100 protein-coding genes, 2 pseudogenes and 1 riboswitch (2 of these 103 running past the window's edge) are annotated in these 115,343 nt (G+C 72.7%); of the genes and pseudogenes, 74 read left to right on the top strand and 28 right to left on the bottom strand.

Annotated elements, in window-relative coordinates:
• The 10 genes and pseudogenes from glmS to AC3RKB_RS01040 all read left to right on the top strand — a co-directional run.
• Positions 1-471: the end of a glutamine--fructose-6-phosphate transaminase (isomerizing) gene (gene glmS / locus AC3RKB_RS01085; protein WP_491434136.1), read on the top strand. It extends 1,380 nt beyond the left edge of the window; only the last 471 of its 1,851 coding nucleotides appear in the window; its start codon lies off the left edge, out of view; its stop codon occupies positions 469-471.
• A gap of 73 nt (positions 472-544) precedes the next feature.
• Positions 545-889, top strand: a pseudogene (locus tag AC3RKB_RS01080) (holo-ACP synthase); the annotation flags it as partial.
• Between the two features lie 68 nt (positions 890-957).
• Positions 958-2,097 carry an alanine racemase gene (alr, locus tag AC3RKB_RS01075; protein ID WP_491434135.1) on the top strand — a complete coding sequence of 380 codons (1,140 nt, stop codon included), beginning with the start codon at positions 958-960 and terminating at the stop codon, positions 2,095-2,097.
• Positions 2,097-2,612: a tRNA (adenosine(37)-N6)-threonylcarbamoyltransferase complex ATPase subunit type 1 TsaE gene (gene tsaE / locus AC3RKB_RS01070; protein WP_491434134.1), complete on the top strand. Its 516-nt coding sequence runs from the start codon at positions 2,097-2,099 to the stop codon at positions 2,610-2,612. The genes alr and tsaE overlap by 1 nt, the downstream gene beginning before the upstream one ends.
• Positions 2,613-2,663: 51 nt before the next feature.
• A complete protein-coding gene (gene tsaB / locus AC3RKB_RS01065) occupies positions 2,664-3,287 on the top strand; it encodes a tRNA (adenosine(37)-N6)-threonylcarbamoyltransferase complex dimerization subunit type 1 TsaB (RefSeq protein ID WP_491434133.1) in 624 nt (207 codons plus the stop codon).
• Complete coding sequence (rimI, locus tag AC3RKB_RS01060; protein ID WP_491434132.1) at positions 3,284-3,814, top strand: ribosomal protein S18-alanine N-acetyltransferase; 531 nt, start codon at positions 3,284-3,286, stop codon at positions 3,812-3,814. Before tsaB ends, rimI begins: the two co-directional genes overlap by 4 nt.
• Complete coding sequence (tsaD, locus tag AC3RKB_RS01055) at positions 3,811-4,860, top strand: tRNA (adenosine(37)-N6)-threonylcarbamoyltransferase complex transferase subunit TsaD (RefSeq protein WP_491434131.1); 1,050 nt, start codon at positions 3,811-3,813, stop codon at positions 4,858-4,860. Before rimI ends, tsaD begins: the two co-directional genes overlap by 4 nt.
• A 188-nt stretch (positions 4,861-5,048) precedes the next feature.
• A complete protein-coding gene (locus AC3RKB_RS01050; RefSeq protein ID WP_491434130.1) occupies positions 5,049-5,423 on the top strand; it encodes a DUF4190 domain-containing protein in 375 nt (124 codons plus the stop codon).
• Between the two features lie 28 nt (positions 5,424-5,451).
• Entirely contained in the window at positions 5,452-6,231 is a 780-nt protein-coding gene (locus tag AC3RKB_RS01045; protein ID WP_491434129.1) for a DUF4190 domain-containing protein, read from the top strand.
• Positions 6,232-6,239: 8 nt separating this feature from the next.
• The gene (locus AC3RKB_RS01040) at positions 6,240-6,800 is read left to right on the top strand and encodes a DUF4190 domain-containing protein (protein ID WP_491434128.1); all 561 of its coding nucleotides are present in this window, start codon (positions 6,240-6,242) and stop codon (positions 6,798-6,800) included.
• 16 nt (positions 6,801-6,816) lie between these two features.
• Here AC3RKB_RS01040 and AC3RKB_RS01035 read toward each other — a convergent pair whose 3' ends face one another.
• Entirely contained in the window at positions 6,817-8,004 is a 1,188-nt protein-coding gene (locus tag AC3RKB_RS01035; protein ID WP_491434127.1) for a class I SAM-dependent methyltransferase, read from the bottom strand.
• A 129-nt stretch (positions 8,005-8,133) separates the two neighbouring features.
• Here AC3RKB_RS01035 and groES point away from each other — a divergent pair, with 129 nt between their 5' ends.
• The 3 genes from groES (at position 8,134) to AC3RKB_RS01020 (ending at position 11,122) form a co-directional block, all read left to right on the top strand.
• Positions 8,134-8,430, top strand: a complete 297-nt coding sequence (groES, locus tag AC3RKB_RS01030; protein WP_465542621.1) for a co-chaperone GroES — start codon at positions 8,134-8,136, stop codon at positions 8,428-8,430.
• A 228-nt stretch (positions 8,431-8,658) separates the two neighbouring features.
• Positions 8,659-9,552, top strand: a complete 894-nt coding sequence (gene rarD, locus AC3RKB_RS01025; protein ID WP_491436725.1) for an EamA family transporter RarD — start codon at positions 8,659-8,661, stop codon at positions 9,550-9,552.
• Between the two features lie 274 nt (positions 9,553-9,826).
• Complete coding sequence (locus AC3RKB_RS01020) at positions 9,827-11,122, top strand: ABC transporter substrate-binding protein (protein ID WP_491434126.1); 1,296 nt, start codon at positions 9,827-9,829, stop codon at positions 11,120-11,122.
• Positions 11,123-11,782: 660 nt separating this feature from the next.
• Here AC3RKB_RS01020 and AC3RKB_RS01015 read toward each other — a convergent pair.
• The 4 genes from AC3RKB_RS01015 to AC3RKB_RS01000 are packed head-to-tail and all read right to left on the bottom strand — an operon-like array spanning position 11,783 to position 15,777.
• A complete protein-coding gene (locus AC3RKB_RS01015; protein WP_491434125.1) occupies positions 11,783-12,568 on the bottom strand; it encodes an ABC transporter ATP-binding protein in 786 nt (261 codons plus the stop codon).
• Positions 12,555-13,469 (bottom strand): ABC transporter ATP-binding protein, encoded by a 915-nt coding sequence (locus tag AC3RKB_RS01010; protein ID WP_491434124.1) that lies wholly within the window; start codon positions 13,467-13,469, stop codon positions 12,555-12,557. The genes AC3RKB_RS01015 and AC3RKB_RS01010 overlap by 14 nt, the downstream gene beginning before the upstream one ends.
• Complete coding sequence (locus tag AC3RKB_RS01005) at positions 13,459-14,439, bottom strand: branched-chain amino acid ABC transporter permease (RefSeq protein ID WP_491436724.1); 981 nt, start codon at positions 14,437-14,439, stop codon at positions 13,459-13,461. The genes AC3RKB_RS01010 and AC3RKB_RS01005 overlap by 11 nt, the downstream gene beginning before the upstream one ends.
• A 15-nt stretch (positions 14,440-14,454) precedes the next feature.
• Positions 14,455-15,777, bottom strand: a complete 1,323-nt coding sequence (locus tag AC3RKB_RS01000) for an ABC transporter permease subunit (RefSeq protein WP_491434123.1) — start codon at positions 15,775-15,777, stop codon at positions 14,455-14,457.
• A gap of 246 nt (positions 15,778-16,023) precedes the next feature.
• Here AC3RKB_RS01000 and guaB point away from each other — a divergent pair, with 246 nt between their 5' ends.
• The gene (gene guaB, locus AC3RKB_RS00995; RefSeq protein WP_491434122.1) at positions 16,024-17,526 is read left to right on the top strand and encodes an IMP dehydrogenase; all 1,503 of its coding nucleotides are present in this window, start codon (positions 16,024-16,026) and stop codon (positions 17,524-17,526) included.
• Between the two features lie 49 nt (positions 17,527-17,575).
• Positions 17,576-18,118 (top strand): hypothetical protein, encoded by a 543-nt coding sequence (locus AC3RKB_RS00990; RefSeq protein ID WP_491434121.1) that lies wholly within the window; start codon positions 17,576-17,578, stop codon positions 18,116-18,118.
• Between the two features lie 60 nt (positions 18,119-18,178).
• On the opposite strand, the gene AC3RKB_RS00985 is transcribed toward AC3RKB_RS00990, so the two are convergent.
• The gene (locus AC3RKB_RS00985) at positions 18,179-19,330 is read right to left on the bottom strand and encodes a MalY/PatB family protein (RefSeq protein ID WP_491434120.1); all 1,152 of its coding nucleotides are present in this window, start codon (positions 19,328-19,330) and stop codon (positions 18,179-18,181) included.
• A 138-nt stretch (positions 19,331-19,468) separates the two neighbouring features.
• On the opposite strand from AC3RKB_RS00985, the gene AC3RKB_RS00980 reads away from it, so the two are divergent.
• The 8 genes from AC3RKB_RS00980 (at position 19,469) to AC3RKB_RS00945 (ending at position 29,228) form a co-directional block, all read left to right on the top strand.
• The gene (locus AC3RKB_RS00980) at positions 19,469-21,169 is read left to right on the top strand and encodes an ABC-F family ATP-binding cassette domain-containing protein (RefSeq protein WP_491434119.1); all 1,701 of its coding nucleotides are present in this window, start codon (positions 19,469-19,471) and stop codon (positions 21,167-21,169) included.
• A gap of 9 nt (positions 21,170-21,178) precedes the next feature.
• On the top strand, positions 21,179-22,303 hold the full coding sequence (locus AC3RKB_RS00975) for a GuaB3 family IMP dehydrogenase-related protein (protein WP_491434118.1): 1,125 nt from the start codon (positions 21,179-21,181) through the stop codon (positions 22,301-22,303).
• Positions 22,304-22,410: 107 nt separating this feature from the next.
• A complete protein-coding gene (locus AC3RKB_RS00970; RefSeq protein WP_491434117.1) occupies positions 22,411-24,141 on the top strand; it encodes a glycerol-3-phosphate dehydrogenase/oxidase in 1,731 nt (576 codons plus the stop codon).
• A gap of 80 nt (positions 24,142-24,221) precedes the next feature.
• Positions 24,222-25,043 carry an SURF1 family protein gene (locus AC3RKB_RS00965; protein ID WP_491434116.1) on the top strand — a complete coding sequence of 274 codons (822 nt, stop codon included), beginning with the start codon at positions 24,222-24,224 and terminating at the stop codon, positions 25,041-25,043.
• Between the two features lie 62 nt (positions 25,044-25,105).
• Positions 25,106-26,089, top strand: coding sequence for a S1C family serine protease (locus AC3RKB_RS00960; RefSeq protein ID WP_491434115.1), 984 nt, complete (start codon positions 25,106-25,108; stop codon positions 26,087-26,089).
• Positions 26,090-26,152: 63 nt separating this feature from the next.
• Positions 26,153-26,641, top strand: coding sequence for a DUF3817 domain-containing protein (locus AC3RKB_RS00955; protein WP_491434114.1), 489 nt, complete (start codon positions 26,153-26,155; stop codon positions 26,639-26,641).
• Entirely contained in the window at positions 26,638-28,215 is a 1,578-nt protein-coding gene (gene guaA, locus AC3RKB_RS00950; RefSeq protein ID WP_491434113.1) for a glutamine-hydrolyzing GMP synthase, read from the top strand. Before AC3RKB_RS00955 ends, guaA begins: the two co-directional genes overlap by 4 nt.
• Before the next feature lie 68 nt (positions 28,216-28,283).
• Positions 28,284-29,228, top strand: a complete 945-nt coding sequence (locus AC3RKB_RS00945) for an L-lactate dehydrogenase (RefSeq protein WP_491434112.1) — start codon at positions 28,284-28,286, stop codon at positions 29,226-29,228.
• Between the two features lie 22 nt (positions 29,229-29,250).
• Here AC3RKB_RS00945 and AC3RKB_RS00940 read toward each other — a convergent pair whose 3' ends face one another.
• Together AC3RKB_RS00940 and AC3RKB_RS00935 are read right to left on the bottom strand one after the other, a co-directional pair.
• Positions 29,251-29,661, bottom strand: a complete 411-nt coding sequence (locus tag AC3RKB_RS00940) for a type II toxin-antitoxin system VapC family toxin (RefSeq protein ID WP_491434111.1) — start codon at positions 29,659-29,661, stop codon at positions 29,251-29,253.
• A complete protein-coding gene (locus tag AC3RKB_RS00935; protein ID WP_491434110.1) occupies positions 29,658-29,891 on the bottom strand; it encodes a type II toxin-antitoxin system Phd/YefM family antitoxin in 234 nt (77 codons plus the stop codon). The genes AC3RKB_RS00940 and AC3RKB_RS00935 overlap by 4 nt, the downstream gene beginning before the upstream one ends.
• 149 nt (positions 29,892-30,040) lie before the next feature.
• On the opposite strand from AC3RKB_RS00935, the gene AC3RKB_RS00930 reads away from it, so the two are divergent.
• Positions 30,041-30,472, top strand: coding sequence for a YciI family protein (locus AC3RKB_RS00930; protein WP_491434109.1), 432 nt, complete (start codon positions 30,041-30,043; stop codon positions 30,470-30,472).
• 46 nt (positions 30,473-30,518) lie between these two features.
• Positions 30,519-31,838, top strand: coding sequence for an RNA polymerase sigma factor (locus AC3RKB_RS00925; protein WP_491434108.1), 1,320 nt, complete (start codon positions 30,519-30,521; stop codon positions 31,836-31,838).
• Positions 31,839-31,988: 150 nt separating this feature from the next.
• Here AC3RKB_RS00925 and AC3RKB_RS00920 read toward each other — a convergent pair whose 3' ends face one another.
• Positions 31,989-32,789, bottom strand: coding sequence for a Bax inhibitor-1/YccA family protein (locus AC3RKB_RS00920; RefSeq protein ID WP_491434107.1), 801 nt, complete (start codon positions 32,787-32,789; stop codon positions 31,989-31,991).
• Positions 32,790-32,948: 159 nt separating this feature from the next.
• Between AC3RKB_RS00920 and AC3RKB_RS00915 the strand changes: the two genes are divergently transcribed.
• The 8 genes from AC3RKB_RS00915 to AC3RKB_RS00880 are packed head-to-tail and all read left to right on the top strand — an operon-like array spanning position 32,949 to position 41,817.
• Positions 32,949-34,028, top strand: coding sequence for a glycerophosphodiester phosphodiesterase family protein (locus AC3RKB_RS00915; protein WP_491434106.1), 1,080 nt, complete (start codon positions 32,949-32,951; stop codon positions 34,026-34,028).
• Positions 34,029-34,036: 8 nt separating this feature from the next.
• Positions 34,037-35,428 (top strand): F390 synthetase-related protein, encoded by a 1,392-nt coding sequence (locus AC3RKB_RS00910; RefSeq protein ID WP_491434105.1) that lies wholly within the window; start codon positions 34,037-34,039, stop codon positions 35,426-35,428.
• Positions 35,421-36,431, top strand: a complete 1,011-nt coding sequence (locus AC3RKB_RS00905; RefSeq protein ID WP_491434104.1) for an NAD-dependent epimerase/dehydratase family protein — start codon at positions 35,421-35,423, stop codon at positions 36,429-36,431. Before AC3RKB_RS00910 ends, AC3RKB_RS00905 begins: the two co-directional genes overlap by 8 nt.
• A complete protein-coding gene (locus tag AC3RKB_RS00900) occupies positions 36,428-37,603 on the top strand; it encodes a glycosyltransferase (protein ID WP_491434103.1) in 1,176 nt (391 codons plus the stop codon). Before AC3RKB_RS00905 ends, AC3RKB_RS00900 begins: the two co-directional genes overlap by 4 nt.
• Positions 37,600-38,217, top strand: a complete 618-nt coding sequence (locus AC3RKB_RS00895; protein WP_491434102.1) for a hypothetical protein — start codon at positions 37,600-37,602, stop codon at positions 38,215-38,217. Before AC3RKB_RS00900 ends, AC3RKB_RS00895 begins: the two co-directional genes overlap by 4 nt.
• The gene (locus AC3RKB_RS00890; RefSeq protein ID WP_491434101.1) at positions 38,214-39,557 is read left to right on the top strand and encodes a nucleotide disphospho-sugar-binding domain-containing protein; all 1,344 of its coding nucleotides are present in this window, start codon (positions 38,214-38,216) and stop codon (positions 39,555-39,557) included. Before AC3RKB_RS00895 ends, AC3RKB_RS00890 begins: the two co-directional genes overlap by 4 nt.
• Positions 39,554-40,603, top strand: a complete 1,050-nt coding sequence (locus tag AC3RKB_RS00885) for a 3-oxoacyl-ACP synthase III family protein (protein WP_491434100.1) — start codon at positions 39,554-39,556, stop codon at positions 40,601-40,603. The genes AC3RKB_RS00890 and AC3RKB_RS00885 overlap by 4 nt, the downstream gene beginning before the upstream one ends.
• A complete protein-coding gene (locus tag AC3RKB_RS00880; RefSeq protein ID WP_491434099.1) occupies positions 40,597-41,817 on the top strand; it encodes a cytochrome P450 in 1,221 nt (406 codons plus the stop codon). Before AC3RKB_RS00885 ends, AC3RKB_RS00880 begins: the two co-directional genes overlap by 7 nt.
• Positions 41,818-42,122: 305 nt before the next feature.
• On the opposite strand, the gene AC3RKB_RS00875 is transcribed toward AC3RKB_RS00880, so the two are convergent.
• Positions 42,123-43,049: a hypothetical protein gene (locus tag AC3RKB_RS00875; RefSeq protein ID WP_491434098.1), complete on the bottom strand. Its 927-nt coding sequence runs from the start codon at positions 43,047-43,049 to the stop codon at positions 42,123-42,125.
• 262 nt (positions 43,050-43,311) lie between these two features.
• Here AC3RKB_RS00875 and AC3RKB_RS00870 point away from each other — a divergent pair, with 262 nt between their 5' ends.
• The 5 genes from AC3RKB_RS00870 (at position 43,312) to AC3RKB_RS00850 (ending at position 49,276) form a co-directional block, all read left to right on the top strand.
• Positions 43,312-45,831, top strand: a complete 2,520-nt coding sequence (locus tag AC3RKB_RS00870; RefSeq protein WP_491434097.1) for an ATP-dependent helicase — start codon at positions 43,312-43,314, stop codon at positions 45,829-45,831.
• Positions 45,828-46,379, top strand: a complete 552-nt coding sequence (locus AC3RKB_RS00865) for an NUDIX domain-containing protein (RefSeq protein WP_491434096.1) — start codon at positions 45,828-45,830, stop codon at positions 46,377-46,379. The genes AC3RKB_RS00870 and AC3RKB_RS00865 overlap by 4 nt, the downstream gene beginning before the upstream one ends.
• 133 nt (positions 46,380-46,512) lie before the next feature.
• Positions 46,513-47,931 (top strand): ferredoxin reductase family protein, encoded by a 1,419-nt coding sequence (locus AC3RKB_RS00860; RefSeq protein WP_491434095.1) that lies wholly within the window; start codon positions 46,513-46,515, stop codon positions 47,929-47,931.
• Positions 47,928-48,446, top strand: coding sequence for an FMN-binding protein (locus tag AC3RKB_RS00855; protein WP_491434094.1), 519 nt, complete (start codon positions 47,928-47,930; stop codon positions 48,444-48,446). Before AC3RKB_RS00860 ends, AC3RKB_RS00855 begins: the two co-directional genes overlap by 4 nt.
• Positions 48,447-48,454: 8 nt before the next feature.
• Entirely contained in the window at positions 48,455-49,276 is an 822-nt protein-coding gene (locus AC3RKB_RS00850) for an FAD:protein FMN transferase (RefSeq protein WP_491434093.1), read from the top strand.
• Here AC3RKB_RS00850 and AC3RKB_RS00845 read toward each other — a convergent pair.
• Together AC3RKB_RS00845 and AC3RKB_RS00840 are read right to left on the bottom strand one after the other, a co-directional pair.
• Positions 49,203-50,075: a DUF72 domain-containing protein gene (locus AC3RKB_RS00845; protein WP_491434092.1), complete on the bottom strand. Its 873-nt coding sequence runs from the start codon at positions 50,073-50,075 to the stop codon at positions 49,203-49,205. The two genes, AC3RKB_RS00850 and AC3RKB_RS00845, sit on opposite strands and share 74 nt — an antisense overlap.
• An 11-nt stretch (positions 50,076-50,086) precedes the next feature.
• Positions 50,087-50,809, bottom strand: coding sequence for a VIT1/CCC1 transporter family protein (locus AC3RKB_RS00840; protein WP_491434091.1), 723 nt, complete (start codon positions 50,807-50,809; stop codon positions 50,087-50,089).
• A gap of 238 nt (positions 50,810-51,047) precedes the next feature.
• Between AC3RKB_RS00840 and sucC the strand changes: the two genes are divergently transcribed.
• Complete coding sequence (gene sucC, locus AC3RKB_RS00835; RefSeq protein WP_491434090.1) at positions 51,048-52,214, top strand: ADP-forming succinate--CoA ligase subunit beta; 1,167 nt, start codon at positions 51,048-51,050, stop codon at positions 52,212-52,214.
• 16 nt (positions 52,215-52,230) lie between these two features.
• Positions 52,231-53,139: a succinate--CoA ligase subunit alpha gene (sucD, locus tag AC3RKB_RS00830; RefSeq protein ID WP_491434089.1), complete on the top strand. Its 909-nt coding sequence runs from the start codon at positions 52,231-52,233 to the stop codon at positions 53,137-53,139.
• Between the two features lie 110 nt (positions 53,140-53,249).
• Here sucD and AC3RKB_RS00825 read toward each other — a convergent pair whose 3' ends face one another.
• Together AC3RKB_RS00825 and AC3RKB_RS00820 are read right to left on the bottom strand one after the other, a co-directional pair.
• A complete protein-coding gene (locus AC3RKB_RS00825; protein ID WP_491434088.1) occupies positions 53,250-54,806 on the bottom strand; it encodes a prealbumin-like fold domain-containing protein in 1,557 nt (518 codons plus the stop codon).
• 435 nt (positions 54,807-55,241) lie between these two features.
• The gene (locus AC3RKB_RS00820; RefSeq protein WP_491434087.1) at positions 55,242-57,749 is read right to left on the bottom strand and encodes a prealbumin-like fold domain-containing protein; all 2,508 of its coding nucleotides are present in this window, start codon (positions 57,747-57,749) and stop codon (positions 55,242-55,244) included.
• Positions 57,750-58,104: 355 nt separating this feature from the next.
• On the opposite strand from AC3RKB_RS00820, the gene AC3RKB_RS00815 reads away from it, so the two are divergent.
• The 10 genes from AC3RKB_RS00815 to AC3RKB_RS00770 all read left to right on the top strand — a co-directional run bounded on the left by AC3RKB_RS00815 (position 58,105) and on the right by AC3RKB_RS00770 (position 70,573).
• Positions 58,105-58,659, top strand: coding sequence for a hypothetical protein (locus tag AC3RKB_RS00815; RefSeq protein ID WP_491434086.1), 555 nt, complete (start codon positions 58,105-58,107; stop codon positions 58,657-58,659).
• Positions 58,660-58,750: 91 nt separating this feature from the next.
• Positions 58,751-60,199, top strand: a complete 1,449-nt coding sequence (locus AC3RKB_RS00810) for a hypothetical protein (protein WP_491434085.1) — start codon at positions 58,751-58,753, stop codon at positions 60,197-60,199.
• Positions 60,200-60,228: 29 nt separating this feature from the next.
• Complete coding sequence (locus tag AC3RKB_RS00805) at positions 60,229-61,614, top strand: cell division protein PerM (protein WP_491434084.1); 1,386 nt, start codon at positions 60,229-60,231, stop codon at positions 61,612-61,614.
• A gap of 73 nt (positions 61,615-61,687) precedes the next feature.
• Positions 61,688-62,278, top strand: a complete 591-nt coding sequence (purN, locus tag AC3RKB_RS00800) for a phosphoribosylglycinamide formyltransferase (protein WP_491434083.1) — start codon at positions 61,688-61,690, stop codon at positions 62,276-62,278.
• On the top strand, positions 62,275-63,885 hold the full coding sequence (purH, locus tag AC3RKB_RS00795) for a bifunctional phosphoribosylaminoimidazolecarboxamide formyltransferase/IMP cyclohydrolase (RefSeq protein ID WP_491434082.1): 1,611 nt from the start codon (positions 62,275-62,277) through the stop codon (positions 63,883-63,885). Before purN ends, purH begins: the two co-directional genes overlap by 4 nt.
• A 111-nt stretch (positions 63,886-63,996) precedes the next feature.
• Positions 63,997-65,094: a Glu/Leu/Phe/Val dehydrogenase dimerization domain-containing protein gene (locus AC3RKB_RS00790; protein ID WP_491434081.1), complete on the top strand. Its 1,098-nt coding sequence runs from the start codon at positions 63,997-63,999 to the stop codon at positions 65,092-65,094.
• Between the two features lie 75 nt (positions 65,095-65,169).
• Positions 65,170-66,426: a dimethylargininase gene (gene ddaH / locus AC3RKB_RS00785; RefSeq protein ID WP_491434080.1), complete on the top strand. Its 1,257-nt coding sequence runs from the start codon at positions 65,170-65,172 to the stop codon at positions 66,424-66,426.
• Between the two features lie 132 nt (positions 66,427-66,558).
• Positions 66,559-66,690: a hypothetical protein gene (locus AC3RKB_RS00780; RefSeq protein WP_491434079.1), complete on the top strand. Its 132-nt coding sequence runs from the start codon at positions 66,559-66,561 to the stop codon at positions 66,688-66,690.
• A 251-nt stretch (positions 66,691-66,941) separates the two neighbouring features.
• Positions 66,942-68,768, top strand: coding sequence for an ABC transporter ATP-binding protein (locus tag AC3RKB_RS00775; RefSeq protein WP_491436723.1), 1,827 nt, complete (start codon positions 66,942-66,944; stop codon positions 68,766-68,768).
• Complete coding sequence (locus AC3RKB_RS00770) at positions 68,765-70,573, top strand: ABC transporter ATP-binding protein (RefSeq protein WP_491434078.1); 1,809 nt, start codon at positions 68,765-68,767, stop codon at positions 70,571-70,573. The genes AC3RKB_RS00775 and AC3RKB_RS00770 overlap by 4 nt, the downstream gene beginning before the upstream one ends.
• A 136-nt stretch (positions 70,574-70,709) precedes the next feature.
• On the opposite strand, the gene AC3RKB_RS00765 is transcribed toward AC3RKB_RS00770, so the two are convergent.
• The 3 genes from AC3RKB_RS00765 to AC3RKB_RS00755 form a co-directional block, all read right to left on the bottom strand.
• Positions 70,710-72,041: a type III PLP-dependent enzyme gene (locus AC3RKB_RS00765; RefSeq protein ID WP_491434077.1), complete on the bottom strand. Its 1,332-nt coding sequence runs from the start codon at positions 72,039-72,041 to the stop codon at positions 70,710-70,712.
• Complete coding sequence (locus AC3RKB_RS00760) at positions 72,038-72,616, bottom strand: hypothetical protein (protein ID WP_491434076.1); 579 nt, start codon at positions 72,614-72,616, stop codon at positions 72,038-72,040. The genes AC3RKB_RS00765 and AC3RKB_RS00760 overlap by 4 nt, the downstream gene beginning before the upstream one ends.
• 139 nt (positions 72,617-72,755) lie before the next feature.
• Positions 72,756-76,397, bottom strand: a complete 3,642-nt coding sequence (locus AC3RKB_RS00755) for a DUF3376 domain-containing protein (protein ID WP_491434075.1) — start codon at positions 76,395-76,397, stop codon at positions 72,756-72,758.
• A gap of 235 nt (positions 76,398-76,632) precedes the next feature.
• On the opposite strand from AC3RKB_RS00755, the gene AC3RKB_RS00750 reads away from it, so the two are divergent.
• Together AC3RKB_RS00750 and AC3RKB_RS00745 are read left to right on the top strand one after the other, a co-directional pair.
• The gene (locus AC3RKB_RS00750; RefSeq protein WP_491434074.1) at positions 76,633-77,304 is read left to right on the top strand and encodes a response regulator transcription factor; all 672 of its coding nucleotides are present in this window, start codon (positions 76,633-76,635) and stop codon (positions 77,302-77,304) included.
• 10 nt (positions 77,305-77,314) lie between these two features.
• Entirely contained in the window at positions 77,315-79,270 is a 1,956-nt protein-coding gene (locus tag AC3RKB_RS00745) for a sensor histidine kinase (protein WP_491434073.1), read from the top strand.
• A 4-nt stretch (positions 79,271-79,274) separates the two neighbouring features.
• Here the strand turns inward: AC3RKB_RS00745 and AC3RKB_RS00740 are convergent, their stop codons facing one another.
• Both AC3RKB_RS00740 and AC3RKB_RS00735 read right to left on the bottom strand, forming a co-directional pair.
• On the bottom strand, positions 79,275-79,589 hold the full coding sequence (locus AC3RKB_RS00740; protein WP_491434072.1) for an MGMT family protein: 315 nt from the start codon (positions 79,587-79,589) through the stop codon (positions 79,275-79,277).
• 35 nt (positions 79,590-79,624) lie between these two features.
• The gene (locus AC3RKB_RS00735) at positions 79,625-80,083 is read right to left on the bottom strand and encodes a GNAT family N-acetyltransferase (RefSeq protein WP_491434071.1); all 459 of its coding nucleotides are present in this window, start codon (positions 80,081-80,083) and stop codon (positions 79,625-79,627) included.
• Between the two features lie 162 nt (positions 80,084-80,245).
• Between AC3RKB_RS00735 and AC3RKB_RS00730 the strand changes: the two genes are divergently transcribed.
• The 9 genes from AC3RKB_RS00730 (at position 80,246) to nagB (ending at position 91,840) form a co-directional block, all read left to right on the top strand.
• On the top strand, positions 80,246-81,463 hold the full coding sequence (locus tag AC3RKB_RS00730) for an NADP-dependent isocitrate dehydrogenase (protein WP_491434070.1): 1,218 nt from the start codon (positions 80,246-80,248) through the stop codon (positions 81,461-81,463).
• Between the two features lie 93 nt (positions 81,464-81,556).
• Positions 81,557-83,434, top strand: coding sequence for a heavy metal translocating P-type ATPase (locus AC3RKB_RS00725; RefSeq protein WP_491434069.1), 1,878 nt, complete (start codon positions 81,557-81,559; stop codon positions 83,432-83,434).
• A gap of 562 nt (positions 83,435-83,996) precedes the next feature.
• Positions 83,997-85,193, top strand: a complete 1,197-nt coding sequence (locus AC3RKB_RS00720) for an ROK family transcriptional regulator (RefSeq protein ID WP_491434068.1) — start codon at positions 83,997-83,999, stop codon at positions 85,191-85,193.
• A gap of 68 nt (positions 85,194-85,261) precedes the next feature.
• Positions 85,262-86,527 carry an extracellular solute-binding protein gene (locus tag AC3RKB_RS00715; protein ID WP_491434067.1) on the top strand — a complete coding sequence of 422 codons (1,266 nt, stop codon included), beginning with the start codon at positions 85,262-85,264 and terminating at the stop codon, positions 86,525-86,527.
• 82 nt (positions 86,528-86,609) lie between these two features.
• The gene (locus AC3RKB_RS00710) at positions 86,610-87,611 is read left to right on the top strand and encodes a carbohydrate ABC transporter permease (RefSeq protein ID WP_491434066.1); all 1,002 of its coding nucleotides are present in this window, start codon (positions 86,610-86,612) and stop codon (positions 87,609-87,611) included.
• The gene (locus AC3RKB_RS00705) at positions 87,608-88,531 is read left to right on the top strand and encodes a carbohydrate ABC transporter permease (RefSeq protein ID WP_491434065.1); all 924 of its coding nucleotides are present in this window, start codon (positions 87,608-87,610) and stop codon (positions 88,529-88,531) included. Before AC3RKB_RS00710 ends, AC3RKB_RS00705 begins: the two co-directional genes overlap by 4 nt.
• Entirely contained in the window at positions 88,528-90,135 is a 1,608-nt protein-coding gene (locus AC3RKB_RS00700; protein ID WP_491434064.1) for a glycoside hydrolase family 3 protein, read from the top strand. The genes AC3RKB_RS00705 and AC3RKB_RS00700 overlap by 4 nt, the downstream gene beginning before the upstream one ends.
• Positions 90,132-91,070, top strand: coding sequence for an ROK family protein (locus AC3RKB_RS00695; RefSeq protein ID WP_491434063.1), 939 nt, complete (start codon positions 90,132-90,134; stop codon positions 91,068-91,070). Before AC3RKB_RS00700 ends, AC3RKB_RS00695 begins: the two co-directional genes overlap by 4 nt.
• Complete coding sequence (gene nagB / locus AC3RKB_RS00690; protein ID WP_491434062.1) at positions 91,055-91,840, top strand: glucosamine-6-phosphate deaminase; 786 nt, start codon at positions 91,055-91,057, stop codon at positions 91,838-91,840. Before AC3RKB_RS00695 ends, nagB begins: the two co-directional genes overlap by 16 nt.
• A 156-nt stretch (positions 91,841-91,996) precedes the next feature.
• Here nagB and AC3RKB_RS00685 read toward each other — a convergent pair whose 3' ends face one another.
• Positions 91,997-92,590 (bottom strand): TetR/AcrR family transcriptional regulator, encoded by a 594-nt coding sequence (locus AC3RKB_RS00685; protein ID WP_491434061.1) that lies wholly within the window; start codon positions 92,588-92,590, stop codon positions 91,997-91,999.
• An 87-nt stretch (positions 92,591-92,677) separates the two neighbouring features.
• On the opposite strand from AC3RKB_RS00685, the gene AC3RKB_RS00680 reads away from it, so the two are divergent.
• Together AC3RKB_RS00680 and AC3RKB_RS00675 are read left to right on the top strand one after the other, a co-directional pair.
• Complete coding sequence (locus AC3RKB_RS00680) at positions 92,678-93,892, top strand: hypothetical protein (RefSeq protein WP_491434060.1); 1,215 nt, start codon at positions 92,678-92,680, stop codon at positions 93,890-93,892.
• Positions 93,893-93,963: 71 nt separating this feature from the next.
• Positions 93,964-94,329 carry a YrdB family protein gene (locus AC3RKB_RS00675; RefSeq protein ID WP_491434059.1) on the top strand — a complete coding sequence of 122 codons (366 nt, stop codon included), beginning with the start codon at positions 93,964-93,966 and terminating at the stop codon, positions 94,327-94,329.
• Between the two features lie 81 nt (positions 94,330-94,410).
• On the opposite strand, the gene purU is transcribed toward AC3RKB_RS00675, so the two are convergent.
• Complete coding sequence (purU, locus tag AC3RKB_RS00670; RefSeq protein ID WP_491434058.1) at positions 94,411-95,289, bottom strand: formyltetrahydrofolate deformylase; 879 nt, start codon at positions 95,287-95,289, stop codon at positions 94,411-94,413.
• 206 nt (positions 95,290-95,495) lie between these two features.
• On the opposite strand from purU, the gene AC3RKB_RS00665 reads away from it, so the two are divergent.
• The gene (locus tag AC3RKB_RS00665; RefSeq protein WP_491434057.1) at positions 95,496-96,803 is read left to right on the top strand and encodes an MFS transporter; all 1,308 of its coding nucleotides are present in this window, start codon (positions 95,496-95,498) and stop codon (positions 96,801-96,803) included.
• Here AC3RKB_RS00665 and AC3RKB_RS00660 read toward each other — a convergent pair.
• From AC3RKB_RS00660 to AC3RKB_RS00650, 3 genes are all read right to left on the bottom strand, one after another.
• A complete protein-coding gene (locus AC3RKB_RS00660) occupies positions 96,752-98,512 on the bottom strand; it encodes a sigma-70 family RNA polymerase sigma factor (RefSeq protein WP_491434056.1) in 1,761 nt (586 codons plus the stop codon). The two genes, AC3RKB_RS00665 and AC3RKB_RS00660, sit on opposite strands and share 52 nt — an antisense overlap.
• 283 nt (positions 98,513-98,795) lie before the next feature.
• Positions 98,796-99,956, bottom strand: coding sequence for an N-acetylglucosamine-6-phosphate deacetylase (gene nagA / locus AC3RKB_RS00655; RefSeq protein WP_491434055.1), 1,161 nt, complete (start codon positions 99,954-99,956; stop codon positions 98,796-98,798).
• A gap of 186 nt (positions 99,957-100,142) precedes the next feature.
• Complete coding sequence (locus tag AC3RKB_RS00650) at positions 100,143-100,997, bottom strand: endonuclease domain-containing protein (RefSeq protein ID WP_491434054.1); 855 nt, start codon at positions 100,995-100,997, stop codon at positions 100,143-100,145.
• A gap of 269 nt (positions 100,998-101,266) precedes the next feature.
• Positions 101,267-101,349: riboswitch (ZMP/ZTP riboswitch) on the top strand.
• 72 nt (positions 101,350-101,421) lie between these two features.
• Between AC3RKB_RS00650 and glyA the strand changes: the two genes are divergently transcribed.
• The 8 genes and pseudogenes from glyA to AC3RKB_RS00610 all read left to right on the top strand — a co-directional run.
• Positions 101,422-102,741, top strand: a complete 1,320-nt coding sequence (gene glyA / locus AC3RKB_RS00645) for a serine hydroxymethyltransferase (RefSeq protein WP_491434053.1) — start codon at positions 101,422-101,424, stop codon at positions 102,739-102,741.
• A 157-nt stretch (positions 102,742-102,898) separates the two neighbouring features.
• Complete coding sequence (locus tag AC3RKB_RS00640; protein ID WP_491434052.1) at positions 102,899-103,786, top strand: bifunctional methylenetetrahydrofolate dehydrogenase/methenyltetrahydrofolate cyclohydrolase; 888 nt, start codon at positions 102,899-102,901, stop codon at positions 103,784-103,786.
• A 55-nt stretch (positions 103,787-103,841) separates the two neighbouring features.
• Positions 103,842-104,936 (top strand): sensor histidine kinase, encoded by a 1,095-nt coding sequence (locus AC3RKB_RS00635; RefSeq protein ID WP_491434051.1) that lies wholly within the window; start codon positions 103,842-103,844, stop codon positions 104,934-104,936.
• On the top strand, positions 104,933-105,571 hold the full coding sequence (locus tag AC3RKB_RS00630; protein WP_491434050.1) for a response regulator: 639 nt from the start codon (positions 104,933-104,935) through the stop codon (positions 105,569-105,571). Before AC3RKB_RS00635 ends, AC3RKB_RS00630 begins: the two co-directional genes overlap by 4 nt.
• Before the next feature lie 136 nt (positions 105,572-105,707).
• Positions 105,708-106,103, top strand: a complete 396-nt coding sequence (locus tag AC3RKB_RS00625) for a hypothetical protein (protein ID WP_491434049.1) — start codon at positions 105,708-105,710, stop codon at positions 106,101-106,103.
• A gap of 96 nt (positions 106,104-106,199) precedes the next feature.
• The gene (locus AC3RKB_RS00620; RefSeq protein ID WP_491434048.1) at positions 106,200-107,645 is read left to right on the top strand and encodes a cytidylyltransferase domain-containing protein; all 1,446 of its coding nucleotides are present in this window, start codon (positions 106,200-106,202) and stop codon (positions 107,643-107,645) included.
• Positions 107,646-107,662: 17 nt separating this feature from the next.
• Positions 107,663-108,535: an N-acetylneuraminate synthase family protein gene (locus AC3RKB_RS00615; RefSeq protein ID WP_491434047.1), complete on the top strand. Its 873-nt coding sequence runs from the start codon at positions 107,663-107,665 to the stop codon at positions 108,533-108,535.
• Positions 108,532-109,611: pseudogene (locus AC3RKB_RS00610) on the top strand (DUF6716 putative glycosyltransferase); the annotation flags it as partial. The gene AC3RKB_RS00615 and the pseudogene AC3RKB_RS00610, both read left to right, overlap by 4 nt.
• A 309-nt stretch (positions 109,612-109,920) precedes the next feature.
• Here AC3RKB_RS00610 and AC3RKB_RS00605 read toward each other — a convergent pair.
• Positions 109,921-110,457 carry a gamma carbonic anhydrase family protein gene (locus AC3RKB_RS00605; RefSeq protein ID WP_491434046.1) on the bottom strand — a complete coding sequence of 179 codons (537 nt, stop codon included), beginning with the start codon at positions 110,455-110,457 and terminating at the stop codon, positions 109,921-109,923.
• 10 nt (positions 110,458-110,467) lie between these two features.
• A complete protein-coding gene (locus tag AC3RKB_RS00600; protein ID WP_491434045.1) occupies positions 110,468-111,808 on the bottom strand; it encodes an APC family permease in 1,341 nt (446 codons plus the stop codon).
• A 79-nt stretch (positions 111,809-111,887) separates the two neighbouring features.
• On the opposite strand from AC3RKB_RS00600, the gene AC3RKB_RS00595 reads away from it, so the two are divergent.
• On the top strand, positions 111,888-112,382 hold the full coding sequence (locus tag AC3RKB_RS00595) for a YbaK/EbsC family protein (protein WP_491434044.1): 495 nt from the start codon (positions 111,888-111,890) through the stop codon (positions 112,380-112,382).
• Positions 112,383-112,491: 109 nt separating this feature from the next.
• Here the strand turns inward: AC3RKB_RS00595 and galK are convergent, their stop codons facing one another.
• The gene (gene galK / locus AC3RKB_RS00590) at positions 112,492-113,652 is read right to left on the bottom strand and encodes a galactokinase (protein ID WP_491434043.1); all 1,161 of its coding nucleotides are present in this window, start codon (positions 113,650-113,652) and stop codon (positions 112,492-112,494) included.
• Entirely contained in the window at positions 113,649-114,809 is a 1,161-nt protein-coding gene (gene galT, locus AC3RKB_RS00585) for a galactose-1-phosphate uridylyltransferase (protein ID WP_491434042.1), read from the bottom strand. The genes galK and galT overlap by 4 nt, the downstream gene beginning before the upstream one ends.
• An 83-nt stretch (positions 114,810-114,892) precedes the next feature.
• On the opposite strand from galT, the gene AC3RKB_RS00580 reads away from it, so the two are divergent.
• A protein-coding gene (locus AC3RKB_RS00580; RefSeq protein ID WP_491434041.1) for a DeoR/GlpR family DNA-binding transcription regulator crosses the window boundary here: on the top strand, positions 114,893-115,343 show its 5' portion. 434 nt of this gene lie beyond the right edge of the window; 451 of the gene's 885 nt are visible here — the first part of the coding sequence; the start codon lies at positions 114,893-114,895; the stop codon falls past the right edge of the window.

Below are 115,343 nucleotides of genomic sequence, written 5' to 3'. Positions count from 1 at the left end.
CTCGCTCGCTGGATGTCGGACACCCGCTCGGTGCTGTTCCTCGGCCGTCACGTCGGCTACCCGATCGCCCTCGAGGGTGCGCTCAAGCTCAAGGAGCTCGCGTACATCCACGCCGAGGGCTTCGCGGCGGGCGAACTCAAGCACGGGCCGATCGCGCTCATCGAGCCCGGCCAGCCCGTGTTCGTCGTGGTGCCGAGCCCTCGCGGCTCGGCGACGCTGCACCCCAAGGTGGTGTCGAACATCCAGGAGATCCGCGCTCGCGGGGCCCGCGTGATCGCGATCGCCGAGGCGGGGGATGCCGCAGTGCTGCCGTTCGCCGACGAGGTGATCCGCATCCCGCTCGCCGGTCCGCTCTTCGAGCCGCTGCTCGCCGTGGTGCCGCTGCAGATCTTCGCGATGGAGCTCTCGCAGGCGAAGGGCCTCGACGTCGACCAGCCGAGGAACCTGGCGAAGTCGGTCACCGTCGAGTGAGCCCGTCGGGCCCGTCCGATGCCGCGGCGGGCCCGATGCGGGAGACTCGGATCGTGAAGTCGTGGAGGAACGCGTGATCGCGGGCATCGGCATCGACGTGGTCGACATCGCTCGGTTCGAGCGCTCGCTCGAGCGGACGCCGTCGTTGCGCGACCGCCTGTTCGCCGAGAGCGAACGCCACCGGCCGGCCCGCTCGCTCGCGGCGCGATTCGCCGCGAAGGAGGCGCTCATCAAGGCGCTCGGCGGCCACGCCGTGATCAGGTGGCACGACATGCGCATCGTCCAGGACGACGACGGCAACCCCGACTTCCAGCTCTCCGGGGCGCTGTCGGCGCACGTGGCAGCCCTCGGCATCGACCGCGTGCACCTCTCGATGAGCCACGACGCCGGCATCGCGAGTGCGTTCGTCGTGCTCGAACGCGGTGTCGGCTCCGCGGCATCCTCGCGCGAGCTGCTCGCGCGGCCAGACGACGAGGAGGAGATCCGGTGAACTCGCGACACGTGCTCGCGCCGTTCCGGGAGGCCGTCGTCGACCTCGGCGCGGTCCGGCACAACGTGCAGCACCTCGCCGGGCTCGTGGGCCCCGCGCGCGTCATGGCCGTCGTGAAGGCCGACGCGTACGGACACGGCGCCGAGGCCGTCGCGCGGGCCGCGCTCGAGGGCGGTGCCGCGTGGCTCGGCGTCGCCGACCTCGACGAGGCCCTCGCGCTGCGGGGTGCGGGAATCGAGGCCCCGCTGCTCGCGTGGCTGCACGACCCCGCGGCACGGTTCGGGCCCGCGATCGCGCGCGACGTCGACCTCGGGGTCTCCTCGATCGCGCAGCTCGAGGCCATGGCGGAGGCCGCGGCCGCCACCGGTCGCGTCGCGAACGTGCACCTCAAGCTCGACACCGGGCTCAGCCGCAACGGGATCGCCGAGGCCGACTGGCCGGCCGCCGTGGCCCGCGCCGCCGAACTCGAGCAGGAGGGGCACGTGCACGTGCGCGGACTCTTCAGCCACCTCGCGAACACCTCGCCTGAGGAGGACGACGCGCAGCTCGAGGCGTTCCTCCGCGGCGTCGCGGTCGCCGAGGCCGCGGGGCTCGCGCCCGAGGTCCGTCACCTCGCCTCGACCGCCGCGGCGATCCGGCTCCCAGAGGCGCGCTTCGACCTGGTGCGCATCGGCATCGGGCTCTACGGCATCCCCCCGTACGGCGACGGCACGACCGCAGCCGAGCTCGGACTGCGCCCCGCGATGACGCTGCGCGGTCGCATCGCGGCGGTCCGCCGCGTCGAGCCCGGAACCGGCGCCTCGTACGGCTACGCCTGGCGGGCCGATCGCCCCACCACGCTCGTGCTCGTGCCGCTCGGGTACGCCGACGGCATCCCGCGGCAGGCCTCGGGCCGGGCCGAGGTCGCGATCGCCGGCGCACGGCACCGCGTCGCCGGACGCATCGCGATGGACCAGTTCCTCGTCGACGTCGGCGACGCCGACGTCGCCGTGGGCGACGAGGTCGTCCTGTTCGGCGACCCGACCTCCGGCGCGCCCTCGGCCGACGACTGGGGCGACGCCGCCGACACCATCGCGTACGAGATCGTGACGCGCATCGGGCCGCGCGTGCCGCGGACCTACGCGGAGGCGACGTGATGCGGCGCCTCGTGCCCGACACCGACGCGATGGAGGCGCTCGGCCGGGAGCTCGGCGCGCAGCTGCGCGCGGGCGACCTGGTCGTGCTCACCGGCCCGCTCGGCGCGGGCAAGACCACGCTCACGAGGGGCATCGGCGCCGGCCTCGGCGTGCGCGGACCGGTGCAGAGTCCCACGTTCGTGCTCGCCCGCACGCATCCGAGCCTCGTCGGCGGCGCCCCGCTCGTGCACGTCGACGCGTACCGGCTGTCGAACGCGGCCGAGCTCGAGGACCTCGACCTCGACTTCGCCCGCTCGGTCGCGGTGGTCGAGTGGGGGGCCGGGCTGCTCGACGGCGTCGCCGACTCCTGGCTCGAGGTCGTGATCGCCCGCCGCCGCGGCGACGAGGCGGCCCGCGGCGACGTGCCCGGCGACGAGGAGCTCGACGCCGACGAGCCGCGCACCGTCGAGCTCATCGGGCACGGCCCGCGCTGGGCGGGGAGTCCCTTCGCGGCGACCCCATCGCTCGGTGCCTGAGCCCCGCCGCTCACGGCGGGCGCCCCGGCGCGCGAGTCTAGGCTTGAGGGCATGCTCCTCGCGATCGACACCTCCACCGGCACGAGCGTCGCCGTGGTCGACCGCGACCGCGGCGTGCTTGCCGAAGCCGGCACCGCCGACACGATGCGGCACGCCGAGGCGATCGGCGGCGGCATCCGCGACGTGCTCGCGCGCGCGGGCGTCCGCGCCGCCGACCTCTCGGCCGTCGCAGCCGGCATGGGCCCCGGCCCCTTCACGGGCCTGCGCGTCGGGATCGCGGCGGCGCGCGCCTTCGCGCTCGGCATCGGACGACCCGTCGTGCCTGTCGTCAGCCACGACGCGGTCGCGCTCGCCTGGTACTCGCGCGGCGGCAGCGGCGCGCTGCAGGTCGTGACCGACGCGCGCCGCCGCGAGTCCGCGGTGTCCGACTATGAGGGCCTCGACGCCGACGGCCTCCCGGTCCGGCTCGGTCCGCCGCGGCTCGAGCCCCGCGACGGGGTGCCCGAGCCGCGCGGCATCCGCTTCGACGCCCACACCGTCTCGGCCGGTTCCCTCGGCCTGCTCGCCGAGTCCGCCTGGGCGGCCGGTCGCCTGCCCGTGGCCGACGACGAGCCGCTCTACCTGCGCGCGCCCGACGTCACGCCGTCGGCCGGCCCGAAGCGGGTGCTCGGATGAGCCTCATGCTGCGCCGCGCCCGGCCCGCCGACCTCGACGCGATCATGGCGATCGAGCGCGCCACGTTCACCACCGACGCGTGGCCCGAGCGCGCCATGCGCACCGAGCTCGAGGGAGCCCACACGTACTACCTCGTCGTCGTCGACGACGCCCGACCCGATGCGGTCGTCGCCTACGCCGGACTGCTCGCGCCGCGCGGTTCCGGGCAGGGCGACATCCAGACGATCGCGGTCGACGACGCCGCCCGCGGCCGCGGGCTCGGCCGGGCGCTCATGCAGGCGCTCATCGACGAGGCGCGTCGCCGCGGCGCCGCCGAGCTCTTCCTCGAGGTGCGCGACGACAACCCCGTCGCACGGGCGCTCTACGCGTCGCTCGGCTTCACCGAGATCGGCGTGCGCCGCGGGTACTACCAGCCCGACGGCGTCGACGCGATCGCCATGCGGCTCGACGTGCCGCCCGCGGTCGCCCGCCCCGCGGCATCCGGCCCCGCCATCGCACCCGTGGAACCCCCAGGAGGCACGCCGTGAACCGCGACGCACCGCTGGTGCTCGGCATCGAGACCTCGTGCGACGAGACGGGCGTCGGCATCGTCCGGGGCACCGAGCTGCTCGCCAACGCCATCGCGTCGTCGATGGACGAGCACGCCCGGTACGGCGGCGTCGTGCCCGAGGTCGCCGCGCGCGCCCACCTCGAGGCGCTCGGCCCGACGATCCGTGCCGCGCTCGCCGAGGCATCCGTCGACCTCGCCGACCTCGACGCCGTCGCCGTGACGAGCGGTCCCGGCCTCGCCGGCGCGCTCATGGTGGGCGTCGGCGCCGCCAAGGCCCTCGCGCTCTCACTCGAGAAGCCGATCTACGCCGTCAACCACCTCGTCGGCCACGTCGGCGCCGACCTGCTCGGCGATCGGCCGCTCGAGACACCGAGCGTCGCCCTGCTCGTCTCGGGCGGGCACACCTCGCTGCTGCTGGTCCGCGACCTCGACTCCGACGTCGAACTGCTCGGCGAGACCATCGACGACGCCGCAGGCGAGGCGTTCGACAAGGTCGCGCGGCTGCTCGGTCTGCCCTACCCGGGCGGCCCCGAGATCGACCGCGCGGCGATCGGCGGCGACCCCGACGCCATCCGCTTCCCCCGTGGGCTCACGCGGCCGAAGGACCTCGAGCGGCACCGCTACGACTTCTCGTTCTCCGGCCTGAAGACCGCCGTGGCGCGCTGGGTCGAGCAGCGCGAGGCCGCGGGCGAGCCGGTGCCGCTCGCCGACGTCGCCGCGAGCTTCCGCGAAGCCGTCGTCGACGTGCTCGTCGCCAAGGCGATCGCGGCGTGCACCGACCTCGGCGTCCCGAGGCTCCTGCTCGGCGGCGGCGTCGTCGCGAACCGGCGCCTTCGCGAGGTGGCCGGGCAGCGGGCGGATGCCGCGGGCATCGCGCTGCGCATCCCGCCGCTGTCGCTCTGCACCGACAACGGCGCCATGATCGCCGCGCTCGGGGCCCGGCTCATCATGGCCGGCCACGCCGCGTCGACCCTCGACTTCGGCGCGGACTCGACCCTGCCCGTCACCGACATCCAGACCTGACCGAACGCGCCGGCGGCCGGTGGCGCGGATGGGGACTTCTGCCCCATGCGGCCGGATGTCGCGGGGCGATATGGTGACCCGAGAACCCCGCGAATGCGGGGTGACGACCCGCGCCGCAGGTCGTTGACACCGTGCCGCGGCGCTGCCAGCATGGCCCAGTCCATGCACACACCTGAGGGAGCACCCACATGACCGACCCCAACGCCGACCCGAACGTGCCGAACGTTCCGCCGGCCCCGCCCGCTCAGCCCGCGCCGTCGTACGGCACCGGCGCCCCCGCCTACGGCGCGACCACGCCCTCGTACGGCGCACCGGCCACGCAGAAGACCAACGTCCTCGCGATCGTCTCGCTCGTGTCGTCGTTCTTCATCTCGCTCGTCGGCATCATCACGGGCCACATCGCGCTCAGCCAGATCAAGAAGACCGGCGAGCAGGGCCGCGGCCTCGCGATCGCCGGCCTGATCATCGGCTACGTCGGCCTGGTGATCGGCATCATCTTCGCGATCGTCTGGTTCGCGATCCTCGGCGCCGCGATCAACAGCGGCACCGTCACCACCTACTGATCCACCCGCAGCACGGAAGGGGCTCGACATGAGCGATCCCAGGAACCCCGACGAGCCGGTCGAGCCGGCCGAGCCGGTCACGCCGTCCGATCCGACGGTGCCCGCGGAACCCGTCGAGCCCCCCGTGCCTGCGGAGCCGGTCGAGCCGTCCATCCCGGCCGAGCCGGTCGAGCCGTCCATCCCGGCCGAGCCGGGCCCCGAGGCGCCCGAGCCGTTCCCTCCGCTCGAGGCGCCCGAGGCGCCGGAGGTGCCCGGCGCTCCAGTGCCGCCGCCTCCGCCGGTACCTCCCGTCCCGCCGGCCCCGCCCGCGCCGCCGTCGTACGAGGCCAGCGCGCCGTCGTCGCCGTTCGGCGCGCCCGCCGACGCCACGCCGCCGGCCTACGGTGCGGCGCCTCCGGCGTACGGTGCGGCGCCCGCCGCGCCGCCCGCCTACGGCTCGGCCCCGCCCGCCTCCGGCGCGTCCGGCGTGCCGCCCTACGGCGCTGCTCCCACGCCGGGCGCGTATGCGCCGCCGTCCAAGCCGACCCCGGTGCTCAGTCTCATCTCCCTCATCGCCGGCATCATCGGCATCATCGGCTCGCCGATCCTCTTCGTGCCGTTCGTCGGCGGCGTGCTCGGGCTGTTCGTCCCCGCGGCGGCCGTCGTCCTCGGCTTCATCGGTCGCAAGAAGGAGCCGGCGGCCAAGGGCATGTGGCTGACCGGCATCGTCCTCGGCTTCATCGGCCTCGCGCTGGCGGTGCTCTCGTTCATCCTGTGGGGCGTGCTGTTCGCGATCGGCAACACCTACAGCGGCGACTACATGTATTGAGCAGGACCGTGACCGACGATCGGATGCCTCCGGAGCCCCGTGCCGCGCCCGGCGCGGCGCCCCGGGCCGACCAGGGGCCGCAGCGGAGCGTTCCGACCCACACCGCGCCCACGCCGATCGGCCCGCACACCGCGCTCGAGCCGCCCGCAGCCGCCCCGACGGAGGGCGCGGAGATCGAGCGCCGTCCGTCGTCCGTCGCACCGGTCCGCGAACTCGACCGGCCCTTCGACACGGGTGAACTGCACGGGCTGCCGACCGGCCAGTTGCTCGCGGTGGGCCGTCCCGCGCCCGAGACGCCGGAGTACGAGCTCGAGGAGGATGAGCGGCGCCGGCTCTACAGCTACGTCGCCGCGGTGCTCGGCGTGATCGGAGCGGCCGCCTCGCTCTTCGTCGGATGGATGCTGCCCGTCTCGATCGCGGCCATCGTGTTCGGCGTCCTCGGCCTCCGTCGCGAGGAGCACGGCCGGACCCCCGCGTTCATCGGCATCGGCACCGGCATCGCGGGCCTCGTCTTCTCGGGCGTGTGGATCGGTTACTACGCGATCGTCTTCGGCGCCCTGACGCGCTGACCGAGTCGTTCCGGGACTAGAGCCGCTCGACGAGCAGGGCGACGTGGCGGCCCTCCTCGCGCGTGAGCACGATCGTCGCCGATGCGTCGCCCTTGAGTTTCAGCCGCGTTCGCAGCGCCGCGGGGTCGACGTCGACGCCGCGCTTCTTGATCTCGAGCGCGCCCACGCCGCGGGCCTGGAGCGCCTGACGGAGGTGCCGCTCATCGGCCGGCAGTCGCTCGAGCACGCGGAACCCGCGCGCGAACGGGGTGTCGACGGGGCGGTCGCCCGTGAAGTACGCGATGCCCTCGCTCAGCATCCACGCGCCGTTCGCACGGGCGAGGTCGCCGATGAGCCGAGCCCGGATCACCGCGCCGTCGGGTTCGTACAGGTAGTCGCCGAGCGGGCCGACCGGGGCGTCCTCGCTGTCGGCGGGCGCCACGAGCTCGTGCGCGGCGCCGCCGCGGATGACGAGCGCGGCCCGGCCGATCCCCGGCCGCGCGAGCACGCCGGTCCACACCGCGAGCTCGACGACGTCGCCGTCGACCGACACCCACTGCGCCTCGGCGCCGGCCGGGACCACGTCGCGATCGGTGCCCGGGCCGAGCTTCACGCCCACGGGCATGCGCTCGGCCAAGCCGAACGCGAAGTCGAGCGACGGGGAGTAATCCGCCGAATCGGCCAGGCGCGTGGTCGTGCCGCCCGCGGTCGTGCGGCGCGCGGGGTCGAGCCAGGCCGCGTCGATGCCGGCCAGCGGCACGTCCTCGGCCCGGGCGTGCAGCACGTGCACGCTCGGGAACGGGGTGAGGTTGAACGCGGCGATCGCGGCGGTCACCTCGTCGGCTTCCGCGGCCGTGACCTCGAGGTCGACCGCGGCGAACGCGAGCGCGTCGCCGCCGATGCCGCAGCCGAGGTCGGCGACGTGGCGGAGGCCGGCGCGGGCGTACCGGCCCGCGTGCAGCGCGGCGACGCGCAGGCGCGTCGCCTGCTCGAGGCCCGCCTCGGTGAAGAGCATGCGGTCGGCGAACTCGCCGAACTTCGCGCGCGCCTTCGAACGCAGCTTGGACTGGCTGAGCACGGCCGCGACGAGGCCCGGGGAGTGGCCCTGCCGGCGGAGGTCGGCGACCGTCTTGACGATGTCGGCGCTGCTCGTCCAGGCCGGGAGCGAGTCGAGAAGGTCGAGGCCCTCGGGGGAGAGCAGCCGCACCAGCTCGTCGCGTTCCACGCCGCCACGCTAGCACCGCGACATCCGCTGGCACTCACGTTGCACGAGTGCCAGAACCCCCCTAGACTCTCGTTAGCACTCTCACCCAGAGGCTGCTAACCCCAGTCTTCGTCAAGAAAGAGGTCAACCGTGTCGGTTTCCATCAAGCCGCTCGAGGATCGCATCGTCATCAAGCAGGTCGAGGCCGAGCAGACCACGGCGTCGGGCCTGGTCATCCCCGACACCGCCAAGGAGAAGCCCCAGGAGGGCGAGGTCGTGGCGGTCGGCCCGGGCCGCATCGACGACAACGGCAACCGCATCCCGCTCGACGTGGCCGTCGGCGACAAGGTGATCTACTCCAAGTACGGCGGCACCGAGGTGAAGTTCGGCGGCGAGGAGTACCTCGTGCTGTCGGCTCGCGACGTGCTCGCGGTCGTCGTCCGCTAGTCGACGCCGACGTCTTCCGCGGCCCGGATGCCCCACGGCATCCGGGCCGCGTCATCGTCTCGGGGCCATGGCGGGCGGATGGCTCGCGCCGAGGCCGACGGCGGGATCTCGACGGCGGACGGCAGGCTCGCTCGGCCTCCCGTCGTGGGCCGCGTCTAGGCTGAGCTGGTGCCACCCGCTTCGCCGACCGTCGCGCCCGTGCGCGCCCCACGAGCCGGGGTGAACCGCATGGGGCTCGCGTACGCGGCCTCCGCGTACGCCCTCTGGGGATTCCTCCCGATCTACTTCATCGCGCTCGCGCCGACCGGCCCCGTCGAGATCGTCGCGTGGCGCATCCTGCTCTCGCTGGTGTTCTGCGCCGTGCTCATCGCCGTCACGCGCACCTGGCGCGCGTTCGCCGCGCTGCTGCGCGACCGGCGCGTCGTGCTCATCATGGGGGTGGCCGGGGCGCTCATCTTCGTCAACTGGCTCACCTACGTCTTCGCGACGCTCTCCGGCCAGGTCGTCGAGGCGTCGCTCGGGTACTTCATCAACCCGATCGTCACGGTGTTCCTCGGCGTGCTCGTGCTGCGCGAGCGGCTCAACGCCGTGCAGTGGACGGCCGTGGGTATCTCGATCGTCGCGGTCGTCGTGCTCGCCGTCGGGTACGGCCAGCCGCCGTGGATCGCGCTCGTGCTGGCGTTCAGCTTCGGCTTCTACGGGCTCATCAAGAAGCGCGTCGGCGGGCGGGTCGACGCCGTGTCGGGCCTGACGCTCGAGACCGCATGGCTCGCGCCCCTCTCGGCGGTCCTGCTCGTCGTCGTGGGGGCGGCCGGCGGACTCACGATGGGAACGCTGGGCGCGTGGCACACGATCCTGCTGCTCGCTGCGGGCGCCGTGACCGCCATCCCGCTCCTCCTCTTCGCGGCGGCGTCGCGACGATTGCCGCTCATCTACATGGGGTTCATCCAGTACTTCGCGCCGTTCATCCAGTTCCTCGTCGGCGTGGTCGTGCTGGGGGAGCCCATGCCGCTCGAGCGGTGGATCGGGTTCGGGCTCGTCTGGCTCGCGCTCGTGGTCCTCACGTTCGACCTCGTCCGGGGCGCGCGCACGGCCCGGCGCGCTGCGCTCGCCTCGCTCTGAGCCCGGTGCCCGACTCGGCCGGACCCCGTGATCGGGGGTCATGCGCTGGCTGACGGCGCTCGGCGCGCACGCGCGAAGCGTGCGCGGAAATGCCGGTGGACGCCGATTTCGTGCGCGTCGGCGCCCCGTGGTGTCGCCCCGGTAACGATTGGGGCGGCGTTACCGGGTTGTGATCGGGATCCCTTGTTTCGGCCGAACCCGGGCAATACTGTCAAACCACCGGCGTCGTCAGACGCTGCAACTGTGTACCGATCCTTCAGTCCCAAGGAGCAACATGAGCGTATTCGCGAAGGCCAAGGCCTCGCGCTCCGCCCGCGCGACCTGGACGGGCATCGCCATCGCCGGCGTCTCTGCCCTCCTCCTCACCGCGTGCGCGACGGGCGGCGGCGAGACCGAACCGGCCGATACGGAAGAGCCGGCCGAGACCGGTGACGCCCAGCCCATCGAGGCGGGTGAGCGCGACCTCACGTTGAAGGTCGGCACGATCCTGCCGCAATCGGGCACCCTCGCCTTCCTCGGCCCGCCCGAGGAGGCCGGTGTCGAGCTGGCCGCACAGGAGATCAACGAGGCCGATGCGGGCATCCAGGTCGAGGTCGTCTACCGCGACTCCGGCGACACCACGACCGACATCGCGACCGTCTCGGTCACCGACCTCCTCTCGCAGGACGTCTCGGCGATCATCGGCGCGGCGTCCTCGGGCGTCTCGTTCACGGTCATCGACCAGATCACCGCCGCCGGCGTCGTGCACTTCTCGCCGGCGAACACGTCGCCCGACTTCACGGACTACGACGACAACGGCCTGTACTTCCGCACGGCTCCGTCCGACCTCCTCCAGGGCGAGGTCCTCGGCAACCTGATCGCGGAGGAGGGCAAGTCGACGCTCGGCATGCTCGTCCTGAACGACCCCTACGGCACCGGTCTCGCCGCGTCGCTGAAGGAGAACTTCGAGGCAGCGGGCGGCGAGGTCGTCGCCGAGGAGCTCTTCAACACGGGTGACTCCAACTTCGACGCGCAGCTCTCGGCGATCAACGCCGCGAACCCCGACGCCGTCGCGGTCATCACCTTCGACGAGGCCAAGGTCGTCGTGCCCGCGCTGGTCGGCTCGGGCTACCCCGGCGACCAGCTGTACTTCGTCGACGGCAACCTCGCCGACTACAGCGCGGACTTCGCTCCCGGCCTCGTCGCCGGCGCGAAGGGCACGCTGCCCGGCCCGGAGCTCGAGCAGGACTTCCAGGACCGACTCCTCGAGGTCGACCCTGCGCTCGACAGCTTCAGCTACGGCCCGGAGTCGTACGACGCCCTGATGCTGATCGCACTGGCCGCCTACGCGGCGAACAGCGTCGACGGCACCGACATCGGCGCCTACCTCCAGCAGGTGTCGGGCGGCTCCGGCGACGGTGAGAAGGTCACGTCCTTCGCCGACGCGGCGGCGCTCCTCGCCGAGGGCGAGCAGGTCGACTTCGACGGCGCGTCGGGTCCGATCACGCTCGACGAGAACGGTGACCCGACCGAGGCCACCATCGGCATCTACGAGTACGCCGACGACAACACCTACACGCGCATCGGCTGATCGCTGACGCTCAGGAAGGGCCCCGGCTTCGGCCGGGGCCCTTTCGCGTGCCTGCGCGCCTCTAGGAGGCGCTGGGCTTCGCGGACGGGCGGTGCTCGACCGTCCCACCTTCCGTCGGTTCACAGGAGAATCCGCGATCCGCAGGAGCGGATCGCGCGATCCGTCGGCACATCGCGGACTCTCCTGTGAACCGTGCTCCGATCTGCAGAACGGCTCGACGCGGGTCCGCCGTCTGCCGGACGGCTCGGCGTGGCTTCCCGCCGTCCGCCGGACGACTCGGCGTGGCTTCCCGCCGTCTGCCGGACGGCTCGGCGTGGCTTCCCGCCGTCCGCCGAACGTCTCGGCGTGGCGTCCCGCCGTCCGCCGGACGACTCGGCATGGTTCCGACTTCGGCTGCGGGCCCGCATCCCGATCGCTGTCCCGGCGGTCTACAGGAGAATCCGCGATCCGCAGGAGCGGATCGCGCGGTCCGTCCGGCACATCGCGGACTCTCCTGTGAACCGTGCTCCGTCCCACGCTCCGGCCCCGGCTCTGGCTCCGGACGGATGGCGCGCACCGGCCGGGCGACGGTGGCGCGGGCCCAGGCGAGGAGCAGCCGGGCGCTGACACGACGAAGGGGGTGGATGCCTCGCGGCATCCACCCCCTTCGTGGTCGAGCGACTAGTCCTGGCCGAGGGTGCCGAGGTACAGGCCGATGACCTTCGGGTCGTTCAGCAGTTCGCGGCCCGGACCCTCGTAGGCGTCGCGGCCCTGGTCGAGCACGTAGCCGCGATCGCAGATCTGCAGGCACCGACGGGCGTTCTGCTCGACCATGATGGTCGTGACGCCGGCCCGGTTGATCTCCTTGACGCGCAGGAACGCCTCGTCCTGCCGGACCGGGGAGAGACCGGCCGACGGCTCGTCGAGCAGCAGCACGTGCGGGCCCATCATGAGGGCTCGCGACATCGCCACCATCTGGCGCTCACCGCCCGACAGCGAGCCGGCACGCTGGCCGAGCCGCTTGCCGAGCTCCGGGAAGATCTCGGTCACGAACTCGAGGCGTTCCTTGAGGCCCTTGGGCTTCTGGAAGATGCCCATCTCGAGGTTCTCCTGGATCGTCAGCGACGGGAACACGTTGTTCGTCTGCGGGACGAACCCGACGCCCCTCGCGACGAGCTTGTTGGCCTTGAGGTTGGTGATCTCCTCGCCCTGGAGGAAGATGCCGCCCTCGCGGACCTTCACGAGGCCGAAGATCGACTTCAGCAGCGTCGACTTGCCGGCGCCGTTCGGCCCGATGATGCCGATCAGCTCGCCCTGCCTGGCGACGAGCGAACAGGCGTTCAGGATGTTCACGCCGGGCAGGTACCCCGCGGTGACGGCGCGCACCTCGACGACCGCGTCGGTCGGCGGGGCGATCGTCGCGCTGCCCGTCGGCTCCGCGGCCGCGGCCGATTCACTGTTCGTCATCGATGAGCTCCTTCAGGGCTTCGACGTGGCCGGTGTCGGTCGCGCCGAGGTCGGTGTCGTGGTGCGCACCGAGGTACGCGTCGATCACGGCCTGGTCCTCCATGACCGAGTGCGGGTCACCCTCGGCCACGATCTTGCCCTCGGCCATCACGACGACCCAGTCGGCGATGTGGCGGACCATGTGCATGTCGTGTTCGACGAAGAGCACGGTCATGCCCTGGGACTTGAGGTCGAGGATGTGGTCGAGCAGCGACTGCGTGAGGGCCGGGTTGACCCCCGCCATCGGCTCGTCGAGCATGACCAGGGTCGGATCGCTCATGAGCGCGCGCGCCATCTCGAGGAGCTTGCGCTGGCCGCCCGAGAGGCTGGCCGCGTAGTCCTCCTGCTTGGCGTCGAGCTTGAACCGCGTCAGCAGGTCCTTCGCCTTGACCTCGATCTCCTCCTCCTGCTTGCGCCAGAGGAACGGGAGGATCGAACGGAAGAGGTTCTCGCCGGTCTGGCTCTTCGCGCCGAGCTTCATGTTGTCGAGCACGGTGAGCAGGCCGAGCGCCTTCGTCAGCTGGAAGGTGCGGATGAGGCCCATGCGGGCGACCCGGTAGGCAGGCACGTGCGCGAGCGAGCGACCGTCGAACTCCCACTTGCCCTCGTCGGGCTTGTCGAAGCCCGTGAGCAGGTTGAAGAACGTGGTCTTGCCGGCGCCGTTGGGTCCGATCAGCGCCGTGATGGCGCCGCGCGGGATCTCGACGTGGGCGACGTCGACGGCGGTGAGGCCGCCGAACGTGCGCTTGACGCCGTCGGCGATGAGGATCGGATCGACCTTCTTGCAGCCGGGGGACGCCTCGCCGACATGGAGGCCGGTGGACTTCACCGGCTTGGCAGCGGGAGTGACGTTATCGGACAAAGGCCAGCTCCTTCTTGTTTCCGAAGATGCCCTGTGGCCTGAAGACCACGAGGAGCATGATGGCGACGCCGACGAGGATGAACCGCAGCTGGCCCGCCTGGACCTGCGTCATGAACGGGAACCAGCCGGCCTCGACGGCTCGGGCGATGAAGCCCGAGAAGAACGAGAGCAGCACCCAGAAGATCATCGAGCCGACGATGGGCCCGAGGATGGTCGCGGCGCCGCCGAGCAGGAGGATCGCGTAGATGAAGAACGTCAGCGACGTCTGGTAGTTCGCCGGCACGACCGCGCGCGGCATGATGAAGATCATGCCGGCGAGGGTGCCGAACACGCCACCGAGGATGAGGCTCTGCATCTTGTACGAGTACACGTTCTTGCCGAGCGCGCGCACGGCGTCCTCGTCCTCGCGGATGCCCTTGATCACGCGGCCCCAGGGGCTGCGCATGAGCAGCCACGTGAAGAGCGCCGCGAGGATCACCACGGTCCAGCCGACGATCCGGATCCACCAGTCGTAGGCGTTGTAGGTGAACGGTCCGAACCCGTACGTGCCGTCGGGGATCGGGTTCAGCGCCGCGAACCCGCCCTTGTAACCCTGGAGGCCGCTCGCGGAGCCCGTGATGTCCTCGAAGGTGTTCGTCGTGAAGATGAGCCGCAGGATCTCCGCGGCCGCGATCGTCACGATCGCCAGGTAGTCGGCGCGCAGCCGCAGCGTCGGGATGCCGAGGATCAGCGCGAACACCACGGAGGCGCCGACGCCGACGAGCACCGCGCCCCACACGGGGAACCCGAAGCTCAGCACGGAGATCGCGTACCCGTAGGCGCCGATCGCCATGAAGCCCGCCTGACCGAAGTTCAGCAGGCCCGTGTAGCCGAAGTGGATCGCCAGGCCGAGCGCGGCGAGGGCGTACGCGGCGGTCGTCGGGCTGATGAGCTCCTGCGCCGCGTTGGAGAAGATCGCAATCCAGTCGATCATGGTGGTCGCTCCTTAACCGATTCTCTCGCGGCGACCCAGGATTCCCTGCGGTCGGAACAGCAGCACGAGGATGAGCACGACGAGCGCGCCGACGTACTTCATGTCGCTCGGAATCCAGAGCGTGGACAGCTCGACGAACAGGCCGACGATGAGCGAGCCGACGAGCGCGCCGAACGCCGTGCCGAGACCGCCGAGCGTGACCGCGGCGAAGATCAGCAGCAGGATCTGGAAGCCCATGTCCCAGCTGACGCCGGGACGGAAATAGGCCCAGAGGATGCCCGAGAGGCCCGCGAGCGCACCGCCGATGATCCACACGATCCGGATGACCCGGTCGACGTCGATGCCGCTGGCCGCGGCCAGCGGCGCGTTGTCGGACACCGCCCGCGTGGCCTTGCCGATCCGCGTGCGGAGCAGGAAGTAGGCCACCGCGAGCAGCACCACGATGGAGGTGGCCATGCTCACGACGTCGATCCACGACAGGGAGATCGGCCCGATCTTGATGTCGGAGGGGAGCGTCGCACCCGGCAGCTGTCGCGTCGATCCACCATAGAAGAACTGGTAGGTGTACCGGATCGCGAGCGAGAGGCCGATGCTGACGATCATGAGCGGGATCAGTGCGACCCCGCGTCGTCGCAGCGGTTTCCAGATCGCCGCATCGAGCGTCCAGCCGAGTGCGGCCGAGAGCACGATTGCGATGATCAAGGCGAGCCACACGGGCAGGGCGAGGTCGACGCCGAAGGTCAGCATCATCAATGCGCCGAACGTGACCATCTCGGCGTGCGCGAAGTTCGACAGGCCGGTCGTTCCGAAGATCAGCGAGAGGCCGATCGCGGCGAGCGCGAGCAGGAGCCCGAAGTTCAGGCCGTTCACGACCCGGATCAGCACCTGCGCGCCGATGTCGGTCGTGACGCGTTGTCCTTCGCCGAGGAAGAAGTTCACCGCCTTCCGGTTCGTCAGGCCGAACTCCGCGGTGACCGTCGATTGGCCGTCCTCGACGACGACGCCCTCCGGGAGGGTGTCCTCATTGAGCGTCACCTCGTACTCGGCCTTCTCGGGGACGCCGATGGTCCAGCGCCCGTCGGCGTCGGTCTGCGTCGACGCATCGAATCCGTTGCCCTCGGCCGAGATCTCGACGCCCCTCAGGGGCTCGCCCTCGAACTGCACGTTGCCCGTGAGGAAGTACTCGAACTCCTCGGACGCCGAGTCCGTACCCCCTTCGTCCGCCAACGCAGGGGACGCTGCGATGCCGGACAGAGTGAGTGCGGAGACGAGGAGTCCGAAGAGGAGGAGCCACCTCCCGCGAGATCGTGTGGGGACTGTTCGCGTGGGTTCCACTGCACCTCCAAAGATCCCGACCGGGGGTTGGGTCGGGTCCGGCTTCCTGACGACGACGTCGTCGACAGTACGTGCCGATTATGTCCCAAGTGTTTCACTCAGGCTCACAAACGGCCCTCGATTGTTATCCGGGGAATGCCGGGCGCGCAAACTCGCTTAAACTCGATGTACCACCGCGTCGACGCGTCGGGCCCGCGATCCGCGGTGCGCGGCGCGTTCGAGCACGACTCGATACGAAGGGGCGACATGGATCAGGCCGATCCGTTCGGATTCACGGGACTCACGTACGACGACGTCCTCCTGCTGCCGGGACACACCGACGTGATCCCGAGCGAGGCCGACACCAGCTCGCGCCTGACACGGCGCATCACGGTGGCGACGCCCCTGCTCTCGGCGGCGATGGACACCGTGACCGAGGCGCGCATGGCCATCGCGATGGCGCGCCAGGGCGGCATCGGCATCCTGCACCGCAACCTCTCGATCGACGAGCAGGCCGAGATGGTCGACCGCGTCAAGCGCAGCGAGTCGGGCATGGTCTCGAACCCGGTGACCACGACGCCGGATGCCACGGTGGCCGAGGTCGACCAGCTCTGCGCGACGTACCGCGTCTCGGGTCTCCCGGTGGTCGACGACGAGGGCATCCTCGTCGGCATCATCACGAACCGCGACATGCGCTTCGTCTCCGACTTCGAGAAGCCGGCCACCAAGGTCGCGGATGTCATGACGAAGATGCCGCTCATCACGGGCCGCGTGGGCATGGACCCCGACGAGGCCGTCGCGATCTTCGCGCAGCACAAGGTCGAGAAGCTGCCGCTCGTCGACGACCACGGCCGCCTGACCGGCCTGATCACCGTCAAGGATTTCGACAAGTCCGAGCAGTACCCGCACGCGACGAAGGACGCCGAGGGGCGCCTCCGCGTCGGTGCCGCGATGGGCTTCTTCGGCGACGCGTGGGAGCGCGCCGAGGCGCTGCGCGACGCGGGCGTCGACGTCCTCGTGGTCGACACCGCGAACGGCGAGTCCGCGGGCGTGCTCGGCATCATCCGCCGCATCAAGGCCGACCCGACGTTCGCGCACATCGACGTGATCGGCGGCAACGTCGCGACGTACGAGGGCGCGAAGGCGCTCGTCGACGCGGGTGCCGACGCGGTCAAGGTCGGCGTCGGCCCGGGCTCGATCTGCACGACGCGCGTCGTCGCGGGCGTGGGCGTGCCCCAGATCACGGCCGTGTACGAGGCATCCAAGGCCACGAGGCCGGCCGGCGTGCCGCTCATCGCCGACGGCGGCCTGCAGTTCTCGGGCGACATCGCGAAGGCGCTCGTCGCGGGCGCCGACACGGTCATGCTGGGCTCGCTGCTCGCGGGCACGGCCGAGAGCCCGGGCGACCTGGTGTTCCAGAACGGCAAGCAGTACAAGGCCTATCGCGGCATGGGTTCGCTGGGCGCGCTGCAGACCCGCGGCAAGAAGACCTCGTACTCCAAGGACCGCTACTTCCAGGCCGACGTGCCGAGCGACGAGAAGCTGATCCCCGAGGGCATCGAGGGCCAGGTGCCCTACCGCGGCCCGGTGTCGGCGGTGGCGTACCAGCTCGTGGGCGGCCTGCGCCAGTCGATGTTCTACGTCGGCGCGCGCACGGTCGCCGAGCTGAAGGCGAAGGGCCGCTTCGTGCGGATCACGCCGGCGGGGCTCAAGGAGTCGCACCCGCACGACGTGCAGTTCGTCGTGGAGGCGCCGAACTACACCCGGTAGCGCCCGACCGGGACTGGCCGCGGACGTGCCGCTGCGCTAGCTTTCGGACATGTTGACACCCACCCTCGCGCTCGACGACCTGTTCGACCCCGCAAAGGGTTGGCCGTTCGCGTCTCATCAGGTGCCGCTCGAGCGGACGGCGGCGCCGGACGGCAATCCGCTGTACTCGGTGAAGGTCGACGGGATCGGGCTGATCGTGTTCGAGCAGAGCCGGTGGCACGAGGACATCGCGTCGAACGTGTCGCCCACTCGGCTCGTCATCATGACGTATATCACTGGCGTTTCCATCGACAATCCGGCGGCGCTGGCGCAGGCGACGTCGGATTCGAAGGGACTCCCGGCCCTCGGGCTCGATGAGGATGGAGACGTGGTAGTCACAACGGCGATCCCGTTCGAGGAGGGCTTCCCAGTCGATCTGCTCCGCAAGCAGGCGATGGTGGCCATGGGCATCGTCGCCGAGCAGACGGCGGCGCTGATCCGGGCGTTCAACGCTCCGGGCGCCGGTGCGATCGCGGCGACCGAGGCCGACTGGCAGGCGGCTCGAGGCGTGGCGGGCATGATGGGCGTGTTCCTGCGCGCGTTCCTGGAGTGAGGCTACCGACTCGGTGCCCAGGCACTCGCACGCTTCGCGCAAGCCTTGACCGGGTGGCGTTCAGCGGGCGTCGGCGAGCCGTGCGATCGCCTCCGAGAGCACCTCGGGCGAGCACGCGAGGTTGAGGCGGGCGTGCCCGCGTCCGGCCTCGCGGCCGAAGCCCGGTCCGGGCGCGAGCGCCACGCGCGCCTCGCGCAGGGCGCGTTCGGCGGGGTCGTCGCCCCACCCGAGCGCGGAGAGGTCGAGCCAGGCGAGGTAGCTCGCGTCCGGCATCCGGTAGCGCACGCCGGGCAGGAGGTCGGCGAGCAGGTCGACGAGCAGCCGGCGGTTGTCGTCGATCGAGGCGATCACGCCGTCGAGCCAGTAGGCGCCGTGCCGGAACGCGGCGACCGACGCGATCGACCCGAACTGCCCCATCCGCCATTCGACCTCGTACGGGAAGCTCTCGCGCACGGCGTCGCCGCGCTCGCTCGCCGTCAGGATGAGCGCGGCCTTGAGCCCGGCGAGGTTGAAGGCCTTCGTCGCGGCGGTGACGGCGACGCCGTGCTCGCGCGCGGCGTCCGACACCGTGAGGAAGGGCGTGTACGGCGTCTCGGGCTGCGAGAGCGGCCCGTGCACCTCGTCGGAGACGATCGTGACGCCGAATCGCGCCGCGAGCTCGGCGAGCGCGTCGAGGTCGGCCCGCGGATGCACGAGGCCGACGGGATTGTGCGGGTTGCAGAGCACCATCGCGCGGGCGCCGCTCGCGAACGCGGCCTCGATGCCGGGCAGGTCGAGCGACCACCCCTGGTCGATGCCGCCGGCGAGCGGCACCTCGACGACGACGCCGCCGGCCTCGGTGACGAGGTCGAAGAACGGCGGGTAGATCGGCGGGTTGACGATCACGCCCTCGCCGGGCTCGATCACGCGCCGGAGCACCTCGACGATGCCCATGCTGACGTCGGCCGTGCAGGTGACGCGCGCGGGGTCGGGCTCCCAGCCGAGACGCGCGGCCGCGAACCCGGCGAACGCGTCGGCGACCGGCCGGCTGCCCGAGTTGTATCCCGTGTCGGAGCGCCGCACGGCCGCGTGCAGGGCCTCGGCGATCGGCTCGGCGAGCGGGTAGTCCATCTCGGCCACGGGCAGCGGCAGCACGTCGGGGTCGTAGCGGCGCCACTTGGCGCTGGTGCGGGTGCGGAGCAGGTCGAGCGGGTCGGCGGCGACGCGGTGCATGGCTCCTAGCCTGCCGCACCGGGGCGTGCGGCGACAGGCATTCGAGCCGGACGTCGCGGCGCGACATCCGGCTGTGTATTCTGGACGGCTGCCCGAGGGGCGCCGCGGCGGATGCCGCGCATCGAACGGATCGCACCCATGGGTTTCATCGACGTCAACGGCGTCTCGTACTCGCTGCCCGACGGCCGGCCGCTGCTGGCCGACCTCGCCTTCCGCGTCTCCGAGGGGCGCACGACCGCGCTCGTCGGCCAGAACGGCGCGGGCAAGACCACGCTGCTGCGCATCATCCGCGGCGACCTGCGCCCCGACGAGGGCAGCGTGCAGGTCGACGGCGGCCTCGGCGTCATGGACCAGTTCGTCGGCCGCGGCGAGGTCGTCGACGGCGTCGACCGCACGGTGCACGGGCTGCTCGTGTCGGTGGCGCCGACCCGCGTGCGGGCGGCGGCGATCGAGCTCGAGCAGGCCGAGAACGCCCTGATCGAGACGGATGACACGGCCGCGCAGATGCGGTACGCGTCGGCGCTCGCCGAGTACGCCGAGGCCGGCGGCTACGACCAGGAGGTCGTCTGGGACCACTGCACCATGGCGGCGCTCGGCGTGCCGTTCGAGCGCGCGAAGTGGCGCGAGCTGTCGACCCTGTCGGGCGGCGAGCAGAAGCGGCTCGCGCTCGAGGCCCTGCTGCGCGGGCCCGAGCAGGTGCTGGTGCTCGACGAGCCCGACAACTCGCTCGACGTGCCCGGCAAGCGGTGGCTCGAGCAGCAACTGCGCGCGACGCCGAAGACGGTGCTGCTCGTCTCGCACGACCGTGAGCTGCTCGCGCGGGCGGCCGACCGCATCGTCACGCTCGAGGCCGGCGGCGCGGGCAGCACGGCGTGGGTGCACGGCGGGAGCTTCCGCGGCTACCACGAGGCCCGCGAGGAGCGCTTCGCCAGGCTCGACGAGTTGCGGCGCCGGTGGGACGAGCAGCACGCGCAGCTGAGGCAGCTCGTGCAGACGCTGAAGGTCAAGGCGACCTACAACGACGGCATGGCCTCGCGCTACCAGGCCGCGGTGACGCGCCTGCGGAAGTTCGAGGAGGCGGGCCCGCCCGAGGAGCGCCCGCCCGCCCAGGCGGTGTCGATGCGGCTGCGCGGCGCCCGCACGGGCAAGCGCGCGGTCGTGTGCGAGCGGCTGGAGCTGACGGGGCTCATGGCGCCGTTCGACCTCGAGGTCTGGTACGGCGACCGGGTCGCGGTGCTCGGCTCGAACGGGTCGGGCAAGTCGCACTTCCTGCGCCTGCTCGCGGGCGGAGGCAGCGACCCCGACCCCGCGAAGGGGCACGTGACGGAGGTCGGTACGGCGCTGGTGCGCGTCCCGCACTCGGGGTCCGCGACGCTCGGCGCCCGCATCGTGCCCGGCTGGTTCGCGCAGGGGCACGAGCTGCCGGGCCTGCGCGGCCGCACGCTGCTCGAGATCCTGCACCGGGGTGACGCGAACCGCGACGGGATGGCACGCGAGGCGGCGAGCTCGGCCCTCGACCGGTACGGGCTCGCGGGCTCGGCCCTGCAGCGCTTCGACGACCTGTCGGGCGGCCAGCAGGCGCGCCTGCAGATCCTGCTGCTCGAGCTCTCGGGCGCGACGCTGCTCCTGCTCGACGAGCCGACCGACAACCTCGACCTCGTCTCGGCCGAGGCGCTCGAGGACGCGCTGACCCGGTTCGACGGCACCGTGCTCGCGGTCACGCACGACCGCTGGTTCACGCGCTCCTTCGACCGGTTCCTCGTGTTCCGCTCCGACGGCGAGGTGGCGGAGACCGATGCGCCCGTCTTCGACGAGGCGCGCGTCGCGCGGGCTCGGTAGGGTTGACGGGTGACCCAGGAGATCGAGATCGGCCGCTCCAAGCGGGGCCGTCGCGTCTACGCTTTCGACGACATCGCGATCGTGCCGAGCCGGCGCACGCGCGACCCCGAGGATGTCTCGGTCGGCTGGTCGATCGACGCGTACCAGTTCGACATCCCGTTCCTCGCCGCGCCCATGGACTCGGTGGTCTCGCCGCGCACGGCCATCATGATGGGCCAGCTCGGCGGCCTCGGCGTGCTCGACCTCGAGGGCCTCTGGACCCGATACGAGGACCCTGAGCCGGTACTCGCCGAGATCCGCAACCTCGACGACGACCGCGCGACCTCGCGCATGCAGGAGCTGTACGCCGAGCCGATCAAGCCCGACCTCGTCACGGCCCGCATCGCCGAGATCCGCGCGGCCGGCGTCACGGTCGCCGCCGCGCTGTCGCCGCAGCGCACGCAGGAGCTCTACGAGACGGTCGTCGCAGCGGGCGTCGACCTGTTCGTCATCCGCGGCACGACCGTGTCGGCCGAGCACGTGTCGAAGGGCGTCGAACCCCTCAACCTCAAGAAGTTCATCTACGAGCTCGACGTGCCCGTGATCGTCGGCGGAGCCGCCACGTACACCGCGGCACTGCACCTCATGCGCACCGGCGCGGCGGGCGTGCTCGTGGGCTTCGGCGGCGGCGCGGCGTCGACCACGCGCGCCACGCTCGGCATCCACGCCCCCATGGCCACCGCGGTGGCCGATGTCGCGGGCGCGCGCCGCGACTACCTCGACGAGTCGGGCGGCCGCTACGTGCACGTCATCGCCGACGGCGGCGTCGGCAAGTCCGGCGACATCGTCAAGGCCGTCGCGTGCGGCGCCGACGCGGTCATGCTCGGTGCCGCGCTCGCGCGCGCGACCGACGCACCGGGCGGCGGATGGCACTGGGGCGCCGAGGCGCACCACGCCAAGCTGCCGCGCGGCCAGCGCGTGCAGGTCGGCCAGGTCGCGCCGCTGGAGGAGATCTTCTACGGGCCCGCGCCCGCGGCCGACGGCACCGCCAACCTCATCGGGGCGCTGCGCAAGTCGATGGCGACCACGGGCTACTCCGACCTCAAGGAGTTCCAGCGCGTCGAGGTCGTCGTCGCGCCGTACCAGTCCACCTGATTCCCCGTCGACCCCCAGCGGGTTCCATGGTGCCCGCGCACGAGGCTCCGGTAGCGTGGACCCGACGGGCGGTTCCGCTGCGGTCCGCCCGGGGATGGGGAGCGACGATGGCGAGACTGAAGTCGGTGACGCGTTCGAACAAACTCGGACCCGAGGAGCGCGCGGCGGCGATCGCGCGGCTGAAGGAGAAGGAGCTCGACATCCTCGTCGTCGGCGGCGGCATCGTCGGCACGGGGGCCGCGCTCGACGCCGTCACGCGTGGGCTGTCGACCGGGCTGCTCGAGGCGAGGGACTGGGCGTCGGGCACCTCGAGCCGGTCGTCGAAGCTCGTGCACGGCGGCATCCGGTACCTCGAACAGCTCGACTTCCGCCTCGTGCGCGAGGCGCTCATCGAACGCGGCCTGCTGCTGCAGCGCATCGCGCCGCACCTCGTGAAGCCCGTCCGGTTCCTGTACCCGTTGCAGAAGCGCGTGTTCGAGCGGGTCTACATCGGCGCGGGCATGCTCCTCTACGACATCTTCAGCTACTCGGGCGGCCGCCCGCCCGGCGTGCCCCACCATCGCCACCTGTCGAAGCGGCAGGTGCTCAGGGCCATCCCGTCGCTCTCGCAGGACGCGCTCGTGGGCGGCCTCACCTACTACGACGCCCAGGTCGACGACGCCCGGTACGTGGCATCCCTCGCCCGGACCGCGTCGTTCTACGGCGCGCACGTCGCCAGCCGCGTGAAGGTCGAGGGGTTCGTCAAGGTCGGCGAGCGCGTGGTGGGCGTGCAGGCGCACGACCTGCAGACCGACGAGCACTTCGAGATCCGCGCGAAGCAGGTGGTCAACGCGACCGGCGTGTGGACCGACGACACGCAGCGCATGGTCGGGGAGCGCGGCACCTTCAAGGTGCGCGCCTCCAAGGGCATCCACCTCGTCGTGCCGCGCGACCGCATCCAGTCGGCCATGGGCATGATCTTCCGCACGGAGAAGAGCGTGCTCTTCGTGATCCCGTGGGGCCGGCACTGGCTGATCGGCACCACCGACACCGACTGGAACCTCGACAAGGCGCACCCGGCGGCGACGGCGGCCGACATCGACTACCTCCTCGAGCACGTCAACGCCGTGATGGCGATCCCGCTCACGCGGGAGGACGTCGAGGGCGTGTTCGCGGGGCTGCGACCCCTCCTCGCCGGTGAGAGCGAGTCGACCTCGAAGCTCTCGCGCGAGCACGTCGTCGCGCACACCGTGCCCGGGCTCGTCGTCGTCGCCGGCGGCAAGTGGACGACGTACCGCGTGATGGCGAAGGACGCCATCGACGCGGCCGCCGACGCGCTCGACGGACGCGTGCCGGCCTCGACGACCCAGGACATCCCGCTGCTCGGCGCCGAGGGCTACCAGGCGGCCTGGAACAAGCGCGGCAAGATCGCGCGCGCGTTCGGGGTGCACAAGGTGCGCATCGAGCACCTGCTGAACCGGTACGGCACGATGACCGACGAGCTGCTCGACCTCATCCGCGAGACGCCCGAGCTCGGCGATCCGCTGCCGGGCGCCGACGACTACCTCGGCGCCGAGGTCGTCTACGCGGCCTCGCACGAGGGGGCCCTGCACCTCGACGACGTGCTCGCGCGCCGCACGCGCATCTCGATCGAGGCGTGGGACCGCGGCGTCTCGGCGGCGCCGGTCGCGGCCAGGCTCATGGCCGGCGTGCTCGGCTGGGACGCCGACCGCGAGGCGCTCGAGGTCGAGCGGTACCTGCAGCGCGTCGCGGCCGAGCGCGCGTCGCAGCAGCAGCCCGACGACGAGTCCGCCGACCGGGTGCGGCTCGAGGCGCCCGACATCGTGAAGGTCGACTGAGGCCGCCGGCGGCCCGACCGGCGGCCTCCCGCCCCGCTCGCAGGGAGCGTGCGGCCCGCGCCGATAGAATCGCGGGCGACATGCTCCGGATGATGCTGCGCCCGCGGTGGGTGCTCGCCCTGCTCGCCGCCCTCGGCGTCGCAGCGGGCTTCGCGATCCTCGCGCAGTGGCAGGTGAACCGCGCCGTCGACGAGGCCACGGTCGTCGAACGCCCGACGGAGGACGTGCGGCCGCTCGCCGGCGTCGCCGAGCCCGACGGGCCGACCGAGCAGGCCGCGACCGGCCAGCGCGTCTCGGTGCGCGGCGAGATCGTGGCGGGCGACACCGTGCTCGTGCAGGGCCGCCTGAACGACGGCGTGCCCGGATGGTGGGTGGTCGCCCACCTCGAGGTGACGGATGCCACGCCCGGCGGCCTGCCCGTCGCGCTCGGCTGGTCCGCCGACGAGCAGGCGGCGCGCGACGCGCTCGCCGAGGTCGACGCCGACGCGCGAGGTGCCGGCGAGGTCGAGATCGTCGGACGGTTCCTGCCGAGCGAGGCGCCCGTCGCGCCTGACCAGGACGGCGACCCGCACGCGATGACGACGGTCGCGGTCGCGCACCTCATCAACCTCTGGGCCGACTACGACGACCGCCCGGTGTACTTCGGCTACGTGACCGCCTCAGACCCCGTCGCCGGCCTCGAGGCGATCTCGTCGCCTGCGCCCGAGCAGCAGGCCCAGCTGAACTGGCTCAACGTGTTCTACGCCGTCGAGTGGGTCGTGTTCGCGGGCTTCGCCGTGTACGTCTGGTACCGGCTCGTCAGGGACGCGGTCCAGCGCGAGCGCGAGGAGGCCGAGCTGGAGGCGGAGCGGGCGTCGACCGGCTCGGGCGCCGGTGCGGGCGGTGGACCGGCACGCGGCTGAGCGGCGTTCCGCCTACGGCGAACTCCGGCTGCGCCATCCGCTCGCGGGGTGAGGATGCCGGTGTGAGCGACGATCGAACCGACGGACGCGAGCCCGACCAGCACCCGGCGGACCGCACGGCCGACCGCGCCGAGGACCCCCTCGACGCGTACTCGCGCGTCGTGACGCGCGTGGCGCGCGACCTGCTGCCGAGCATGGCGAGCCTCGCCGTGCGCTCGGCGCGGGGGCAGGGCACGGGCAGTGCGAGCGTGGTCTCCGTCGACGGCGTGCTCCTGACGAGCGCGCACGTCGTCGCCGGCGCCGAGCGCGCCGAGGCGGCGTTCGGCGACGGCACCGCGGTCTCCGCCGACGTGATCGGCCGCGACCCGCTCTCAGACCTCGCGGTGCTTCGCGCGCACGGCGCCGTGCCCGCGCCGGTGCCGTTCGGCGATGCGCGCGAGCTGCGCGTCGGCCAGCTCGTCGTCGCCCTCGGCACGCCGCTCGGCTTCGCCGGCAGCGTCACGGCGGGAATCGTGTCGAACCTCGGCCGCTCCCTGCCGACCGCCGCCGGACGCGTCGTCGACGAGGTGATCCAGACGGATGCCGCGCTGAACCCGGGAAACAGCGGCGGCGCGCTCGCCGACGGGCAGGGCCGCATGGTCGGCGTCAACACGGCCGTCGCGGGGATCGGCCTGGGGCTCGCCGTGCCGATCAACCCGGCGACGCGGGCGATCATCGACGCGCTCGTCGCGCACGGACGCGTCCGCCGAGCGTGGCTCGGCATCGCGGGCGCGCAGGTGCGGCTCGCGCCGGCGCTCGCCGAGCGCATCGGCTCGCCGACCGGGCTGCAGGTGACCGCGGTCGTCGCCGGAAGCCCCGCGGAGGCCGCGAACCTCCGCCCCGGCGACATCGCCGTCAGCATCGACGGCACCGGGATCGTGACCGCGACCTCGATCCAGCGGCTCATGGTCGAGGACGCGATCGATCGCGAGGTGGAGATGACGGTCTGGCGCGGCGGCGCGCTCGTCGACGTGTTCGTGGTGCCGCGCGAGCTCTCCGGCGCGTGAGGCGCGCGCCCGCGCCATCCGACTCGGGCATCGCCCAGCCGCCCGCCCCGTAGACTGGACGCCATGCCCCTCGAGCCCAAACCGGCCGATTTCCCGCGCATCCGCGGGGCCCTGAAGTTCTACATGATCGCGTCGAACATCACCGGCGTCATGCTCCTGCTGCTGTGCGCCGAGATGCTCCTGAAGTACGTCTGGCACCTCGAGCTCTACGCGTTCGGCCCGAACGGCCTGCTCTCGTTCGAGCCGGTGGTCGAGACGGCCGAGGGACTCGAGTCCACCGGCCAGGGCGTGAACCTCTCGACCGGCATCCTCATCGCGCACGGCTGGTTCTACGTCGTGTACCTCTTCAGCAACTTCCGCCTGTGGAGCCTCATGCGCTGGCCGTTCTGGCGCCTGCTGCTTCTGGCGTCGGGCGGCATCGTGCCGTTCCTGTCGTTCTTCCTCGAGGCCCGCATCGGGCGCGAGGTGCGCGCATACCTGGCGAGCCGTGAAGCGGATGCCTCGGCAGCGCGCCCTGAGTCCGAGTCCGAGTCCGTGGAGGCCGCCCAGTGAGCGAGACCCAGCAGCGCCCCGTGCTCGTCGTCGACTTCGGCGCGCAGTACGCGCAGCTGATTGCACGGCGCGTGCGCGAGGCATCCGTCTACTCGGAGATCGTGCCGCACACGATCACGGCCGAGGAGGTGCGCGCGAAGGACCCGATCGGCATCGTCCTCTCGGGCGGTCCGTCGTCGGTGTACGAGGCGGGCGCGCCGTCGCTCGACCCGGGCATCCTCGAGCTCGGCGTGCCGACGCTCGGCATCTGCTACGGCTTCCAGGTCATGGCGCAGCAGCTCGGCGGCGAGGTCGCGCACACGGGCCACCGCGAGTACGGCTCGACCGCGGCGACCCTGCGCGTCGACGACGGCAACGCGCTGCTCGCCGGGCAGCCCGAGCACCAGACCGTGTGGATGAGCCACGGCGACTCGGTCGCCGTCGCGCCCCTGGGGTTCGAGGTGCTCGCGTCGACCGCGACCACGCCCGTCGCCGCGTTCGCGAACGACGAGCAGGGCTTCTACGGCGTGCAGTGGCATCCCGAGGTCAAGCACTCGCCCTTCGGACAGGACGTCATCGAGAACTTCCTGCACAAGGCGGCGGGGATCCCCGCCGACTGGAACTCGGGCAACGTCATCGCCGAGCAGGTCGCCCGGATCCGCGAGCAGGTCGGCTCGGGCCGCGTCATCGCGGGCCTCTCCGGCGGCGTCGACTCGGCGGTCGCGGCCGCGATCGTGCACGAGGCCGTCGGCGACCAGCTCGTGTGCGTGTTCGTCGACCACGGCCTGCTCCGCAAGGACGAGCGGCGACAGGTGGAGGTCGACTACGTCGCGGCGACCGGCATCCGCCTCGTCACCGTGCACGCGCAGGACACGTTCCTCGACGCGCTCGCCGGGGTCACCGACCCCGAGGAGAAGCGCAAGATCATCGGCCGCGAGTTCATCCGCGCGTTCGAACGCGCCGAGCGTGACCTCGTCGCCGAGGCCGAGGCCGACGGCGAGCCCATCCGCTTCCTCGTGCAGGGCACGCTCTACCCCGACGTCGTCGAGTCGGGCGGTGGCACGGGCACCGCGAACATCAAGAGCCACCACAACGTCGGCGGGCTCCCCGAAGACCTGCAGTTCGAGCTCGTCGAGCCGCTGCGCGCCCTCTTCAAGGACGAGGTGCGCGCCATCGGCCGCGAACTCGGCCTGCCTGAGGAGATCGTCGCCCGGCAGCCGTTCCCCGGCCCCGGCCTGGGCATCCGCATCGTCGGCGAGGTCACGCGCGACCGCCTCGAGGTGCTGCGCGAGGCCGATGCCATCGCGCGCGAGGAGCTCACCGCCGCGGGCCTCGACCAGGAGATCTGGCAGTGCCCGGTCGTGCTGCTCGCCGACGTGCGCTCGGTCGGCGTGCAGGGCGACGGCCGCACCTACGGGCACCCGATCGTGCTGCGCCCCGTCTCGTCGGAAGACGCGATGACCGCCGACTGGACCCGCCTGCCCTACGACGTGCTCGCGAAGATCTCGAACCGCATCACCAACGAGGTGCGCGAGGTCAACCGCGTCGTGCTCGACGTCACGTCGAAGCCGCCGGGCACCATCGAGTGGGAGTGAGCTCGCCCGCCGGCGCCATCCGCTGACCGGCCGTTCCGGTGGCGCTCGGCGGCTGGCAGTATGGCCGCATGGGCGTCGTCGAGAACTCCAAGCTGTCGGTCGTCGGAGCGGGAAGCGTGGGCACGAGCCTCGCGTACGCCGCGCTCATCCGCGAGTCGGCGTCGGAGGTGGCGCTGTACGACATCGCCCAGGAGAAGGTCGACGCCGAGGTGCTCGACCTCGCGCACGGCACCCAGTTCACGCGATCGCGGGTGAGCGGCGGGGCCGACCTCGATGTCGTCGCGGGTTCGCACGTCGTGGTCGTCACCGCCGGCGCGAAGCAGCAGCCCGGGCAGAGCCGGATGGAGCTCGCGGGCACGAACGTCGGCATCCTCGAGCGGCTGCTGCCGGGCCTGATCGAACGCGCGCCCGACGCGATCTACGTGCTCGTCACCAACCCCGTCGACGTGCTCACGCTCGCCGCGCAGCGCATCAGCGGCCTGCCGCCCGAGCGCGTGTTCGGGTCGGGCACGGTGCTCGACACGTCGCGCCTGCGCTGGCTGCTCGCCCGCCGGGCTGGGGTCACGACCGCGAGCGTGCACGCCGACATCGTGGGCGAGCACGGCGACACCGAGTTCCCGCTCTGGTCGAACGCGCGCATCGGGCCGGTGCCGATCCTCGACTGGCGCGGCGGCGAGCCGTTCACGCGCGACGAGCTCGACGGCATCGCGTACGAGGTGCGGAACGCGGCCTACACGGTCATCCGCGGCAAGGGCGCCACGAACTACGCCATCGGACTCACCGGAGCGCGCATCGTGGAGGCCGTGCTGCGCGACGAGCGCGCGGTGCTGCCGGTCAGCACGGTGCTCGCCGGGGTGCGCGGCATCGACGGCGTCGCCCTCTCGCTGCCGAGCGTCGTCGGCGGGGACGGTGCCGCGGTGGTCGCGGAGACGCCCATGTCGGACGACGAACAGGGGCTGCTCGCGGCATCCGCCGACGCCATCAGGACCGCCGGGGCGACGCTCGGCATCTGAGGCGCGCCGCGCGCCGGCTGTCTCAGGTCGGCAGGGTCGCGACGCCGGCGGATGCCGCGGCGGCGGCCAGGGCGCTGTCGCGCGTCGCCAACGGGAGCCCCTCCCGCTCGGCGACGAGGAGGTACGCCGCGTCGTACGTGCTCAACCCGTGACGGCGCGCGGTGGCGAGCTGCACGGCCGGATCGAGGTCGCGAACGACGTGGATCGGGAGTGACCGGAGCAGGGTCGCCCGGCGTGCGACGTCGGCCTCGGTGATGCGGCCCCGACGCTCGGCCACCGCGAGCACGTTGCCGACCTCGTACTCCCAGATCACCGGCACGATCGCGCCGCCCTCGCCCAGGCGGTGGAGCAGCGCGTCGGACTCGGCGCTCGCCTCGTCGTCGAAGCACCAGCTCAGCGTGACCGAGGCGTCGAGGACGAAGGCGCTCGTCACTCGCGGCCGGTCTCGATCAGTTCACGCACGGAGTCGCCGAGTCGCGTGCCCCGCCTGGCCTCGAGGAGCGCCGCGATCGTGTCGCCCGCGGGAGTGCGGGGCGCGTCGGCGGGGACGAGTCGCGCGATGGGCGTGCCGTGTCGCGTGATCGTGATCTGCTCGCCCGCCGCCACACGTTCGAGCAGCGCGGGGAGGTGGGTCTTCGCTTCATATGCGCCGACGGTGGACATGTGTTCAGACTAGTCGCAGACCAGTCTGAAGCGAAGGATCTCGGTTCACTGCCGAGAAATCCGCGAGCGTGTCGATCGGGCGTCTTCCCGTTCGACGCCATGAATGAGAGGGTCGAAACGCGACCCGAACACGCGAGGAGCGAACCACCATGGCGAAGTACATGCTGATCATGCGGGCCACCGACGAAGCCGTCGAGGCGTACGAGCAGATCCCGTTCGAGCAGGTCATCGAGGCGATGGGCCGCTACAACGAGGAGATGATGAAGGCCGGCGTGCTGCTGGCCGGCGAGGGGCTCACCGACGCGAGCGAGGGCTTCGTCGTCGACTTCTCGGCCGAGCCGCCGCTCGTCACCGACGGCCCCTACGGCGAGACCAAGGAGCTGTTCAACGGCTTCTGGATCCTCGAGGTCGCCTCGAAGGAGGAGGCCGCGGAGTGGGCCAAGCGCTGCCCGCTCGGACCCGGCTCGAAGCTCGAGGTGCGCCGCGTCTCCGAGATCGAGGACTTCCCGCAGGACAACGAGTGGATCCAGAAGGAGGTCGGCTGGCGCGAGGAGCAGGCGCAGCGGGCCGCCAGGGCGTGAGCCGCGACATCCGCCCGACCGCCGACGAGAGGAGCACGGCCCGCCCGTGACCGCCGACGAGACCGATGAGACGGATGCCGCGACGGCGCGCCCGGCGGACCCCGAGTCCGCCCGGCGGGCCGTCGCGGCCGTGTGGCGCATCGAGTCCGCACGCATCGTCGCGACGCTCACGCGCATGGTCGGCGACTTCGCGCTCGCCGAGGACCTCGCGCAGGACGCGCTCGCCGAGGCGCTCGCGCAGTGGCCGGCCTCGGGCATCCCGTCGAACCCGGGTGCGTGGCTCACCGCGGTCGCCAAGCGACGGGCGATCGACGGATGGCGCCGCCGCGAGCGCTACGACGAGCGGCTCGCCGCGATCGCGCACGACCTCGAGCGCGAGCAGGCCGACGCGACGGATGCCACCGGCGGGCTGCCGTACGACCCCGACGCGATCGACGACGACGTGCTCCGGCTCGTGTTCGTGTCGTGCCATCCGGTGCTCTCGCGCGAGGCGCGCGTCGCACTCACGCTCCGCGTCGTCGGGGGCCTCACGACCGAGGAGATCGCGCGCGCGTTCCTGACCCCGGTGTCGACGGTGCAGCAGCGCATCGTGCGCGCGAAGAAGACGCTCGGCGAGGCCGGCGTGCCCTTCGAGGTGCCGCCGCGGTCGGAGTTCCCGGAGCGGCTCGGCACCGTGCTCGGGGTGCTGTACCTGATCTTCAACGAGGGCCACTCGGCGTCCGCCGGCGAGGACCTCATGCGGCCCGAGCTCAGTCGCGAGGCGCTGCGACTCGGTCGCGTGCTCGCCGGGCTCGTGCCGCGCGAGCCCGAAGTGCACGGGCTCGTCGCGCTCATGGAGCTCACCGCGGCACGGTTCCCCGCGCGGCTGGACGCCGCCGGCAACCCGGTGCTCCTCGCCGACCAGGACCGGCGGCGGTGGGACCGCTCGGCGATCACGCGCGGGCGTGCGGCGCTCGCGCGCGCCGACGCGATCGGCCGCGGCCGCGGCGCCTACGCCCTGCAGGCGGCGATCGCCGAGCAGCACGATGTCGCGGCATCCGTCGACGACACCGACTGGGCGACGATCGTCGCGCTCTACGAGGCGCTGGGGCAGGTGGCGCCGTCGCCGGTCGTCGAGCTCAACCGCGCCGTCGCCGTCGCGATGGCGGATAGGCCCGAGGCGGGGCTGGCCATCGTCGACGGGCTGGCCGCCGACGGGCGGCTCGCGCGGTATCACCCGTTGCAGGCCGTGCGCGCCGAGCTGCTCGAACGGCTCGGGCGGGCGGATGACGCGCGCGAGGCGTTCGCGGAGGCCGCGCGGCTGACCGCGAACGAGCGCGAGCGCGCGGTGCTGCTGGCGCGGGCCGCACGACCCGACGCGCGCTGACGCGTCGAAGTGCCGTTCCTGCGCTGGAGTGCTCGATGCACGGGCGCTCCAGCGCAGAAACGGCACTCGAGCGGGGCGGCGCGCCCGGCGACGCGGAACAGGCCGCCCCCCGAGGGGGACGGCCTGTTCGATTCGTCGAGCGCTGCGAGGCTAGTCGCGGGCGATCGCCAGGATGCGCAGGATCTCGAGGTACAGCCAGATGACGGTGACCATGATCCCGAAGGCGCCGGTCCAGCCGTACTTCTTGGGGGCGCGGTTCTCGACGCCCTTCTGGATGAAGTCGAAGTCGAGCACCAGCGAGTACGCGGCCATGATGACGACGAAGATTCCGATGATGACGCCCCACGGGATCCCGAAGAACGGGCTCGGCTCCTCGCGGACGTTGATCACCCCGAAGATCTGCAGGCCCCAGCTCACGAGCGAGAACACGAGGTAGCCGACCATCGCGACCAGGAAGATCTTCGTGGCGCGAGCCGACGCGCGGATCTTGCCCGACGCGAAGAGCGCGAGCGTCACTCCGACGACCACGAGCGTCGCGATGACCGCCTGCGCGACGATTCCGCCGCCGAAGGCGTACTCGTACCAGGCCGAGATGCCGCCGACGAAGACGCCCTGCGCGCCCGCGTAGCCGAGGATCAGCGCGGGCGACGGCTCCTTCTTGAAGATGTTGACGAGCGCCAGAACGAAGCCGACGATGCCGGCGCCGATCCAGAGGAACGGCATGGACTGGAACGTCAGCCATCCGATCGCGGCGCCGACGAGCAGCACGCCGAACGCGGCCGCGGACTTGGCGATCGAGTCCTCGATCGTCATGACGTCGCGGTCGGGGAGCGTGGCGGGCTGGTTGTACATGTCCTGCAACTGCTGGGCGGACATGTCCTGTGCGACAGCCACCGCCCCCTGGTTGGAGAACGCCTCGTTACGTGAGAAGGCGGGGTTGTTGAGAGCCATTGCTGTGGTTCCTCTGCTTTCGGCTTTCCGTCGGGTGGAGGGGAATCGTGCGCCCGGGTTCGGGCGCGTCATCCCAACCTACCGGGTTCATCCGAGTCAACGCCGTGAATTCCCGCGACATTCCGCGGGCGCCCGCGCACGCGTGGCTACGCTGGGGGGATGCTGCCAGGCCGCGCCGAGCGCCCGCTCGTCATCGGGCACCGCGGCGCGCCGGGGTACCGGCCCGAGCACACCGAGGCGTCGTACCGGCTCGCGTTCGCGCTCGGCGCCGACGCGGTCGAGCCCGATCTCGTCGCGACCCGCGACGGCGTGCTCGTGCTCCGTCACGAGAACGAGATCTCGGGCACGACGGATGTCGCCTCCCGCGCCGAGTTCGCGTCGAGGCGCACCACGCGCGAGGTCGACGGGACGGCGCTGACGGGCTGGTTCACCGAGGACTTCACGTGGGCCGAGCTGTCGACGCTGCGCGCGACCGAGCGGCTCGGCGGCGTGCGGCAGCACGGTGCGACGTTCGACGGACGCTACCCGGTGATCCGGTTCCGCGACCTGCTCCGGCTGCTCGATATCGCGTCCGACGAGTCGGGTCGCGACATCGGCCTCGTCGCGGAGTTCAAGCACGCGACGTACTTCGAGGGCCTCGGCCTGCCGCTCGACGAGCTGTTCGCAGCCGAGCTCGCGGCGGGTGGATGGGGCCGCGGCGACGACCGGCTCATCTCGGAGTCGTTCGAGCCGACGTTGCTCGAGCGCCTGCGCGACCGAGGTATCGGGGGCGACAAGGTGCTGCTCATCGAGGACCGCGGCGCGCCGGCCGACCTGGTCGCCGCCGCAGGAGGCACCGACGGGCGGGCGCGCACCTACGACTCGTTCGTCACCGAGCAGGGCCTGCTCGGGCTCGCCGGCGTGGTCGACGGCGTGAGCGTGGGCAAGAGCCGCCTGGTCGGCGGCCCGCGTTCCTCGACGGATGTCGCGGCCGCCGCCCGTCGGGTCGCGCCGGGCGCGCCGCTGCGCGGATCCGAGCTCGTCGACGCCGCGCACGCCGCAGGGCTCGCGGTCTTCACATGGACGCTGCGCCCCGAGAACCGCTTCCTCGCGCAGCCCTACCGGCGCGGCGCCGCGCGCAGCGCGTGGGGCGACTGGCTCGGCGAGTTCACCCGCATCATCGGCACCGGCGTCGACGGCGTGTTCCTCGACCACCCCGACCTCGGCATCGAGGCCCGTCGCGTATTCGCGGCGTCGTGATGGGCCCGATGGCCCCGATGGGCGCGGTGGCCTCGTTCGCGCGGTCGCGCTGGGGCGTGCGCCTGCAGACGCGCGGCGGCCTCGAGCGGGCGCGGCGGCGCGCCATCCGTCGACTGCTTCGCCAGCGGATGCCGCGGGCCCCACGCTACGCGAACGGGTACGCGGCGCTCGCCGACGTGCCGGTCGTCGACAAGGCGACCGTGCTCGCCGACTTCGCGGCGTTCAACGTGCACGGCATCGCGCTCGAAACGGCGCTCGCGGCCGCCCGCGCCGCCGAGCGCACGCGCGACTTCACGGGCCTCCTGCCCGGCGGCATCACCGTGGGACTCTCGAGCGGCACGTCGGGGCGGCCCGGCGTGTTCCTCGTCGACGAGGGCGAGCGCCTGGCGTGGGCCGGCACGGTGCTCGGAAGGCTGCTCGATCGGCGCAGCCTCGCCCAGCTCGCGACGCCGTGGCGCCCGCCGGTGCGGATCGCGTTCTGCCTGCGCGCGAACAGCACGCTGTACGAGTCGGTCGGCAGCCGTCGCCTGGCGTTCCGGTTCGTCGACCTCGTGGCGTCGTTCGCCGAGGTGCGGGCCGAGGTCGCCGCCGCCCGACCCGACGTGCTCGTGGCGCCGTCGAGCGTGCTCGCCGAGCTGGCACGGGCGGCCGGTCGCGGTGAGCTCGCGATCGCGCCGCGACTCGTCATCGCCGTGGCGGAGGTGCTCGACCCCGCCGACGCCGACCTCGTCGAGCGCACGTGGGGCATGCGCCCACGCCGCGTCTACCAGGCGACGGAGGGCCTGCTCGCGCTCGACTGCGCGCACGGGCGACTGCACCTGAACGAGCGGGGCGTCGTGTTCGAACCTCAATGGCTCGACATCGAGCACCGCAGGTTCACGCCGATCGTCACCGACCTCGAGCGGCGCACGCAGCTCGTCGTGCGGTACCGCCTCGATGACGTGCTGCGACTGCCGGCGGATGGCGCGCCGTGCGCGTGCGGCGACCCGTCGCAGTGGATCGAGGCGGTCGAGGGTCGCGCCGACGAGGTCGTCGAAGCGGTCGGCCTCGACGGCGGTGCCGTGCGGATCTTCCCCGACACGATCCGCCGGGCGATGGCGCTCGCGGATGTCGCGGACTGGGCCATCCGCTGGTCGCCGGATCGGCTCAGCGTCGCGGTGCGGCGCACGGGCGCCCCGCAGGCAGACGCGGCGGGCGAGACCGCGGTGCGCCGGAGCCTCGGCGACCTGTTCGACGCCGTGGGCGCGCGCCATCCGGAACTGCGCTTTGAGGCGTGGGCCCCGCCGGCACCGGGCGACAAGCTCGTGCGGATCCGGCGGGCCGAAGCCGTGCCGGCCGGGCCGGCCGGGCCGGCCGTGGAGGCCGCGCCCGTGCCCGCGGGGGAGGCGTCGCATGGCTGAGCAGACGCGCGTGCTCGTCACCGGCGCGACCGGGTTCGTCGGCGGCGCGCTGCTGCGTGCGCTGCGCGAGCGCGACGACGTCGACGTGCGCGGCATCGGTCGCCGCCGCGTCGAGGCACCGGAAGTCGCGAGCCTCGACCTGTCGCGCCCGGTCGAGCTGCCGTTCGGCCCTGCGTTTCGGCCCGACGTCATCGTGCACGCCGCCGCCCGGACGAGCCAGTGGGGCACGCGGGCGCAGTTCCGCGCGCAGAACGTGGATGCCACGGCGAACGTGCTCGACCTCGCGCGCCGGTCGGGCACCGCGCGCGTCGTGTACGTGTCGTCCAGTTCCGTCTTCTACCGGCCCGCCGACCAGTTCGGCGTCAGCGAGGCGAGCCCGATCGGGCCGGACTTCCTCAACGAGTACGCGAGGACCAAGCACGAGGGCGAGGAGCTCGTGCGGCGGCATCCGGGCGACTGGGTGATCGCGCGCCCCCGAGCGGTCTTCGGGCCTGGCGACACGACGCTGCTGCCGCGCATCGTGGAGGCCGCCGCGCGCGGCCGCCTGCCGTTCCTCGGCGACGCCGATCGGCCGGCCGTGGGCGACCTGGTCTACATCGACACGCTCGTCGACCAGCTCGTCGCGGCGGCGCTCGCGCCCGGGCTCGCGGGCACCGAGGTGAACCTCGCGAACGGCGAGCCCGTGCCGCTCATGCCGACGATCGCTCGGATCCTGCGCGGCCTCGGACTGCCCGAACCGCGACGCACGATCAGCCGGCGCGTCGCGCTCGGCCTCGCCGCCACCGCCGAGGCGACGTGGCGACTCTGGCGGCTGCCGGGCGAGCCGCCGTTGACCCGCTACGCCGTGTGTCTGCTCGCCTCGTCGAAGACGTTCGATGTGTCGCTCGCGCGCCGCCTCTTCGGGGCGCCGGCGATCGGCATGGACGAGGCGATCGAGCGGACGATCGCGGCGGCCCGGCGCACGGGAACCGCGCAGGATGCGCCTGCGGAGCGCGCCCGATGAGGGCGGCGGACCGCGTCGCGATCGGCGCCGGGATCGCCTACATCGCCGTGCTCGGCGCGAAGGCCGCGCTCGCCGGGGTCGCGGTCCTGCGCCGCCGCGCCCGGCTGCGCGACGCGACCGGTGCGCCGATCGCGCCCGATGAGCTCACGATCGTGCAGCCGATCCTCTCGGGCGACCCGCAGCTCGAGGATGCACTCGCCGCGACGCTCGAGGCGTGCCCGCGCTCGCGCGTGCTGTGGCTCGTCGACGAGGGCGATGCCGAGGGCCGCCGCGCGGCCGACGCGGCGCGGGCGCGCCATCCGCTCGCCCTCGTCGAACTCGTGACCTGCCCGCCATGCCCGCCCGGCGCCGGCCCGAAGGCCTACAAGCTCGCGCTCGCGGAGCCGCGCATCGGCACCGAGGCGTTCGCCGTCGTCGACGACGACACGCGCGTCACGGTGGCCGGGGTCGCGGCGCTGCTCGACGGCCTCCGCATCGCCGACGTGAGCACGGGCCTGCCCAGCTACGAGCCGGGGCCGGGCGGATGGTCGAGGCTGGTCGCGCAGTTCGTGAACGACCAGGCGATCCTGACGTACCTGCCCACCTCGGCGTTCGGCCCGGCCCGGGCGGTGAACGGCATGACGTGGGCCATGCGCCGCGCCACGCTGCGCCGGCTGGGCGGATTCGCGTCGATGCAGCACCTGCTCGCCGACGACCTCGCGATCGCGACCCGCGTGCGCGCCGCGGGCGGCCGCATCGACCAGACCGAGGTGGCCCAGTTCGTCTCGACGACGGTGCCCGACGCCCGCCGCTACCGCGAGCTCATGCACCGGTGGATGGTCTTCGCGGGGCTGGCAGTGCGGGCCGAGCCGAGCGGATGGCGCGCCGCCCTCGTCGCCGCGTACGCCCTTCCGTCGGCACTGCTCGTCGTCGTCCTCGGGCTCGCCGTCGCCCGGCCGACGGCGCCGCGCGTCGCCGCGGCGCTCGCCGTGCTCGGCGCGCGGTCGGGCGTCATCGCGGCGGCCCAGCGGGCGCTGACCGGGCGCGTGCGCCACGATCCCCTGCGGTCGCTCGCCGCCGAGCTCGCACTGCCCCTGCAGTTCGTGGGTGCGCTCGTCGACCCGCGCATCGTGTGGCGTTCGAGCCGGTACCTCGTGCACGCGAACGACCGGTTCGAGGATGTGGGTCGGTGAACCTGCTCGTCTGCTTCCTCACGGGCCGCAGCGACCCGTCGAACACGGCGCTCTCGCCCGATCAGCGCGCGTTCCTCGACGCGCTGCCGCTCGTGGCCGGCGAGCGGCTCGACGTGAACTTCCCGTACGCGCCCGCGAGCGGGCCGTGGCGCCGCACGCCGCTGCCGGTCGCGAGCATGCGGAACGCGCGCGACTACCTCGGATCGCGGCGGCCCGCCTTCGCGCGAGCCCATGCGGCGGCCGTGCGCGACGTGCTCGAGCGAGCCGACCGCACGCTCGTGCTCGCCGGCAGCTGCGGGCTCGAGGTGCTCGCGAACCTGCGCCTCGACGCGGCGCCGCTCGCCGGCGTGCACGTGCTCGCGTACGGGCCGGTCGCGCGGTCCCTGCCGGCGGCGAGCCTCGAGACGGTCGTCGGCCGACGCGACGCGCTCGCGCGGAGCCGCGCCCCGGTGCCGCCCGACCACGTCATCGACGCGGGCCACCTCGACTACCTCGCCTCGGCGGAGTTCGGCGCGATCGCGGCGCGGGCCGTCGGGCGGCTGCGGGAATCGGCGACGCGCCCTGCCGGCGGCGGTTCCGCCGGCTCCGCCGCCGCCCCGGAGACGGTCCGATGAGCGGGCACGTCGCGCTCGTCGCGCCCCCGTTCGCCGGGCACCTGCACCCCGTGCTCGGCATCGGCGTGGAGCTCGCGGGCCGTGGCATCCCGGTGCGGGTCGTGAGCACCGCGGCGGCTCGGCCCCGCGTCGAGGCGGCGGGCCTCGCCGCCGAGGTCCTCGAGTCCGCCGACGACGCGACCGTGACCGCGATCGCCGACCCCGTCGAGCGCATCGGCCGCGACCCCGTGCGGCTGCACCGCCAGTTCCGGGCGACGCTCGGCGTGCTCGGCACCATCCGCGACGAGCTTGACGCCCGGTTCGCCGCCGACGCGCCCGCCATCGCGGTCGCCGACTTCACGCTGCCGGTCGCCGGTGTCGCGGCGGTGCGTCACGGGGCCCGCTGGTTCACCGCGATGCCGTCGCCGGCTGCGATCGGGTCGACGGATGGCACGCCCGCCTACTGCGGCGGACTGCTGCCGCCGCAGAGCCCGGCCGGGCGTGCACGCGACGCCCTCGCACGTGCGAGCGTGCGCACATTCAAGCGGAGCGTGTTCGCCCTGAACGCGCGGCCGCTGCGGGAGCTCGGCTTCACGGGCGCGTTCCGCGCCGACGGCACCGAGCAGGCGTACTCGCCCGACACGATCCTCGCGCTCGGCCTCGCCGAGCTCGAGCTGCCGCGCTCGTGGCCGCAGGCAGTGCGGTTCGTCGGTCCGGTGCGGTACTCGCCGCCGGGACGACCGGGGGCGTGGGGCGTCGACCCGGCGGCCCCGAGCGAGCCTGTCGGCGACGGCCCGCGCGTGCTCGTCGCCTTCGGCACGCACCTCGCGCCCGAGAAGTCGCGGCTCGTCGACGTGCTCGGCTGGGTGGCCGAGCTGCTCCCCGGCGTCGGCGTCGACCTCTCGATGGGCGGCACGGGTCTGACGCCGTCCGCCGCGGCTGCGCCATCCGGCCAGGTGCGCGTGCTCGACTACGTCGACTACGACCGCCTCGACCGGTACGACGCGATCGTGCACCACGGCGGGACCGGCATCGCGCAGGCAGCGCTCGCCGCGGGGCTCCCGTCGGTCGTGATCCCGATCGACTACGACCAACCGGATGTCGCGGCGCGCCTCGTGCACCACGACCTCGCCGAACGGCTCGACGCACGCGCACTGCGCGCCGGGGCGGCGGGCGCCGACCGGCTCGCCGCCGCCGTGGGGCGCGCGCTCGCGCCATCCGTCGGCCGCCGAGCCGCACTCGACCGCTTCCGCGCCGCCTGCGCGCGCAGCGACGGCGCGATCGGCGCCGCCGACCTCATCGAACAGGCCCTGACGACCTCCCGGCCCACCGGCGGCCGGGCGAGTGGAGCACGCACATGACGCTCACGACCGAGGCGCCGCGCACGACGGCGAGCCCGCGCTGGATCACCGCCGCCCGCATCGCGGGTCTCGGCGTGTTCCTGCCCGACGAGTGGCGCAGCACCGCAGAGACCGAGGCGCGCCTCGCCGCCGAGAACCCGGGGCTGCGGCTGCCGTCGGGGCTGATCGGGCGGCTGACGGGCGTGCGCGGCGTGCACGTGCGCCCCGACGGCTGGCAGACCTCCGACCTCGCGGTGGCGGCCGCACGCCGCGCCCTCGACGCCGCGCCCGGCCCGGTCGACCTGCTCGTGTTCGCCTCGGCCAGCCAGGACCTCATCGAGCCCGCGACCGCGCACATCGTGGCCGCGAAGCTCGGCGTCACGGCGCCGGTGATGGACGTGAAGAACGCGTGCAACAGCCTGCTCGCCGGCATGCAGGTCGCGGAGGCGCTCATCGCGACCGGGCAGGCGCGCCGCGCGCTCGTCGTGAGCGGCGAGCAGCCCTCGCACGCGGTGCGGTGGCGGCTCGAGTCAGGCGCGCAGTTCCTGCGCTCGTTCCCCGGCTACACGATGAGCGACGGCGGCGCGGCGGTGCTGCTCGAGGCGAGCGAGGCGCCGGGCGTCGGGATCATCGGCAGCCGGTTCGCGGCGCACTCCGAGTACTGGTCGGTCGGCACGCTGCCCACCGGCGGCTCGGTCAACCCGCACGCGGTCGGCGGCAGCTACTTCGACATGGACGGGCGCGCGCTCGAGCGCGCCTTCCAGCGCGTGGGGCTCGGCATCTTCCACGACACGCTCGCGGCGGTCGGAGTGCGCCGCGACGAGCTCGACTTCGTCGCGGTGCACCAGGTGGCGCTGCCCATGCACCGGCGCATCGTCGAGCTGCTCGGCATCGACCCCGGCGTGACCGAGGAGACGATCTCGTCGCACGGCAACCTCGCGAGCGTCTCGCTGCCCGTGCAGTTGCACCGCGCGGTCTCGCAGGGGCGCGTGCGGCCGGGCAGCCTGGTGGCGCTGGTCGGGCTCGCGGGCGGGATCAGCCTCGGCGTCACGGTGCTGCGATGGTGATCGCGGGGTCCCGGGCGGGAGCGGTCGCATCGTCGCCGGCCTCGGCGGCCGCGGCCGCCGCTGCGCGCTGGGAGGAGCGCGTCATGCGGGCGGCGCACCCGGTCGCGTATCCGCTGCTGTGCGCCATCCGTCGCCCGGTCGTTCGCGTGCCGGGCCTCGGCGTGGTGGTGACGGATGCCGCGCTGCTGCGGTCCGTGCTCATGGATCCGTCGTCGTTCGCGAAGCAGGGTCCCGGCTCGCCGAGCGACCTGTGGACGCCCATCCTCGGTCCGCGCGTGCTGCTGAACATGGAGGGCCCCGAGCATGCCGAGCTGCGGCGCCGGCTCGCGCCGCTGTTCACGCCTGCGGCGGTCGGGTCGCTCGTCGAGCGCACGCTCGCCACGCCGTACGCCGAACTCGGGGCCGCGCTCGCTGCGGGCGAGACGGTCGAGTTGGTCGGCGCGGCGCGGCGGCACGCGAGTGCGGTCATCTCCACGCTCGTGGGGCTGCCGCCGGATGTCGTCGACGACGAGCTGTTCCGGCGCATCGCGACCGTGACCGGCGCGGTGCGGCTCTCGCGGCCCCGGATGTCGCCGGCGCAGGTGCGGCACGCCCGGTCGGTGATGGCGGAGCTCACCGTGCATGCCGCGGCGGCCTGGCGCGCCGGCGACCCCGCGACCGTGCCGGGGCGCATGCGCGAGCTCGGCCTCGACGAGGAGGAGTCGCTCGGCGCCGTCGGCGCGTTCGTGCTTACCGGCACCGAGACGCTCGTCGCCTACCTGCCGCGACTCGTCTGCCTGCTCTCCGACTCCGGATGGCTCGCCCGCCTCGCCGCCGACCCGTCGCTCGTCGACGCGGCGATCGCCGAGGGGCTGCGCGTCACGACGCCGTCGCCGGTCATGCTGCGGAGCACCCTGCGCTCGGCCGTGATCGGCGATGTCGCCGTGCGGCCCGGGGACCGCGTCATCCTCGCGACGTTCCTCGCGAACCGCATCGCGCCCGGCTTCGACCCCGTCGGCAACCCAGCGGCGAGCCTGCGGCAGCTCTGGTTCGGGGCGGGTGCGCACTTCTGCCTCGGCGCGCCGCTCGCGATGGCACAGGTGCGCGGGCTCGTCGGCGCGGTGCTCGACGCGGCGGCCGCGCGCCCGCTCACCGTGCGCTCGCGCCGCGTCGCGCGCGGCGTCCTGATCCCCGGCTACCGCGAGGTGCACCTCGGCCCGGCGCCGCGCGCCTGACCCGTCCCCCGCACGCTCTCGACTCACGCGAATCGGCTCGCGCGCGGGCCGATTCGCGTGAGTCGGTTTGGCCGCGGCCCGCTGCGGCCCGCGGCAACGCCGAGAACTCCCTCGACTCACGCGATTCGGTCCATGCGCGGGCACTTTCGCGTGAGTCGGGTTCACGGCGTCTCGCTCTTCGCCGTGCAAGACGTGTCGCGTGTCACTCGACTCACGCGAATCGGCCATCGGACGGGCATCTTCACGTGAGTCGGTGGTTGTCGTGGGCGGAGGAGCGTCGTTCTGGGCAACGCGGCCAGCCTGAATCAGCGGGCCGGCGGGGTCCAGCCGCGGGCCCGCAGGGCGGACTCGAGCCAATCACGCCAGGCGGCCTCGGGCGTCTCGGCGTGGATCCTGATGACGTGCCATCCGGCCTTGGCCAGGTCGTTCAGCCGATCGATGTCGCGGCGCCACTGCCGCGCGACGGTGCGATGCTGGTCGCCCTCGTACTCGAGCACGACCCGGTACTCGCGGAAGACGAGATCGCCGTGAGTGCTGCGACCGGGGCCGAGCAGGATCTCGCCATTGCACTCGGGATCGGGGAAGCCGATCGGTGCGGCGAGCACCGCGACGCGCAGTTTCGTCTCCCGTGGAGACGCCGATCCCGGTCGCAGGTGCACCGTGGCATCGATGATCGAACGGATGCCGCGGCTCTTCGAGAACCGCCATACCGCCCGATCGAGCTCCTCGGTCGTCGCGAGCGGCTCGGGCCAGGCGAGCAGCCGATCGCCGGCTTCGGTGAGTTCCGCGACCGTCGGCCTCGTGCCATCCGGGGCCTTCGCTGCCGACAGCTCGCACCATGCGTCGGCCGGACTGCTGACGAGGAAACCCAGGTGGAAGCGGAGCTCGCGCTTCGCGCTGATGCGGTGGCCGACCACGCCGGCGCGATGCGGTTCGCGCCGGCGGGTGCTCACGTGAAGTCGTTCGTCGCGCTGGAACCTCCGAGGGAGCGGAAGCCCCCAGAGTTGTGCCGCCGTCGCGTGGCTGAACCACTGGCCCTCGAGCATGAGTGGCTCGTAGGCGCGGCACCTCGAGATCAGGTCGGTGACGGCGTCGGGTGATCGAGCGCCGTGGAACGGAGCGGCGAGTTGCGACGACCGGAGCCGCTTCGCGTCGACGTCGAGTGCGATCGCCTCGGACACGCGGAACGGACCGAGCCGGAGCTCGTCGGGGAGGGGCCGGGAGCGTGCCATCCGTCGAGCGTGCCATCGCCCGCCGTGCGGCGCGCCGCGTTCTCCACAGGCGGGGCGCCGCTCATCGACTCACGCGAAACGGCCCCCGGAAGGGCCGTTTCGCGTGAGTCGTGGGGTGGCGCGCGCCGGATGTCGGTGCGCGCGCTCGGCGCCGACGACCGACTCACGCGAATCTGCCCTCGGAAGGGCAGATTCGCGTGAGTCGGGAACGAAGCTGAGGTGCGGGGGCGGTGTCGGATGGCGCGCCTAGACTTGAGAGGACATGACGCTGATCCTCGACCCCGACGACCCCACCGGCTGGCGCGAGGCGCCCGTCGCGGCCTCCGACGAGCGCGAAGGCGAGCGAGGTGGCGCCGGCCACGCGGCATCCGATCGCCTGACCGCCGGGCTGAACCCGCAGCAGCGCGAGGCGGTCGAGTACCGCGGCCCCGCGCTGCTCATCGTCGCGGGTGCGGGGTCGGGCAAGACCCGGGTGCTCACGCACCGCATCGCGAGCCTCATCGACGGCCGCGAGGCGTGGCCGAGCCAGATCCTCGCGATCACGTTCACCAACAAGGCCGCCGCCGAGATGCGCGAGCGCGTCGAGGCGCTGCTCGGCGAGGCGGCCGGCGGCATGTGGATCTCGACGTTCCACTCGGCGTGCGTGCGCATCCTCCGCCGCGAGGCGCAGGCCATCGGGCTGTCGAGCACCTTCACGATCTACGACTCGGCCGACCAGCGCACCATCCTCAAGCGCATCATCAAGGAGCTCGACGCCGACACGCTCGGCTTCACGCCCGCGAGCGCGCAGGCCAAGATCTCCAAGCTCAAGAACGAGCTCAGCGACGTCGAGACCTACGCGCGGAACGTCAACACGAACGATCCGAACGACGTGATGTTCCTCGAGATCTTCCGCCAGTACACCCGGCGGCTGCGCGACGCGAGCGCGCTCGACTTCGACGACCTCATCAGCGAGACGGTGTACCTGTTCCGCGCGTTCCCGAAGGTCGCGGCGCTGTACCAGCGGCGGTTCCGGCACATCCTGGTCGACGAGTACCAAGACACGAACCACGCGCAGTACGCCCTCATCCGCGAGTTCACGCGCCCGGTCGAGCCCGACGTCGTGGCCGAGCTCGACGAGCACGGCGTGCTCGTGCGGGGCATGACGGATGCCACGGGCGCGATCCCCGGCGCGAGCCTCACCGTCGTCGGCGACTCCGACCAGTCGATCTACGCGTTCCGCGGGGCCGACATCCGCAACATCGTCGAGTTCGAGCGCGACTTCCCCGGAGCGAAGGTGGTGCTGCTCGAGCAGAACTACCGGTCGACGCAGAACATCCTGAGCGCCGCCAACGCGGTCATCTCGAACAACTTCGACCGGAAAGAGAAGAAGCTCTGGACGGCCGACGGCGACGGCGACAAGATCACGGGCTACACGGGGTACTCGGCGCACGACGAGGCGCAGTTCGTCGCCGATGAGATCGAGGCGCTGCACCGGGCAGGCGTCCCGTACCGCGACATCGCGGTGTTCTACCGCACCAACGCGCAGACCCGTGCACTGGAAGAGATCTTCGTGCGCTCCGCGCTGCCGTACCGCGTCGTCGGCGGCACGAAGTTCTACGAGCGCGCCGAGATCAAGGATGCGATGGCGTACCTCATCGCCGTCGCGAACCCGCTCGACGAGCTCGCAATCCGCCGCATCCTGAACACCCCGAAGCGCGGCATCGGCCCGGCCACCGAGACGGCCATCTCGAGCTTCGGCGAGCAGAACGACCTGTCGTTCCGGCAGGCGATGCGATCGGCGGATGGCCTCGGGCTCGGGCCGAAGGTCACGCGGGCGATCCTCGACCTCGCGAACCTGCTCGACGAGGCCGCCGCGATGCTCGTGCCCTCCCAGAAGGGCATCGACGAGGGCACCAACGCGGGCGCCGCGAAGGTGTCCGACGTGCTCGCGTTCCTGATCGCCCGCTCGGGCCTCGTCGAGACGCTGCGCAACAGCCGCGACCCGCAGGACGAGACGCGTGCCGAGAACGTCGAGGAGCTCCTCGCGCAGACCAAGGACTTCGACCGCGAGAACCCGGGCGCCACGCTCGTCGACTTCCTCACCCAGGTCTCGCTCGTCGCCGCGGCCGACGAGCTCGACGACGCATCCGGCACGGTCTCGCTCATGACGCTGCACACCGCGAAGGGCCTCGAGTACCACGCGGTGTTCCTCACCGGCATCGAGGAAGGGCTGCTGCCGCACCAGATGTCGGCGTCCGAGCCCGGCGGTCCCGCCGAAGAGCGGCGCCTGTTCTACGTCGGCATCACGCGCGCGCGCAAGCGCCTCTACCTCTCGCTCGCGATGAGCCGCGCCCAGTTCGGCGAGGTGTCCGTCGCGATGCCGAGCCGCTACCTGCAGGAGATCCCCGACGAGCTCGTCGACTGGAAGCAGTCGCCGGGCATGGCGAACAGCCGCGGCGGCAGCCAGCCGCGCGCGCTCAACGCCCGCCGCGGCTACGGCGGCGGCGCGGGCGGCGGAGGCGGCGGTGCCTGGGGCACGCGCGACCGCGACCTCGAGCGCTTCAGCGTCACGAAGTCGACGGCACCGAAGACCGAGTGGGCCAACCGCGTCACCGGCACTGTGCGCGACAACGGCGATCTCACCCTCGAGGCGGGCGACCGCATCCGGCACGTCGACTTCGGCGAGGGCACCGTGCGCCAGGTCACGGGTGAGGGCACCAAGCGCATCGCGCACGTCGCGTTCGATTCCGCCGGGCAGAAGAAGCTGCTCATCAAGATCGCGCCGATCGAGAAGCTGTGACCTGGCCCGTCCGCGCGCAGCGCGTCGTGTACGAGAACCCGTGGATCCGCGTCACGGAGGACCAGGTCGTCCGGCCCGACGGCGGCGACGGCATCTACGGTGTCGTCGAACTCCGCAACGACGCCGTGTTCGTCGTCGCGCTGACCGACGACGACGAGGTCGTGCTCGTGACGCTCGACCGGCACACGGTCGGCCGATCGGTCGAGGTGCCCGCGGGCGGCAGCGACGGCGACGAGCCGCTCGTCGCCGCGCAGCGCGAGCTGCTCGAGGAGACCGGCCTCGAGGCCGCGGAATGGCGCGAGATCGGCCGGATGAGCGCCCTGAACGGCGTCTGCCGCGCGCACGAGGTCGTCTTCCTCGCGACCGGCCTGCGCGAATCGACGCCCGGGGCGCGTGCCGACCACCACCAGGCCGAGGAGGGCATCCACGCCGTCCGCACGGTCCCGTGGGCCGAGGCGATGCGGATGGTGCGGCAGGGTGAGATCCGCGACGGCGAGACGGTGGCGGCGCTCATGTACGCGGCGCTCGCACTCGGCCGCGTCGGCTGACCCCGGGCCGGGTGCGCACGGCTGGGCCCGAGCCGGTCCGCCGCGCCCGGGCTCCTCGACGGAAGCCGGCGTTCCCAGCCCGCGCACAGCCACCCCATCGGGAGGCGATAGTCCGGGCGCGCACCATGGCGTCATGGCATTCCTCGTCCACGACGCGCGACACCTCGAGCGGCCCATGCGGCCGGTCGACGGATCGAAGCCCCCCGACGCGGGCCGTCGGCTGTGGCGCGTCGACGTGCTGCAGGCGCTCGCCGTGGCATCCGTCGCCGTCGCCATCGCGCTCTTCCTCGCCGACGGGGGCGCCACCCGGTTCGGCGACCCCGGCGCGGCGCTGACCTCGCTCGGCATCGTCGCGGGCCTCGCGGCGACCGACCTCGTGCTCGTCATGCTGCTGCTCGCGGCCCGCGTGCCGCTCATCGAGCGCGCGGTCGGGCACGACGCCGCGATGGCCCTCCACGGCACGCTCGGCAAGCCCGTGCTGTACCTGCTGATCGCGCACGGCGTGCTGCTGCTCGCCGGGTACGCGATCGCCGACGGCGTCGACCTGTGGGCGGAAGCGGTGGCGATCTGGTCGCTGCCCGACCTGCCGCTCGCGATCCTCGGCTTCGCCCTGTTCCTCGCGGTCGTCGTGAGCTCGCTCGCCGCCGTGCGCCGGAAGCTGCGGTACGAGGCCTGGCACCTCATCCACCTGCTCTCGTACGCCGCGGTGCTGGCGTCGCTGCCGCACCAGTTCAGCGTCGGCGGCCTGTTCGCCGAGGGCACCTGGCAGCGCGCCTACTGGATGGTCGTGACCGTCGCGACGCTCGCCGCCGTGGTCGCGTTCCGGCTCGTCGCGCCGATCGCGGCGACCCTCCGTCACCGGCTCGTGGTCGAGACCGTCGCGCAGGTGGGCGATCCGTCCGAGGGGGTCGTGTCGGTCACGATGCGGGGCCGCGCGCTCGACCGGCTCCACGCAACGGGCGGGCAGTTCTTCATCTGGCGCTTCCTCGCCCCGGGCCAGTGGTGGCAGGCGCACCCGTACTCGCTCTCGGCGGCCCCGCGCGGCGACCGGCTCCGCATCACGGTCCGGGCTCTCGGCGATGGGTCGACCGACCTGGCGCGGGTCCGGCCCGGCACGCGGGTGGCGCTCGAGGGCCCGTACGGCATCTTCAGCGAGGCCTCCCGCACCCGCCGCCGCCTGACGCTCGTCGCGGCGGGCATCGGGGTCACCCCGATCCGCTCGCTGCTCGAGTCGGCGACGTTCCGCCCCGGCGAGGCGACCGTGGTGCTGCGCACGCCCGCCGCGGCCGACGGCTGGCTCCTCGACGAGATCGGAGCGATCAGCCGGTCGCGCGGCGCGACGCTCATCACGGTCCCCGGCGGACGCGGGCGCGGCTGGCTGACGGATGCCGCGGAGCGCCAGGGACTCGACCTCACGTCCCTCGTCCCGGCCGTGGCCGACAGCGACCTCTACGTCTGCGGCCCGCGCGGGTGGGCCGAGGGCGTGATCGCGGAGGCCCGCGCCGCGGGCCTCGCTCCCGAGCAGATCCATCACGAGAGGTTCGACTGGTGAGACGACGTGCGATGATCCTGGCCTCGACGGCCTCCGCGGCCGCCATCCTCGGCGGCGTCCAACTGGGTGCGACCGCCACCGCCGACCTGTCCGCCACGACCGCGAGCAGCGGCACGACCGACGCATCGAGCGCTGCCGGCACCTCCGGGTCGAGCGGAACGGGCACCACCGGCTCGTCCGCGACCGACGGCTCCGCGACATCCGCCACCGAGGCCGCGTCGGCCGCCGCGAGCGCGGCCGATGGCACGTACACGGGCTCGACCGTCTCGACGCGGTGGGGCGACGTCCAGGTGCAGGTCACCATCTCGGGCGGGGCGATCGCCGACGTGACGGCGCTGCAGCTGACCGACCACGACGGCCGCTCGATCCAGATCAGCAATCGCGCGGAGCCGGTGCTGCGCAGCGAGGTGCTGCAGGCGCAGTCGGCCTTGGTCGCGATGGTGAGCGGTGCGACCTACACGAGCGCCGCCTACCTGCAGTCGCTGCAGGCCGCGCTCGATCAGGCGGGCTTCTGATGGTCCGGATGTCGCGGGGCGACGCGCGCGCGGGCGCCGACGCGTCGGCACTGCCGGCCGGCGCGTTCGCGGCCATGGGCACGGTCGTGAGCGTGCGGCCGGGCGCGTCGGGCGCGCACTCGGATGTCGCGGTCACGTCGGTCGCCGCGGTGTTCGCGAGATGGGAGGCGCGGTGCAGCCTGTTCGACCCCGACTCCGAGCTCAGCCGGGTGGGGCGCGGCGAGCTCGCGCTCATCGACGCGAGCGCCGACGTGCGCGACGCGTACGCGCTCGCGCTGCAGTGGCGCGACGCCACCGACGGCGAGTTCACTCCGCACCGCGGCGACGGGCTCATCGACCTGAACGGCGTGGTCAAGGCGCTCGCCGTCGAGGAGTCGGGGGAGGCCCTCGACCGCGCGGGCTTCGCCGGCTGGGCGATCGATGCGGGCGGCGACGTGCTCGTGGCCTCGGCGCCGTCGGGCGACGGGCGCGCGCGTTCCCGGCCGATCGGCATCGTCGATCCGGCCGACCGCGGCGCGCTGCTCGCGCGGATCGACCTCGACGGGACGCGACGGCGCGCGGTCGCGACATCCGGAAGCGCCGAACGCGGCGACCACATCTGGACGAGCCCCGCCGCATGGCCGAGCCCGTTCGTGCAGGTGAGCGTCGCCGCCGCCGACCTCGTGACCGCCGACGTGCTCGCGACCGCGATCGTCGCGGGCGGCAGACGAGCGCTCGACGACCTCGCCGACCGGCACGACATCGACGTGCTCGCGGTCACGCGCGAGGGCGATCTCCTGGCGACGCCGGGGTGGCCGCGAGCGACGGCGGGCGCGGCAGCCGGGCGATGAGTCCCATCGCGTCGTACGGCGCGCGCACCTTGATGTCGTTGTCGAAGTACAGGTACGCGTCGCGTCCGGCGTCGAGGTGCGCTTGGGCCCACGATGCCCAGCGGTCGAGCGAGTCGTCGTCGTAGCCCGAGGCGTAGAGCTCCTCCTCGCCGTGCAGGCGCGCGTACGCGAACTCCGCCGTCGTGCGGTCGATCCGCGGGTACTTCCCGGCGGTGTCGGCGGTGACGGATGCCGCGGCGTGCCGCTCGAGCAGCGCCGCCCACTCGTCCACGGCGTCCTCGAACGACGGATGGCGCACCTCGACCGCGTGCCGGATCGGTGCGTCCGCACCCACCGCGAAGGACGCCCGTCCATCCATCCGCTCGTCGTGCCGCGACGCGAGCGCCGCGGCATCCGTCCTCGACCGCGGCAGCCGCGCCAGGAACGCGTCGAGCAGCTCGGCGTCGAATGCGAGGGTCGGCGGCAGCTGCCACAGCACCGGGCCGAGCTTCGCGCCGAGGTCGAGCACGCCCGAGGCGAAGAAGTTCGCGAGCGGCGTGGCGATGTCGCCGAGCCGCTTGATGTGGGTCACGAAGCGCGGACCCTTGACGGCGAAGACGAACCCGTCGGGCGTGCCGTCGCGCCAGCGGTGCCAGTTCGCGGGCTTCTGCAGCGAGTAGAACGAGCCGTTGACCTCGATCGAGGTCATGCGCGCCGAGGCGTACGACAGCTCGTCGGCCTGGCGCAGGCCCGTCGGGTAGAACACGCCGCGCCAGGGGCGATAGAGCCAACCCGAGATGCCGACGCGTGCCTCGGCCACGACGCGACCCGCTAGACCGCCCCGCCGAGGAGGGAGCCGATCGCCCAGGTGACCGCGAGCGCGAGCGCGCCGCCGACCACGACGCGGGTGACCGCCCGTGCCCGCGGGGCGCCGCCGATCCATGCCGAGAGCCAGCCCGTGATCGCGAGCGCGACGATCACCGCCACGAACGTCGTGGCGACCCGCCACTCGGGCGGCGGCAGCAGGATCGCGAGCATCGGAAGGACCGCGCCGACGAGGAACGCCGCCGCAGACGCCCAAGCCGCGTGCCACGGGTTGACGACGTCCTCCTGCGAGATGTGCAGCTCGGCCTCGAGGTGCGCGGCGAGCGCGTCGTGCGCGGTGAGTTCCTCGGCGACGCGCTCGGCGGTCTCGGGCGAGAGGCCCTTGTTGCGGTAGATCTCGGCGAGCTCGTCGAGCTCCTGCTTCGGCATGTTGTCGAGCTCCCAGCGCTCCTTGGCGATGAGCGCGTGCTCGGTGTCGCGCTGGCTCGACACCGACACGTACTCGCCGAGGCCCATCGAGATCGCGCCGGCCGCCACCGACGCGACGCCCGCCACCAGGATGGCGCCGACATCGGTCGTCGCGGCGGCGACGCCGACCACCAGGGCGGCGACCGACACGATGCCGTCGTTCGCGCCGAGCACGCCGGCTCGGAGCCAGTTGAGCTTCTCGTGCACCTTGCCGTCGTGCGGGTCGGTGCGGTGGGCCGGTTCGGCCGTGGCATCCGTCATGCGGGCAGTCTCGCACCCGCGGCGGCGAGCCCGCCAGCATGGCGAGGCTTGCCTGAGCGGGCCGAGGCGCCGGTCGCGCGCGACGCACGGTTCGGGGGCGCCCCGGCGGAGGGGTACCATGGTCGCGGCTCGACTTATCTCGATATCGAGGTATCTTGACGTCGAGACTCTCACAGCCGGGCCTCTCACACCCACCCATCCCTGCGCGCGACCCGCGCGGAACGATTGGAAGCAGAGCGTGGATCTTTACGAGTACCAGGCCAGAGACCTCTTCGAGAAGTACGGAGTGCCGGTGCTCCCGGGCATCGTCGCCGACACGCCCGAAGAGGTGCGCGCCGCCGCTGAGAAGCTCGGCGGCGTCGTGGTCGTCAAGGCCCAGGTCAAGACGGGAGGCCGCGGCAAGGCCGGCGGCGTCAAGGTCGCCAAGACCCCCGACGAGGCCGAGGCGGCGGCTCGCGACATCCTGGGCCTCGACATCAAGGGCCACGTCGTCAAGCGCGTCATGGTGGCCGGCGGCGCCCGCATCGCGCAGGAGTTCTACTTCTCGGTGCTCCTCGACCGCGCCAACCGCTCCTACCTCTCGCTGACGAGCGTAGAGGGCGGCATGGAGATCGAGCAGCTCGCCGTCGAGAAGCCCGAGGCGCTCGCCCGCATCGAGGTCGACCCGGGCACCGGCATCACCCCCGACACGGCCCGCGAGATCGCGCAGGCCGCGAACTTCCCGGCCGAGCTCGTCGACAAGGTGGCCGACGTGTTCGTGAAGCTCTACGACGTCTACACGTCGGAGGACGCGACGCTCGTCGAGGTGAACCCGCTGATCCTGTCGGAGGATGGCGAGATCATCGCGCTCGACGGCAAGGTCTCGCTCGACGAGAACGCCGAGTTCCGCCACGCCGGCCACGCGCTGCTGGAGGACAAGGACGCGGCCGACCCGCTCGAGGCGAAGGCCAAGGAGCTCGACCTCAACTACGTCAAGCTCGACGGCGAGGTCGGCATCATCGGCAACGGCGCGGGCCTGGTCATGTCGACCCTCGACGTCGTCGCCTACGCCGGCGAGAACCACGGCGGCGTGAAGCCCGCGAACTTCCTCGACATCGGCGGCGGCGCCTCTGCCGAGGTCATGGCGAACGGCCTCTCGATCATCCTCGGCGACCCGCAGGTCAAGTCGGTGTTCGTGAACGTCTTCGGCGGGATCACCGCGTGCGACCAGGTCGCGAAGGGCATCGTCGGCGCGCTCGCCGAGCTCGGCCACACTGCGAACAAGCCGCTCGTCGTGCGGCTCGACGGCAACAACGTGGCCGAGGGCCGCGCCATCCTCGAGGAAGCCGCGCACCCGCTCGTGACCCTCGCCGAGAACATGGACCAGGGCGCCGACAAGGCCGCCGAGCTGGCGAACGCCGCGTAGTTAGGACTCGAGAGCAATGACCATCTTTCTGAACAAGGACTCCAAGGTCATCGTCCAGGGCATCACGGGCGGCGAGGGCTCCAAGCACACCGCGCGCATGCTCGCGGCGGGTACCCAGGTCGTGGGCGGCGTGAACGCCCGCAAGGCCGGCACCACCGTGCTGCACAAGACCAAGGACGGCGGCGACGTCGAGTTGCCGGTCTTCGCGAGCGTGCAGGAGGCCATCGAGGCCACCGGCGCCGACGTGTCGATCGCGTTCGTGCCCCCGGCCTTCACGAAGGACGCCGTGATCGAGGCCATCGACGCCGAGATCCCGCTGCTCGTCATCATCACCGAGGGCGTGCCCGTGCAGGACTCCGCGGAGTTCTGGGCGTACGCCAAGGAACAGGGCGAGAAGACCCGGATCATCGGGCCGAACTGCCCGGGCATCATCAGCCCCGGCGAGTCGCTCGTCGGCATCACCCCGGCGAACATCACCGGCAAGGGCCCGATCGGCCTCGTCTCGAAGTCGGGCACGCTCACGTACCAGATGATGTACGAGCTGCGCGACCTCGGGTTCTCGACCGCGATCGGCATCGGCGGCGACCCGATCATCGGCACGACGCACATCGACGCGCTCGCCGCGTTCGAGGCCGACCCCGAGACCAAGGCGATCGTGATGATCGGTGAGATCGGCGGCGACGCGGAAGAGCGCGCGGCCGACTTCATCAAGGCCAACGTGACCAAGCCGGTCGTCGGCTATGTCGCGGGCTTCACGGCGCCCGAGGGCAAGACCATGGGCCACGCGGGCGCCATCGTGTCGGGTTCGGCCGGCACCGCGCAGGCGAAGAAGGAGGCCCTCGAGGCCGCCGGCGTCAAGGTCGGCAAGACGCCGTCCGAGACGGCGCGCCTGCTGCGTGAGGTCGTCGCGGGTCTCGGCGCGTAATCGTCCGGATGCCTCGGCCGGCGCGGACGCGACCGGTCAGCGGCACCAGAGGAGCCCCGTCGGCGATGCCGGCGGGGCTCCTCGTGTCAGGTGTGAGCTGCCTTCTCAGCTCACGGGTCGATCACGATGGTGCACACCACGGTCCGAGGCTCGAGGTCCTCGATGGTGATGCTCGGGTCGTCCATCTCGTCTGCCAGGCTCACTGTGTCGGAGCCGTCGACGTTGCACTCGATGCTCGAGAACGTGCCGCCGTCGACCTGCGAGTTCACGGAGACCGTGACGTCGGTCAGTGGCGTGTTGAGGAAGTTCACCGTGACCGGGTCTTCCTCATCGGCGCAGTCAGGGCCGACCACGACGCTGACGTCCTGCTCGCTGTCTGCGCTCACGTAGCCCTCGGGCACCGTCTCCGTCACGGTGTAGTCACCGACGAGGGAGGAGATGACGAGCCCGTCGAAGCAGAGCTCACCGTTGGCGTCCGTCGAGCCGGTCAGCCCGGCCGCTTCGAGGTTGCCGCCCGTGACCGTGAATCCGACGCCCGCGTGCGGGTGGTCGCCTGCGCCGTCAGCCGCGTGCTTCCGTTCCTTCACGATGAGCAGCGAACCGGTCTGCGGCACGTTGGTGTACGTGCAGTCGAGCGTCTGACCTGCTGCGAGGTCGAACGTCACCGTGCCGGCGCTGACGTCGGTCACGATGTCTCCGGTCTCGTACCCGGTGCTGGCGGAGCAGTCGATGCTGTCGAGTGCCCAGCCGGAGGGGATGGTGCTTTCGTCGACCACGTAGCCGGTGCCGAAGGGCACACCGTCCCAGGTCTCGGAGTCGTCATCGGTCAGGTCGAACGTGAGGACCGGCGGGTCGGCGTCATCCTCATCCTCGAAGGTGCGGTCGAAGCCGAACAGCGTCGTGTTCGGATCCTCGTCCGGGACCGTCTCCTTGCGGATGATCACGGTGCCGCAGTTGCTGATCGGCGGCGTGGTCTCCAGGATCGTGTCCTTGTAGTCCGCGGTGTCGGAGTTGCCGGTCACCGTGCTCGGGATGGTGTTCGCGAACGAGAGGCACGCGTTCTCCCCGCCGAAGATGGTCGCCGTCAGGTTGACCGCAGCTTCACCGAAGAAGCCGTCGTCACTGTACGCGGCCTGCGACACTGCGTCATCGAGTGGCGTGGGCGCGCTCAGGACCAGGTTGGGCGCGGTGCCGCTCCAGGTCCGCAGGTACAGGTCGAGACTGCCGCCCTGCTGGTCCCAGAGGATCATGAAGTCGCCGGCCTGGCGGTTCGCCCACGGGTTGCAGGTGGGGATCAGGTCCAGGTCGGAGCCGTCGTAGTCGCAACCGTCCGGTGCCGGTTCCTGCATGAACTCGTATGCGATGAAGCCGCTGCCGGTGTTCTTGTCGCGCTCCCACGCGAAGTACAGCCAGAAGTCGTCGGTGGTGGCGTCTTGCGCGACGTCGAGCCAGGCTCGGCGCAGGTCGACCTGGGCGTTCGGGTTGGTCTCACCGAGGGTGGGCAGGGCGTCGTTGTGGATGACTCCGATCTTCGTGGTGTTCGAGTTGAGCGGTCCGACTTCCTTCACGTTGCCGAACAGGTCGTCGATCTGGGTGGTGCCGGCATCCGGCACGTCGCCCTCGATCGACCACGGGCCGTCATCGGCGACCGCTGGTCCCGCGACCATGACCATCGCGATGGCGAAACAGCCCGCCGCCGCTGCAGCGAGCCCCCGTCGCGTCCGTGTGGGTTTCCCGGACGCTCGGGTTCGGGTTGTCAGGGGCATCATCGCCTCCCGGATTCGCAGTTTCGTCCGGTCCGGGCGGGCCGGACGTTCCGCTGCGGGCGGTGGGCGGGATCGGGTTCCCGTCGTCGGCGCGTCCGGGCACGGGGGTAAGGACGTCCCGGGCGTGCATCGCGCCGTAGTGGGTCTCACGCCGGTCCGAACGTTACTCCCGTCTTCGGGGCGCCGAAACTACTACTGAGGAATACTCATGTACCCAGATCGGGGGGCAAGGGGCAGAACCCGTCTCGCGCGGGGAAGGTCCCGCCGCTTCCGGCGGGACCTCCCCTGTCAGGTGGACCGGTCGATCAGACCGATCGGATGGTCAGCTCCTCTCGATCACGGATCGATCACGATCGTGCAGACGACCGTTCGAGGCTCGAGGTCCTCGATGGTGATGATCGGGTCGTCCAAGGCGTCCGCAAGGCTCACCGTGTCGGATCCGTCGACGTTGCACTCGATGCTCGAGAACGTGCCGCCATCGACCTGCGAGTTGACGCTCACGGTGATGTCGGTCAGCGGTGTGTTCACGAACTCCTTGATCGCGCCCGCGTTGGCGGAGTCGCAGTCGGCCGCCTCGGTGACGTTCGCCGTCTGCGTGCCCACGTCGGCGTAGCCGTCGGGCACGACCTCGGTGATCGTGTACAGCCCTGCCAGGCCGGTCACGAGCAGGCCCGTGTAGCAGGCCACACCGTTCGCATCGGTCGTCACGGTGACGCCCTCGGCGGGCAGCTCGCCGCCCGTGATCACGAAGTCGACTTCCGCGTGCGGGTGGTTCTCACCCAGGCCGTCGGCCGCGTGCTTGCGGAGCTTCGTGATCTCGATCGCACCGACCTCGCGCTCGTCGTGGAACGTGCACGTCACCGTCTCGCCCGGGCTGAGCCCGATCGCGGCCGGATCCGAGCCGTCGTCACACGTCGCGCTGACGAGGTTCCAGTAGTCCGGAACCGTCTCGGCCACGTCGTAGGTGCCGGGGTCGAGGTTCGAGAAGGTCTCGGAATCCTTGCCCCCCGCGCCCGCGGCGGTCGTCGTCAGCGTGAACGATGCCGGCGAGAGGGTATTCGACGTGAAGTCGAACGACCCGGTGCCGCTGTCGGTGATCTTCTCGACGACGATCGAGCCGGCTGCCCGGTTCGTGTAGGTGCAGTCGAGCAGATCCTCGCTGTCGTCGATGTCGAAGGTCACGACTGCGCCGTTGATCTGCGGGCTCACGCCGGAGCTGGCGTCGCAATTGACGCCGACCAGCTCCCAGCCAGTGGGCAGGGCGCCCTCCGTCACCGTGAGGCCGGTGCCGAACAACACGTTGTCATACGACTTGCTCTCGGTGTCCTTCAGCGAGAAGGTGTACGCCTCCGCGACCAGGGTCGTCAGCGTGGTCGAGTAGTCGAACGACGTGTCGGTGCCGTCCGGGCTCGGCTGGGTCACCTTGCGGATGATCACCTGCCCGCCCGTCTGGTTGCCGTACGTGCAGTCGAGGATGTCGTCGGCATCGTCGATGTCGAACGTGACCGTCCCCGTCACGAGGTCGATGTCGGGATCGACATTCGTGCTCGCATCGCAGTTGATGTCCTCGAGCGCCCAGCCGGTCGGCAGCGTGTCCTCGGTGATGGTGTATCCGGTACCGAGCAGCACGTCCTCGTACGTCGCGTTCTCGCCGTCCTTCAGCGAGGGCGCCGGGTCATCCTCACCGGTGAGCCGGTCGAGCACGGTCGAGAACCCGAACGAGGACTCGCTCGGGTCGGGGCTCGGATCGGTCGCCTTGCGGATGATGACGGTGCCACCGGTCTCGTTGGTGTACGTGCAGTCGACCGATTGGCCTGCGGCGAGGTCGAAGGTCACCGTGCCGGCGCCGACATCGGTCACGATGTCGCCGGGGTCGTACCCGGTGCTCGCGGAGCAGTCGATGCTGTCGAGTGCCCAGCCGGCCGGAACGGTGCTCTCGTCGACCACGTAACCGGTGCCGAACGGCACGCCGTCCCAGGTCTCGGAGTCGTCATCGGTCAGGTCGAACGTGAGGACCGGCGGAGTAGCGTCGTCCTCATCCGTGAAGGTGCGGTCGAAGCCGAACAGCGTCGTGTTCGGATCCTCCTCCGGGTCGGTCTCCTTGCGGATGGTGACGGTGCCGCAGTTGCTGATCGGCGGTGTCGTCTCCAGGATCGTGTCCTTGTAGTCCGCGGTGTCGGAGTTGCCGGTCACCGTGCTCGGGATGGTGTTCGCGAACGAGAGGCACGCGTTGGCCCCGCCGAAGATGGTCGCCGTGAGGTCGACCGCGGCTTCGCCCTTGAACCCGTCCGAACTGTACTCGGCCTGCGAGACCGCGGAGTTCAGCAGCGTCGGCGCACCCAGCACCAGGTTCGGCGCGGTGCCGCTCCAGGTCCGCAGGTACAGGTCCCTGCTGCCGCCCTGCTGGTCCCAGAGGATCATGAAGTCGCCGGCCTGGCGGTTGGCCCACGGGTTGCAGACGGGAATCAGGTCCAGGTCGGGGCCGTCGTAGTCGCAGGCCGCCGGCGCTTCGCTCTGCATGAACTCGTATGCGATGAAGCCGCTGCCGGTGTTCTTGTCGCGCTCCCACGCGAAGTACAGCCAGAAGTGGTCGGTCGAGGTGTCCTGCTCGACGCCCAGCCAGGCTGCGCGCAGGTCGACCTGGGCGTTCGGGTTGGTCTCGCCGAGGGTGGGCAGGGCGTCGTTGTGGATGACTCCGATCTTCGTGGTGTTCGAGTTGAGCGGTCCGACTTCCTTGACGTTGCCGAACAGGTCGTCGATCTTGGTGATGCCCGCGTTGGTGTCGGGCACGGTGCCGTCGATGGTGAACGGGCCGTCCGCCGCGACGGCGGGCCCCGCGACCATGACCATCGCTACGGTGAGACAGCCCGCTGCGACCGCAGCGAGCCCCCGTCGCGTCCGTGTGGGTTTCCCGGACGCTCGGGTTCGGGTTGTCAGGGGCATCTTCGCCTCCCGGTTCGCAGTTTCGTCCGGTCCGGGCGGGCCGGACGGTCCTCTGCGGGCGGTGGGCGGACTCGGGTGTCCGTCGACGGCGCGTCCGGGACGGGGGTAAGGACGTCGCCGGGCGTGCATCGCGCCGTAGTGGGTCTCACGCCGTTCCGCACCTTACTCCCACGCTCGGTCCCCCGAAAGAAGGACCGAGGATCACTCACTACCCCAGATCGGGGCACGTTCCCGGCGGGCGTGGCAGCATGGTGCCATGACCGAGGCGAGACATCCGGAGCACATCGGAACGCCTGAGCCCTCGCCACCCGAGCAGCGCGGCGCGAGCCACATCCTGCGCTCCAGCTTCGTGACCGAGGAGTCGGTCTACGGCGTCATCCTGGTCTCGGGCATGATCGTGGTGGCGGGCGGGCACGGGGACAGCTCGTGGACCACCTTCTGGACCGTGACGACCACCGTGCTCGTGTTCTGGGCTGCGCACCTCTACGCCGGAACGGTCGCCGCGCACGGGATGGACGACCACCGGATGGTCGGCCTGGGGGAGGCGTTCCGTCGAGCCTTCCGCCGATCGCTCGGGATGCTCGTCGCCGCGCTGATCCCGTCGTTCATCCTCCTGCTGGGCGCCACGCGCGCCGTGCCCGATCAGATCGCGCTCTGGACCGCGCTCTGGGTCTGCGTGGGGGTGCTCGCCGTGCTCGGCTTCATCGCCTTCCGCCGGCGCGGCGCGAGCCTCCTGATGCAGGTGCTCGGCGCGCTCGGCACCGCCGGCTTCGGCTTCGCGATGATCCTCCTCAAGGCGTTCGTGCACTGATCCCCTCGGTCCCGCGGGACCATCGTCCCCCGAGCGCGCGCGGTCGTCGTTATCGTCGGCAGCGAGGCGTCCGACGACGGGGGAGTCCGCCATGACCGATCCGACCAGCACCGAATCCGACCTGCGCGCCCGCATCGCCGCACTCGAGGCCGAGAACGAGAGCCTCAGGGCGACGGCCACGGCGGACGTCTCGGGCGTCCGCCCCGCGCCATCCGCTGCGGAGCCTCGGGTGAAGCGCCATCGCGGCCGCACCGTCGCAGCCGTCGCGCTCGTGCTCGTCGGGCTGCTGCTGGCCCCGGTCGCCGTCATCAGTGCCTGGGCGCGGCTCCAGCTCGTCGACACCGACCGGTTCGTCGCGACGTTCGCGCCGCTGGCCGAGGATCCCGACGTCCAGGCCTTCATCTCCGACCAGGTGAGCGCGGCCATCGAGGAGCAGGTCGACATCCCGCAACTCACCTCCGACGTATTCGACGGCATCCTCGCGCTCGACCTGCCGCCGCGCGCCGAGCAGGCGCTGGGCCTGCTCGAGGCGCCCGCGACCGAGGGCCTCACCCGACTCGTCGAGACGACCATCGATCGCGTGATCTCCTCGGACGCGTTCGAGCAGATCTGGGCCACCGCACTCCGTGCGACCCACACGCAGTTCGTCGCCGCGTTGCAGGGCGATCCCGACGCGGCGGTCCAGATCGGCGGCGAGGGCACGCTGTCGATCCAGCTCGGGCCCATCATCGAGGAGGTCAAGGAGCGCCTGCTCGACCGCGGCATCGACTTCGCCTCGAACATCCCGGTGATCGAGCGCAGCGTGGTGGTGGCCCAGGCCGACGCGCTCGTTCTCGTGCAGACCGTGTACACGCTCGCGGTGGCGGTCGGCACCTGGCTGCCCCTGCTGGTCCTGGTGCTGCTCGCCGCCGGGGTACTGGTCGCGAAGCGCCGAAGCCGCGCCCTGGTCTGGACTGCGGGCGGATTCGCGCTGGTCATGCTGCTGACGCTCGCGGGATTCGGAACGGGCCGGCTGTTCTTCATCGGCACCGTGAGCCCGTCGATCATGCCTTCCGGGGCGGCGGAGTCCCTCTACGACGGGCTCGTGGAACTGATGGTCTCGACGGTGGCCGCGCTCACGGTCCTCGCCGTCGCGATCGCCGTCATCGCCTGGCTGTCGGGCCCGTGGGCGCCGGCGCGGGCCGTCCGCGACTTCTCGGACGCGAGCTTCGGCGCCATCCGGCGCAGCACGGAATCGCACGGCATCACGACCGGGCGGTTCGGCAGCTGGCTTCACCGGTACCGGATGGCGGTGTACGCCGCCATCGCGGTCGTCGCCGCGCTCGTGCTGCTCTTCTCCAGGCCGATCGAGATGTCGGCCGTGATCTGGACCGTCGTGCTTGCGATCGTCGCGGTGCTGCTGGTCGAGCTGCTGCGGCGGCCCGAGGAGGCGGTCGCCGTCGATGAGGGAGTGGTGGTCGTCGACGAGGCGACCGGCGCGACCCCGGCAGAGGTCGACGAGGCGCTGCATCGCGTCGACTCCGCACGTCCTGCCGGCTGACCTCCACGCAGAGCGTAAGGTCGAGTGCGATGCAACGCACGACGATCGCCCTGCTGGCTGCGCTCGAGGCCACCGTGTGCGCGCTCGTCGGCTACGGCATCGCGCTGGTGCCGCTCATGGTGCTCTGGGCCACGCACTTCGGCCTCGCGGCGCCGATCGACGCGTTCTTCCGGGCGGCCGCCGACGTGTGGCTGCTCGGCCACGGCGTCGACCTGGTCATCACGCTCGACGAGCTCACCGCCGCCGGCCTCGGCGTCGCCGGCGGCGAGGCGCCGTTCGCGATCACGATCGCGCTGCTCGGCTTCGCGCTGCTCACGTTCGCGTTCGGCGTCCGGATCGGCAGGCGCGCCTCCGCGAGCGGCACCCCGATCGTCGGCGCGGTCTCGGCGGTGCTCGTCACCGGCCTGCTCGGCGCCGCACTCGCCGTGGTGGCCGCCTCGGAACCCGCCCAGCCGGTCGTCTGGCAGGGGGCGGCGCAGCCGGCGACCGTGATGGCCGCCGGCGTGCTCGTGGGCATCGCGATCGCGTTCACGCGCGGCGGCTGGGCGACGGATGCCACGACCAGCGCCCTGCGGCGACGCGTCGATGCCGTTCCGCGCGTGGCGCGCGCAGGCATCCGCTCGGCCGTGCGCATCGGCGTCGGATCGGCCTTCGGCGTCCTCGCGGTCGCCGCCGTGCTCGTGACACTGCGCATCGTCATCGAGTACCCGACGCTCGTCGGCCTCCACCAGGCGCTCGCCGCCGGCGTCGACGGCGGCATCGCGATCACGCTCGCCGAGCTCGCCCTCCTGCCGAACCTCGTCGTCTGGGCGGCCGCGTGGCTGCTCGGACCCGGCTTCGCGCTCGGCGCGGGCACCACGGTATCGCCCAGCGTCACGCTCCTCGGGCCGCTGCCCGGACTGCCGTTGCTGGGGGCGCTGCCCGCCGAGGGCGCTCCGCTCGGCGTGCTCTGGCTCGCGCTGCCGGTGCTGCTCGGCTTCGGCGGCGCCGTGCTGGTCGCGAGGTCGGTGCCCGAGCGGCGCGACGAGCGCTGGTGGGCGACGCTCGCCGTCGGCCTCGGGGCGGGCGCGATCGCCGGCATCGTGCTCGGCGTGTTCGCCGCGATCTCCTCCGGGGCGGTCGGACCCGGGCGCCTGGCCGAGGTCGGCCCCGATGCGCTCCTCGTCGCGGCCTCCGCGTCGGCGAGCGTCGGCGTCGGCGCCGTCGCCGGGGCGTTCGCGGCGCGATCGCGCGCCCGTCACGTAGCCGAGCCGGAGCCCGGGCGCGACCGCGAGACTGCGCGCGACGGCGAGGCGTGGGCCGCTGGTCCGTCGCCATCGACGAACGCGCCCGCCGCCGCCCCGCCCGCCTCCTCACGAGCCTCGGCCGAGACGGAACCGCTCGACGGCCTGGTGCGCGGCAGCCGGGCGCCCTGACGCGCGGCGTCTGCTCGTGTGAGCGGCCGACCCCGTGTCATCCGCTCGGCCGCGCGCCCGGTACCCTCGTAGGGTGCTGAAGCTCGTCGTGCTGATCTCGGGCACGGGATCGAATCTCCGCGCACTCCTCGAGGCGTCGGAGGACGCCGAGTTCCCCGCCCGGGTCGTCGCGATCGGCGCCGACCGCGACGCGGACGGGCTCGTGCTCGGCGAGGAGTTCGGGATCCCCGCGTTCACCGTGCCGTTCACCGCCTACGACTCCCGCAAGGAGTGGGGCGACGCGCTCATCGAGCAGGTGCGTCGATGGGAGCCCGACCTCGTCATCCTCTCCGGCCTCATGCGGCTCGTGCCGCCCGCCGTGGTCGACGCGTTCAGCCCGCACCTGATCAACACGCATCCCGCGTACCTGCCCGAGTTCCCGGGCGCCCACGGTGTGCGCGACGCCCTCGCCGCCGGCGTCACCGAGACGGGCGCGAGCCTCATCGTCGTCGACAACTCCGTCGACGGGGGGCCGATCCTCGCCCAGGAGCGCGTGCCCGTGCTGCCCGGCGACACCGAGACCACCCTCCACGACCGCATCAAGCCCGTCGAGCGGCGCCTGCTCATCCAGGCCGTGCTCGACATCGCGAACTCGCACCTCGACCTGAAGGAGCTTCGATCATGAGCGGCCCCGGCATCGATCCGAACCTCTACCGCGACCGCGACGTCGTGCCCGTCCGCCGCGCGCTCATCGCCGTGAGCGACAAGACCGGCCTCGTCGAGCTCGCCACGGCACTCGTCGACGCGGGCGTCGAGATCGTCTCGACCGGCGGCACCTCGAAGGCGATCGCCGATGCGGGCCTGCCGGTCACGCAGGTGGCCGACGTCACGGGCTACCCCGAGCACCTCGACGGTCGCGTCCGCACCCTCCACCCGGGCGTGCACTCGGGCCTGCTCGCCGACCTGCGGCTCGAGCACCACGAGCGCGAGCTCTCCGGGCTGGCGATCAAGCCGTTCGAACTCGTCGTCGTGAACCTCTACCCCTTCGTCGCGACGGTCGCCTCGGGCGCCGAGCCCGACGCCGTGGTCGAGCAGATCGACATCGGCGGCCCCGCGATGGTGCGCGCGTCGGCGAAGAACCACGCCAACGTCGCCGTCGTCGTCTCGCCCGACCGCTACGACGAGCTCGTCTCGGCCGTGCGCGCGGGCGGCACCACGCTCGCGCAGCGCCGCGACCTGGCCCGCGAGGCGTTCCGGCATACGGCGACGTACGACATCGCGGTCGCTTCGTGGATCGGCAGCGTCGTCGCACCCGACCAGGCGGTCGAGGAGTCGCCGTTCCCGGCCTGGGTCGGCGCCGCCTGGACCAAGGACGCCGACCTCCGCTACGGCGAGAACGCGCACCAGAAGGCCGCGCGCTACTCCGCCGTCGGCGGTCGTCCCGGCATCGCGCAGGCCGAGCAGCTGCACGGCAAGGAGATGTCGTACAACAACTACGTCGACGCGGATGCCGCGGTGCGGGCCGCGTACGACTTCGACGCGCCGGCCGTGGCGATCATCAAGCACGCCAATCCGTGCGGCATCGCCGTCGCGGCATCCGGCGCCGCCGACCCGATCGCCGATGCCCACCGTCGCGCGCACGAGTGCGACCCCGTGTCGGCGTTCGGCGGCGTGATCGCCGCGAACCGCACGGTCACGCGCGAGATGGCCGAGACCGTCTCGGGCATCTTCACCGAGGTGCTCGTCGCGCCCGGCTTCGAGCCCGAGGCCGTCGAGGTGCTCACGCAGAAGAAGAACATCCGCCTGCTGCGCCTGCCCGAGGGGTTCACCCCGCCGGTCACCGAGATCCGGCAGGTCTCCGGCGGGCTGCTCCTGCAGCAGGCCGACCGGTCGTTCGCGCCCGCCTCGGAGTGGACGCTCGCCGCAGGCGAGCCCGCCGACGCGGCGACGCTCGCCGACCTCGAGTTCGCGTGGCGCGCGTGCCGCGCCGTGAAGTCGAACGCGATCCTGCTGGCGACGGATGGCGCGTCGGTCGGCGTCGGCATGGGGCAGGTCAACCGCGTCGACTCGTGCAAGCTCGCGGTCGAGCGGGCAGGGGAGCGCGCGGCCGGGTCGGTCGCGGCATCCGACGCCTTCTTCCCCTTCGCCGACGGCCTGCAGATCCTGCTCGACGCGGGCGTGAAGGCCGTCGTGCAGCCCGGCGGGTCGGTGCGCGACGAGGAGGTCGTCGCCGCGGCGAAGGCCGCCGGCGTGACCATGTACTTCACGGGCGAGCGGCACTTCTTCCACTAGGCCGCGAGCGTGCCCGCCGCGGCATCAGCATCGCAGTACCCTTGAGGTGAGGGCGCCCACGAAGCGCCTGCACTGCCGCGCCCACAAGGCGATGAACAAGGAGAACGATCGATGACGATCATGGACGCCCCCGTCCCTGCCCCTGCCCACGAAGTCCACGCCGCACTGCCCGTCGACGCCCCCGACCACGAACGCGTGCTCATCACGCGCGGTCCGCGCTCCGGGCTCACGATCATCGTCGCGGTGCACAGCACCGCACTCGGCCAGGCCCTCGGCGGCGCCCGCGTCTGGCAGTACGAGCACTGGACCGACGCGCTCGCCGACGCCCTGCGCCTCTCGCAGGCCATGACGCTCAAGAACGCCGCCGCCGGCCTCGCCCGCGGCGGCGGCAAGTCCGTCGTCTGCATCCCGGCGGGCGAGACCCTCGACGATGCGCGCCGCCACGACGCCATGCTCGACCTCGGCGACGCCGTCGAGTCGCTCGGCGGCGCCTACATGACCGCCGAGGACGTGGGCACCAGCGCCGAGCTCATGGCCCTCGTGCACGAGCGCACCGAGCACGTCTGCGGCCTGCCCGCCGACCAGGGCGGCGTCGGCGAGCCGGCCGATGCCACGGCCGCGGGCGTGCACGCGGGCATCCTCGCGACGCTCGAGCACGTGTTCGGGTCGCGCGACGTCGCCGGCCGTCACTTCGTCGTCGCGGGCCTCGGCCAGGTCGGCGGCCGCCTCGCCCGGGCCCTCGCCGCGGGCGGCGCCCGCCTCACTTTGACCGATGTCGCGGCGTCCAAGCGCGCGCTCGCCGACGAGCTCGGCGCCACCTGGGTCGACCCGGCCGACGCGCACCGCGTCGAGGCCGACGTGTTCGTGCCGTGCGGGCTGGGCGGCGTGCTGACGCCCGAGGTCGTCGACGAGCTGCGGGTGCGCGCCGTCGTCGGCGCGGCCAACAACCAGCTCGCCGACCGCGACGTGGCCCGGATGCTGCGGCAGCGCGGCATCGTCTGGGCACCCGATTTCGTGGTGAACGCCGGCGGCGTCGTCTACCTCGACCTCGCATCCGCGCCCGGCATCGGGCAGGACGAGCTCGACCACCGGATCGCCGGCATCGGCGACGTCGTCGGCGCGGTGCTGCGCGATGCCGACATCGCCGGCATCACGACGCTCGAGGCCGCCGAGCGGCTCGCGCGCACGCGCCTGGACGCCGCGCGCTGACGTCGCGGTCGGACGGTGCCGGGGCGGGTCCGGCGCCGTCCGACCGGGCACGGCCGGGCCGATAGGCTCGTGCCCATGACGCCCCCTGCGACACGTCCTCCCGCCATGCCCGACCGGACCCACGCACAGGCGTCGGTGGCTCGTCGCTCGTTCGCGGCGATCGCGTCGGCGGCCGTGGTCGCGACGGTCGCGTTCGCCTCGGGCGTGCTGGCGACGTTCATCGGGCAGGGGCAGAACACGGCGATCCTCGGCCAGGCGATGCCGTACTTCGCGCTGGCGGCGGTCGTGCTGTGGGCCCTGCTGTGCGTGGGCAACGCCGCCGGTGCGCTGCGCGCCTGGTTCCTGGCGCTACCGGTCGGCCTGACCTCCGCGGTGCTCGCGACGATGCTCGCCGCGAGCGTGAACGTGCTCACGTCGGGCGTCGCGGTCACGGCCGAGGTCTTCTCGCTCCTGATCGGCACCCTCGTCGGCATCAACCTCGTGTTCATCATCGCGGCGGTCCTCGCCGAGGTGTTCCTCGCGCCGCGCGTCGCGCGCGGGGTGCTGCGTCACCGCCCGAAGTCGGTCACACGGCATGTCGCACTCGTGCGCATCCCCGCATCGAACCTCGACGAGGGCGAGCTGACCCACATCGAACGGCGTCCGGTCGACCAGGCCCGGGCCGACGAGCAGTGGGACGACTACTGCGCCGCGCTCGTCGCCGAGGGGTGGGACACCGTCGAGGTCGACGCGGCCCCCGACCTGCCCGACTCGGTCTTCATCGAGGACACCGTGGTGTTCTTCGAGGACCTCGCCGTGCTCGCCAACCCCGGCGCCGACTCGCGCAAGCCCGAGATCGACGCGGTCGAGCGGGCGGTCCGCGCGATGCCCGGGGTCTCGGTCGCGCAGATCGCCGCGCCGGGCACCCTCGACGGCGGCGACGTGCTCAAGGTCGGCGACGTCGTCTACGTCGGCGCGTCGACGCGCACCAACTCCGAGGGCATCCGCCAGCTCCGCGCCATCCTGGTGCCCCGCGGCTACACCGTCGTCGCGGTGCCGGTCACGAAGACCCTGCACCTGAAGAGCGTCGTGACGGCGCTGCCCGACGGCACGGTCATCGGCGATCCCGCCCTCATCGAGCACACGACGCTGTTCCCGCGGTTCCTGCCGGTGCCCGAGCCCGAGGGCGTCGCGGTCGTCGTGCTCTCCGACGAGACGCTGCTCATGTCGGCCTCGGCGCCGCGCACGGCGGCGCTGCTGTCGGGCCTCGGCTACCGGGTCGTGACGGTCGACATCAGCGAGTTCGAGAAGCTCGAGGGCTGCGTGACCTGCCTGTCGGTTCGGGTGCGCTGAGGGGCCACCACGAGCGGATGGCGCTGCGAGCACGGGTCGCGTCGGGAAAATCGAGTCTTGCGCGCCGCGGCGGTGACCCCATACTCTGAAGGGCTGGCCACTCGGGGAACCATCCGTGGAGGCCCGAGGTTCGTGACAACGACGACGACGCTGGAGGACGACATGCTGACCACCGACTACCCCGCCCGCTCGGTCGCGGCGTTCGGTCCGCTCGTCCCGGCGTCCGTCCCCGCCGCAGCCTCCGCCACGGTCGCCGCCGCCTAGCTCCGGCACCGTCCTGCCGGCGGGATGCCGGCCGTTTCCCGCGGGGCTCCATCGTCCCCGCAGCTTCGCGCGCGGAATCACGCGCGCCGCTCTCGCGTTTCCACCGACGAGGTCCGCATCGACGCGACCCGTCGTGCTTCCCGGAAGGAACCGGCGTGACCGCCACCCACCACCACTCCCACCCTCCGCACGCGCAGCGCACCGGAACGGTGCGCGCCCTCCTGCGCCTGCGCGAATACGTCGGGCCGGCGATGCCCGCGATCGTCGCGAGCATGGCCGCGTACCTCGTCGCACAGCTCATCGCGCTCGCGATCCCGCAGGTGCTCGAGCAGGTCGTCGACGGCCCGCTCGCCGACGGCGATCGCGCGGCGGTCGTGCCGCTCTCGCTGCTCGTGCTCGCGCTCGGCGTGGGCGAGGCGGCGATGTTCGCGCTGCGCCGCTGGCTCGTGCTGACCCCGACGACACGGGTCGAGGCGCGCATGCGCGACGCGCTCTACGGCAAGCTCCAGGACCTGCCGGTGAGCTTCCACGACCGCTGGCCGAGCGGCCAGTTGCTCTCGCGCGCCGTGAGCGACCTCTCGCTCATCCGTCGCTGGCTCGCATTCGGGCTCGTGCTGCTGGTCGGCAACCTCCTGGTCCTCATCGTCGGCGCCATCGTGCTCATCTCGATGAGCTGGGTGCTCGGCCTGGTCTTCCTCGCCTGCTCGGTGCCGCTCTGGATCGTCGGCTACCGCTTCGAGGGCCGCTACTCAGAGGTGTCCAGGCGGAGCCAGGACCAGTCGGGCGACCTCGCCACCGCGGTCGAGGAGTCGGTGCACGGCATCCGGGTGCTGAAGGCCTTCGGCCGCGGCAAGCACGCCCTGAGCTCGTTCCGGGCGCAGGCCGAGCAGCTGCGCTCGACCGAGATGGAGAAGGCGCGCCTCGACGCGAGCATCTGGATCTGGATCCTCATCGTGCCCGCCGTCGCGCTCGCGGCCTGCCTCGTGCTCGGCGTGTGGCTCGCCGCGCAGGGGCAGCTCACGGTGGGTGAGCTCGTCGCCTTCTTCGCCACCGCGGCGGTGCTCGCGTGGCCGATCGAGTCGATCGGCTTCCTGCTCGCGTTCTCGCTCGACGCGCGCACGGCCACCGACCGCTTCTTCGACATCATGGACAGCGAGAACACGGTCACCGACCCGGATGCGCCGCGGTCGGTCGAGCGGCCGCGTGGCGAGCTCGCCTTCAACGACGTGCACTTCCGCTACCAGGACTCGCCGGACCGCTTCGGCGACCTGCTCGACGGCATCGACCTCGTGCTGGAGCCCGGTGAGACGATGGCGCTCGTCGGCCTCACCGGCTCGGGCAAGACCACGATGACCGCGCTCGCGACGCGCCTCTACGACGTGACGTCGGGTTCGGTGACGCTCGACGGCGTCGACGTGCGCGCGCTCACACGCGAGGAGCTCCGTCGGCACATCGCGATGGCGTTCGAGGATGCCACGCTGTTCTCGGCGTCGGTGCGCGAGAACGTGCTGCTGGGTCGCCCCGAGCTGACCGGCGATGCGGCGGCCGACCCGGCGGTCGCGACCGAGGCCGAACGCGTGCTCGACGAGGCGCTGCGCATCGCGCAGGCGGGATTCGCCTACGGGCTCCCCGACGGCGTCGACACGAAGGTCGGCGAGGAGGGCATGAGCCTCTCCGGCGGCCAGCGGCAGCGACTCGCGCTCGCGCGCGCGGTCGCGGCGAAGCCCGCGGTGCTGGTGCTCGACGATCCGCTGTCGGCGCTCGACGTGGCGACCGAGGCGAAGGTCGAGGCCGAGCTGCGCACCGTGCTCGCCTCGACCACCGCGTTGATCGTCGCGCACCGGCCCTCGACGGTGATGCTCGCCGACCGCGTCGCCCTGCTCGAGGACGGGCGGATCACGGCCGTCGGCACTCACTCCGAACTGCTGCACGAGTCCGACCACTACCGCTTCGTGATCTCGAGCCTGGAGGTCGACGAGCGACGCGCACAGGCCGAGGCATCCGACCGCATCGACGACGATGAGGGGCTCGCCATTCGATCACCGGAGGACATCGCACGAGAGGAGGCGACCCGATGAGCACCGTGAACGGGGTGCAGGGCGAGGAACGCCACGAGTACACCAAGGCGGAGTCGCGCCAGCTCCGCGGGCGCAGCCTGCGCCTGCTCGGGTCGCTGCTGCACCCGGTGCGCGCCCAGCTGTGGCTCACGATGGCGATCGTCGTGGTCTCGACGGGCGCCCAGGTCGCCGGTCCCGCCCTCATCGCGTACGGCATTGACCAGGGCCTTCCGGCGCTGATGCGACAGGACTGGATGCCCGTCGGGCTCGCCGGCCTCGCGTACCTCGCGACCGGCGCCGTCGGCGCGTTCCTGATCGCGTGGTACATCCGCCTGGCCGCGCGCATCAGCCAGGCCGTGCTCATCGACCTGCGCACGCGCGTGTTCCTGCACACCCAGAAGCTCTCGCTCGAGTTCCACGAGTCGTACACGTCGGGCCGGATCATCTCGCGGCAGACGAGCGACCTCGACGCGATCCGGGAGCTGCTCGACGAGGGCATCAACCAGCTCGTGCGCGGCGTGCTCTACATGGTGTTCACCGCCATCGCGCTCGTGTGGCTCGACTGGATCTCGGGGCTCGTGCTCGTCGCGACCCTGGTTCCGCTCGCGTTGCTCACGCGGTGGTTCCAGGTGCGTTCGCAGAAGCTCTTCCGCCGTTCGCGCGTTGCGAGCGCGAAGCTCATCGTGCAGTTCGTCGAGACCATGACCGGCATCCGCGCGGTGCAGGCGTTCCGGAAGGAGGCCCGCAACGAGCGCGAGTTCCGCGACCTGACCGAGGAGTACCGCGACGTGAACGCGCGGGTGCTCGGCCTGTTCGCGGTCTACAACCCGTCGCTCGCGCTCATCGGCAACGTCGCGGTCGCGGTCGTGCTGCTGATCGGCGGCTTCCGGGTGGTCGACGGCGTGCTCGAGGTGGGCGTGCTGCTCGCGGCGGTGCTCTACACCAAGCGCTTCTTCGACCCGATGGAGGAGCTCGCGATGTTCTACAACTCCTACCAGTCGGCCGCGTCCGCGCTCGAGAAGATCTCGGGCGTGCTCGAGGAGCAGCCGAGCGTGCCCGACCCGACCGACCCGATCGACCTGTGGGCCGCCGACGGTCGAGTGCGCTTCGAGGGCGTCGAGTTCGCGTACACGCGCGACCGCGTCGTGCTGCCGAGGTTCGACCTCGACATCCCGGCGGGGCAGACCGTCGCGCTCGTCGGCTCGACCGGCGCCGGCAAGTCGACGCTCGCGAAGCTCATCGCGCGCTTCTACGACCCGAGCGACGGCGTCGTCGAGCTCGACGGGGTCGACCTGCGCCGCATGCACCCGAAGGACCTGCGCCGCGCGATCGTCATGGTCACGCAGGAGGCGTACCTCTTCTCGGGGTCGGTCGCCGACAACATCGCGCTCGGCAAGCCCGACGCGACGCCCGACGAGATCGTCGCCGCGGCGAAGGCGGTCGGCGCGCACGAGTTCATCGAGGGCCTGCCGAACGGGTACGACACCGACGTGAACAAGCGCGGCGGGCGGGTCTCGGCGGGTCAGCGGCAGTTGATCTCGTTCGCGCGCGCGTTCCTCGCCGACCCCGCGGTGCTGATCCTCGACGAGGCGACGAGCTCGCTCGACATCCCGAGCGAGCGGATGGTGCAGGAGGGCCTGCAGACCCTGCTGGCCGACCGCACCGCGGTGATCATCGCGCACCGACTCTCGACGGTCGCGATCGCCGATCGCGTGCTCGTCATGGAGCACGGCCGCATCGTCGAGGACGGCGCGCCCGCCGACCTCATCGGCGGCACGGGCCGGTTCGCGGCGCTGCACGCGGCCTGGCGCGACTCCCTCGTGTAGGCGAGGGCGGGCGGATGGCGCGGGCGCGCGCCCGCGCCGTCCGGCCCGCTCACCGATTCAGGACGACGGAGGCGGCTCAGGACGATTCGCCGATTCGCGTCCTGACGGGCGTCCGTCGTCCTGAGATCGGTGGGCGTCAGGCGTGGGGGAGGACCACCACCGGGGTCGGCGCGATGCCGTTGAACCCGGTCGCGGTCGCCCACGTGTACGCGCCCATCATCGGCGAGACGAGGAGGTCGCCGTCGGCGAGCGGCGGCAGCGGCAGCCGGCGCGCGACCACGTCGACACTGTCGCAGGTCGGTCCGGCGAGCGTCACGGGCACGCGCGTGCGCGTGAGGATGCGCCGGGTCGCGCGCTCGGCCGCGTCGTCGCCGACGGGCTGCACGCCGAGCTCGGCCGCGGCGAAGACGAGCGCGTGCACGTCCTCGGCGGGGATGTTCGAGTACGCCCCGTACAGGCCCTCGTCGAGGTAGTGCCAGCGCCCGTCGGCGCGGTCGTTCGTGCCGATCACGCGCGTCACCAGTGTCATCGCGGGGGCCGCGACGAAGCGGCCGGGCTCGACGACGACCCGCACGTGCGAGGGCACGGCGGCGAGGGCCGAGCGGATGCCGCCGGCCAGCGTCGCGAGCGACGGCACGGGTTCGTCGTACGCGACCGGGAACCCGCCGCCGGCGTCGAGCACCTCGAAGCGGATGCCGTGACGCGCCTCGAGCGTGCGCATGAGCTGCAGCGTCGTCGCGATCGCGCGACGCCACGGCTCGGCCGACGTGGTCTGGCTGCCGACGTGGAACGTGAACCCGCGCACCCGCAGTCGCGACGCGAGGCAGCGCTCGACGAGCGCGGGCGCGTCCTCGGGGGCCACGCCGAACTTCGACGACAGGTCGGACTTCGCGCCGGGGTTCGGGAACGAGAGCCGCACGAGCACGCCGAGGTCGTCCGTGGGCAGCCCCGCGAACTTGCCGACCTCCGAGGGGCTGTCGACGACGAAGGTGCGGATGCCGCGCAGGTAGGCGCCCGTGATGTCGGCGACCGTCTTCACGGGGTGGGTGTGCAGGCATCCGCCGGCCGGCACGCCCTGGCGTTCGAGCAGGTCGAGCTCGCCGCGCGAGGCGACCTCGAACGATGCGCCGAACGCGTGCACGGCGGCGATGACGGCCGGGTGCGGCAGCGACTTGGTCGCGAAGTGGATGCCGACGCCGGGCAGTTCGCGGCGCAGCTCGAGCAGCTGGGTCGTGACCCGGTCGGTGTCGAGCAGGAACAGCGGCGAGCCGTGGTCGCGGACGAGGTCGCCGAGGCGGATGCGCTGCGCGTACGCGGCGAGCTCGCGGCGGACGAGCTCGCGGTGCGGCGGGCGCTCGGCCGGCGGCGCCGCCTCGGTCGGCGGGCGGCGGCGCTGCGTTCGCCGCGGCCGGGCGACCAGGGCGTCGACGACCGCGATGCGCGGGTCGGTGCGGGTGATGAGGCTCATCGGAGTGCCCCTTCCAGGCGGGTCGCGGCCGGCGTCGCGTCGGTGCGGTCGTGCGCGGGTTCGGTGCGCCGGCGGCGGGCGGATGTCGCATCCGCGTGCCCGTCGGGCAGGATGACGCGCCGACCGAGCTCGAACGAGGCGATCGCGACGGCGTAGAAGACGGCGTCGGCGGCGAGCTTGCCCACGAGCCATCCGGTCGGGTTCGGGCCGAGCCAGGCGGCCGCGGCGACGAGCAGCGCCGGCCGCACGAGGAACGTGTCGAGCACCTCGGCCGGGCCGAACTCGGCGAGCATGCCACGCAGCGTCAGCGCCGTCGCGAGCGCCGCGCGCCGGGTGCGACCGCCCACGCGGGCGACGCGCCGGGACGTCAGGTGCCCCCGGATGCTGCGGACGACCACGAGCGCGTAGTAACCGATGCCCTCCGCGATCGTGCCGGCCACCGCGGCGACGACGATCGAACCGGTCGCCTCGTACGCCGCCCAGGATCCGGCCACCGCCGCGAGCGTGCCGAGCACCTCGAGCGGCAGGTAGCGCGCGATCCATTGCGCGACGCGTCCGCGATCCGTTCCCGACATGTCCGCGAGCCTGTCAGCGGGCCTCTCCGGCGGGATCCGGAGAGGCCCGCCGACCGGCTCGGGGCACGCCCTGAACCCGCGGAGGTCTCGATACGCGCCTTCGGTGCTACTCGACCACCACGATGCGTGAGGGCCGGGCCTACGCGAGCGGGGCGCGCTCCACCCGGTCCGGGATGTCGGGCAGCCCGCGAACGCCCTCGGGCATCCACCAGAGCACGTTCGCCCACGCCAGGATGAACGCGGCCGCGGCGATCACGTCGGCGAGCAGGTCGGCGATGCCGACCGTGAAGAAGTCGGTCGCGATCCAGTGCGCGAGGGCCCCGGCCGCGACGGCGACCACGGTCACGGTGATCCAGTTCACGCCGCCGGTCGCGCCGATCTGCGCCGGCGTCCGCCCGATGCGCAGCCACCCCACGGTGAGCGTGATCGTGACCGCGGCGGCGCCGACGCCGAGCACGAGGAGGTTCCAGCGCTCGTCGGGCGCGAGCCACGGCGGAAGGTCGCCCAGGAGGTCCCAGGCCAGCTGCATGAGCGGCAGGATACCGCCGAGCAGCCCGAACACGACGACCATCGCGATCGTCCGGCGGTCGCGGCCGGGGATCGGCGCGCGCCGCGCCGACGAGGCGAGTCGCTGCGCGATCGCGCCGAGCACGGCGGTGACCCCGAGGCACAGCACGATGAGCAGGAAGTTGCTCTGCAGCAGCGCGATCGCGAGCGGCACGACGCTCGCGCTCGCGACGCCGGCCATGACGTATGCGCGCTTCCGGGCGGTCACGCGCGCGGTCTCCGCGACGGTGCCGAGGTCGCCGCCGATCGCCTCCGCGACGCGGTGCCAGTGGCGTTGCGTCGACACGACGGCGAACCAGATCGCGGCGATCGCGGCGGCGCCCACCATGCTCGCGCCCACGATCCACCCCGGTTCGGGCCACTCGACGGGCTCCCAGGTCAGCGGCCACGCGACCGCGGCGACGAACCCGGCGACGAGGGCGAGCCGGGGCGGGTCGAACGCGGCGGGGAGTGCGACGAGCACGGGCCGGAGGAACGCCAGCACGGTCTGGGCGACGATCCGCGCCGCCCAGCCCACCGGCTGCACGACGACCCGGTCGAGCAGTCGCACGGTGCGCGAGGCGATCGCGAACCGGTACGCGGGATCGAGGTTCAGGATCGTGTCGGTCCCGGCGCGCAGGCGCTCGCGGCGGGAGAGGCGAGGCGGGGCGGCCGCGGCCGGCTCGCCGGGCGCGGGCGCAGGCGCCGCAGGCGGCGCCGGCGCGGGCACGCGCTCGAGCGGCGACAGCCCCTCCTTCGCGAACTCGGGCTCGTCGGACTCCTCGAGCACCGCGTCCTGCAGCACGCGCACCGCGACATCCGTCTTCACTGCTTCGGGCTCCAGCGAGCTGAAGAAGCGCGCGATGCCCGCCGCGCCGTCGAGCCGGCCCCACCACCAGTCGTTCACGCGCCACTCGCTCGCGAGGAAGCCGAGGAAGTTCCCGAACCCGTAGCCGGCGAGCTTGGACTGCCGGTCGAGGGCGACCTGCTCCGAGGCCCGGCGGATCTCGGCCGCCGCCTGCGCGGGCGTGAGGCCCGGCGTGCGCAGCACGCGGCCGAGGATCACGTACCAGCGATCCCTCGCGAGGGTCCGGAAGCTGCCGGGGTCGTCGGGCACCTCGTCGACGCCGATCGGCCAGTACCGCACGTGCGAGAGCGCGGCGGGAATGCCGGCGGCGTGGTAGAGCGGCGGGAGGTCGGCGGCGGCGAGCGCCGTGGTCGCGCCGAGCGGACGCCACGCAGACCCGGTCCACGACGGCGGGAGGTCGCGGCGTCCGGCGGCGGCCTCCTGCTCGATGCGCGCCGTCAGCAGGCGGAGCCGCGCGACGGCCGTGTCGAGCTCGCTCCACAGCTCGGGCGCCTTGATGCGGGCGGATGCGGCGAGCCACGTCGTCACCCACGCGTCGAAGTCGGCCGCGGTGGGCGCGCCGTCGCGGGTCGCGGCCTTGTCGGTGAGTTCGAGCACGCGCGCGGTGAGCTCGTCGCGCCAGCGGATCGCCTGGCTGAGCGCGCCGTACGCGGCCTTCCGCACCTCGGGCAGCGCGAGCCCTCGGCGCGAGCCCGGCTCGGCGGGCAGGGCCTCGAGCGCGCGCGCCCAGCCGAGCACGCAGTTCGCCGCGTCGGCGAGCGCGAGCGGCGACCGGGACACGGCTGCCGTCTCGGCGACGTTCATCGAGGCGAAGCGCGCCGTGCACGTCTCGCCGAGCCCGGCGAGCCGGATCCTGGGGATGGGGCGGTAGCGCCGGCGCTGCGGCAGCGATGAGCTCAGCTGCCACAGGCTCGGCGCCGACGCGGTCGAGGCGAGGTGCTCGGCGAGGTCGACGCCGAGCGCTCGGACGTACGCACGGCGGCGCTCCTGGATCGCGTCGTGGGTCCACGATGCCGCGGCGACGAGCGGCGCCGCGCTGTCGAGGCGCGCGGCGGCGACGAGCCGCTCGGCGTTGAAGCGCTCGAGCTCGGCGACCTCGCGGGCCACCGATTCGCGACGGAACTGGCGCGAGAGCATCGCGCCGATCGCGCGGAAGAACCGCGACGCGTTCGCGTCCCAGGGGGTGGCGCCGCCCAGGGGCGGGTCGGGTTCGGGATCGAGGAAGAGCATCACGCGGTCGGCGCGGCGGTCGGAGACGCGCGAGCGCGCCGAGCGCAGGGCGCGCTCGATGGGCACGTTGTCGAACACGGCCCCGTCGACGATGCGGTAGGGCGTTCCCGGCTCCGGGCGGTGCGCGGCGAACGCGAAGCGCATGCCGCGCGATTCGGCGTCCTCTGGTTCGCCGGCGGCGCCGCCGGTCGAGTCGATGTTCGCGGGCTCGAAGCCCCCGGGCAGCGACGACGTCGAGCGGGCGGCGAGGGCGAGCCGCGACAGGCTCGCGAGGTCGTCGCTCCGGCCGGTCTCGTCGATCCCATCGTGCCGGCTCGGGATGCGGTTGTCGAGCAGGTGCTCGTCGCTGCCGACGAAGCGGAAGTGGCCGCGACCCTCGTTCGCGTCCTCCTCGAACTCGTCGCCGGCGTCGATCACGGTCGCCGAGAGGTCGACGCCCGTGTACGAGGCGACGAGGTCGGGGTGCCGATCGGTCGTCTCGTAGATCTCCTCGAGCGCCTCGTAGGTGCGCGCGCGGAAGTAGTCCTCGCCCTGCATGAGCGCCAGGATGCGCCGCGACCCCGGCGGGTGCAGGAGACCCCAGAACCCGCCCACGCGTCCCCACGTGCGGAGGAGCCCGTCGAGGCCTGTGCCGGCGCGCTGGGCGACCGCGTAGACCACCGCGTTGAGCCCGCCCGCGCTCGCGCCGGCGAGCAGGTCGAACTCGACCCGGTCGTAGCCGGCGGCGTCGAGCATCTCGGCGTACGCGCGCAGCCTCGTGAGGACGGGCGGCGCGAGGGGCCGGCCGGCCGTCTCGGGCACGAGCGCGAGCGTCTCGGCACCGGTGTCGTAGAGGCGGATGCGGCGCAGGAGGTCGAGCTCGGCGACGGCGCCGCCGATCCACACCGCCAGGCTCACGCCGCCGCGCATGGCCAGGGCGACCCGCAGGGTCCGGTTGAACGAGGGCGTGGCGCCCGGATGTCGCGCCGCGACCTCGTCGACGCGTTCGTCGGGCCGCACGACCACCACGCGCACCGGACGGTCCGACGTGGTCGTCCGCTCGGCGGCGGGCGCGGCGGGCGCGGCGGGCGCGGCGGGCGCGGCGGGCTGGACCGCGTGCGCGGCGACGGATGGGGCGGGCGCGACGTTCCGGTCCATGGCGCTCCTCGGGGATCGGCGCGCGCGGCGCCTCGACGGGCCGCGCGGATGGGCAGTGCCGCGCGGTCGGGGCAGGGCGCACGCGGATGAACCCAGCGTGGCAGACGAGGCGGAGGACTGCATCCGGGTTGTCCCCAGAACTGGGACCGCGCGGGGCGTCCGACGACCGCGATAGCCTCGCGATAGGCGGCGCATGGACGTCGGGGGCTCACGCACGCCTTCGAACGGAGGTGCCATGGAACAGGTCGAGGGTGAGCGACCCCTCAAGGTCGCGATCGCCGACGATGCCCTGCTGCTGCGCGAGGGCATCGCGAAGGTGCTCGAGGGCGGGGGCATCGAGGTCGTGGCGTCCGTCGGCACCGCCGACGAGCTGCTCGCGGCGCTCGACGAGTACGACCTCGACGCGGCGGTCCTCGACATCCGCATGCCCCCGACGCACCGCGACGAGGGCATCGTCGCCCTCGAGCGCATCCGCGAGCGCGGCGACGACCTCGGCGTGCTGCTGCTGTCGATGTACGCGACGCCCGAGTACGCGCTGCGCGTCATGGGCGCCGGCAGTGGCACCGGCTACCTGCTGAAGGAGCGGGTCTCCGAGCCGCAGACGCTCGTGCGCGCGGTGCAGACGGTCGCCTCCGGTGGCTCGGTCGTCGACCCCGAGGTCGTCGAACAGCTCGTGCAGCGCACGCGCGCCGACGACCCGCTCGCGCGCCTCACCGAGCGCGAGCGGTCGGTGCTCGAGCTCATGGCGCAGGGCTACTCCAACGGCGGCATCGCGCAGGCCCTCTTCCTGGGCCTGAAGACCGTGGAGACCCACGTCCGCAGCATCCTGCAGAAACTCGATCTCGAGGAGTCTCCGGAGCACCACCGCCGCGTGCTCGCGGTGCTGACGCTCCTCGGCCAGAGGTGATGCCACTGTGATGGCCCCGGGTCGCCGCGGCCGGATCGCACGCCGGACCGCGATCATCGCCACCGTCGTCGCGGTGAGCCTCGCGATGGCGATCTCGGGGTTCATCGCCACGCCGGTCGCCGACCGGCCCGAGGTGTCGTATTCGACGCTGCACGCGATGGTGCCGCTCGTGTTCGCGGCGTGCGCCGGCGTCGCGTGGGCGATCGGGCCGAACGCGGTGCCTGCGCGGCTGATGATCCTCTTCGTCGTGCTGTGGATCCCCCAGACGTTCTACCAGGCCATCGAGCAGTTCGGATGGCTCTGGCCGATCCTGCGCGGCATCGACCTCGCGTGGGCGGTCGTCGCGGGCATCCTGGTGCTGGTCTACCCGCGCGGATGGCTCGGCGACCGGTTCGACCGCGTGATCGCGACCACGGCGCTCGTGGCGACCCTCGTGAACTTCCTCGCGGTCCTCCTGCTGGCCGGGCCCGACGCGGTGCCGTGCGAGTGCGTCGCGAACCCGTACCGGGTGGCGGACGCGCCCATGCTGTTCGGCCTGGTCGACATCGGCTACCGGATCGTGGGGGGCGCGCTCGCGCTCGTGATCGCCGGGCGCCTGCTCGTGCGCTGGATGCGCGGAAGCGTGCCCGCCCGCGCGGTGGCGTTCCTCATGCCGATCGCCCTCTTGGCCTGGGCGTCCATGATCGCCGTCCAGGCGGCCAACTACGTGCTCTCCGCACAGCGCGACATGGCGCTCGACACGGTCGGCCTGGTCGCGATGGCCTCCGTGCCCGTCTGCTTCGTCGCCGGCGTCGCGCACGCGCGGAACATGCGCGCCCGCGTCGCCGACCTCATGCGGATCACGCGCGAGGGCGCCGACCGCGGACTCTGGGCCGAATCCCTCGCCCGCACGCTCCGCGACGACACCGTCCGGGTCTACTGGTGGGACGAGGAGCGCGGCCGGTACGTGGATGCCGCGGGCCGGCCCATCGACTCGAACGAGGCCAGCCGCGGGCACAGCATCCTCCCGGTCGCGTCGCCGACCGGGCTGCCGATCGCCCTCATCCGGCACGACCGCGTGCTCACCGACAACATGCGGTTGCTCGACGGCGTCTCGAGCGCACTGCGGCTGTCGGTCGACAACGGACGACTGCGGTCCGAGGTCGAGCGCACGCTCGAGCACGTGCGCCAGTCGCGCCAGCGCATCGTCGAGGCGGGCGACGAGGCCCGGCGCCGCATCGAGCGCGACCTGCACGACGGCGCCCAGCAGCAGCTGGTCTCGCTCGGCATGCGGCTCCGGCTCGCCGCGAACGACGCGCGCGCCTCCGGGCAGCCGGTGCTGGCCGAGGAGCTCGAGTCGTGCATCGCGACGCTGAACGTGGGCCTGAAGGAACTGCGCGAGCTCGCGCACGGCATCCACCCGAGCCTGCTCTCGCAGGGCGGCCTCGCGCTCGCCGTGCCCGAACTCGCCGGGCGCTGCTCGGTGCCCGTCGAGGTCGACGTGCAGGCCGAGGGTCGGCTTCCGGAGCTGCTCGAGTCGACGGCGTACTTCGTCGTGGCCGAGTCGCTCGCCAACGTCGCGAAGCACTCGCAGGCGACCCGCGCCTGGGTGCGCGCCCGGGTCGAGGGCGACGAGCTCGTGCTGACCGTGCGCGACAACGGCGTCGGCGGAGCGTCGCTCGAGGCCGGGACCGGCATGCTCGGCATCGCCGACCGCGTCGACGCCGTGGGCGGCTCGATCGCGCTCGACAGCCCGCGCGGCGCGGGCACCACCGTGACCGTGCGGATGCCGGTGACGCACGAGGAGCTCGCGGCGGCGGAGGCCGGCCCGGCCGCCGCGGCCTCCAGCGGGGCGGACCGCGGTCCGGGCCGTCCGATCGCGACGTCGGGACTGCTCGTCGCCGCCGAGCCGGGCGATCCCGCGCCCGATGGACCCAGCGAGGCGGGCGTGGCGTCGGGCGGCATCGGCACGCCGGCCGACGTGTGAGGGCTCAGCCCCGCCAGCGACAGGCGGCGAGGTCGATGCGGTAGCCGTCGGCGTCGTCGACCGGCCGGATCGGCACGCCCTCGGCGTCGTAGTGCTCGCGCGCGGCCGCCGCGTGCCCGGCCGGGGGGCGGCCGCCCGCGCGGACGACCCGCCACCACGGCACCGCGTACCCGTAGCGCGCCATGACCTGTCCGACGGCGCGGGCGGCACGTGAACCGAGCGCGGCCGCGACGTCGCCGTAGGTCATGACGTGGCCCGGCGGGATGTCGCCGACCACGTCGAGCACGGCGTCGACGAATCCGGCGGCGTGCTGCGCCATCCGTCGCCCCTCGACCGCCTCTGGCGAGCGGTCGCTCAGCTCTTCAGCTCGAGCGCGCCGATGACGTCGCCGTACTGGGTCTCGCCGATGTCGCGGAAGCCGATGCGGTGGAAGAACTCGCCGGGGCCCTCGTCGCCGGGCTCCCAGAGCACCGTGATGCGGTCGAAGCCGCGGCGCTTGGCCTCTTCGGCGAGGGCGTGCGCGAGGAAGCGGCCGACGCCCTTGCCCTGCACCTCGGCGTCGACGTTGATGCGCCAGATGCAGGCGCGGAACTCCTCGTGCTCGTTCTCGGGGTCGAAGTTGCCGTGGATGAACCCGACGACGCGCTCGCCGTTGAGGGCGACGCGCTGCCACGCCGTGGCGGGGTTCACGACCGCGGTCTCGGCGGCGTAGGTGACGGGAGCGATGAACTGCTCCTGCCCGGGCTTGAGCGACAGGTTGTTCGCGGCCACGACGTTCGTCGCGTTCAGTTCTTCGAGTCGCAGATCAGCCATGCATCGCAGCCTAACCGTTCGGCCGATGCGCCGGATAGGCCCCGAATGTCTCGATGTCGAGATATCCGGCCGACGGGGTAAGCTGGCAGGCGGCGTGTCGGACCCACCCCGAGACTTCCTCGCTTCCCACGCAATCCCACGAGATCCCAAGGAGACCGCCCCTTGTCGAAGATCAAGGTCGAAGGTACCGTCGTCGAGCTCGACGGCGACGAGATGACCCGCATCATCTGGCAGGCCATCAAGGACCAGCTCATCCACCCGTACCTCGACGTGAACCTCGAGTACTACGACCTCTCGATCCAGAAGCGCGACGAGACCGACGACCAGATCACGGTCGACGCCGCCAACGCGATCAAGAAGCACGGCGTCGGCGTCAAGTGCGCGACGATCACGCCCGACGAGGCGCGCGTCGAGGAGTTCGGCCTCAAGAAGATGTGGCGTTCGCCGAACGGCACCATCCGCAACATCCTCGGCGGCGTGATCTTCCGCGAGCCGATCATCATCTCGAACATCCCGCGCCTCGTGCCCGGCTGGAACAAGCCGATCATCGTCGGCCGCCACGCGTTCGGCGACCAGTACCGCGCCACCGACTTCAAGTTCGAGGGCCCCGGCACGCTCACGATGACCTTCACCCCGCAGGACGGCTCCGAGCCGCAGCAGTTCGAGGTCTTCCAGGCCCCGGGGTCGGGCGTCGCGATGGGCATGTACAACCTCGACGACTCGATCCGCGACTTCGCGCGCGCGTCGCTGAACTACGGCCTCGCCCGCAGCTACCCGGTCTACCTCTCGACGAAGAACACGATCCTGAAGGCCTACGACGGCCGCTTCAAGGACATCTTCCAGGAGGTCTTCGACACCGAGTTCAAGGCGAAGTTCGACGAGGCCGGCCTCACCTACGAGCACCGCCTCATCGACGACATGGTCGCCGCGTCGCTCAAGTGGGAGGGCGGCTACGTCTGGGCGTGCAAGAACTACGACGGCGACGTCCAGTCCGACACCGTCGCGCAGGGCTTCGGCTCGCTCGGCCTCATGACCTCGGTGCTCACCACGCCCGACGGCAGCATCGTCGAGGCCGAGGCGGCGCACGGCACGGTCACGCGCCACTACCGCCAGCACCAGCAGGGCAAGCCGACCTCGACCAACCCGATCGCCTCGATCTTCGCCTGGACGCGCGGCCTCGCGCACCGCGGCAAGCTCGACGGCAACCAGGAGCTCATCGACTTCGCGCACACGCTCGAAGACGTGATCATCGAGACCGTCGAGTCCGGTGCGATGACCAAGGACCTCGCGCTCCTCGTCGGACCCGACCAGGCGTACCAGACGACCGAGGAGTTCCTCGACACGATCGACGCGAACCTCAAGGCGCGCCTGACCGCGTAGCCGACGCGTCCCGTTCGACGGGCCGGATGCCGCGTGCATCCGGCCCGTCGGCGTTCTCGACCACCCCGTGCGTTCTCGGGGAGGATGGAGCACATGGCCCGCGGCATCCGTCTCATCAGGCGCTATCCGGTCGTCGCGCTCACGCTCGCGATCGGGCTCGTCGGCGTCGCGCTCGCGCTCGCGGGGCAGGGCTGGCTGGTCGCGTGGATCTTCAGCGTCTACGCGCTGGGCATCGCGGCGTGGCAGGCCGTGGGCATGGTGCGCGACATCCTGCGTGGGCACTGGGGGCTCGACATCCTCGCCGTCACGGCCATCGTCGCGACGGTCTGGGTGGGGGAGTACGTCGCGGCGCTCATCGTCGTGCTCATGCTCACCGGCGGGGAGGCTCTCGAGGACTACGCCGGCCGGCGCGCGAAGCGCGAACTCGACGCGCTGCTCACCCGCGCGCCGCAGCGCGCGCACCGTGTGCTCGACGACCACTTCGAGGACGTCCCGGTCGACGAGGTCGAGCCTGGCGACGTGCTGCTCGTGCGGCCGAGCGAGATCGTGCCGGTCGACGGCGCGCTCCGCTCGGCCGAGACCTCGGTCGACGAGTCGTCGATCACCGGCGAGAGCGTGCCCGTCGAGAAGCACGCGGGCGACGAGCTGCTGAGCGGGTCGGTCAACGGTCCCGTCGCGGTCGAGATGACCGCGACCGCGCGAGCCGCCGACAGCCAGTACCAGCAGATCGTCGCGCTCGTCAGCGAGGCCGCCGCCAGCAAGGCGCCGGTCGTCCGGCTCGCCGACCGGTACGCCGTGCCGTTCACGGTGTTCTCGCTGCTGCTCGCGGGCGTCGCCTGGTGGGTGTCGGGCGACCCCGTCCGGTTCGCCGAGGTGCTCGTGCTCGCGACGCCGTGCCCGCTGCTCATCGCGGCGCCCGTCGCGTTCATCGGCGGCATGAGCCGTGCCGCGCGCAACGGCATCATCGTCAAGGGCGGGGGAGTGCTCGAGCAGCTCGCCCGCGCGAAGATGGCGGTGTTCGACAAGACCGGCACGCTCACGCACGGCGAGCCCGAACTGGTGGCGATCCGGCCCGAGCCGGGGTTCTCCGCCGACGAGCTCCTCCGGCTCGTGGCCTCCGCCGAGCAGTACTCCTCGCACGTGCTCGCCGCCTCGATGATGGATGCCGCGACCTCGCGGGGCATCCGCCTCGCCGAGGCCGAGGCCGCGCGCGAGGACGCGACCAACGGCGTGGCGGCCCGCATCGGCGGCCGCGAGGTCGTGGTGGGCAAGTTCGCGTTCGTGCAGGAGCACGCGCCCGACGCGCACCGGACGGAGATCGCGCCGGGCGAGCTGGCGGTGTACGTCGCCGTCGACGGACGCTACGCCGGGGCGTTCCTCGCCCGCGACCGCCTGCGCGGCAACGCGCGCGGGACCCTCGAGCGGCTCGACGCACTCGGCGTGCACCACACCATGATGCTCACGGGCGACGCGCAGGCGACCGCCGACCACATCGCGGCGGAGCTCGGGCTCGAGCGCGTGCGCGCCGAGTGCCTGCCCGCCGACAAGGTGCACGAGGTCGCCGCGATCGCCGAGCGGCCGGTCGTCATGGTCGGCGACGGCGTCAACGACGCGCCCGTGCTCGCCGCGGCCGACGTCGGTATCGCGATGGGGGCGCGGGGAGCGACGGCGGCGAGCGAGTCGGCCGACGCCGTGATCCTCGTCGACGACATCTCGCGCACCGCGAAGGCCGTCGAGATCGGCCGCGACACCGTGCGCATCGCGCTGCAGAGCATCTGGCTCGGCATCATCGTCAGCGTCGGGCTGATGCTCGTGGCCGCGTTCGGGTTCATCCCCGCGACGGCCGGGGCGCTCCTGCAGGAGCTCGTGGACCTCGCCGCGATCCTCGCGGCGCTGCGCGCGATCGGCAGCCGGCGGGATGCCGCGACGGCGACGCCCGTGCGGACGCGCACCGCGGCATCCGCTCGCTGACCCGCCCGCCCTCCGGTTCGAACCGCGCCCGCGCTGGGGCGCCTGCGCTCGCGCCCGCCTGCGCCCGCGCCCGCGCCCGTGCCGCGCGCGCCCGTGCCGCGCGCGCAGTGCCGCGCCTGCCCCGTTCATCGAGAAGTCGCGCATGGTGGGTGGGGTGAGCAATGTGCCGCCTCTCGACGCGGGACCGGAGGTGGAGGGAGAGGGGCCCGGGATTGCGTCGGGTCGGGAAGGATGCGGCGCTTCGCCGAGAAGTCGTGGATGGCGGGTCGGACCGACCATGTGCGACTTCTCGACTCGGGACCGGAGGTGGAGGGAGAGGGACCCGCGTCGCGTCGGGTCGGAAGGGCATGGGCCGCTTCGCCGAGAAGTCGCGGATAGCGGGTCGGACCGACCATGTGCGACTTCTCGGTGTTGGGCGGGGGTGGAGGGGGAGGGGGCCGAGTCGGGGAGGGGGCCGAGTCGGGGGCGAGTCGCGGCGAGCGGGACGACCCGTGCGCGACCCTGGTCACGAATGTGTAACGGGCGCTTGCGCGGAGTTTGTTCGTAAGGTTTACTAACAAACGTGACCGCAACGGATGCATCGCGAACCCAGGCCCCGGCGCCCGCCTCGAACGGCAACGTGCCGCTGTTCGCCGACCGGGTCCTCCGCGCCTCCGGCAAGGTCCTCCCCGAGCACGCGCGCAGCCACAACCGCTCGCTCGTGCTGCAGACCCTCTACACCGAGGGTGCGCAGAGCCGGGCGGATGTCGCCCGCGAGACCGGCCTCACGCGCGTCACCGTCTCCGACCTCGTCGCCGAGCTGATCGGCGAGGGCCTCGTCGTCGAGCTCGGCCAGCGCGAGGACGCCCGGCCGGGCAAGCCCGCGACCCTCATCGACGTGGACCGCACCGGGTTCCACATCGTCGCGCTCGACCTGTCCGAGCACACGCGGTTCCGCGGCGCGGTGCTCGACCTCGACGGCGGCATCGTCGCCCGCGCCGAGGTCGCGCTCGACGGCGCGACCGGCGAGCGCGCGGTCGAGCTCGTGCTCGAGCTGCTCGACGGACTGCTCGCCCTCACGACTGCGCGCGTGATCGGCGTCGGCGTCGGCTCGCCCGGTGTGGTCGAGCCGAACGGCGTCGTGCACTCCGCGCCGAACCTCGGCTGGACCGACCTGCCGCTGCAGGAGCGCCTCGCCGCCGCCTTCCACCTGCCCGTGCACGTCGCCAACGATGCGAACGTCGCGGTGCTCGCCGAGCACGCGAGCGCCCCCGGCGACCTGATCCTCGTCAAGGTCGGCCACGGCGTCGGCGCCGGGCTCATCGTCGGCGGCCGCCCCGTGCTCGGCGCCGGCTCGGCCGCGGGCGAGATCGGCCACGTCGTGGTCGGCACCGACGGCGGTCCGCGCTGCGCGTGCGGCAAGCACGGTTGCCTCGAGGCGTGGCTGGCCGTGCCGCGCCTGACCGCCGAGCTCGAACGACTCGGTACGACGGATGCCGCGGCATCCGCTCGCGAAGAGACCCTGCGGGAAGCGGGCCGGCGCCTCGGCATCGTGCTCGCCCCCGTCGTCGGTGCGCTGAACCTCTCCGAGGTCGTCCTCAGCGGGCCGACGGAACTGCTTGACGGTCCGCTCATCGAGGCGACCGTCGAGACGCTCCGGAACCGGACCATGGCGGAACACCACCGTGATCTGAGGCTCCGGATGACCGCGCACGGGCAGGACATCGTCCTGCGCGGCGCGGCCGTCATGGTCCTGTCCGGACAACTCGGGGTCTCGTAGAGCCCCACCCCGCACCAAGGGTGGCGGCACCCCGCTCCCACCCCCGCCCTACGAAAGGAAACCACGCAATGAGGAAACTCGGCATCGTGGCGCTCGGCGCCGCTGCAGCGCTGACCCTCGCCGGGTGCGCCACCTCCGGAGGCGACGCCGCCTCCGAGGAGGGCGCCGAGATCCGCGTCTGGCTCGTCGGCACCGACACCCCCGACGCGGCGCGCGAGTACCTGATCGACACGTTCGAGGAGGAGCACCCCGGCTCCACGCTGGTCATCGAGGAGCAGTCGTGGGACGGCCTGGTGGACCGCCTCACCACGAGCCTGTCGGGTTCCGACAGCCCCGACATCGTCGAGGTCGGCAACACCCAGGCGTCGGCGTTCACGTCGGCGGGCGCGTTCCTCGACCTGACCGAGCACTACGACGAACTCGGCGGCGACGACCTGCTGCCCGGCTTCGTCGAGGCGGGCTCGTACGACGGCAAGTTCTACGCGGCCCCGCTGTACTCGGGCGCGCGCCTCGTGTTCTACAAGAAGGACGCCCTCGCCGCCGCGGGCCTCGAAGCGCCGACCACGCTCGACCAGTACATCGAGCAGGGCATCGGGCTCGCCGAGGCGAACCCCGGCAAGTCCGGCATCTGGTGGCCCGGCCAGGACTGGTACAACGCCCTCCCCTACGTCTGGGAGAACGGCGGCGAGGTCGCCGTGCCCGACGGCGACGAGTGGGACGCGCAGCTCTCCAGCGACGAGTCCATCGCCGGACTCGAGCAGGTGCAGCAGGTCATGACCGAGGCCTCCCTCGCACCGAAGGACGGCAACGAGACCAACCCGCAGGTCGGCTTCTGCGACGGCACCACGCTGCAGCTGTCGGCCCCGAGCTGGGTCAAGTGGTCGATCCTCGCACCGGCCGACGCCGAGACCCCGGGCTGCCCCGACCAGGAGGCCAACCTCGGCGTCTACGCCCTCCCGGGCAAGGACGGCGGCGCGGCGCAGGTCTTCGCCGGCGGCTCCAACATCGGCATCTCGGCCAACTCGCAGAACCCCGAGCTCGCGCTCGACGCGCTGGGCATCATCCTCTCCGACGAGTTCCAGACGATCTACGGCGAGAACGGCCTCGTGCCGGCCAAGCTGTCGCTCGCCGACACGCTCGGCACCGACGAGGTCGCCCAGGCGATCGCCGCGGCCGCCGGCAATGCCAAGCTCACGCCGGCCTCGCCGAAGTGGGCCGACGTCGAGGCCGCAGGCATCCTGCAGGACCTCTTCGTCAAGATCGCGCAGGGCGGCGACGTGGCCGCGCTCGCCGCGGAGGCCGACGCGCAGATCGAGGACATCCTCAACGGCTGATCGGTTCCATCGGGGGTGCGGCCGCGGGCAGAATGGCGGTGCGGCCGCACCCCTCCTCATGCCAGACGCAGGAGATCCAAACATGACCACCACCGACACCGGCCTCTCACCGGCCGTGAGCTCGGTCGAGGGCGAGCGGCTCACCGCGCCCGACCCCGGGTCGTCGCACCCGCGCCGCGGTCGCCGCGGCCGCCCCTCCGGCGGGTTCACCCCGTACGCCCTGCTCGTCCCGGCCTCGATCGTGCTCGCCGCGATCGTCGGCTGGCCCCTCATCCAGCTGCTCGTCACCTCGATGCAGGAGTTCGGCCGGGCCCAGGTCTTCGGCGCTCCGCCGACCTGGGTGTGGTTCGAGAACTACGTCGACGTCCTCACCGATGTCTCCTTCTACGAGGTGCTCGGACGCAGCCTCGTGTTCGCCGCCGCGTGCGTGGTGATCACGATGGTGCTGGGCACGCTCCTCGCGCTGCTGCTGCAGCGCCTGCCCAAGGGCTTCCGCCTGCTCCTGTCGATCGGCCTGCTGCTGGCCTGGGCGATGCCGCCCCTGTCGGCCACGATCGTGTGGGGCTGGATGTTCGACACCGACTACGGCGTCATCAACCACGTGCTCGTGAACACGTTCGGGCTCGAGCAGTTCACCCAGCACTCCTGGCTCATCGACCCGCTCAGCTTCTTCCTCGTCGCAGGCGTCGTGATCGTCTGGGGCGCCGTGCCCTTCGTCGCGTTCGCGCTCTACGCGGGCCTCACCCAGGTGCCCGACGAGGTGCTCGAGGCCTCGCAACTGGATGGCGCGGGGGGCTTCCAGCGCTTCCGCCTCATCGTCTTCCCGTACCTCAAGCCGATCTTCCTCATCACGACGATCCTGCAGATCATCTGGGACCTCAAGGTGTTCACGCAGATCTTCGCCCTGCAGGACATCGGCGGCATCCGTGAGCTGACCAACACGCTCGGCGTGTACATCTACCAGGTCTCCATCGCGGGCGGCGACTTCGGCACCGGCGGCGCGATCGCCGTGATCACGGCGCTGATCCTCATGTCCGTCTCGCTCTACTACATCCGCCAGGTCGTCAAGGAGGAGGAACTGTGACCGCTGCGATCGCCCCCGGCCGGCAGGCCGCCGGTGCCGGCGGTGCCGCCGACCGCGCCCGCGCCCCGCGCTCCGGACGCCGGCGCACGCGCCTCGCGACGATCGGCTACAGCGCCCTCTCGGTCGTGCTGTTCGCCCTGTTCGTCTTCCCGGTCTACTGGATGGTGAACACCTCGTTCCAGCCGAACAACGAGATCCGCGGCTCCGAGATCCACTTCTGGCCCGACAACTTCACGCTCCGAAACTACGAGACGGTGCTGTTCGATCCGGGCCGCACGCCGTTCCTGCCCGCGGCGGCGAACTCGCTCATCGTGACGCTCACCACGGTCGCGGTCGCGCTGGTCTTCGCGTTCCTCGCGGCGCTCGCCGTGACGCGGTTCCGCTTCAAGAGCCGCCGCGTGTTCATCATCGCGATCCTCGTGATCCAGATGATTCCGGGCGAGGCGATGATGGTCTCGATCTTCCGCGTCATCGACGGATGGCACCTGCTCAACACCCTCATCGGCCTGACCATCGTGTACGTGGCGACCGTGCTGCCGTTCACGATCTGGACGCTGCGCGGGTTCGTCAACGGCGTGCCCGCCGACCTCGAGGAGGCGGCCATGATCGACGGATGCTCCCGAGCCGGCGCGTTCTGGCGGGTCACGTTCCCGCTGCTCGCGCCCGGCCTCGTCGCCACCGGCGTGTTCGGGTTCATCCAGGCGTGGAACGAGTTCGTCATGGCGCTCGTGCTCAACGCCCGACCCGAGATGATGACGCTGCCGGTCTGGCTGCGCACGTTCCTCGTCGCCAACGGCACGACGAACTGGGCGGCGATCATGGCAGGCTCGACCCTGATGGCCATCCCCGTGATCGTGTTCTTCCTGTTCGTGCAGGGCCGCATGACGAGCGGCCTCGTGAGCGGAGCCGTCAAGGGATGAGCGCCGCGATCCGGGGCGGAGCGGGCGAGGGCCTGCGCCGCGACATCCTCACGACCCTGCTCCCCGGCTTCGCCGGGCCGGTCGCGCCCGACTGGCTGCTCGGGCTGCTCGCCGAGGGCCTCGGCGGGGTGTGCGTCTTCGGCACCAACGTCGAGTCGCCCGCCCAGCTCGCCGGCCTCACGCGGCGCCTCCGCGAGGCGAACCCCGAGGCGGTCGTCGCGATCGACGAGGAGGGCGGCGACGTCACCCGCCTCTTCTTCGACCGCGGTGCGCCGTACCCCGGCAACGCCGTGCTCGGCCGGATCGACGACGTCGAGCTCACCCGGGCCGTTGGCCGCGCGGTGGGCGAGGCGCTGGCCGCCGTCGGCTGCACGATGACGTTCGCGCCCGACGCCGACATCAACTCGAACCCGCTCAACCCGGTGATCGGCGTGCGCAGCTTCGGCGCGACGCCCGAGCCGGTCGGCCGTCACACGGCCGCGTGGGTCGAGGGCGTGCAGTCGGCCGGCATCGACGCGAGCGCAAAGCACTTCCCGGGCCACGGCGACACCGCGACCGACTCGCACCTCGCGCTGCCGGTGGTCGACCTGCCCCTCGAGCGGCTCCGCGAGCGCGAGCTCGCGCCGTTCCGCGCGGCGATCGCGGTCGGCACGCGCTCGATCATGACCTCCCACATCCTGCTCCCGCAGCTCGACGCGGAGCATCCCGCCACCCTGTCTCCCCGCATCCTGCAGGGCCTGCTCCGCGGGGAGCTGGGCTTCGAGGGCGTCATCGTCTCCGACGCGCTCGACATGGCCGGGGCGAGCGGCGCGCACGGCATCCCCGAGGCGGCCGTGCGCGCGCTCGCCGCCGGCTGCGACCTGCTTTGCATCGGCACCGACAACACGGCGCCGCAGATGGAGGAGATCGTCGCGGCGATCGGTGCCGCGATCGAGGCCGGCCGGCTTCCGGCCGAGCGGGTCGCGGATGCCGCGGCGCGCGTGCGCGCGCTCGCGACGGGCCGCACGGGGTCGGTCGCGCCATCCGCCGCCGAGTCGTCCGCCGACGACGCCGTGCCGGTCGCGCTGCCCGCCGACCTCGCGGAGCGGATCACCGCGTCGTTCCACGTCGCCGACGGCGCGCTCGCGCGCCTGGCCGGCGCGGACCGCATCGGAACCGTGGTGCGCGTCGACACGGTCGCGAACATCGCGGTCGGCGGCGTGCCCTGGGGGCCGTTCGCGCTGGTGGCCGAACCCGATCCGGCCCGTCCGGCACCGACCTGGCTGACGGATGCCGCGATCGTCGCGCTCGACGCCTCGACCCCGCTCGCCGAGCCGACCGGGCTCGCGGGCCCGGTGCTCGTCGTCGGCAAGGACCTGCACCGCCATCCGTTCGCGGTCGACGCCGTCGCACGGCTCCGCGCCGCGCGCGCCGACGTCGTGACCGTCGACATGGGCTGGCCGAGCGACGACCTCGCGCTCGCCGACCTCGCCACGTTCGGCGCGTCGCGCGGGGTCGCCGAGGCGCTCGCCGCGCTCGTCGACCGGGCGGTGCACGCGCCGGCCTCGGCCTCGGCCTCGGCCTCGGCCTCGGCCTCGGCCCCGTCTCCGGCGGAGGCGTCGTGAGGCTCGGCATCGACATCGGCGGCACGAAGACCGCGGCCGTCGCGATCGGCGAGGACGGCGAGCTCAGCGACCAGGTGCGCATGCCGACGGGCTTCGGCGCCGAGGCGGTCGTCGACACGGCGCTGCGCACGGTCGAGCGGATGTCGCAGCTCGCCGGCGTCGACGCGCACGCGTTCCACTCGATCGGCATCGGCATACCGGGGTCGGTCGACTCCGCGACCGGGCGCGTGACGCACGCCGTGAACCTCGGCCTCGAGGGGCTCGACCTGGGCCCGCGCCTCGCCGACCGGCTCGGCGTCGACGTGCGCGTCGAGAACGACGTGAAGGCGGCCGCGCTCGGCGCACACCACCTGCTCGGCGTGGCCGACGGCATCCGTGCGCACTCGATGGCGTACCTGAACCTCGGCACGGGACTGGCTGCCGGCATCGTGCTCGAGGGCCGCCTGCTCCGGGGCGGTCGCGGCGTCGCCGGCGAGATCGGCCACATCCCGGTCGACCCGGCGGGGGAGCGGTGCGCCTGCGGACAGCGCGGCTGCCTCGAGACGATCGCGTCGGGCTCGGCGCTCGCGACGCTGTGGCCGAGCACGCACCGCTACCCGGCCGTCGACCTGTTCGACCGGGCGGATGCCGGCGACGCCGGCGCCGTCGCCGTGCGCGAGCGCTTCCTCACGGGCGTCGCGTCGGCGGTCCGGCTGCTCGCGCTCACGACCGACGTCGACGACATCGTGATCGGCGGCGGGCTCGCGGCGCTCGGCGAGCGCCTCCTGGACGGCACGCGACGCGTGCTCGCGGACTGGGCCGCCGACTCGGCGTTCCTCGCCTCGCTCGACCTTCCGCGTCGCGTACAGGTGATCCCGCGCGGCTTCCCCGCGGCGGCGGTCGGCGCCGCCCTGATCGGAGAGGACCTGGAGGTGGCGGCATGGCAGAAGTCGTGATCGTGCGGGACGAGGAGGAGGCCGGCGAACTCGTCGCCGGCGCGGTCGTCGAGCTCATCGCGGGTCGGCCCGACGCGGTGCTGGGCCTCGCGACCGGCTCGACGCCGCTCTCGACGTACCGGGCGCTCGCCCGGCGGATCGCCGCCGACCGGCTCGACGTCTCGCGCGTGCGCGGCTTCGCGCTCGATGAGTACGTCGGACTGCCGCCGGGGCATCCGGAGTCGTATCGCGCGGTGATCACGCGCGAGGTGGTCGAGCCGCTCGGGCTGACGCCCGAGCTCGTGCACGTGCCGAACGGCGCGCCCGACACCATCCGCACCGCCGCCGCCGATTACGAGGCCGCCATCGAGGCCGCCGGCGGGGTCGACCTGCAGGTCCTCGGCATCGGCCGGACGGGGCACATCGGCTTCAACGAGCCCGGCTCGTCGCTCGCGTCGCTCACGCGCGTGAAGACGCTCACCGAGCAGACCCGCGCCGACAACGCGCGGTTCTTCGACTCGCCCGACGAGGTGCCCATGCACTGCATCACGCAGGGCATCGGCACCATCCTGCGGGCGCGGCACCTGGTTCTGCTGGCGTTCGGCGAGGCCAAGGCGCGGGCGGTCGCCGATGCGGTCGAGGGCGCGGTCTCGGCGAGCCGGCCGGGCTCGGCCATCCAGCTGCACCCGCACGCGACGATCGTGGTCGACGAGGCTGCGGCATCCGCCCTCGAGCACGCCGGTTACTACCGGCACGCCTGGGCCAACAAGCCCGACTGGCAGGGCATCTGAGCGGTCGGATGTCGCGGCATCCGTCGTTCGCACCCTCGATCCTCGAGCACCAGGACGCTCACCCACCCGAATCGAGTGGGCGATCTTGGCGGTCTTCCGCGGAGGATCGCGCCAACATCGCCCACTCGACGTTGTGCGGGGCGGCGGTGACGTCCCTCAGCGGGGGATGAGCCGGCGCACCGTGTCGAGGTAGGCGTCCTCGTCGAAGTCGGCGAGGATGGCGCGCTGCACCATGAAGCCCGGAGCGAGTCCCATCAACACGGGGACCGCGCGCTGCGCGTAGGCCTCGGGGTCGTCGCCGGCGACGTCGGGATGTGCGACCGCCCACTCGGCCACGAGGCCGCGGAGCATCTGTCGCACGGGCGACAGGAACCTGAACACCATCTCGCGCAGCGCCGGGTCGATGGCCGCCTCGGCCCACACCTGAAGGAACAGGTTGGGCGTGATGTCCTCGTGGCGCATGCCGTCGATGAGCGTGGCCATGATCTCGCCGGGCGCGAGCGGGCCGTGGTCGGCACGGACCTCCTCGAGCTCGAGCGAGCGGGCGGAGAGCACGAGTTGCGCGGCCTCGAAGAAGAGCTCCTCCTTGCTCGCGTAGTGGCCGTAGATGGCGCCCGCCGAGAGCCCGGACGCGGCGATGATGTCGGACATCGACGTGCCGCGGAACCCCTTCGCGGCGAAGCACCGAAGGGCTGCCGACGCGATCTCGGCGCGCCTGGCCTCGCGGTAGGCCTCGGTCACCTTCGGCATCGGCGCGCCCCCTTCCCGGCTCTTGACGATCCTAGGCTGCAGGTCCACTATAAAAGAACGAACATTCGTTTTGAATAGGGAGTCGTCATGGAAGCGCGCACCGCACCCCACGGGGTGACCCCGTACGGCCGCGCGATCGGCATCGGCGCGGCGCTTTCGCTCGTCGTCGGCCTCATCGTGCTCGCGTTCGCCTGGCCGTCGGTCACGGCCGAGCCCAAGGACCTGCCCGTCGCGATCGCCGGGCCCGACGCCGGCGTCGAGCAGGTCGAGTCGCGCATCGCCGACGAAGCGGAGGGCGCGGTCGCGCTCGAGCGCGTCGACGACCGCGACGCCGCGGTCGCCGCGATCGAGCGCCGCGACGTGTACGGCGCGATCGTCCTCGGCGAGGGACCGACCGACGCGCCCGAGGTGCTCGTGTCGTCCGCCGCGAGCCCGGTCGTCGCCCAGCTGCTCCGGGCCACTGCCGGCCAGCTCCAGGAGGGCATCGACGCGCAGCTGCGCGAGCAGCTGCCGAGCCGGCTCCAGACCGTGCTGCAGGAGGCCATCCGGTCGGCCGTGCAGGCCGCCCTCGCGCAGGCCTCGGGGCAAGCGCCGGCGACGCCGCCGGCCGCACCGAGCGTGCCCGAGATCCCGTCCGTCACCGTGACGGTCACCGACGTCGTGCCGCTGGCCGACACCGACCCGCGCGGCACCGGGCTCACCGCCGCGATGTTCCCCATCGTGATCGGCGGGATGCTCGGCGGCATCGCGATCTCGCTCACGGTGATCGGCGCGATGCGCCGGGTCACGGCCGTGCTGGCGTACTCGGTCGCCGCGGGCCTGCTGCTCACCGGCATCCTGCAGGGGTGGTTCGGGGCGCTCCAGGGCGACTACTGGCTGAACAGCGCCGCCATCGCGCTCGCGCTCGCCGCGATCGCCGCCCCGATCACCGGCTTCGTCGCGCTCCTCGGGCGCGCGGGCATCGCCGTCGGCGTCGTGACGTTCCTGCTCGTCGCCAACCCGATCTCGGCCGCGGCGATCCCCGTCGAGTTCCTGCCGACCCCGTGGGGCGCGATCGGCCAGTGGTTCCCGCCGGGGGCCGCGGCGACCCTGCTGCGCGACTTGTCGTACTTCCCGGCGGCCGACACCACGTTCCCGTGGCTGGTCCTCGCGGCCTGGGCTGCGGGCGGCATCCTGCTCTCGCTCCTCGGCCACTTCCGCACCGCCGGCGGTGCCGAGTCCGATGAGGAGGCAGCGCACGCTGACGACGCGCCGGCCGCTCCGGCGGCGCCGGTCGCACGCGAGACCACGCCGGTCGCCTGATCACGAGGTCTCCGGGCGAGCGGATGCCGCGGCATCCGCTCGCCCGCGCAGCGCGGGTAGGCTGGACGTCCGTGAACGACGCCAGCCCAGCCCCCGCACCCAAGGTCGGCCTCAACGACCTGGTGCGCTTCCTGCTCGAGATCTTCGCGATCGTGACGCTCGGCATCTTCGGGTTCACCGCGTTCGAGCTGCCGTGGCCGGGCGTCGCGCTCGGCATCGGGCTGCCGCTCCTCGCGATCCTGCTCTGGGCGCTCTTCCGGTCGCCGAAGGCGGTGTTCCACGTCGACCCGTTCGTCAAGGCGCTCGTCGAGATCGCGGTGTTCTCGACCGCGGCCATCGCGTGGTGGATCATGGGGCAGCCGGTGGTCGCGATCGTGTTCGCGGTCGTCGCCGCCGTGAGCGGCGTCATCAACGGGCGCCGCGAGTTCGGCGGCTGAGCCGCCCCGATCCGTCCTCGAGTCCCGCCTTTCGGAGGCTCGACCCGCAGAACGACGGGACTCGGTGAGACCCTTCGGGTCTCAGCGGAAGATGACCGTGCGCTGCCCGTCGAGCAGCACGCGACGCTCCGCGAACCACTTGACCGCCTGCGAGAGCGTGCGGCTCTCCTCGTCCTGGCCGATCGCCACGAGTTCGGCGACCGAGCGCGAGTGCTCGACGCGCACCACGTTCTGCTCGATGATCGGACCCTCGTCGAGGTCGCTCGTGACGAAGTGCGCCGTCGCGCCGATGAGCTTCACGCCGCGCGCGTGCGCCTGGCGGTACGGGTTGGCGCCCTTGAAGCCCGGCAGGAACGAGTGGTGGATGTTGATGCACCGGCCCGCGAGCGCGTCGCACAGCTCGGGGGAAAGGATCTGCATGTAGCGGGCGAGCACGACGAGCTCGATGTCGTGCTCCTCGACCGCCTCGAGGATGCGGCGCTCGAACGCCGCCTTCGTCTCGGGGGAGGTGACGGGCTCGGACTCGAACGGCACGCCGTAGAAGTCGACGAGGTCGCGCAGGGTGCCGTGGTTCGAGAGCACGAGCGGGATCTCGACGGGCAGCTGCCCGGCGCGCTGGCGGAACAGCAGGTCGTTGACGCAGTGCCCCGCCGTGGAGGCGAGCACGAGGGTGCGGAGCGGCCGGCCGACCTCATCGAGCTGCAGGTCCATGCCCCAGCGCTCGACGACGGGTGCGAGCGCCGCCTCGAACTCGTCGCGCCCGGCGGGCGACTCGACCTGCACGCGCATGAAGAAACGGCCCGTGTCGTGGCTGGCGAACTGCTGGCTCTCGGTGATGTTGCCCCGCGCCGCGACGATCGCGCCGCTCACCGCGTGCACGATGCCGGGACCATCGGTGCAGCTCAGCGTGACGACCCAGTGGTACAGGTGCGGGCTGTGCGGCTCGGCGTCCGTGGTCATCCGGACAGCGTACCGGGCCTCCGCCGCGACGGCCTCCGGCGGGCGCCCGGCGCCGCCCGGCGCCCGTACGGCCGGCACCCAGCCGACACCGGCTAGACTGGTCGCGGTCGTGCGGTCACCGCCGGCCCCGGGCGCGCACGCGAGCGCGTAGTCGACCCGCCGCAGGCCAGGCCGCGAGCGGGGAACGCCGTCGGGATGACTGCACCTTGTCGATCACCGATCTTCCGCGCGCCGGCGCGACCACCACGACCACCACGACCACTCCGCCCACCACGGCCCTGCCCTGGCGGGCGCTCGTCGTGCTCGCCTCGGCCGTGTTCCTCTCCATCACCATCGAGATGCTGCCCACCGGGCTGCTCCCCGAGATGAGCGCCGACCTCGGCGTCGGCGAGCCGCTCGTCGGCCTGCTCGTCTCGGTCTTCGCGTTCACGGTCGTCGTCACGTCGACGCCGCTCACGGCGCTCACCCGGCGGATGCCGCGGCGCACGCTGCTCACGGCCGTGCTCGTCGTGCTCGCGGTGTCCACCGCGCTCAGCGCGGTCGTGCCCGAGTACTGGATGCTCGTCGGCGTCCGGATCGTCGGCGGCGTCGCGCACGGCGTGTTCTGGGCGCTCGTCGGGGCGTACCCGGCGCGCATCGTGGCCGACGCGCAGCTCGGCCGGGCCGTGTCGGTCGTGCTCGGCGGCGGCACCATCGCGCTGATCGCGGGCGTGCCCCTCGCCACCGCGCTCGGCCAGGCGGTCGGATGGCGCGCGGCGTTCGCCGTCGTCGCGGCGCTGACCCTGCTCGGCGCCCTCGTCGTGCGGGCGGTGCTGCCGCCGGATGGCGCGACCGCACCGAGCCGCGTGAGCCGCGCCGCCGCGCCGGCCACCGGCGCCGTTCCGGCCGGCGCCCCGCGTCCGCGCTCGGCCGACGCCGGCACGACCGCGGTGCTCGTGGTCTGCGTCGTCACCGCGGCCGTGATGATCGGCCAGTACGCGGCGCTGACCTACATCGCGCCGATCCTGACCGACGTGGTCGGCGCGCCGTCGTCGGCGGTCGCCCCGCTGCTGTTCGCCTCGGGCATCGCGGGCGCCGCCGGCTTGGCGGTCGTCGGCACCAGGTTCGCACGCAACGGCGTGCGGGCCCTCGTGGTCGCGCTCGCCGCGATCGCGGCCGCGCTCGTCGTGATGACCTCCGTGCCCGCGCTCTGGCCCGCGATCATCGCCTACCTGGTGTGGGGCTTCGCGTTCGGCGCGGTGCCGCCGCTGCTCCAGACGCGCCTGCTGCAGGCCGCCGCACCCGAGCGGCGCGACGCGGCGAGCGCGCTCTACACGACCGCGTTCAACATCGGCATCGGCGGCGGCGCGCTCATCGGCGGGCTGCTGTTCGACGCGTTCGGCGTCGCGTCGATCCCGCTCGCCTTCGTGGCGATGGCGGTGATCGCGGCAGCGATCGTGACGGTGTCGGCGGTGCGCGCGGGTCAGCCGCGCACGGCCGGCGCAGCCGGGCCGGTCCGTCCGTCCACGACGTAGCGCACGCTCGCGGCCCACGTGTGGTTCGCGGGCGCGAGCACGTCGAGGAGCGCGAGGCCCGCGGCATCCAGCACGACCTCGTCGATCGGCACGCCGTCGGCGAGGACCTGCACCCTCGCGCCCGGGACACCGGTGAAGACGGTGTCGAGCCAGGCGCCCTGGGCCGTGACGGCGAGCGCGGGCGCGGCCAGCGCCACCTCCACCGGCGCGGACGGCGCCGAGCGGTTGCCCGCGACATCCGTCTGCTCGGCGACGATCGACGAGGTGCCGGCCGGCAGCCCGGGAAGTTCGACCGACCACGAGCCGGCGGCGTCGGCGACCGCGCTCGATGCGACACCGCTCGAGGCGGTCACCGTCACGACGGCCTCGGCCTCCGCCGTGCCCGAGACGATGGGGGCGACGAGCCCGCCGGCGGTGTCGACGGAGGTCACGACCGGCGGCAGCGCGACGGTGTCGGCGGATGGCGCGACGACGGGCGGTGCCGTCGGCACGGCGACGGCGGGGGCCGCGATCGGAACCTCGAGCGCGGGGACGACCGGCACTGCGTCGGGCACGGGCATCGTATCGGGGGTCGGGAGGGGGTCCACGCTCGGCGGGGCCGGGGCGGCGACCGCCGCGGGCGCGTCCTCGTCGGCGACGGGTGCGGGGTCCGACTCGGCGGCCGCGACCGGCGCAGGAGGCGCCTCGCCGACGAGTCCGGGCATCACGGCGATCGCCACGACGGCGGCCGCCGCGAGGACGAGCGTGCCCGCGCCGGCGCCGACGGCCGCCAGGCTCGAGCCGCCGGATGCGGAGGCGGCCGAGACGCCCGCCGTCGCGCCGCCCGACGCGCCCGTGCCGGTCGCGCCGGCGGCGGTGCTCGCGGCACTGGCCGCGCCCGCGGAGCCCGCCACGCCCGCGCCCATCGCGAGGTGCGCGACGGGCACGCCCTGCTGCAGCCACGCCGAGTACGCCGTCGCGGCGCCCACCCCGGCCGCGAGCGGCAGCAGCACGAGGGCGAGCCGCGAGCCGACCTCGCGCGCCTCGGCGGCCACGATCGTGCAGCGCGCGCAGTCGTCGAGGTGCGCCTCGAGCTTCGCGGTGTCGCGCGCTCGCAGCTTGCCCCGCGTGTACGCGCCGAGGCGGTCGATGCTCCAGCGGCACTCGGGCTCGTCGGCGGCGTTGCGCAGGTGCGCGCGGATCCACTCCTGGCGGAGCCCTTCGCGCGCCCGGTAGGCGAGGGCGGCCGTCGCGTTGGCGGACATGCCGATCAGGGGTGCGACCTGCGCCGGCGACATCCGCTCGACTTCGGAGTACCAGAGCACCTCCTGCCAACGGGTCGGCAGGGTGCGGAAGGCCTGTGCGGTCGTCGACCGGTCGAGCGCGTCGAGCGCGGCGGTCTCGCTCGTCGACGGGTCCTCGACCTGGTCGAGCGTGTCGAGCGCGGTCTCGCGCTTCGCGCGCCCCCAGCTCGCGGCCGTGTTGCGCAGCGTCGTGAACAGGTACGGCCGGAACGCGCCGCGCGGGCCGCCGCCGGCTCGGATCGCGTCGTAGATCCTCGTGAACGACTCGGCCACGAGGTCGTCGGCGTCGAGGCTCGAGTGCGAGACCGCGACGGTGCGGGCGGATGGCGCGTGCCGCCGCCAGAGCTCGGCGTACGCGTCGCGGTCACCACGGCGGGTCGCCTCGACGAGGTCGGCGTCGGCGGTGTGCGCGCGTGCAGGGGACATCGGATGTTCCTCTCGGACCAGGGGGTGGGCGTGGGGGCGCCCGATCGAAGAGACGCGCGGGCCCGCAGATCATGACGCGGGTCGCCCGACCATTCCAGCAGATCGGGTCGCGTGGGGGATCTCGTGGAATCCGCGTCATGGATCGGGCCGACCGCCGTCTCTCATCGCGAGGGACCGAGCGCCGTGACAAGGGACGGATGGAACCTCGGGGGTCCGGGGAGACGAGCCGGGCCCGGCGGTCGAGGGGAGCAGGCCGCCGGGCCCCTCGTGACGTGCGCCCCGATCAGGCCAGGCGCGCGCCCGCGCCCCACACGCCCGCGACGGCGAGTTCGTCGTCGAGCAGCACCGCGTCGGCCGCGTAGCCCGGCTCGAGCCGGCCGAGGTCGTGCGCGCGGCCGATCGCCGCGGCGGGCGTGACGGTCACCGCGGTCACGGCGTCCTCCAGCGACAGCCGCGACTCGACCACCGCGCGGCGAAGCGCGACGTCCTGCGTGAGGGTCGATCCTGCGATCGCCCCGCCGCCGGCGAGCCGGGCCACGCCGCCCTGGACGTCGACCTCGAGCGAGCCGAGCACGTAGCGGCCGTCCGCCGAGCCGGTCGCGGCCATGGCGTCGGTGACCAGCGCGACCCTGCCCGGGGCGCCCGCGAACGCGAGCCGCACGACGTCGGGATGCACGTGCACGCCGTCGGCGATGACCTCGAGCGTCACGTGGTCGGCGCGCATCGCGGCGACCACCGGCCCGGGCGCTCGGTGGTGGATGCCGCGCATGCCGTTGAACGCGTGCGTGAGGATCGACGCCCCGGCCTCGAACGCCGCGAGGGCGGTGTCGAAGTCGGCGCCCGTGTGGCCGACCGCGACCGCGACGCCGGCGTCGGTGAACCGGGCGATCGCCTCGGCCGCGCCGTCGTGCTCGGGCGCGATCGTGATCTGGCGCAGCGTGCCGGCCGAGGCCGCCAGCAGCCGGTCGACCGCGTCGGCGTCGGCTCGCCGCAGCCGCTCGGGGTCGTGCGCGCCGCGGAACTCCAGGTCGAGGAAGGGCCCCTCGAGATGCGAGCCGAGCACGAGCGGGTCGGATGCCGCGGCGCGCGCGATCGCGGCCAGGCGCGTCTCCAGCTCGTCGATCGTGGCCGTCACGAGTGAGAGGACCGTCCGGGTGGTGCCGTGCGCGCGATGCACGGCGAGCACCGTCGGGATGGCGTCGTCGCCGTCGTCGGCCGACGCGCCGCCGCCGCCGTGGCAGTGCAGGTCGATGAAGCCGGGTGCGAGCCAGCGGCCCGCGGCATCCGTCATCTCGGCCCCGTCGGGGAGCGCGTCGCGCCATCCGTCGCCGATGCCGCGCGCCGCGACCCGGTCGCCCTCGAACCGCACCCACGCGTCGGGCACGGTGTCGCCCCCCGAGACCATGCGGGCGGAGTGGATCACGGTCACGGGCGCGGCGCTCACCCGCCCACGTTATCCCCCGCGCCCGCGCCTCCGCGCCAACCCTTCCCCGGACCCGTGTTTCAGGATCCCGCGAGTTGCTCAGGACGGAATCGCGCACGGGCTCCTGAGCAGCTTTCGTTTTCCTGAAACATCCTCCGGCACCGCTCCGGCCTACAGGGCGCATCGCGCACGACACACGATTCCGGCTCAGGCGGCTCGGTGCAGTCCGATCGCGCATGCCTCTCGGATCTGCTGCTCGATCGCCGGCCAACCGAAGATGACGTCGCTGTAGTCGAATCGGAACACGGTGAAGCCGCTGAGGGTCAGTGCGCGATCGTGGGCGAGGTCGCTGTTGCGTTGTTCGCTGGAGCGATGGAATTCGTACCCGTCGACTTGATAGACGAGTCGGTCGCCGATGAGCCCGTCGACACGGTGGCCGAGCAGCCAGACCTGCTGACGCGGCTCGATGCCGATTCGGCGGAGGCGGGCGAGCGGCAGCGATTCGATGCCCGAATCGGACAGCTCGGAACTCGCGAGGAGCACGCGGCGAGACGCTTCGGTCCGCAGCGGGAGGCGCGCGAGGACGTCCCGCTGGGCGGAGCCCCTTCGGATCGCTGATTCCCACGTGGCGACGGCGTGGTCGAACGGTCGGCAGTCTGCGATCTGCACGAGAGCATTCGCGATCGGCTCCACCAGGTCGTAGCGACTCGCACGGATCGGCCCGTCGGTCCAATGGACGGTCGCGTCGCCGGCGTCGAACCGAGACGCGTTCGGCGCGACCGAGAGATGAGCCCGATTCGGCGCAAGCTCGTCATCGTCGTCCTCGAGGGTCCACAGCCCGTGGTGCTTCGCGGCCGTCAGGCACGCCAGTCGGCCACTGACCGATGCCGCCCTCTTCAGGAGCGTCGGGGCGGACGAGGTGCAGATCCACGAACGACGGATTCGCCGGACGAGGGAGCCGGCGATGGCGTTCCGGATCCGGTAGCGGGTGAAGCCCGCCCGGAGCAGATCGTCGACATGCGCGATGCCGCCGTGTGAGGTGAGCCAGTCGACGATGTCCACATCGGGATGTTGCCGTGAGGTATGCCGCGGTGCGGCGACAGTCGCGACATCCGGTGGAACCGCGGTTCGACCAGGCCATGTGGAGGTCGAGTCGCCACGCCGAGCCGCAGGGTTCCGTTTCAGGAACTCGGAGGCTGGTCAGGAACGAATCGTGCAAGCGATCCTGACGTGCCGCGGAGTACCTGAATCGAATCGTGCGGTCGGACCTGCCCGGGGAGCGTCATGCGGGCGTCATGCGGGGCCGCCGCTCGCGGCATCCGTTGCTATGCTTGCCGGGTCGCGACTGGCGTTGAGATGGGTGACCATCGGGGAGCGACTGGCAACGGACCGACCGCACGCCTGGGCCGGTACGCGTAGCCTCGTGGCGCGAGTCGCACGAGGCCCTGAACCGCAGGTCCGCATGTCATCTTCGAAGGAGCCAGTCTTGGCCGAGTCCCTCACCACCGACGCCCCCGCCGACGCCGTCGCGGGCGCCGCATCCGTCTTCAACCAGCCCCTCGCCGAGGTCGACCCCGAGATCGCCGAGGTCCTCGAGCAGGAGCTGAACCGCCAGCGCACCACGCTCGAGATGATCGCGAGCGAGAACTTCGTGCCCGTCTCGGTGCTGCAGTCGCAGGGCTCCGTGCTCACGAACAAGTACGCCGAGGGCTACCCGGGCCGCCGCTACTACGGCGGCTGCGAGTTCGTCGACGTCGCCGAGAACCTGGCGATCGCGCGCGCGAAGTCGCTGTTCGGCGCCGAGTACGCCAACGTGCAGCCCCACTCGGGTGCGACCGCCAACGCGGCCGTGCTCTCGGCGATCGCGACGCCGGGCGACACCATCCTCGGCCTCGAGCTCGCGCACGGCGGCCACCTCACGCACGGCATGAAGCTCAACTTCTCGGGCAAGCTCTACAACGCCGTGGCGTACGGCGTCGACCCCGAGACCTTCCTCGTCGACATGGACGTGGTGCGCGACAAGGCGCGCGAGCACAAGCCGCAGGTCATCATCGCCGGCTGGTCGGCGTACCCGCGCCAGCTCGACTTCGCCGCGTTCCGCGAGATCGCCGACGAGGTCGGCGCGAAGCTCTGGGTCGACATGGCGCACTTCGCGGGCCTCGTCGCCGCAGGCCTGCACCCGAACCCGGTGCCCCACGCCGACGTCGTGAGCTCGACCGTGCACAAGACGATCGGCGGCCCGCGCTCGGGCTTCATCCTCTCGCGCGACATGGAGCTCGCGAAGAAGCTGAACTCGAACGTGTTCCCCGGCCAGCAGGGCGGCCCGCTCATGCACGTGATCGCCGCCAAGGCGACCGCGTTCAAGATCGCGGCGTCCGAGGAGTTCCACGACCGCCAGGAGCGCACGATCCGCGGCGCCCGCATCCTCGCCGAGCGCCTCACGGCCGACGACTCGCGCGCCGTCGGCGTCGACGTGCTCACGGGCGGCACCGACGTGCACCTCGTGCTCGCCGACCTGCGCACCTCCGAGCTCGACGGCCAGCAGGCGGAAGACCGGCTGCACGAGGTCGGCATCACGGTCAACCGCAACGCGGTGCCGTTCGACCCGCGCCCGCCGATGGTCACCTCGGGCCTGCGCATCGGCACGCCCGCGCTCGCGACCCGCGGCTTCGGCGACGCCGAGTTCACCGAGGTCGCCGACGTCATCGCGCTGGCGCTGCAGTCGAACCCGGATGTCGCGGCGCTCCGTTCGCGCGTGACCGCGCTGACCGAGGCGTTCCCGCTCTACCCGGGCCTGCAGCAGTAGTCGGCCGGGTCCGCGCACTTCCAGAATTCAGGAGCGCGGCCGCCGGAGGCCGGCCCGGTCGGGCCGGATCTCCGGCCCGACCGGGCCGCGCACGCTCCGCGCTCCTGAATTCTGCACGCACCACCCACCCCCGCATGTGCGGGACGAGGAGAAGACCATGACCGCGATCACCCTCGACGGCGTCGCCACGGCGTCGGCCGTGAAGTCCGAGCTCTCGACGCGCATCACCGAGCTGCGCGCCCACGGCGTCGTGCCGGGGCTCGGCACGCTGCTCGTCGGCGATGACCCCGCGTCGCGGTCGTACGTCGCGGGCAAGCACCGCGACTGCGCCGAGGTCGGCATCGAGTCGATCCGCGTCGACCTGCCGCGCTCGGCCTCGACGGCCGACGTGCGCGCGGCGATCCGCGACCTCAACTCGGCGCGCGAGGTGACCGGGTACATCGTGCAGCTGCCGCTGCCCGCCGGGCACGACGAGAACGCCATGCTCGAGCTCATCGACCCCGACAAGGACGCCGACGGGTTGCACCCCACCAACCTCGGCCGGCTCGTGCTCGGCATCGAGGGCGAGCTCCACTCGCCGCTGCCGTGCACGCCGGCCGGCATCGTCGAGATGCTGCGCCGGTACGACGTGCCGATCCGCGGACAGCACGTGACCGTGATCGGCCGCGGCCTCACCGTCGGTCGCCCGCTCGGCCTGCTCTTCACCCGCAAGGGGCTGGATGCCACGGTGACGCTGACGCACTCGCGCACCTCCGACCTCGCGGCCGAGGTGCGCCGCGCCGACATCGTGGTCGCGGCCGTCGGCGTGCCGCACATGGTGCAGCCCGACTGGATCAAGCCGGGCGCCGCGGTGCTCGACGTCGGCATCACTCGGGTCGCCGACGAGGAGACGGGCAAGGGCAGGCTGACCGGCGACGTCGACCCGGCGGTCGCCGAGGTCGCCGGCTACCTGTCGCCCAACCCCGGCGGCGTCGGGCCGATGACCCGCGCGATGCTCCTCGCGAACGTCGTGAAGGCGGCGGAGATCAAGCTGCGCGGTCGCTGACCTCCAACGGGGCGGGTGGTTGACCCCGCGGACCCGCCTCGACCACAGTTGAACGGTGCAGTGGGCGCTGGCCATCCTCACCGTCATCGCGTACGCGACGCTGCCGCTCGGCTCCGCGAGCTTCGAGCAGCAGCCGGTGCCGACCCTGCTCGCCGGGCTGGCGTTCGTGCTGCTCGCGATCCTCGGCTTCCCGTTCGTGCGGACGCGATCGATCTGGTGGCGTGCCGCATTCGCCGTCGTCCAGCTGGCGCTCGGGTTCTGGATCTACTCCCTCTCGGGTGCGGCGGTCGGGGCCAGCCTGCTCCTCGTGGTGCTCGTCGTGCAGAGCGTGCTGCTCCTGCCGCTGCCCGCCGCCGCCGCGATCGCCGCCGTCATCCCGCTGGTCCACCTCGGCATGGACTGGCGGGATGGACTCCGTGAAGGGCTCGGCACGCTCGCGGTCACGGTCTTCACGCTCATCGTGACCGAGGTGCTCGTGCGCGAGCAGAAGGCCCGGGCCGCCCTGGCGGAGGCGAACGAGCGGCTGCGGGGCTACACCGCCCAGGCCGAACAGCTCGCCGCGATGCGGGAGCGCAACCGGCTCGCACGCGACATCCACGACGGCCTCGGACACCACCTGACGGTCGTCCGCATGCAACTCGAGGCGGCCCGCGCCGTCCTCCGGACGGCCGAGCCGGAGCAGCTGGATGGCATGCTCGCCACGGCGCAGGAGCAGTCGGGGCAGGCGCTCGCCGAGGTGCGGCGCTCGGTGGCCGCGCTCCGCGAGGAGCGGCCGAAGCTCGAGGACGCGCTGCGCACGCTCGTCGCCGAGGCGACGGCAGCCGGCGTGCCGACGGAGCTCGAGATCCGCGGCGAGGTCCGCCCGGTCCGCGCGGAGGTCGACGAGTCGCTCTTCCGCGCCGCGCAGGAGGGCCTCACGAACGTGCGCAAGCACGCGGGGGCCAGCCGCACGACCGTCGTGCTCGACTTCCGCGCCGATGATCGCGTCAGGCTCGAGGTGCGCGACGATGGCCGAGGGCTTCCCGAGACGCCCGCAGACGGTTTCGGCCTCATCGGGCTCCGCGAGCGCGTTGCGAATCTCGGCGGCCGGATGTCGCTGGAACCGGGGGACGCGAACGGGCTCACGCTCTCGGTTGAGGTGCCGGCGTGACGATCCGCGTGCTCCTCGCCGACGACCAGGCCCTCTTCCGCGAGGCGCTGCGGACCCTGCTGGAGGTGCAGCCGGGCATCGAGGTGGTCGGCGAGGCCGGCGACGGCGAGGAGGCGGTGCGGCGCAGCGCCGAGGTTCGGCCGGACGTCGTGCTCATGGACCTGCGGATGCCCGTGCTCGACGGCATCGCGGCGACGGCCAGGCTGCGCGCGGAGCAGCCCGACGTGCGCGTGCTCGCCCTGACCACCTTCGATGACGACGCGGACGTCTTCGCGGCACTCCGGGCGGGCGCCGTGGGATACCTGCTCAAGGACGTGACCTCGGTGCGGCTCGTCGAGGCGCTCGACGCGGCCGCGCGCGGCGAATCCGTGCTGCAGCCGTCGGTGGCCGCGAAGGTGATCGCGCGGGTCGCCGGCATGCCCGAGGAGGCGCCGCCCCCGCAGCATCCGCTCTCGGACCGCGAGGTCGAGGTCGTGCGGCTGCTCGCCGACGGCCACAGCAATCGCGAGATCGCGGGCGCGCTGTTCCTCGCGGAGGGAACCGTGAAGAACCTCGTCACGAGCGTGCTGTCCAAGCTCCAGGTGCGCGATCGCACGCAGGCGGCCATTCGTGCGCGCGATCTCGGCCTGCTCTGAGCACGGGCGCCGCGACGGTCACGTCACCGGTCACGCCGGGAACGTGACCTGCACCATGACGTTCGGCACGTGCCGACGCCCGTGCACCGGCGGAGGATTCCGGCATTCCTGAACGCGAACCCTCCGAGGAGTCGACATGAACCACGACGCGACGACCGCGCACCGACCGTCGGTGCTCCGATTCGCACTGCACGGGCTCGAGATGGTCATCGCCATGGTGGTCGGCATGCTCGTGCTGGAGCCGGTCTGGATGTGGCTGTGGCCGGGTCTGCACGACGACCTCACCGCCCAGGCGCTCGTGATGGCGACGAACATGTCGATCGGCATGGCGCTGTGGATGCGGATCCGCGGGCACGGGGTCCCCGCGATCGCGGAGATGTCGGCGGCGATGTACCTGTCGTTCCTGGTGCTGCTGCCGTTCCAGTGGGCCGGCCTGATGTCGGCGATGGCCGTCATGACCGCGGGTCACGTGCTGATGATCCCCGCGATGCTCGTCGCGATGCTGCGCCGCCGGCGCGAGTACGGGTGGTGACGGCGATTCCCGCCCGCCCCCGCTGTCATCCTGACGGTCGTCGGCCGTTCACCCGTCGTGCACCGGGCGGACGAACGCCGCGAATAGCTTCGCGGCATGAGCCGCAGCCAGGACGCTGAGAACGTCGCCGCCGCCGTGGCGCCGAGCGGCCGGCGAGGGGTGCCCGTCGCCCGGGCGACCGCCATCATCCCCGCGCGAGGCGGGTCGCAGGGCCTGCCGGGCAAGAACGTCGCCCGCGTCGGCGGGGTGCCGCTCATCGCGCGGGCGGTGCACGCGGCGCTCGGCGCCGAGCGCACCGCACGGGTGGTCGTCACCACCGACGACGAGGAGATCGCCGAGGCCGCCATCGCGGCCGGGGCCGAGGTCGTCGCGCGACCCGCCGAGCTCGCCGGGGCCGAGGCGTCGAGCGAGTCGGCGCTGCTGCACGCGATGGAGGTGCTGGGCGGCCTCGAGACGCCGGAGGCCGCGGTGACGGTGTTCATCCAGGCGACCTCGCCGTTCATCGACCCCGCCGACCTCGACGCGGCGATCGAGCGCGTCGCGGCGGGCGAGCGCGACGTCGTGTTCGCGGCGACGCCCACGCACGGCTTCCTCTGGCGCGAGCGCGCCGACGACGCGGACGGCGCCAGCGCGGTCGGCGTCAACCACGACCCGACCAACCGTCCGCGCCGACAGGACCGCGAGCCCGAGTTCCTCGAGACCGGCGCGTTCTACGTGTTCCGCACCGACGGGTTCGTGCAGGCCCGGCACCGCTTCTTCGGGCGCGTCGGCATCCAGCCGGTGCACCCCGACACCGCGATCGAGATCGACGACGCCGCCGACCTCGCCCGCGCCCGTGCGCTCGCGCCGCGCATCGACCGGCGCCTGGCGGCGGGCGTCGCATCGGCGCTCGCGAAGCGCGCCGGCACCGGCGCGGCGTGGGTGGCCGACCCGCGCCATCCGTTCGTCGACGTCGACGCGGTCGTGACCGACTTCGACGGCGTGCACACCGACGACACCGCAGGTCTCGACGAGCTCGGACGCGAGTCGGTCCGCGTCTCGCGCGCCGACGGCGCCGGGGTGGCGCGGCTGCGCGACGCGGGCATCCCCGTGCTGATCCTCAGCGCCGAGGCGAACCCCGTGGTCAGCCGCCGCGCCGAGAAGCTCGGCGTCGACTGCATCCAGGGCCTCGCCGACAAGGGCGCGGCGCTGCGCGAATGGGCGGCGGCCCGCGGCATCCGACTCGATCGCATCGCCTACCTCGGCAACGATCGCGGCGACATCCCCGCGCTCGACATCGTGGGCTGGCCGCTGGCCGTTCCGGATGCCGCGCCCGACGCACTCGAACGCGCACGCCACGTGCTCGAACGGCACGGCGGGCACGGTGCGGTGCGCGAGCTCGCCGAGCTCGTGCTCGCCGCACGCGAGGCCAAGCGTCGCGCCGCGACATCCGATGCCGCCGAAACCGCCGACGCGATGCGCGAGCCGCGCGAACTCGACCCCGCCCACCCGACCCGGTTGCAGCGCGAGGCGATCGCCGCAGCATCCGCCAAGACCCACTGAACGAAAGCGAGTCCCGCATGTCCGTGCGCATCGGCCACGCCGCCATCGGCGAGTACGAACCCGTCTACGTCATCGCCGAGATCGGCCTCAACCACAACGGCGACGTGAACATCGCCAAGCGCCTCATCGAGGTCGCCGCCGAGGCCGGCGCGCAGGCCGTGAAGTTCCAGAAGCGCACGCCCGACCTCTCGACGCCCGAGCACATGAAGCTCATGCCGCGCGAGACGCCGTGGGGCACCATGACCTACCTCGAGTACCGGCACCGCGTCGAGTTCGGCCGCGACGAGTACGCCGCGATCGCCGAGCACGCCGCGCTGCACGGCCTCGACTGGTTCGCGTCGCCGTGGGATGCGCCCGCCGTCGCCGACCTCGAGTCGTACGGGGTCGTCGCGCACAAGATCGCCTCGGCGTCAGTGACCGACCTCGAGCTGCTCGAGGCGGTGCGCGACACGGGCAAGCCCGTCATCCTCTCGACCGGCATGTCGACGATGGAGGAGATCGACCGCGCCGTCACCGTGCTCGGCACCGAGCGGCTCGTGATCCTGCACGCCACCTCGAGCTACCCGATGCCGCCCGAGGAGGCGAACCTGCTCATGATCCCCGCGCTGAAGCAGCGCTTCCCGGGCGTGCCCGTCGGCTACTCCGGCCACGAGCGCGGCCTGCAGATCTCGCTCGCCGCGGTCGCGCTCGGCGCCGTCGCGGTCGAGCGGCACATCACGCTCGACCGCACGATGTGGGGCTCCGACCACTCGGCCTCGCTCGAGCCGCAGGGGCTCGACCACCTCGTGCGCGACATCCGCATCATCGGCGACGCGCTCGGCGACGGCGTCAAGCGCGTGTACCCGGGCGAGGAGGCGCCGATGGCCAAGCTCCGCCGGGTGCTCGCGTGACGGTCGGGGCGGATGTCGCGGGGCGCCGCCTGCTCGTCGTCGCCGACGCCGACTCGTACGTGAAGTGGGGCGCCGCGCTCGCGTCGACGCTCCCGCCCGAGTGGGAAGCCCGGCTCGTCGTCATCGCCTCGCCCGTGATGCCGAGCGAGCGGCAGCTCGCACACGCGCTCGCGGCCACGCGATTCACGCCGGCCGACACCCGGATCGTGCCGCTGGACGGCGCGGGCAGCCGTGGCGGTCTCGACGACGAGCTCGACGCGTTCGACCCGCACGCCGTGCTGCTCGCACTGCGCGGTCCGTTCGTGCGCGTCGTCGCGCCGCGCCTGAACCGCCGACCGAACCGCCCCGCGCTCCTCAGCGGCTTCCCCGGCCTGACGATCCCAGCCGTGCCGAAGGCGGTGATCTACCGCGAGCAGACCGACCTGATCGTGCTGCACAGCCGGCGCGAGGTGCGCGAGTTCCGCGCGAACGCCGCCGACCTCGGCATCGACCGCATGTTCGGGCTCGCAACGCTGCCGTTCCTCGCGGGGGACACGGGGTTGCGAGACGGCCAACGGCCTCCTCGACCCGCGGGGGCGACCGACATCGTCTTCGCCACCCAGGCGAAGGTGCCCGCAGAACGCGACGACCGGATGGCGCTGCTCGCCGCCCTCGCCGAACTCGCGCGTCACCGGGCACCGCACCGCGTCGTGGTCAAGGTCCGCGCGCGCTCGGGCGAGGCGCAGACCCACGCCGAGGAGCACGACTACGCCGACCTGCTCGCAGAGCTCGCCCGACTCGTCGACCTCCCGGCCAACCTCGTGATCGAGGACGGCCCGATGATCGACAAGCTCGCCCGCGCGGCCGCGCTCGTCACGGTGAGCTCGACCGCCGCGCTCGAGGCGATCGCGCTCGACCTGCCCGCACTGCTCGTCGACGACTACGGGGTGTCGCCGACGATGATCAACACCGTCTTCGAGGGCGCCGGGCTGTTCGGATCGACGGAGGACCTCGTCGCAGGTCGCTTCCGGCACGCCGATCCGGCCTGGCTCGCCGACAACTACTTCCACGGGGCCGACGTCGACGACTGGGCGTCGTGGCTCGCCGCACTCGTCGAGGCTCGCGAGATCGTGCCGCTGCCGGCGCTCGAGCGCCGGCACAACCTGTCCGGCGGGGTACTGCGCACCCTGTTCGAGCGGCGCCGCATGCTCGGCGAGCACGACCGCAGCCTCGCGGGTGCGATCGCGTGGGGCGTCGGCGTGCCCGCGCGCGGGGTCGTGCGCCGGGTGAGGCGGCTGCGGCGGCGGCTCGCGAGGGCAGCGGATGGCGCGATCGCACTCGAGACGCGCACGTCCGTGCCACGCGGAGTGGCGGCATCCGTCGCCCCGACCCGCGCGTCGGACGGATCAGTCGACCGGGGCGGTGTGTCGCGCGACGTGCGCGAGGTACGACTCGGCGTTGCGGCGGATGCCGGCCTGCTCGTCGGGGGTGAGCTCGCGGCGAACCTTGCCGGGGACGCCCGCGACGAGCGAGCCGGGCGGCACGACGGTGCCCTCGAGCACCACGGCGCCGGCCGCGACGAGTGACCCGCGGCCGATCACCGCGCCGTTGAGGATCGTTGCGCCCATTCCGATGAGGCAGTCGTCCTCGACGGTGCAGCCGTGCAGCACCGCGCGGTGCCCGACCGAGACGCCCGTGCCGATCGCCACGGGATAGCCCGCGTCGACGTGGCAGACCACGCCGTCCTGCAGGTTCGAACGCTCGCCCAGCGTGACCGTCTCGGCCTCGGCGCGCAGCACCGCGTTGTACCAGACGCTCGACTGCGCGGCGAGGCGCACCTGGCCGACGACCACGGCGCCGAGTGCGACGAACGCGGTCGGGTCGAGGTCGGGCGCCGGGATGCCGGCGATGGTGAGGATGCGGGCGGACGGGTCGGCACTCATGCCGCCCAGCCTATTCGGCGTCCGAGGCCCCCGAGTGGCGGCGGCGGGCGATGGCGAGGCGGATGGCGCGCACCGCCGCGCCGACCGCGAAGACCGCGACGCCCGCGACGATCGAGACGACCGGCAGGGTGACGACGAGCACGACGCATCCGACGGCGCCGAGCCAGGAGAGCCAGCGGGGCACGAGCCGCTCGGCGGCGGGCTGTCTGAGCGCCGACGTGTTCGCGACGAGGTAGTACAGCAGCACGCCGAACGACGAGAACCCGATCGCTCCGCGCAGGTCGGCGACGAGCACGAGCGCGACCACCGCGACGCCCACCGTGAGCTCGGCGACGTGGGGTACGCCGAACCGCGGATGGACCGAGGTGAGCGGGCGCGGCAGTTCGCCGTCGCGCGCCATCGCGAAGCTCGTGCGGCCGATGCCCGCGATGAGCGCGAGGAGGGAACCGAGCGCGGCGACGCCGGCGGCGACCCGCACGACGGGCTCGGCCCAGAGCCATCCGGCGACACGGACCACGTCGACCAGCGGGGCCGCGGACTCCGCGAGGGACGCAGGCCCGAGCGCACCGAGGGCGGCCGTGCCGACGAGCGCGTACACGAGGAGCACGATGCCGAACGCGATGCCGATCGCGCGCGGGATTGTGCGCGTGGGCTCGCGCACCTCCTCGCCGAGCGTCGCGATGCGGGCGTACCCGGCGAACGCGAAGAAGATCAGGGCGGCGGCCTGCAGGACGCCGTAGATGCCGGCGATCGCCACGGACGGGAACGGCAGCCACACGAGGGGGACGACTGTCTCGCCGCCGCCGCGCGCATCCCACCCTGCGCCGGCGATCGCTGCGAACCCCGCCGCGACGACCACGACGAGCACCGCGAGCACCGCCGACACGATCACCGACGCGACGCGCGCCGTGCGGGTGACGCCGAGCACGTTGACCCCTACGAGCATGACGACGGCCGCGACCGCGACGGGCTTCTGCCAGGCGGACGGCACGAGGTACGCGGCGGCGGTGATCGCCATGGCCGCGCAGCTCGCGGTCTTGCCGACGACGAAGCCCCAGCCGGCGAAGAAACCCGGCCACTCGCCCAGCCGCTCGCGCCCGTAGCGATAGGCGCCGCCGGCCTCGGGGTAGCGCACGGCGAGCTGCGCCGTCGAGCCCGCGTTGGCGAACGCGACGAGCGCCGCGACGGCGAGGCCGGCGAGCAGCCACGATCCCGCGGCCTGCGCGGCCGGGGCCCACACCGCGAACACGCCCGCGCCGATCATCGCGGCCAGGCCGATCGCGACGGCGTCGCGGAGTCCGAGCCGACGGGCGAGGCGGTCGTGCGCGGGGGTGGGGGAGGAGTCGCTCACGCCCGCACCCTACGGCAATCCGGTGACCGGCGTGGTGCGCAGGGCGAGCGGATGCGGCATCCGCTCGTAGGATCGACCCATGCCCGCCGAGCAGACCTCCGCCCCCTCGCACGCCGCCGTCGACCGCGTCGTCGCCGCGCTCGTCGCCGACGGGATCCAGCCGCGCATCGTATGGTTCGATGACGCGGTCACGACCGCCCAGCTCGCCGCCGACGCGCTCGGCGTCGAGGTCGGCCAGATCGCGAACTCGCTCGTGTTCACGCTCGACGACGAGCCGATCCTCGTGCTCACGTCGGGTGCGCACCGCGTCGACACGGAGTGGCTCGGCGAGCGGCTCGGCGGCCGGATCGGGCGTGCCTCGAAGGACGTCGTGAAGGCGGCGACCGGCCAGGTGATCGGCGGGGTCGCGCCCGTCGGGCACCCCGCCCCGGTGCGGACGTTCATCGACACCGACCTCGCCGCGTTCGACGAGGTGTGGGCCGCCGCCGGGCACGCCAAGACCGTCTTCCCCACGACGTACGACGAGCTCGTGCGCATCACGGGCGGCACGCCGACCGCGGTCGAGCCGAAGTAGTCGATCCCGTCGCGCTGCGGGTTTCGAGACGCGCGCCTCCGGCGGCTCCTCAACCCTCACGCCCGGCGACGGGCGCCTCCGGCGGCTCCTCGACCGGGACGCATCGGGACTACGCGTCGCGACGGGCGCCCTGCGCGGCGTGCACGGTGAAGATCGCCGGCTCCCGGAAGCCGCGCTCGGCGAACGCCTGCGCGACCCGGCTCGTGACGACCGGCAGCAGGTCGTCCTCGACGAGCGCGATCGCGGCGCCGCCGAAGCCGCCGCCGGTCATGCGCGCGCCGATCGCACCGCTCGCCTGCGCGGTCTCCACAGCGAGGTCGAGCTCGGGCACCGAGATCTCGAAGTCGTCGCGCATCGACACGTGCGACGCGTCGAGCAGCGGCCCGATCGCGCCCGGACCCTGCTCGCGCAGCGTGCGCACGGTGTCGAGCACGCGCTGGTTCTCGGTCACGACGTGGCGGACGCGGCGGAACGTCTCGTCGTCGAGCAGGCTCTCGGCGCGGCCGAGGTCGTCGATGCGCACCTCGCGGAGCGATTCGGCGCCGAGGATGCGGGCACCGGCCTCGCACGAGGCGCGGCGTGCGGCGTAGCCGCCCGTCGCGTGCGCGTGGCTGACCCGCGTGTCGATCACGAGCAGCGACAGCCCCGCCTCGGCGAACCCGAGGGGGATGACGTCGGCGTCGAGGCTGCGGCAGTCGAGGAACACGCCCGAGTCGGCTTCGCCGAGCAGCGACGCCGACTGGTCCATGATGCCCGTCGGTGCGCCGACGACGCGGTTCTCGGCGAGCCGGCCGACCTTGGCCAGCGTCGGCCGGTCGAACCCGAGGCCCCAGTGCTCGTCGAGCGCGAGCGCGACGGCGCACTCGATCGCGGCCGACGACGACAGGCCCGCTCCGACGGGCACGTCGGAGTCGATGTGCAGGTCGACGCCGCGCACGTGCGCGAGGTCGGCCCCGTGCTCGCCGAGCGCCCACACGACACCGAGCGGATACGCCGCCCAGCCGGTGACGGCGTCGGGAGAGAGCTCGTCGAGGTGCACTTCGACGACGTCGGGCGAGAAGGTGGAGGCCACCCGCACGAGGCGGTCGTCGCGGTCGCCGAGCGCCACGGTGGTGCGACGGTCGATCGCGAAGGGGAACACGAAACCGTCGTTGTAGTCGGTGTGCTCGCCGATGAGGTTCACCCGGCCCGGCGCCGACCAGACGCCGGCCGGACGACGGCCGTACTGCTCGGCGAATCCGTGCTGGGCGGATGCCACGTGGTCGGTCACAGCTCGACTCCTTCGATCGCGTGGCGCAGGGCCGCGGCCTGCGTCTCAGGGGGAACGTCGCCGATCCAGGCGCCCATCGCGGCCTCGGACCCTGCGAGGTACTTCAGCCGCTCGGCGGCGCGGCGGGGGCTGGTCAGCTGCATGGTGAGGCGCACCTCGTCGCGCCGCTCGTGGACCGGCGCCTGGTGCCAGGCGGCGATGTACGGGGTCGGCGTGTCGTAGACGCGGTCGAGGCCGCGGAGCAGGCGGAGGTACACCGAGGCGAGCTCGGCCCGTTCGGCCTCGTCGGTCTCGGCGAGGTCGGGCACGTGGCGGTGCGGCACGAGGTGCACCTCGATGGGCCAGCGCGCGGCGAACGGCACGTAGGCCGTCCAATGCTCGCCGGCGATGAGCACGCGCTCGCCGGCGCGCTCGCGCTCGAGGATGTCGGCCTGCAGCGACGGGCCGTACGCATCGATCGCGGCGAGCAGGCGCTCGGTGCGCGGCGTCACGTACGGGTAGGCGTAGATCTGCCCGTGCGGGTGGGGGAGGGTGACGCCGATGTCGCGGCCGCGGTTCTCGAACGGGAACACCTGCTGCACGCCGGGCAGCGCGGAGAGCGCGGCGGTGCGGTGCGCCCATGCCTCGATGACGGTGCGCGCGCGCGACACGGACTGCGTGCCGAACGAGCCCTCGTGCTCGGGGCTGAAGCAGACGACCTCGCAGCGCCCGTGCGACGGCAGCCGGCGCTCGATCCCGACGCTGCGCACCTCGTCGAGGGCGGCGGAGGCGGCTCCCGCGGCATCCGTCGCCTCGCCCCACCCGGGCAGGTCGGGACCGAAGGAGGGCGAACGGTTCTCGAAGACCGCGACGTCGTACAGGCTCGGGATCTCGGAGGGGTTGGTCTCGGTCTGCGGGGCGAGCGGATCGGCGTCGGCCGGCGGGAGGAACACGCGGTTCTGGCGGGCGGCGGCGATCGAGACCCAGTCGCCGGTCAGCGGGTCCTGGCGCATCTCGGCGGTCGCCGGCCGGGGATCGAGCACGCGCGGGTCGATCGCCCGTTCGGCGGGGAGGACGGTGTCGGCGTCGTCGAAGTAGAGGAGCTCGCGCCCGTCGGCGAGGGTCGAGCGGCGCACGGCGACGCGCGGGTCGAGGATGCCGGGTTCGGTCTGTTGCACGGCCATACCGTACGACGTTTTCGTTTGAGAAACAAGCGGTGTTTCGTATTGCAAAGTCGGCTTTCGCAGGTGAAGATGGCGGTGTGGACGATCTCGACCTGTCGAACGAGACGCCGGTGGTCGTCAGGGCGGCCGCGGCGATCATGTCGATGCCGCGCGACGTGACGCGGCGCCGCGCCCTCACGGCCGACCTCGTCACCGAGCGGGGCTTCGTGCGGGTCGTCGAGCTCAGCGAGTCCTTCGGCGTCACCCCCGTCACGGCGCGCGCCGACCTCGACGCGCTCGAGCGCGAGGGCCTCGTGCGTCGCGTGCACGGCGGGGCGGTCCCCACCGGGGCGGGCCCGTCGGCCGAGGCGCGGCCCGAGCGCGAGCCGAGCTTCGAAGAGGCGCTCGCCGCCTCGGTCGTGCCCAAGCAGCTCATCGGCGAGCACGCGGCGTCGCTCGTGAAGAGCGGCCAGAGCGTCATCCTCGACGTCGGCACCACCACGCTCCAGGTCGCCCGCGCGCTGCGCGCCCGCGCCGACCTCGACGACG

The sequence above is a fragment of the Agromyces capsici genome, assembly GCF_058349965.1.
Note: the sequence above shows the minus strand (reverse complement) of the source record. Positions and strands in the feature narration are given on the sequence as shown.

Bases quoted from the DNA above. Each gene is read 5' to 3' on its own strand.
- AC3RKB_RS00595 (WP_491434044.1), top strand. From the start codon at position 111,888: ATGCCCGCCGAGCAGACCTCCGCCCCCTCGCACGCCGCCGTCGACCGC.
- AC3RKB_RS00990 (WP_491434121.1), top strand. From the start codon at position 17,576: ATGTTGACACCCACCCTCGCGCTCGACGACCTGTTCGACCCCGCAAAG.
- AC3RKB_RS00935 (WP_491434110.1), bottom strand. From the start codon at position 29,891: ATGTCCACCGTCGGCGCATATGAAGCGAAGACCCACCTCCCCGCGCTG.
- nagB (WP_491434062.1), top strand. From the start codon at position 91,055: ATGGCAGAAGTCGTGATCGTGCGGGACGAGGAGGAGGCCGGCGAACTC.
- AC3RKB_RS00740 (WP_491434072.1), bottom strand. From the start codon at position 79,589: ATGGCGCAGCACGCCGCCGGATTCGTCGACGCCGTGCTCGACGTGGTC.
- tsaE (WP_491434134.1), top strand. From the start codon at position 2,097: ATGCGGCGCCTCGTGCCCGACACCGACGCGATGGAGGCGCTCGGCCGG.
- AC3RKB_RS00955 (WP_491434114.1), top strand. From the start codon at position 26,153: ATGCCCCTCGAGCCCAAACCGGCCGATTTCCCGCGCATCCGCGGGGCC.
- AC3RKB_RS00810 (WP_491434085.1), top strand. From the start codon at position 58,751: ATGACCGATCCGACCAGCACCGAATCCGACCTGCGCGCCCGCATCGCC.
- AC3RKB_RS00620 (WP_491434048.1), top strand. From the start codon at position 106,200: ATGAGCCGCAGCCAGGACGCTGAGAACGTCGCCGCCGCCGTGGCGCCG.
- AC3RKB_RS00885 (WP_491434100.1), top strand. From the start codon at position 39,554: ATGACGCTCACGACCGAGGCGCCGCGCACGACGGCGAGCCCGCGCTGG.
- AC3RKB_RS00625 (WP_491434049.1), top strand. From the start codon at position 105,708: ATGAACCACGACGCGACGACCGCGCACCGACCGTCGGTGCTCCGATTC.
- guaB (WP_491434122.1), top strand. From the start codon at position 16,024: ATGGATCAGGCCGATCCGTTCGGATTCACGGGACTCACGTACGACGAC.
- AC3RKB_RS00805 (WP_491434084.1), top strand. From the start codon at position 60,229: ATGCAACGCACGACGATCGCCCTGCTGGCTGCGCTCGAGGCCACCGTG.
- AC3RKB_RS00870 (WP_491434097.1), top strand. From the start codon at position 43,312: ATGACGCTGATCCTCGACCCCGACGACCCCACCGGCTGGCGCGAGGCG.
- AC3RKB_RS00970 (WP_491434117.1), top strand. From the start codon at position 22,411: ATGGCGAGACTGAAGTCGGTGACGCGTTCGAACAAACTCGGACCCGAG.
- AC3RKB_RS00715 (WP_491434067.1), top strand. From the start codon at position 85,262: ATGAGGAAACTCGGCATCGTGGCGCTCGGCGCCGCTGCAGCGCTGACC.
- AC3RKB_RS00710 (WP_491434066.1), top strand. From the start codon at position 86,610: ATGACCACCACCGACACCGGCCTCTCACCGGCCGTGAGCTCGGTCGAG.
- AC3RKB_RS00875 (WP_491434098.1), bottom strand. From the start codon at position 43,049: ATGGCACGCTCCCGGCCCCTCCCCGACGAGCTCCGGCTCGGTCCGTTC.
- AC3RKB_RS01045 (WP_491434129.1), top strand. From the start codon at position 5,452: ATGAGCGATCCCAGGAACCCCGACGAGCCGGTCGAGCCGGCCGAGCCG.
- AC3RKB_RS00745 (WP_491434073.1), top strand. From the start codon at position 77,315: ATGGCCCCGGGTCGCCGCGGCCGGATCGCACGCCGGACCGCGATCATC.
- AC3RKB_RS00915 (WP_491434106.1), top strand. From the start codon at position 32,949: ATGCTGCCAGGCCGCGCCGAGCGCCCGCTCGTCATCGGGCACCGCGGC.
- AC3RKB_RS01020 (WP_491434126.1), top strand. From the start codon at position 9,827: ATGAGCGTATTCGCGAAGGCCAAGGCCTCGCGCTCCGCCCGCGCGACC.
- AC3RKB_RS00910 (WP_491434105.1), top strand. From the start codon at position 34,037: ATGGCCCCGATGGGCGCGGTGGCCTCGTTCGCGCGGTCGCGCTGGGGC.
- AC3RKB_RS00660 (WP_491434056.1), bottom strand. From the start codon at position 98,512: ATGTCCCCTGCACGCGCGCACACCGCCGACGCCGACCTCGTCGAGGCG.
- AC3RKB_RS00615 (WP_491434047.1), top strand. From the start codon at position 107,663: ATGTCCGTGCGCATCGGCCACGCCGCCATCGGCGAGTACGAACCCGTC.
- AC3RKB_RS00980 (WP_491434119.1), top strand. From the start codon at position 19,469: ATGGGTTTCATCGACGTCAACGGCGTCTCGTACTCGCTGCCCGACGGC.
- AC3RKB_RS00820 (WP_491434087.1), bottom strand. From the start codon at position 57,749: ATGGTCGCGGGGCCCGCCGTCGCGGCGGACGGCCCGTTCACCATCGAC.
- AC3RKB_RS00750 (WP_491434074.1), top strand. From the start codon at position 76,633: ATGGAACAGGTCGAGGGTGAGCGACCCCTCAAGGTCGCGATCGCCGAC.
- AC3RKB_RS00815 (WP_491434086.1), top strand. From the start codon at position 58,105: ATGACCGAGGCGAGACATCCGGAGCACATCGGAACGCCTGAGCCCTCG.
- AC3RKB_RS00965 (WP_491434116.1), top strand. From the start codon at position 24,222: ATGCTCCGGATGATGCTGCGCCCGCGGTGGGTGCTCGCCCTGCTCGCC.
- AC3RKB_RS00765 (WP_491434077.1), bottom strand. From the start codon at position 72,041: ATGAGCCTCATCACCCGCACCGACCCGCGCATCGCGGTCGTCGACGCC.
- AC3RKB_RS00685 (WP_491434061.1), bottom strand. From the start codon at position 92,590: ATGCCGAAGGTGACCGAGGCCTACCGCGAGGCCAGGCGCGCCGAGATC.
- AC3RKB_RS01015 (WP_491434125.1), bottom strand. From the start codon at position 12,568: ATGACGAACAGTGAATCGGCCGCGGCCGCGGAGCCGACGGGCAGCGCG.
- rimI (WP_491434132.1), top strand. From the start codon at position 3,284: ATGAGCCTCATGCTGCGCCGCGCCCGGCCCGCCGACCTCGACGCGATC.
- AC3RKB_RS01050 (WP_491434130.1), top strand. From the start codon at position 5,049: ATGACCGACCCCAACGCCGACCCGAACGTGCCGAACGTTCCGCCGGCC.
- AC3RKB_RS00775 (WP_491436723.1), top strand. From the start codon at position 66,942: ATGCCCGCGATCGTCGCGAGCATGGCCGCGTACCTCGTCGCACAGCTC.
- AC3RKB_RS00825 (WP_491434088.1), bottom strand. From the start codon at position 54,806: ATGGTCGCGGGACCAGCGGTCGCCGATGACGGCCCGTGGTCGATCGAG.
- AC3RKB_RS00920 (WP_491434107.1), bottom strand. From the start codon at position 32,789: ATGGCTCTCAACAACCCCGCCTTCTCACGTAACGAGGCGTTCTCCAAC.
- AC3RKB_RS00840 (WP_491434091.1), bottom strand. From the start codon at position 50,809: ATGACGGATGCCACGGCCGAACCGGCCCACCGCACCGACCCGCACGAC.
- AC3RKB_RS00680 (WP_491434060.1), top strand. From the start codon at position 92,678: ATGGAAGCGCGCACCGCACCCCACGGGGTGACCCCGTACGGCCGCGCG.
- AC3RKB_RS00770 (WP_491434078.1), top strand. From the start codon at position 68,765: ATGAGCACCGTGAACGGGGTGCAGGGCGAGGAACGCCACGAGTACACC.
- AC3RKB_RS00905 (WP_491434104.1), top strand. From the start codon at position 35,421: ATGGCTGAGCAGACGCGCGTGCTCGTCACCGGCGCGACCGGGTTCGTC.
- AC3RKB_RS00880 (WP_491434099.1), top strand. From the start codon at position 40,597: ATGGTGATCGCGGGGTCCCGGGCGGGAGCGGTCGCATCGTCGCCGGCC.
- AC3RKB_RS00850 (WP_491434093.1), top strand. From the start codon at position 48,455: ATGTCGCGGGGCGACGCGCGCGCGGGCGCCGACGCGTCGGCACTGCCG.
- AC3RKB_RS00930 (WP_491434109.1), top strand. From the start codon at position 30,041: ATGGCGAAGTACATGCTGATCATGCGGGCCACCGACGAAGCCGTCGAG.
- AC3RKB_RS00900 (WP_491434103.1), top strand. From the start codon at position 36,428: ATGAGGGCGGCGGACCGCGTCGCGATCGGCGCCGGGATCGCCTACATC.
- purU (WP_491434058.1), bottom strand. From the start codon at position 95,289: ATGACCACGGACGCCGAGCCGCACAGCCCGCACCTGTACCACTGGGTC.
- AC3RKB_RS00605 (WP_491434046.1), bottom strand. From the start codon at position 110,457: ATGAGTGCCGACCCGTCCGCCCGCATCCTCACCATCGCCGGCATCCCG.
- AC3RKB_RS00790 (WP_491434081.1), top strand. From the start codon at position 63,997: ATGACGATCATGGACGCCCCCGTCCCTGCCCCTGCCCACGAAGTCCAC.
- AC3RKB_RS00945 (WP_491434112.1), top strand. From the start codon at position 28,284: ATGGGCGTCGTCGAGAACTCCAAGCTGTCGGTCGTCGGAGCGGGAAGC.
- AC3RKB_RS00860 (WP_491434095.1), top strand. From the start codon at position 46,513: ATGGCATTCCTCGTCCACGACGCGCGACACCTCGAGCGGCCCATGCGG.
- ddaH (WP_491434080.1), top strand. From the start codon at position 65,170: ATGACGCCCCCTGCGACACGTCCTCCCGCCATGCCCGACCGGACCCAC.
- AC3RKB_RS00640 (WP_491434052.1), top strand. From the start codon at position 102,899: ATGACCGCGATCACCCTCGACGGCGTCGCCACGGCGTCGGCCGTGAAG.
- AC3RKB_RS00725 (WP_491434069.1), top strand. From the start codon at position 81,557: ATGGCCCGCGGCATCCGTCTCATCAGGCGCTATCCGGTCGTCGCGCTC.
- purH (WP_491434082.1), top strand. From the start codon at position 62,275: ATGAGCGGCCCCGGCATCGATCCGAACCTCTACCGCGACCGCGACGTC.
- AC3RKB_RS00890 (WP_491434101.1), top strand. From the start codon at position 38,214: ATGAGCGGGCACGTCGCGCTCGTCGCGCCCCCGTTCGCCGGGCACCTG.
- AC3RKB_RS00735 (WP_491434071.1), bottom strand. From the start codon at position 80,083: ATGGCTGATCTGCGACTCGAAGAACTGAACGCGACGAACGTCGTGGCC.
- AC3RKB_RS00985 (WP_491434120.1), bottom strand. From the start codon at position 19,330: ATGCACCGCGTCGCCGCCGACCCGCTCGACCTGCTCCGCACCCGCACC.
- sucD (WP_491434089.1), top strand. From the start codon at position 52,231: ATGACCATCTTTCTGAACAAGGACTCCAAGGTCATCGTCCAGGGCATC.
- tsaB (WP_491434133.1), top strand. From the start codon at position 2,664: ATGCTCCTCGCGATCGACACCTCCACCGGCACGAGCGTCGCCGTGGTC.
- AC3RKB_RS00755 (WP_491434075.1), bottom strand. From the start codon at position 76,397: ATGGACCGGAACGTCGCGCCCGCCCCATCCGTCGCCGCGCACGCGGTC.
- AC3RKB_RS00700 (WP_491434064.1), top strand. From the start codon at position 88,528: ATGAGCGCCGCGATCCGGGGCGGAGCGGGCGAGGGCCTGCGCCGCGAC.
- AC3RKB_RS00760 (WP_491434076.1), bottom strand. From the start codon at position 72,616: ATGTCGGGAACGGATCGCGGACGCGTCGCGCAATGGATCGCGCGCTAC.
- rarD (WP_491436725.1), top strand. From the start codon at position 8,659: ATGGGGCTCGCGTACGCGGCCTCCGCGTACGCCCTCTGGGGATTCCTC.